Source organism: bacterium (genome assembly GCA_016699595.1).
Taxonomy (GTDB): Bacteria; Patescibacteriota; Dojkabacteria.
The window spans coordinates 288,358-403,700 of the sequence record CP064982.1 but is presented as its reverse complement, the minus strand read 5'-3'; the positions used below and the strand labels follow the sequence as shown (position 1 = coordinate 403,700).

Here is a 115,343-nt window from a genome sequence, read left to right as displayed (position 1 = left end):
GCAAATCATTCTACCTGCAATAAAAACCTCTTGAGTTATATCTGCAAGACAAAAATCAGGCATTTGAAAATTGTCTTTTTCTTCTAAAGTTGCAAATTCAAAATCAACAACTACAAGACCTGCTAAACTATCTTGAAAAATATCAAATTCAGCAGTTCTATCTTTATAATCATAAAAATATCTTATTTTGTGAACTCTCTTTCCTTCGAGTTGTTGATTTAAGATATTAAATTCAGTTTCGGTAAGAATTATTGTTTGCTCTTCTTGATGTGAAGCGTCTCCACTATTTACATGCTCTTTTTTGGTCAAATCAAACTTATCACCATGTTTTCTAAGCCTCAATTTTGGTTGCTCGCTAGATTTGGGAATATACAGATCAATAATCTCATTGAATTTGCAACTTGTCAAATCTTTAGGAAGCTTTTTTGCTAAGTAAGTTTTTTCTATTTCGATCATAATATTTAAGAGAGTAGGTAAAACATTATAAATTTGACTGTTTTTATCTTATTCTAGCCAATTTTCAATTTCATATACTGTTACATTTTGGCCAAGGCAGATCTTTGAAAGCCGTCAGCCTAAATATAATGCAAATATTGATAGAAGTACAAATGCTCAATTACTTCCGTCTGCCCTGCTTTTGCCAAACTGATGTTGGCTGTAGTGGCTTTATTGACTTGATTTCTTGTTTGTAACTAATTCTGTAAAACTTTTGGCTGCATTTGTAAAGTCTGATGGCACTAAAACAATAGTCGTTGTGTTATTGTCAATTCCAATTTCAGAAAGCATTTGCATCCTTCTTAACTCTAATGCAATTGGGCTTCCTTCCATTTCTTTAGCACCTTGTGTCAATTTTATGGAAGCATCTAATTCTGCTTCTGCTTTTACAATTCTTGCCCTTTTTTCTCTAATTGCTTCTGCTTCCCGTGCCATTGCTCTTTGCATTCCTTCTGGAATTTCAACATCTTTCATTTCTACCATTTCAATTTTAACGCCCCAGGGTTCTGTCGTTTGGTCAACAATTTTTTGTAAGTTAGAATTTATCTGTTCTCGGTCCCTCAAAACTTCGTCCAAGCTATGTTGCCCAATTATATTTCTTAATGCTGAAACTGAAAATTGATAAACAGCTTTATTGTAATCAGCAACTTTAATAATTGAGCTTTCAGGGTTGATAATTTTAAACCAAAGTACAGCATTAACTTTTATGGTTACACTGTCTTTGGTAATGGTTTCTTGTTGTTCTAAATCAACAGTCTTTGTTCTTATGTCAATTTTTTGCTGTCTTTCAATAAATGGAATTATCCAATAAAGTCCTGGTCCTTTTACTGATTTAAAGCGTCCAAGTCTGAATACAATAGCTCGTTGATATTCTTGTGCTATTCTCAAACCCGAAAGAAAAAGAAGTGTTATTAGTCCTAAAATTGGTATTATTAATGTCATGGTGTTATTTTTAAATGTTTCTATTATTTCAGGGGCAGGTTCATACTATTCCAGCCAACTATCAGATATGCGAAGTTCGACTAAACTTCGTATATTATCCATGCAAATATTATACACTATTATTGGGTAGTATAACAGTGTATGTAAGTTATGTATAAAGAATTAATTACGAAGTTTTTGAAAGTACTGAAAGTTAAACCTTTGCTTATATGAGAAGTTTCGCTCATTTCCTTGTTATTTTATCATATAACGTTCCAGTATTTATTGTATTGTCCGACCCGAACGGAGTGAAAGCGAAGCAGCAACGAAACGTCCTGGAATAGTAAACTTGTTTCTTAGATAATAGGGATAAGTGAGGAGATAATGTTATTTACATAGTGAAGAATGATCCCAGGCCAAATAGTTTTTGTTTTTATGGTGATATAAGCCAATATTGGACCTATTAAAAACATCGCATAACTGACTTGATATAACAACGCGAAGTTACTAAGATGGGTGGAATTTTTCAAATGCCACAAACCGAAAATTAGTGATGACAGAATAATTGCTTTGTTACGATTGAAATATTTAAGAAACATTGCAAGGCATAGACCACGAAAAATAACTTCTTCATAAATTGGTGCGAAAATTGTTACAAATTTTGGAAGCTCACTTACTAATCCTGTTTGAATGTTGAATGCTTGTACCGATCTGAATACAAACAGAAATATAATTAGGAGTGTTTGTAACGGAATTGTTAATTTCCAAACTTTCTTTAAGTGGAACCAAGTAAGGTTAATGTGCATAAATAAAAAACACTAGTTGATACTAAGTTCGACTAGATTTCGTATATTATCTATGCAAACATTATACACTATTATTAGTTAGTATACAAATGTATCTAAATTATGTATGAAGCACTAGTTGTGAAGTTTTTGAAAGTACTGGAAGTCACACGTTTCGGCATCATCTTGAGTATGAAGAAGCATTAGCAAAGTCAGATATGCTATGTTAGACAATATTGACTCCGACTTTTATAGCACTTCTTGATTTATCCACGATACATAATCACTGTTAGCAGATGCAGATATTTTAATAATACAAGGCGTTTCATAGGGATGAAGTTTGATTACCGCCGCCTTAACTTGTTCCCAATTCTTCATGTTAGTCTTTACAATAGAAACAACTTCTGTAGAATGCTCAATTTTTCCTTTCCACCAATATGTATTTTGAATTGGAAAGAAGTTGCCACAAGCAATCAAACGACTCTTCATTAAAGACGACACGATTTTCTTTGCAGTTTCTAAATCAGGATGGGTAATATAGATAATAATGAATCCATTGTTCCTTGACATAACTTTGATTGTAGTAGTAATTAAGTTAAGAAAATTTCGTCTAGCATTTAAGGATGTACGAAGTTCAATTAAATTTTGTAAAATATCCCATGCAAATAGTATACACTATCATTAGTTAGTATACAAATGTATCTAAACTATGTATGAAGCACTAGTTGTGAAGTTTTTGAAAGTACTGGAAGTTAAACCTTTGCTTATATGAGAAGTTTTTCTGAAACGAAGTGGAAGAAAAACTTGGGAAAGTTGCGAGCCGAGCAATTTCCTTGTTATACGAGGGTAAGGAGCGATAGCGACGAAAGCGAAGCGTCCCCTTGAGTAAGCGCGACTTCAAAGAAATGAATTAAGAAAAGCATTTTTATTCTTTGAATTTTCTGATTATAAAATCTATAATAATTGAAATAAAATATGAACCTAAAAGCAAAATAACGAATTCTGAGAATTGTAATCCACAACTGGAAGGACTATAAAATAATTTGGGTTCAATATACATATTAATACAGGATAAATGAAACCAAAAAGGAAATGACAATATCATTAAAATTATTATAGAAATAATCTGAGTTTTTGTGAATTTAAAAAATTTCTTCCACTTCATCTTATTATCTTGATTCTTGACTAATATAAATCTTTCTATTCACTTTGACCCGAGCCTTATTCGCATAACGTTCGCTGATATCTGACGTCCCGACCATTCAATTAAAATTTAACTCATCGGTCTGGATGTGCGAAGCGAACAGATATCAACTGTTAGATGACCCGTTAGGGCGAGCGACCTTAGGAGCGAGAGTCAAAAACATTTTCCATATTTAGCAAAAAGTTATAATGTTATTAAAATGATCAACATAATAGATTGGTAAGTTAAGCTTTTCTAATTTAGAAACAAGAAACTCATTTATTTCTTCTATTTTTATTTCTGTTCCATCAAAATTTTTTAGTAAACTTCTTCCTAAAATAAATCCTTTCGGTAAATTGTTTTTTATTACATAAAGTACTTGATCTAGATAATATTCAAGCTCTTTTAACTCTATACCATTAGCCCCATGATGATATTCCAAAAATAGATATCTTTCTTGTAAGTTTATATTGATCTGATTTTGCATAAATGCGAATATGAGCATATGTCCACCTGTTATTTTTACCTTATTTATATCTAAATCTTCCGTATTTGAAGACAATGATTTTGCCATACTAGAACCAGCATCCCCTGTTTTTAAGAAATTTACGATAAATTCACGGCTATTATTTGTTGGGAAAAACTGTTTAATGTACACAAGTCCTTGCCCATAGTAACAAGTAATTCCCAAGGAAACTGCCTTAGAGGAAAAGTGAGTAAAATCTGATAATCCATAAAACTTTTTATTACTTGCAACCACCTTTCCCCAATCAATTTTTTCTAACGTTTTAATACATGACCATCCTCCACAAACAATCCATATTATATCCGCCTCAGAATCCAATGACTTATTAAACTTTGCCACTAAATTATCCAAATCACTTTCACCAGAACAAAAATCAAGATACTCAATATTTTCTTCATGTAAAAAACCTATTGCATCTTGATAAGTCTTGTGTTTTGCAAAATCTTCTAATTTACACAGATTTGTTAATGCGATTTTCATAACTTTTTGCTTTTAAAAATATAATTGTTTTTGATTTCATCTAACTCTCGGATATACGAAGTCCGACTAGATTGCGTATATTATCTATACTAATATTATACACTATTATTGGGTAGTATAACAGTGATATAAGTTATGCATAAAGAACTAATTACGAAGTTTTTGAAAGTACTGGAAGTTAAACCTTTGCTTGTATGAGAAGTTTTCCCTGTTCGCTTAATTTTATTATTTGCGTGAAGAACTGTAATATTATTATACCTTATATTACCTTGACTCATCCAACCAACTCCAATCCATGTTTGCAATATCCCGAAGTCGATAGTGTCCTGGATCATTCTTTTTTAACCATGCGTCTATTGCGTTAATACCACCTTTTTGAATTATTTGAAATAACAAACATTCTCTAAGCATTAGATTGACAGGCTGTCCAGCTTTTTTATATTGTTCTTGTTGACTCTTGACCACACAAGCTGTCTGGAAGATTTTTTGATAAGACCAAGCCCCTTTTGGATAAAGGACATTATCACGATAATCACCATATGTCTCATAATATACATTATCAAAACTTTTCTGATCTTTTGGATAACGTCTCTTCCCCATATTTCTTTAAGAATGTTTTTGCTTTATAGATTAATAAACTACAAATTTACCATTAATTGTACTGTATTTAGTTTAATATGTCAAATCAATAAATCAGTTATCTTCCATAATATCAAGAGCCAATTGTGAAAAAAGTAAAACTCGACGGAGGAGGCGAGATTCGAACTCGCGATGAGTTGCCCCATGCCGCTTTTCGAGAGCGGTACCTTCAACCACTCGGTCACCCCTCCATACTAACCATTTTTGTTTGCAAGTTGACCACAAGCTGCTTGTATTTTGTCACCCATGGTGATTCTAATTGTTGTAGGAATTTTGAAATGTTTCAAAGTTTCATAAAACGCATAAACATTTCGTAGATCTGATTTTCTCAAATCTTTTGCTTCAGCAATTGGATTCATAGGTATCAAATTTACATGTGCCTCTCGATTTTTGAGTAACTTAGCCAAATTTCTTGCACATTCTTGAGTGTCGTTTACCTGATCTATCAAGGTATATTCATAACTAATTCTTTTCCCGGTATATTTCTCATACTTCTTTATGAATTCCATCAACTTATCAAGCGAATAAATTTTTGCAACTGGCATTAATTTTTCTCTAAGTTCCTGACTAGGTGCGTGAAGCGAAATTGCAAGCTTTGTTTTCATTCCCTCGGTCATATACTTTTCAAGTTGTGGTATATAACCTGAACTAGACAAAGTTATATGCCTGTCTCCTAAACCAAATTCATTTGGATTTGTAAGTATTTTCAAACTTTCAACTACATTTTCATAATTCAACATAGGTTCGCCCATTCCCATATAAACTATGTTTGTAACTTTTTCAAAATTATCTTTTTCCTTCAAAAAGTGATTGGAAGTGGAAGTAGGTTGTTGGTTAGGCAAATCATTTTCCAAGTTTTTGGGCATAAGCTTCATAAGTCTAGCCCAAAATAAAACTTGATCGACAATCTCTTGTGAGGTTAGATTCCTCATAAATCCCATTTGACCAGAAGCACAAAAAATACAACCAACAGGGCAACCAACTTGAGAACTAACGCAAACTGAGTTGCGACCATCTTCAAATCTCATCAAAACTGATTCAATTTTCTTGCCATCATAAAGCTTGAAAAGAGATTTCCAAGTATTTGATTCTTTGTCAAATAGAAGTTTAATTAGTTCAAAATGTAAAGTAGCTGATAAATCTATTATTTTTGCAAATTCTAATTTGGAACTTTTGAACTCTTCTCTAGCTTCGGCATTGAAAATCTGAGAAAACTTCAATGTGGAATTTTCCTCTGTTTGGACCAATGATTGTGCCTTTTTTGAAATAATTCTTCCAGAGCCGGTTTTTGTTGGGCTATTTGACTTGATATTTTTCAATTCTTGAAGTTCATTGTCAAATTGAGTTTTGCAAAACTCTCTTTCTTCTTTTGACAAAGCTGTGATATCTTCAAAGTTTGTAACAATGTCTTGAAACCAAGCTTTATTTAATATTTCTAATTTGTATTTTTTGAAGTTTGTGTTTTGAGAAAATGAGGTAAAATACATTACTTTCTTCTCATAGGTGGAAAAATCACTCCTTCTCTTGCTGAAACATTTTCAAAGAACCAAAAATTTCTTTCTGCATGTCCCCATCCACAAGTTGGAGGCATACCGTACTCAAGCATTTCTACAAAGTCATCATCCAACATTTGCGCCTCAGCATCTCCTTCTTCTCTAAGTTTTTCTTGTTCCAAAAAATTCTGGAGTTGAAGTTGAGGGTCATTCAATTCACTAAATCCATTTCCAAGTTCTGATCCAGCAATTATGGGATGAAATCGTTCTGTTATTCTTTTGTCAGTATCACTTGGCTTTGCAAGTGGGGAAAGAAATGCAGGCTCATAAATCATCCAAACTGGACCTCCGATAGTTGCTCGAATTTTCTTCCAAAGCTTGTCAATACCTCGATTAATATTTTCTGCTTTATCATCAAACTTGGCAAGTTCTACATTCACTTTGTCCAAATCAACATTCCAAATATCAATTCCAAATCTATCTTGCAAAATTTGCTCATAAGTTATAACTTCCCATTTTTTTTCAAGATCTATTTCTTCAAAGCCTTTCATGTTTTCAAATTTTGTCGTGCCCCAAACTTCATATGAGATAAACTTAAACATTTCTTCCATAAATTCCATTCCCTTTTGAAAATCAGCATATGCCCAGTACCATTCCATAGCAATATGCTCAGGCAAATGTTCATCAGAAAAACCTTCATTTCTGAATCTTGGACCAATGTCATAAACTTTCTCGTAGCCAGCTCCAATTAGCCTTTTGAGTGGTAATTCGTGAGAAATACGCAAGTAAAAGTCTTGGTCTATAGCATCCATATGAGTTACAAATGGATTTGCATCAGCTCCTCCTGTAGTGAGTTCCAAAACAGGCATATTCATCTCAATGAAACCTTTGGAGTTTAAGAAGTCCCTGTTTGCTTGCCAGAACTTGGATCTTCTCTCAAATCTTGCTTGTAAGTCAAGTTTGTCTTTTGATCCATTCACATTTATATCCAGATATCTTTTTCTTTGTCTTTCTTCTACATCATTGAGTTCATCTGGAATTGGTCTAAGGGACTTTGTGATAATTCGGATGCTTTTGACTAATATAGAGATTTCACCAGTTTTTGATTTGCCTAGAGTCCCAAAGACTTCTACAAAATCTCCATTGTCAATAAGATCTAACTGTCCAAATTCTAAATATTTTGTTTCTAGTCCAATCACATTTTGTGGCATACCAATGCATTGAATTTTGCCTGATTCATCTTGCACATCAAGGAACAACAATTTACCATAACTTCGGATAGAGACAATTCTTCCGGTTATGAAAAAATCTTTCCCTTGCAATTCGTCAAAGTTATTTATAAGTTCTGCATTGTTTTTGTCTTTTTGAACTCGAGCAGGATATGGGTCAAATCCCAATTCCTTCAGCTTGTTTAATTTTTGAACTCTAAATTCTCTTACTTGTTGTAGTGATTGTCCGATATTTGACATAAATTTATTTAAGTTCTGTTACTTATTATTAGTTCAGCATTATAGCCTGAGTATGATATCAGATAATTATACAATTATAAATGATTTTATAGATAAATTGTGATAACGCATTTGAAATTCCAACTAGTAACTTTACTTGAAAAATGCAGTACAAAAGCAGTATAATGTTTCTTAATAATTTAAATAATGTAATACTTACAAATCCTAACTTAACTACTATGGAACTTATAATTATCCCCATCATCATATTGATATTAGTTTTTATTTTTATCCCATCGATTCTTTTTACGGTTGAACAGCAAACTGCTGCAGTGATTGAAAGATTTGGCAAATTTGTCAGAATTGCAACAGCTGGTCTAAATTGGAAAATTCCTCTTGTTGAAAAAAAGGCAGGAAAGTTATCTTTTCGAGTTCAAGAATTAAATGTAAAGGCTGAAACGAAGACACTGGACAATGTATTTGTTCATTTGACAACTTCAGTTCAGTTTTTTGTCATACCTCAAAAAGCTGCAGATGCATTTTATAAATTGAATGATCCTGCAAGACAGATAAATTCTTATGTTTATGATGTCATTAGAGCGAAAGTCCCCAAAATGACACTAGACCAGCTTTTTGATAACAAAGATGAAATAGCACTTGCAGTAAAAAAAGAGTTGGAAGAAACTATGACACAATTTGGTTTTGGAATAGTGAATGCACTAGTTACCGATATTGAACCAGATGCAAAGGTCAAAGAATCAATGAACGAGATAAATTCAGCACAAAGACTTCGAATTGCGGCTGCAGAGAAAGGTGAAGCAGAAAGAATATTGCTAGTCAAAAGAGCTGAAGCTGAAGCACAATCGAAAGCATTGCAAGGTAAAGGTATTGCTGATCAAAGAAGAGCTATAATTCAAGGATTGAAAGATTCTGTTGAGGAATTTCAAAGTTCAGTTCACGGTTCAACTGCGAAAGATGTGATGAATTTGGTTCTAATGACACAATACTTTGACACATTGAAAGAGATTTCCATGAGTAGCAAAACAAATACAATCATGCTTCCACATTCACCGTCCGGAATGAATGATATCGCAAGTCAGATTAGAGACAGTATGATAAGTGCAAATGAAGTAGGGAGATTGGAGAAGTAAAAGAATCTGAGACTTTATGATGTTTCTCGATGAAGAATGGAATGTAGTATTATATCTTTCAGTTGGAGTGTGGAAACAATGAAAAAGAACTTGTACTACAATCCTAGCATTTAGGAATGTTTTGATAGTCTTACTGAATTTCTCTAATTTTTGAGCAACATAATAAATCAGTTGTGTTTATATTTTTGCAAAATAAGGACGCAAAATATCTGTGAGCGAACCGTATATGTTTTGTTATCTGATTTTTCAAGCAATGTTTTTGTCGTGCAATTTTATCCAGCCTAATTTTAACCACAAAACTACTTCTTCGTATGATTGCACACGCTCACTTGGTTCTTGCAAAAGCATCACCTCAAGATTTTTGTTGTGAATGAGGTTTTGAGCAACCCCAAAACACATTTCTGCAAAAGATTCCACACCGAGATATCCAGTAATACCATTTTTATCCTCATTCATAACAAAAAGAATATCCGCCTCTGTGATATTTTTGAAAAAATCCGTATGAACCTTAGGATATTCTTCTAAAAAGTTCTCCTTTTTTATTGGCAAAGGACAATTTGTCACAAGACACCCTTTATCTTCCCAAAACTTTTTCCAGAACAAAACTTTTTCTTGAAGTGATGCGCTCCCGGCAATAACAACTTTCTTTGTCATATTTTTCACTAAACTTTGCTAATTGTATAAAAAATATTGCTTGAAATTTCCGATAACTCTCATCTTTGCGAATGTTTGACTATATAGCAAATATGAGTATATATATTATATATTTTTTAAATATAATATACTGTTTTTAGTATATGCGATGTTACGCCGATACCTTAGTTTATTTTATCAAACTTCGGCGGAATATGGGTGAGAAACTGCAAGGCTCGAAGCGCATATATTGTGTTGTCAGACCCGAACGGAGCGATAGCGGGGTGAGAGTGCAACGTGCCTTGCGTATTTTTGAAAAATTTATCCATAATATTATCTATTAAGTAAAAAAACGGGTGTTCCATTTATTGTTTGATCTTTTAGTATCTGTTCAATTTCAACTCTTTGAGTATCACCTCCAAAAGCAGCTACAAATTGGAATTTGTTTGGGCATCTACTTCCAACAGCTTCTATATATAAATCACCATTGTTTTCAGATAGGTACTTTCTTAATGTTGTAATCTTCTCGTCTCTTTTTTCATCGATTATTTTGTTTAAATGATCTTCATCTCCAAATGTACCGCATGAGAAGAAGACCGTAGGATTATTTGCCATAACAACCCTTTGGAACACATACTCAACGATATGAAATTTGAACAGACTAAAAACTAATATAAAATATATGGAGGCGATACCAATTAGAACGATAATTTTTTTGTGTTTTTTTAACATTTTTTAGATTATTAAATAAGATTATATAAATTTTTCAAAAATATGTCGGCTAACGTTTGCGGATATGAAAAGTTGCGTAGCAGTTTGGGTTGAGGCTCTGTAAGAGCTGAACCTCATATCCGCTGTTAGGCGAGGGCGAGCGACCTTAGGAGTGAGAGTAATACTCAACTATTTCGTGATTTTCTTATCCTTACTTGTTTTTCCTTGCGAGTAATCTCTTTTCATATTATATTCCATCTTTTCTTTGTACACTTTCGAAAACTCTTCTGGAGAATATTGATATCTATTTAAAATATCCGCCAAATACATGTAGCAATCTGTTATTTCCTCTAGCATTTCAATACGAATCTCTTTGTCATTCATTATTTTATCTACTCCTTTTTTCTTAACGATATCAATAACTTCTCCGATCTCAGCGACTAGCCAACCAACCCAGTAGATATTTGACTCTGGGGTTTTAGGAGTCCATTTTTCTTTATTCAGCTCAAAGAGTTCGTTTGAGAGTTCCATCATTTCTCTTATCGAAAGTGTGTTTCTTTGATTTGTCATATTAACGTGATTAAACAAGTAAAATAGTTGAGTATTATTTCATCTAACGTTCCAGTATATGCGATGTTGTGTTACATCTATATTTTATCAAATTATAAGTTGTAGCGCAATATGGGTGTGAGCCTGCAAGGCTCGAAGCGCATATATTGTGTTGTCAGACCCGAACGACCAGTGGGAGTGAGAGAGTACAATCTGGTGCGACCGATAGTGAGCAAGTTAAGAAAAGTCTTTTCTAATTTCATCAAAATCAGTTTTGATAAATTTGCCAAAAAAGTTTGTGATATTTCTCAAATCTCTATCCAAAACTTCATTTACATTTGGGTTAGTCTTTTTATCTAGTGCCTGAGGAAAGTCAATAATATAAGGTTCATTATTCCACCATAAAATGTTGTATTCAGATAAATCCGCATGCACTATGCCAAAATTCCAAAACACAATCATTGTATCAAGTACCTTTTTATAAGCACTTTCTGCTTCATCTTTTGTCAGAATTACATCGCACAATCTAGGAGCCACAAAATCTTGATTTCCTAATAACTCCATAAATATAGCATCTTCAATATGTAATATGGGTTTTGGAATTTTGGCTCCATGTTCATATAACTTTTCAAGCATAAAATATTCTCTTCTAATCCAATTTTGGTGTTTTAATTTTTTAGCAAATTTATTTCCTTTTGCCACAGCTTTCCTTTCAGATGGTTTCTTGTAATATTTTCCCATTAAGTATTGTCCCGTATTTTTAAAGGATCTCTCTTCTGGTTTTTTATAGACCTTCATTGCCACAAGTTTATCGTCTAAAAGAACTTTATAGACTGTTGCTTCTTTGCCAGATTTTACATTAGAAACCATCTCAATCTTGTGATTGAGGCGATTTACTTCTTCGATTATTTTTTGAACTTCATCATTTATTGTCATATTTGAAAATTGTGGTTATTAAAACAGCTTTATCTCAATTACACATAACGTTTAGGGATAAAAGAAGTTGGGCATAGCCCAATTTGGATGGAGAATCCTGCAAGGTTTTGTAGTCTTTTATCACATGTTATATTCCCTGAAGGGCTGAATTTTAGTGCAACGTTCTGTAGCGAAGCAAATAAAAAGTTCAGAGTTGACAGGCGAGCGTTCTTTTCCATCACTTCTTTTTCAATTTGTGAAACAAGATTGCAGATAAAAGTGCAACTAATCCTATTAAATCAATCGGAATTACCCAAAAAGACAAAACACATCCCATTTCGGGCAGACAATGACAATCTATGTATTGAGCCCAATGATTTTCAAAAAGCGTAAAGGAAATTGGGTACAAAGTATATCTATCTGGATGGCAAGCACAACATCTATAAGGCGAAATTTTGGCGACAACTACAATTACTGTAAGGATCAACAAAACTAAGATAACAGACATAAGTAAGGTATTTTTTTGTTTTGTCATTGTATTATTCATATTACTCTTTCTTTGAAGATCTTTCTAGCTAGCCTGTCAATTGATTATAACTCTCGGACATACGAAGTTCGACTAAATTCCCTATATCATCTATACAAATATTATACACTATTATTATTTGGTATAGTGTAAGAACTATTGAGCCACAAAAATATCAAAACAACTCAAATATAGACACATATTACAGATATTCGAAAACTAAAAGTGAAAAGTCCTTTTGATAATTTTTTATTTTATCTAGATATTTCCAATTCGGAGGGGAGAAGATTCGAACTTCCGGTTCTTTTGGAACGCAGTCTTTCCAGGACTGTGCACTAGACCAACTATGCGACCCCTCCATAAGAATTTGTCAAGAAATTATAAACTACGAGTTGCAAAAAGTCTATAAGAGTTTAGTTTCCTTGCTACCAAAGATTCAAACCAAAATATAAATGTACTTAGAGCTGAAGATAAATAAATTTTGTCAGCAGAAAAATTAGTTTTAATAAGTTGTTCAAAATCACCATCAGAAACAAAGCGAATAACTTTGAATGTAGTTGCATCTATCTGGATGCCTGAATTGTAACTGCAAAATCCTAAGCTTGAATCTACAAAAATATTATCTGTCTTCTTTATTTTTTGATTGTTGTTTGCAAAATTGTCAAAATTTATAGTTACCCCTATGATCTTCAAAAGTTCAGCAAAGAAAATGCAAAGAGTATAACTGATCAACTCAAGATTATTTTTTGAATGCTCGTTACATTTAGTCAAAATTTCAATTGCTATATCAAAAGTTCTGATATCTTGTAGATCAGGAAGAAATTGGATAGCTTCTAGAATCAGCCATGTAGCAGTTGATACAACTGAGGTTTTCAACTCATTGAAATTATTCAAAACTCTTATCTCTGTAAGAATTTGCATAGTCTTGCCTTGTATTAAATTTACTTCAACATAATTGCCAACTTCAATTTTCGTCAAATTACGAGATGTAATCTTCTTTATTGCTTTGGATTTTACATTTATCTTTTCACCGGTATCTAAAAGAACTTTTATCAGTAAATCATTATCTTTGAACTGCTGAGTATTTAGGATCAAGGCTCTATATCTCATAGATATACTTTTCGCAAAATAAAGAAGAAAGCCGAAAGCGGGATTCGAACCCGCGACCCTCGGTTTACGATACCGATGCTCTACCAACTGAGCTATTTCGGCTTAACAAAGTAATGTGAATTTTAACACATTGAATCTAAATATAAATGTCTTTTGAAATGGTAATGGTAAATGCTAAAATCCTGTATGTCAAAAAAGTCAAAATTAAAAAAGAAACTAAATATACAAACAGTAGGAGATATAAAGTATGCTAAATCAGTTTCGCGATTTTCAAAAGTTCGAGATAACAAGAAGTTCATTTCATTTGATAAGTACTTTTTCCCTCTAATATTGAGCTTTATGGCTATACTCGGATTATTTGCTTCTTTCATGCTGTTTGGTGAAGAAATCAAACTTCTGAAAGATGCTAATTACATTCCTCCATGCTCCGTAAATAGCGTGATCAATTGCTTACCAACTATGAAATCGTGGCAATCTGAAATATTTGGTTTCAACAATACAGTTTTAGGGTTTATTTACTATACTGGGATATTTGTTTTTGGATTTATACAGTTTTTCAATCGTGAGTTAAGCAAAAAACTATGGAACTTAGCTCTACTACCAGTTACTTTAGCTCTAATGTTTAGTTTATGGTTATTGTATAACTCAATTTTTGTAATTGGCTCAGTTTGTCCATATTGCTTGAGTTCATGTTTTGCAAGTACAACTATATTCTTTACAATTGTTGGTAAAAATATTACTTCAAAAGGCTGGCTTAGATGGAGGACGTGGATGCTTGTGCTAACTATGTTGATCTCAACTATAATTGGAATTTTGATTTACAAATTCTGAAAAGTTACATTCTGCCAAAGTATAACTTCTCAAAATTATCAGTTAGGATTAAGTATCCATAATTTCCTGAAAAATTAAATCCTGTGTTGATATATCTATCTGACTTCATTGGAGCATGTGTATCTCCGCAAATCAAAATTTCATTACTTTGCAAAGTCGGTATGACTGTTTCTATGATTCTTCTATTCCACTTGCCACCAATGAAGTTGTAAATTCGACTACCCAAAAATGTTTTTGAAACCAATTTGCTAACTTTGTAATACAAATATTCAAACAAAGCAGAATTTATCATAAAAGGATGCCTAAATTGTGAACCATGTATAATTTTGTAAACTTTGTTTCCAAGATTTAGCCTGTATTCATGGCTGATACTGGAAAATACTTTTTGTGCTTCAGTTAACCAAAGTGCTTTTTCTTGTTCATCAATTTCATAAAAATCATGATTGCCGAAAATATAAATAGCACTCTTATCTTTCAATATCTGTAGTAATTCATTCCATTGGCTTTTTATAAACTTATCAATATTTGCAATAGGTCTCATCCCTTCCCAAAAATCTCCATTAATAATTATTTTATCTACTGATAAAAACAATTGTTTATAGAATTTTAGTTCCTTTGTTGAAACTTTGTGATTTAGGTGAAAGTCAGAGATGATTAAGTATGTCATTTTTGTATAGAAATAAGAAATTTAAGGTTTTTTGAGTTAGAGTAGGTCTTTCAATTCAATGAAAGTATCATACCAAAGTGGCATTACATTATTATTGGCAAATCTACCAATTTTCGGCTTAGTTAGTTTGATCAACATAACAAAACTTTTCTCTGAGGAAGTATCATAACCAATATAGGTTGAATTTACTGCATTGTCTTCATAACCAGTCCCATCTTTTTTTGGTATTTGTGCTGTTCCAGATTTGCCAGCTAAGCTATACTTGGAAAGTATATCGTATTGAGCTCTGGTTGCAGTATTTTTCAAGTTATCAGCAAATACTTTGGTCAATGTAGCATTTGTCTTTTGTGAAGCTTCTGGACTTATGACAGTTTCAATAAGTTTATTTTCAATTACCTTCACACCTTCTTCGGATACAACTTCACTTACAATCTTCGGTTTCATTCTCAATCCATCATTTGCTATAGCAGCATATGCATCTACGATTTGTAATGCAGTGAGTGTATAAGATTGGCCGAATGACGATGTTGCAAGTTCAACTTCTGGCCACTTCCTATCAAAATTATAAAATTCTGTTTGTTCTTCTGCTAATCCTACATTCAAACTCTGGGCAAGACCAAACTTTCTGAGATAGTTTTTCAAGTTTTCTTCTCCAACTAACTTTGCTATACCATATGCACCAATATTATCTGAAGTCATCAATGTTGTTTTCACTGTCAAATTTTTGGCAGGCACTTTCAACGCATTACAAATCTTCCATTCGTTTATGTTTATACATCCAGGATGTGATTCGACAACTACAGTATCTTCATCTGCTACTCCTAAATCATAAGCTACGGCAGTTGTAAAAACTTTGCCAATTGAACCTGGTTCATAAGATTCTGATACTGCTAGATTATTCAGCTGTTTCAAGTCAGTTACTTCACTGTATTTAGCTGGGTCATAGGAAGGATACACAGCCATGCCTTTTATGTCTCCAGTTTTTGGCTCCATTATTATACCTATAGCATTTTCAGCTTGATACTTTTCCTTACCTTCTTTCAACTTCTTCTCCAAAATACTTTGAATTGTGGGGTCAATACTTAGTTTGATATCACTTCCGTTTTTATAATTTAATGTTTCACTTTCACCAGCAATGATTGGATTTCCATCAATGTCAATTTCTATTTTTTGATAACCAGATTGAGGTGATAGATCTCCGTTCCATGCTTGTTCTATCCCATGAGTTCCAACTAAAGATTGTTTGTCACTATAGCCTAAGTAACCTAGTATATTTGATGCTAAAGTGCCATTTGGGTATCCTCGCTTAAATGTCTCTTCGAAGTTGATTCCCTTTAGGTAGTAACCAGATTGGGAGTTGCCAGGTAGAAACTCCAAAGCATTTTTTGTGCTCAAGTCTATTTGGCTAGCAATTTTTATGTAATTTCCGTCACTATTTATTTTTTCTTCAATCTCTTGTGGAAATACATTCAATATTGCTGCAACTTTTTCTACAAACTCTTTCCTCGTTTGTTTTTGCACCTCAAAAGATTCATTATTCACTTTGACTTTCTGTATCTTTTCAGCAATTTCTAGTTCTGGTTTATAAACATATACATCCCATACATTTTCATTGTATACAAGGACTGTCCCATCATGTGCAATAATTTTTCCTCTTTCTCCTGAAGTTACATATTCTACAAATCTTTGTTCGGCTAACTTTGAAAAATAATTGTGATCAATTATTTGCCAACGAAAAAGAAAAGCTAAAATCAGGAATGTAAAAACAATGAAAAAAGTTTTTAGGAAAAGTAGTTTTAACTTCATTTCAATTCGTAAAATAAGCTAGTGTAGTCAGCATCAATTTTCAAAAAAGGTTTTATTTTGCCATTCGACATCATGTAGATAAATTCATAGCTACTTATATTCATTTCGTTTGGAATACTTGAGTTATCTGAAGCTGTAATGGAATCTCGAATTATATCTTTCAAAACAAAAGTAGAATTGTTTGATTCAAAGTTAGTTGTAGGTTGAAATTCATAAACATTTTTTGAAAAATATGGATAATACTCATTGTATAAATTACCATAACTATCAAATGTGTACAAACCCAGAACAGTAAATTCATCAAGAAACTTATATGAATCATACTTTTGATACAAAGTAATACTTAGTATATTCCAATTGTCTTTAGTGCCTAGTCCAATCTCCATCCCTATTCCTTTGCCAAAGCTAAAAGAGTAGTCAAAGTTTGTTTCAGAAAAACTGCTTGCGCATTCCGGATTTTCGATTTCAAATATTTCCTTATATCTTGCAAATGCCTTCTTTTCGATTTCTCTTATATAGATATCAATATCTTTAACCTTATTTACATTAGCAAGATTATCTTGCACTTTCAGATTTTTCATTGAAATAGTTTTAATTTTGGACTCATCTTGCATATTCAACTCATATTCATTTGTAATTCGAATAAATTGACCATTTGAAAACGCTTGCTTAGGTGTGTGATATTTGTCATTGAAATAATCATAAATATTTATGTCGCATTTCTTGCTAACTTCAATATTTTTCAAATCTAGAGGTATACTTATAGTGTCTTCTAACTTTGAACTAGAAAATTTATAGCTATCTGGAACTTTTTTTACTGATTTTTGATTGAAAAATGATTGGGTTGTTGATGTCACAACGTAAGTTTTTTGACCGTTGTTATTTGGATTTATAGTAATGTACAAGTACAAACCAAGTATCGTAGCAATCGCAACAAGAATGACTAAAAGTGCAATATAATATTTTGGTGATGAATAACTATTTTTCATAACGTTTGGTTGTTTCGAAACTTATATGCAACGATCTCCGCCTGCATATGAACTACATATACTCTGTCCACCATCTGTGGTGAAAATTTCACAAGGGTCTAGTTGGTTTGATACATTATCATCAGACCCTCTAACTTCCAAGTGTAAATGAGATCCAGTGGAAGTGCCTCGGTTGTTTGACAATCCAAGGATGTCTCCCTTTGCAACTGTATCACCGACTGAGACATACTCCTCGTTTATATGACCATAGTAAACATACTCTCCACTATTTAACCTTAGCTTGATAAGTCTGCCATAACCTCCGCAATATACATGACCATTCATAAATGTACAATAATTGGGATCATAAGCAGAACCTGAGTACACTATAGTACCATCAGCTACAGCATAAATCGGTTCAGTTGCAGCAGCTTGAGTAGAGAGATCTATCCCATGATGTCCAGCTGATCCTCCAAAACATGAAGCCATATTTGTGACAGAAGACGGATTCATAGGAAGTCCGGCAAGAATCACATTTGGGTGAGTAGGATCTGCAATAGGGTTGCCATATTTATCTACACATACACTGGATACTACACTTTGATCAGTTGCATTTTGGTCGTTTAATGTTCGTGTGGTCCCAGTTAAATTATTACATATACCACTTAAATTTTCTAAAGTATCAGCAAGCATCAGTTCATAAGTTAAAGATACGCTTTCATTCAGAAGTCCGGCTACAACTATATTATTTGTTAAGGCATCAATAGTTGCAAAATCCCAGCCACTGCCACTTATAGGATGTATCAAAACAGTGCTTGCTGGATCATCAATTAAATTTACTAGCATTGGGCCATCAGTTGGATTGATAGTTATAGTATATTTTATAGATGGCACAGACGGATCATAGCTTCCTACATTGACATTTTTTGTTACATATAGAGATGGGGGTAGTAATAATAATTGGCTAAGAGGAAGGGTAGTTGGAGTTATCAACTGAGGGATTATCACTACTCCAACAACAACTACAGGAGCAACTACAACTGCTCCCATAGCCATCTGCATGATATTTATGATAGTTTTGCTCCAATCTCCATCAAGGATCGCTTTGGCAAGCGAGAATATGCTGACTAAACTTGTCAATGCATGCATAGAAGCTTGTGCAGCCCGAGCTGCAGCAAAAAATGTTTTGTCTATAAAATTTCCCACTAAACCACCAAGCACATGACCTATGGAAGTAGTAACAGATACAATTAATGTGCTGAGAAGAAAACCTATTGGCCCTGTTGCTGAAACTATTGACAAGGCGATGCCAGCTCCTATATAACTAAAAATAGTGCCACCAATTGCTGCCCCAATTATGACTGCAGGCACCATAGGTACTCCCAATGCAGTTAGTATAGCCGTTCCAATTGCAGCTCCTATGAATCCACCTGTAAGGTTACCCATAGTCAGACTATTAAGGCTCCAAGTAAGAGGATTAATAGCATTTACAACTCCTTTGATAAATTTCCAAACACTTCCAGTTGCAAATCGCGCAAATCTTCCGAAATTTCCCATATTTGCAGTTGCCTCTGCTCCCCATGAAGATAGTCCGGCAGGAATTCTTGTGAAAAATGTCACAGGTCTACTTTCTACAAATATTTGTCCAGCTCTACTTTGTACAAATCGTCCCCAAATCGAAGATCCTTGTTGTCCAACCAAAGGTTGCAACCTTCTTAAATTTGGAAACTTCTCTGCCAATGTTCTGAAAAAAACAAAAGAACTCTTTGCTATGGCATATTGATATCCAAGTATAGTCCATGCACTTCCAAGAAATATGAGATTGACCCAAGGCATCCTGAGTATACCTTGAAAGGATCTAGTTTCTCTATACTCTACTCGTGCACCATTTAGGTTTATTCCTTGTGCTCTGGCTTCATCTAAAGTAAGTAACTGTCCATTCACATCGACCAAACCACCCATGTTTATACCATCTTGTAAATGTAACAATTTAACTTGTGTATAATCTCCACCAAAAAGGTAGGTTTTTAGATTCAATCCACTAGTTAGATATGGTTGGACAAACATATCATTAAACTTAATGTATTCCCAACCTAGTCCAATAGAATCCATAACAGGCAAGTGTACAAGTGCAGATCCAAATTTACCAAGCGCAGTTTCTGCGAGCATAGCACGAAATGCAGTAAGTCTTGGAACTACCAATGTTCTGACTCCATAATCAAGAGCGAATGCTCCAGCTCCAACAACAAGTCCTGTGACTAAGGGATTTCCCCAATTGAATATTTCAGCAAGCAATGTCGCAGATGACCATACATACATGCCACTTTTGGCTGAAGATAAAGCACTTTGCCACCGGTAAAATGAGTTTGCTTTGTTTTGTATCAATAGAGATGCTGGATCTTGAGTGAACCTAGAAAGCCTACCCATATACTTACCGAAAGAGCTTTCTGGACTTAATGCATTTGCTATGTTTGGCAATCCCCAGTTTATAATTATCGGGGCGGTACCGCCAATAATAGTTCCTACAATAGCAAATTGAGCATAAGGTAAATTTATAAATCCTAATCCTACTGCATCAAAACCCTTGTTTATCAAGTATGCCACTCCAGTACCGGCAGCAGCTCCAAGTCCAGCACCTAGAGGTACAAGTCCCCATTTACCACTCATATTGTCAAACAAATTCACGAATCCCTTTGATACAATCTTTCCATCAACAAATTCGAGTGACCTGTTTGCAAGAGACCGAATGCCTTCAGCATTTGTTACTAACTTCAAAGATTCACCTGAGGAAAATTCGTGCAGTATCCACTTACCAGTAGCTCTATCAATGCTTTCAATCTCACCAAGAGCATTCAATCTCATAGTCCCTGAATCAATTCCTTCTCTTATTGTATGAATTACACTTGTAGAATTGATGACTTTGCCTGATGAAGATAGTATTGAAAAATAATTATCAGGAAGAGACCTGTATATATTCAATAACTTATCTTTGCCAACAAACTGCATTTTCCCATCTATCATCTTCCATTCTGCACCATTGAACTCCATTACTGCCTTTTGAAACCTACTATATCCACCCAGTTTATACTGTGGAGAAAACATATATTCAGAAAACTTGGCAGATGCTGACAATGTACCTCCGATTGTTGCTCCAACTATAGTACCTGCATTGTTACCTAAAATAGGTGAAAGGATAGGATTTAGATAGCTTCCTAAATATCCACCAGCTACACTACCAACAGCACCTGCAGGTAGAGACTTTGCAATTCCACCAGCAGTTACGCGCAAAAGGTTCATGCTTGTTTTCAATCTATTTAGTGCAAATCTTGAAAGTTCAACTGATGAAGTTGAGGCTTCTCTGAAGTAAGATTTCAACCTCCTGTATTGCTTTACATTATCAAACCTATGGTCTACAAATTGACCAACTTCTTTCACCGTTTCGACTATGACTTCTTTTACAATATGAATAGCTATTCTAAAAATAATATCTACAGTAGATCTTCTTTTATTTGTTTTTGTATCAATTATTATCCCTTGTAGTTTTGTAACTTTTGTCTTGTTGTCAATGTCTCCGAGTTTCAGCCTTTTGTTTACTTGCACCCTTCCATTGTTGATAGTTCCTATAACGCTGTTTTGACTATAAGGTAAATTCGTCCCAGGATCGAAGATCCTAGTAAGTACTGCATCAAAAGATCTATGATATGCATTGCTGAGAGCATTCATAGGGACATTGACCCTCATAATGACATTTTCTCCTCCAATATTTACAGCTCTGTAGTCAACCAACCGTAGGCTTTGTAACAAAGGATCTGTAAATCTTTGATTTACAGACCATGATCTCTTCAATGGTCCATCAACAGTTTCTTTGTAGGCTTTCTTGAACTTCAAAGGCTTCCCAAATTCATCTTTGAGTAAATTTCCACTTCCATCCTTGATTTGCATTTTTGGCTTGATCCAAACGACACTCTTTGTAAGAAAAGGAATGTCTGCAAATCCTCCTTTGTATTTGGCTCTTTCATCTCTGGTTCCAAGGAAGTTACCAAGTACTTTGGAAAAATGATCGTTACTATTTTCTGATAGTACACCCAAGGTATATGCATATTTCGTTAGAATAGGTTCATTCCTGCCATTTCTCACTGAAAGCAATGTTGGCAACAACGGATTGACTTTTCCATCCTTGTACATCTTTGAGCCATAAGATCTCAGTTCGGATTGCCATTGTTGTGGTAAAATGATCCCAAGTTCCGTTATAGCATCATGAATCTCACTGATATTGCCTAAAATCGGGATAGAGTTTATTGCTGCCCAAAACTTAAGTTTCTTTTCAGCTTTTTTTTGTTCCTGTTTGTTTTTTTTGTAAATTAACCAAGCACCTCCACCTTTGAAAGTAGATACTAGGTAATTTGTTAAGTTATTTGCGGAAGTGTAGCTAGCAATGGTGGTTGCCATTTCCACATTACTGCTAACATCGAATTTCTCTGCATAATGCTTCCTTGCTTCTTCAGTATCCAATCTAATACCTGAAACTATAGAGCTATTGTACTCCGGGAATGCAAGTCTCATCATGTCAGGACTTGGAGCTTGATGGAAAGATCGTACCAATACTTCCGCATGTTTTTGAGGAACACTTTTTTTGGCTTTGATTGCAGTTGGAGATTCAGTGTCATCAGGATCAGGACTCATGCTCTGTGTATTTGAAGCATCATGTACTATATCTTCTATCTGTTGAGTAGCTCCTTGACCTTCTTTCAAAATTCTTTCAATCATAGTTGCTATCTGTCCATCACCAGTAAGTTTGATTTGTGTAACTGATGATGGAACTATCATTTCACTTTCCAAAATGCATCTGTACGAAACTTCCAATGCTTCTGCAATGTCACGAACCAAGTCATTTGCTTGCAGTTCGGGGTATGATTTTTTGAAAGAATTTTGTTGCATAAGCAACGCAACATTTTCCTTGGCAACTGCATGAGCCCTACTAGCGAGGTCTTGAGTCTTTAGGTATGTAGGTAAGAAACTTTCCTTTGTTTGTGCAACTATATCTTCAATATATTTGCCAGAATCATCCGGTCCAGTGATTTCTCTTTGTACTTTTGCCATATAGAGTCCTACATCTCTTGAACCTTGCGCGATCATTTCGCGAATCATTCTTTCTGCTATATCTTCATTTGGGTCTAACCCTTGTTCGCCTTTTCTAGTAAGTAACCATTTCAAATCGTTTCTACCTAGTTCTTCAAGTAAATTTGCTTTAGCTGACGGTGTAAGTCTAGCTCTTGCTTCAGTTGTAATGACATTTGCTGTCAATTCGTCTTCTATGTCTGCAAATACTTGCAAAGTAGCCAGTTCCTCTGCAGTTAATGATTTTGCATCCTTCTTTTTCAACTCATTAAGATCTGCAATTCTTTGCAAAGAGTAATATCCATCATCATCAATTATTTTCAAATCCTTCATTTTTGCAATTTCATTCTCCCTAATAGTTAAAACAGTTGCATAATTTTTGTCGAAGCTAGTTGGTGAAATCAATTGCGCTACTCTCTCTGCTTTGTCATGTCCATTTGAAAATTCCCAATCTCTGAATGTTTTGATTTGATCATCAACGACTTCCCTTCTTGTCAAATTGACCCATGGGGGTATATTTCCTAATTTATGTACATCCCTTATGCCGAGTCGTCCTTGAAGGTCATTGAATTGTCTATCTGCTTGCCTAGTTACTGTATAATACTTTGCCAAATTTTGAGCTGATTTCAAAATTTCACTATTTGCTCCAAAGTTTATTTCTTCTTCGATAAGCCAAGTAATTGCCAGTAATTCCATTGGAGGCAAACTTGCATAGTCTATGTTTCTCGCTACTAGAATTTCAATAGCTCTTTTGTTTTCTGCAACAATCTTTCTCTCTTCATTATAATGATTTTCAATATCTACTTTCGCATTCGCAACATCGCTATTTAATTTCTCTTTAGTTTTCTTTAGTTGTTGACTTAATTTTTGTCTTTCTTTGGGATCTGTGGTCGTTGAGATTAACTTAGCGTATCTTTCCTCAATTTCTTGTTGAAATCTTTCAGCATTTTCCTCTTCATTTTGGATAGCTTTTGCTTTCGCTTTTTCTAACTTTTGCAGTTTCTTTGCTCTTTGTTTGTCAAGTTCCTTAACTAAATCTCGTGCATAGCCATCTTTTTTGGGACCATCTCCTAGTATTAGGTTTATTTCCTTTGCTAAGGCAATTCTACTAGCCTCAGTTTGCTTCATCAAATCATCGATCTTTGCTTGTTGTTCAAACAATCCTTTTGAAACCGTTACATTGAGGATTTCTTGAGAACCAAGTATATTTATAGTTTTATCTAGTGATAATAGAAATTCGTTGAGTTCTTGTTGCGTCAGAGAATCAACCTTTGTATCAATTATATCTGGTGGGATAATTCCAGTTGATTGTGCTAGTAATGCCTTAATGCTTTCTTTGTACAATTTCAGCTCAGAATCTGGTGTATCTACGGGAAGCAAAAACATTTTTTTCTCGATTGATCTGATCCCTAATCGCAGATTCTCAACTTGTTTCACTATATTTTCTGCCAGAATTTCATTACTTGCTAATTCAAGTGCTGAAGCTGCCTGCACTGCTAATTCATTTAGGAAGTCCTTCATCTTGGTGAGGGAAGTATTTTCTCCAAAACTTTTGCCACGAAACTTAGTCAAGGTGCCTGCTCCTTGCTGATCAAGTAAATCATTAACCGTGGTAACAATTTCTCGAACTGCATTTGTGTATTCGCCTTCAGAGATTTTTCCCTTTTCGTACTCCAACTCAATATCTTTCAATTTATTATATTTTTCTAAAATGTCATTGCGAAATGATTTGAGTTCAGTTACTTGATTTTGTTGGGAAGTTTTTATTTTTCTTTTTGCAGCATAAGATCCCTGTGTATTTTGCAAGCTTTTTACTGCATTTGAAGTAGGGGCCGAATTTATAGCATCTATCAAGTTTTTGGACGAAGACGAAAGATCGCTTGTAATTTGAGCCACGCTTTGTATAACGGGGTCAAATTGTAGTTCTTCATAACCTAAGCCAAGCGACTTGCTTCTAATTTGAAATATCTCATTACTAATGGTTTGCCATGGATTTTGAGGTATTTTTCCTGTTAAATTTTCAGGATCCTCTATTTTTTTAGTTAAATAAGCTGTAGATGCTACTTCGTATTTCTGTAATTGCTCTTGCCATTTATCAATCTGGTCACTAAACTCATCATGAGTTCTCAAGCCCTCAAGAAATTTGCTTAGTTTTTCTATATTTCCCACAAGCTCAGCTTTTTTAGCTGTTCGTGCCTTTTCTTCTTCCTTAAGTTTCCACTTTATATCTTTGAGTGCGTAACCTATACTTTCGTTTGAAAATGTGGTTTTGCTCGTTGTTTGTGTGATTGTATCCATGAAATTCACTAGATTTTATCATTTTCAATTTGACATTTGAATACAAAAAATATAAAATTAGTAAGTCAAAATAGTGTATGGCTTCATCGTCTAACGGTTAGGACATCGGGTTTTCATCCCGGAAATCGGAGTTCGATTCTCCGTGGAGCTATTTATATTTACTTAGCCGTGGTAGCTCAGTGGTAGAGCGCCGCCCTGAAGAGGCGGGCGTCGTGGGTTCAAGTCCCACCTTCGGCATTCTTTATTATGTGGCAAATGAAATTCTTGCTGGAGGTGGTAGAAATGAACTAGGCGATATAACAGTTGACCCCAATCGAATTCCGACATCTTACGAACTATATGCATCAATAGAAGCTTATATAGGTAAGAACAAAGCAAGGTTTAGAATTATGGGTTTAGAGTTTTTGTATAAGAATAGTTCCAAGTATGGTCTAACGAAGAAATTTATTGAGAGACTTATTAAAAGTGAAAACATAACTTACAAAGGTATTGTTAAGGAAATATTCGTTGTAGATGGACAAGAACAAGCTATAAAAAATTTTTATATATTATTTCAGTATAAAGGCGATAAGACTAAAGGAATCAAACAAGTGAGAGTTTTCATTGGACGTGCACAGTTTATTGAATTTCTAACAGATCGATATTTTGACTATAGGTGTGAAAAATTAAATTTGCGAGGGTAGCTCAATTGGTTAGAGCACCAGTTTTCCAAACTGGGGGTTGCGGGTTCGATCCCCGTCCTTCGCTTCAAGTTTATCTGAATGTTGCAGATAAAATACACAATTCCTCAAACCTTTCTTGAATAATTACTCAAATTACTTACTATAAATCTGTGTATTAGACTTTAGTGTTTATATGTGCATGTGGCTTCACTTCTGTTCCGATTTTTACTATTCAAATTTTTCACAAAACATAGAAATTCATCAATTTGTTGATAAGTTCATCAAGTTATAACTAAATAAATTGTTCTTAGTATCTATTTTACAAAATCAAGGTTATACTATATCTCTATACTTTGAAATAAGTTAGTTCAACGCCGATTTTCTTGTTGATATATTCTTTGAATATACATACAATTTAGAATAATTATGTATGTATTTTGATTTAAAGTCGATAAGTAAATATTATAGAAACATGAATAATAAATTTAGAAACAAACAATTAATTTTTTTATTGGTTTTGTTATTAATACCAATTCTCACTATTGCTGTTATAGCTGCAGTTTTAAGCCTACGCAATAGATTAGATAATGAAAAAGTGAAGGCAGATCAACTAGTTTATAATTGCGAAGAAAATTCCTTGAATATAGATGTCTCAATGTGTCCTAATTATTCTAACTATGCTAATAATGAAAATGCAAATTCTGCAGTATTCTTTAATCGAATAATTCATCAGGCAAATGCTGCTAAGATAAATCCAGTGGATGAGATAATTATTAAGATTCCTGCAGCAAGGTTCTACTTTTTCAAAAATCAAAATAACCCGCAAGAAGATAATGCAATAACATTACTAGGTATTTATGATAATTTAGTCATAGAGGGAAGTAGTTATATAGAAAGACCTACTTTTATTGATAAAGATCAAAATGTCGATAAGGGCTATTTATTCTTGGCACAAGGAGGTAGAAACCTGAAATTGAAAAATATAATATTTGAAGGTAATAGTAAAAACAAATATACTAGAGCATTAATTGCAATTGTGAATACGGCTGGTAATATATATGTTGATAATATTCATTGTAGTGGAACATATAGAGATGTTGCAAATTATTACTTGAAATCAAACATTTGTTTGCAAATCAGAGAGCATCCAGATTATCCACCGTCAATAAGCGCTGATTATGTAGAAGTGACTAATTCTGTGTTTAAATCATATGATGTTGCTTTAGCAACATCTAATATAAAAAGAGTCAATTTGAGCAATAACACTTTTGATAATACAGATCCATGTCCGGAATGTGTGTTTCATCATCATCGGGGAAGCGTATCCCTATCTTCAAATTTCACCAATAGGGATGGGACTAGTGATAGATCAAGCATTTCAAATAATATCTTCATTTCCAATGGAAAGGTTGACGGTCAGACCGGGATATCTATTGTTGGTCAATCAAATAAGATTGACATAACAAAAAATATCTTGGAGAATATTCAAGATAGAGCAATTTTTGTATCTAGTCATGTTTTAAATGTAGATCCACCATGTCATGGAGGACCAAAAGACATTACAATTGTAGGAAATACAATAATTGGAACAGGAACTATAGCTGATGGTTCAACTATCGAGGGTATTTCAATAATAAACCAACCTGCAACGGATTGTAATGGAGACATTGAGAAAGCAACAATAAGGAATATATCTATAGCAGATAATACTATAAAAGGTGTTAAGGGGGGGGGTTGAATTATCATCAACTCCACATGCACCACTGTATGCTGTAGATGTCCATAACAACACGATAAAAGATAGTGGGATAGTTTATCCAAACTCGTGGTTTGGAAATAACAGTTTAACAGGAGGATGTATAACACTGTTTGGCTTAAAGGGTGAAAACAATAATGCTAGAGATATTAAAATATATGACAATAGTCTAAAGAGCTGTGGTTTAGGGATATATTTTGTAGCATCATTTTGGCCAATCTCTGATAATAATTCAGGTTTAGTAAATTATACAACACTGAATCAAAAAAACGAATATGTGAGCGTCTATAATAATATGATTGATAATTTTGGACCACTAGTCTATACACCAGAAGCTGCTCCGAATAAGGTAGATATATTGGTGCAAGCTCAGCCGGTAGCAGGGATTGGAAATCGGGATAGTATAGTAATGTATAATAATTTAATTAAGACCGATCCTAAAAGTACGACTTTTGATAATAGATGTAATACGCTATGTATAAGTAATAATGATTGCTTAGAGGCTGTACCGACTTTATACGGCAGTGGTACAAGCATAGTAAGTGGTTATCCAAATTCATATGTTTGTTCAGTAGGTAAATGTAGAAATAGAGATGATGTCAATGATGACAATTGTGATCTTAATGATCAAAATTCAAAAACAAATAAAGCTCCGATTATTAATGCAGGAGTAGATCAGGTCATTACATTACCATCAAGTGTAAACTTGTTAGGGACAGCGATAGATGATGGATTACCAAATGGTACACAAAGTTTGACTTCAACTTGGAGTAAAATATCAGGAAATGGGGTGGTAACATTTGCAGATGCTAATTCATTGACTACTAGAGCCACATTTAGTAGCCCAGGAGTATATACTTTGAAATTAAGTGTAAGTGATTCTATTTTAACGACAACTGAAAATGTGATTGTGTCAGTTATACAACCAATTCACCAAGTAGAAGCACCGATCTTTTCCAGTTTATCTACACAGTTTGAGCTTACGGATACATTAATTGTATATTTAAGCACACCGACAAGTGGAGCCTTAATTAGATATACAACTGATGAGTCTGATCCGACAACTACAAGAGGGATACTTTATTCCGAACCGATTAGTATTTCAACGACAACAACTTTGAAAGCAATCGCTTATAAAGAAGGAATGGATAATAGTAATGTTGTAACACAAACATATACAAAGTCAAATCAACAACCAACATCAAGCTTAGTAATATATGCAAAAGGTACAAGGGCATTGCAAGATATAACATCAACTTCAATATGTCAAAATGGATATCCAAATATGGTGGTTAAATACAACGATGATGAGATAGGCAGAAAGTGTTTAGATGAAAGATCTCCTAGTGGTGGATATATATACAGTATTGATGTACCAAATGCTGATCCATCAAAATTAACTATACATTTTACTAATGACTTTTATCTTGCAAATATAGAAGATAGAGACATGATAATAGAGAAGATAGTTTTAAATGGAACTGAGACGATGTTGCCATCTGAATTAGTTTATGCAAAAGGTAGCTGGACATCGACATATGGATGCGGATTGGATATGGAGAGACCTATGACATCATCAAATACGTTAGGTTGTAGTGGATATGTTAGATTAAGACAACAATAATTTGACCTTATGTAATAATTACGGATGTTGCAATTTTAGAGGGAATATCCGTTAAGTTTAATAGCATAAAAATGTTTTATGAATTATAATTATATAAATGAATGAAATTTTACAAAGTGTCTTGACTTTTCTTTATGCTTCAGTCAGTATCATTAGCTTGATAGGATACTTCCCAAGTATCAAAGATCTGATACAAGGAAAGCCTAGCGCAAATATACCTTCTTACATACTTTGGACATTCGCAACAGGGATTACATTGCTTTATAGTTACATTGTTTTGCCTGATAAGGCCTTTCAGATTGTATCGTTTGTGAATTTTTTAGCTTGTGCTGTGGTTCTTGTGTTGAGCATTCGAATCAGAAACTAATTTCACATTTTTTGATGAATATGAATTGAATATGGGTTCGTCTTTTTTATCATACTGATTACATTCTCAAAATCTGCATATTTCAGATGTCGCCTAAAATCTTTATATTTTTCAATATCCATATATATATCACCAAAAACAGAAATATCATAATAAAGATCATATAAGTTATCAAATTTGCTAATTGGAAAAGCAAGTTCGTTGGTGTATTGCAAATTTATAGCTTGCTCTATATATAGTTGATCAAGCAAGATATCATCTAGAGTTTTCATCAAAGTCTCTTCAGCTAGAGAAAGATCTTCATCTTCAATTGTGCAACTTAGCCATAATGTTCTATATTTATAGTCAAAAAGAGATGAATTTGCACTTTGCGAGTAACTTTTTAACCCATACTTTCTAAATTTGGCAAAAAATACATTTGAAATAACTTTTGCAACTATCCCAAATGCAATAGCCTCTTTGGTAAATGCAGTGATGTTCATTGGATATAGTAGATTCACATCAGTTAAACCTTTTTTGAAGGAAGGTACTTCCACACTTTTCCTCCTACTTAGATTTTTCAGGCTTTTCACTGAATCTAAAACCAAGTCTTTCGTATAGTCTCCTTGTGATACTTTTGGGATTTTGGATAGTTCTTTCAAATATTCTTTAGATATTTTGTCAAAATCTGCATCAGATCCAGTCACATAAAGTAGCACAACCATATTGGTAGTTCCAAGATAGCTTTTTGTGAAGTTTTTTACATCGTCATAAGATATAGCTAAAAGAGATTTTCTAGTTCCAAGTACCTCTAAGCATCTATTTGAATCTTTGCCAAAGATTTCTTTGTTTAGGTGTCTTGCAAGTATCCTGCTAACATTTACCTCAGATTCGCTTATTTCTCCATTTATTACAGCAATTTGTTCGGCAAAAAACTTCTCGTCAATATGATTGTCATCAAAAATATTTTTCACAAAGTATTTGAAAGTTTCCAAATGACCAAAAGTCGGATACTCAGAATTCCAAATCCCTGTCATATTCAAAGTACATAATTCGCTTAGGGAAGTATAGGCGTTTATATTTTGTGCATGTCCTGAAGCAAATTTCTCAAGATCCATAGAAAGACTTAGATGTTCGTAAAGATGGTGCAAACCCTCCTTGCCTATAGGATCTCTCAAGCTGCCAGTTTCGTATATAACCTTTGTAGTAGCTGTCTTTATATCTGAAGAGCTTGATAGCGTTGCAAAAAACTTTATCCCATTGTCTAATTTACGAAAGTACAAATCATGTTTTTCGCAATACTTGCTAATATTTGAAATGTCTTGATATGAGGATATTTGCTTGTAAAACTGGTACAAATCTTTCCAATTCTGTTGGTTTGTCTTTTTGATTGTTGTTTGGAGTTTCGATTTCATTTAAAATAGATATATGTTTTTTCTTACAAATAAATCATTTCCCTTTGAAAATGTTTGGAAATGATAGTATTCAGTTCGTTAATTTCTTCTTCCGTCATGTATCCAAGGCTAATGTGGGTTTCATCGTGCAAATTGATATATACTGGAAAACCAAATTCGTTTCCAAATATATTTCTTCTCTCCTGCCATGCAATGGGACCAGCTTTAAACTTTCTTTTTTTGAAATTAAATGTAGCTTTGTGAGAGTATTCTTGAATTGGATGAATATTCTTGACACTTTCTAGACTAATACTATAGTTTTTGAGGTGAATCACACCATCTTGCGTGATAGTTAAATCATTATTGTTTTTCAAAATTAAAATTACAAATATTGAGAAAATTATAAATAATATCAAGACTGGGACAATTCCTTGAGAAGATGACAAAGCGTATTTTGAGATCAAAGATATACTTACAACTATTGGTATAAATACGAAAAAGAATAATGTAGAGAATAACATTGCCTTATTTCTAGTTTTTTTGTAGATTATGTTCATGTTAGTAATTTAAATCCTACTTCTAACTAGAATCTCTTTCTCCCCAATTTCTTTCCAAATTCTTTCAGTTACAAATGGAACAAAGGGATGTAGCATTTTCAAGTATTCTTTGAATATCAAGTTTATATTTGACCTAGCTTCATTTGCATCTTGAGTTGTAAATCGGATATATTGCTTTTTAGTCTCCATTGATAAGGGAGATGCCGAAGGCAGAAGGTTTGTATCATCTTTACCGAATTCACCTACTCTCTTTTTCACCGCTTCTATATACTTATCACAAAATTCATTCCAAAAACTCAAATATAGTTCTTCAGAAATTATCCAGAATTTATAATTGTCCATCATATCTATATAATGCTTTTTCAATTCTTCAAGCTTGTTTTTCAGCTCAATATCTTCTGCATTGTTCAATTCTATAGTTTCTTCTCCAGTATTAACTTTGCAATATTCATTTACAAACTTGGCAGCATTCCAAATTTTGTTGTTAAAGTTTCTGAAACTTTTCAGAGTTTGTTCTGTTATTTGATAATTTGAAAATGGTGCAACCTTGAAAATACAATTCATCCTAAAACTATCAATTCCATAATTTTCTACAACTGATTCAATTGGAATTCCGTTCTTTTTGGACTTGCTCATTTTATTTCCATCTTTACCAAGTAGAAGACCAGTTAAATATAAGTTTTTGAATGGAGTTCCAAGACCTTTGATCAAACTCATGATCATCATTATCAAATCCCACTTTATAAGTAAATCTCCAGCTGACATCAGGCAATCGATTGGGTAAAGTTCCATCATATCCCAAGTTGAGAGTTGCAAGTATGGCCATTGACCTGAACTAAACCAAGTATCTAGGACTTCCTCGTCTTGAATCCAAGCTTGACTTGAGGAATCTATATCATTAATATTTTGATTTTGCTTGATGCTTCCTTTTAGGAAGCTGTCACGCGAAGCGGGACTGAAGGTTTGTTGTCTTTCTTTTATTATATTGTCCAAATATATATCAATGTTTTCTAAATTATTCCAAATATCATTTGTCCAAATATGAATGACTTTTAAACCTTGTTTTTCTAAGTAATCATCTCTTTTTGTATCATATTCTGATTTTTGATCATGTAAATTTCCATCAATTTCAATAACCAAATCTAATTCATTACAAAAGAAATCAACGATATAGTTGCCAATAATTTTTTGTCTATGAAAATCTACACCATATTTATCAGCTTTAAGCAAAGTCCAAATTCCAGCTTCTGGTTTATTCATCTGTTTTCTATTGCCCGATGCTAAGTCGGTTAATTTAGGATTGTACGGAAGTCCGGATGAACGATCTAATGGAAAATTCTCAGGATTGAAGATTTTTCTAGACTTTTTAATGCTTCCTCCTAGGAAACTGTCACCTTGTGACTGAAGGTTCTTGTATTCTAACCTTCCGCCATCGCCTTCGGCGCTGGCACCTTCCTGAAAGGAAGGATTTTCTAAATTAGGGTTTTCTATCTGCACTCTAACCAAATCTCTGTTTGCAAAGTCAAGATCAACTAAATCATCCTTTACTTTCAACTTCAATTGTACTTGTCCATCACTATCAATAGTTTCAACTTTCTCACCTTTATACCAAACAGGAAGTCTATAACCCCACCAAAGTGACCTTGATATTGCCCAATCCTTCAGGTTATCAATCCATGCAAACAGTCTATTTTGTGCATCATGCGGATGTAATCGTAACTTTGGCTCCTTTGAAAAGGGAGCTGTCTCGGAAACCGAGACTGAAGGTTCGATTAGCTCTTTCAATTCTTCTTTCAAATTATCAACTTTTATAAACCATTGACTTGAGATAATTTGCTCAATTACTGCTCCTGTTCTTTCTGATTTCAAAATATTTTGTTTGATATCTTCAGTTTTCGTAAGTAATCCAAGCTCAGTAAGTTCTGTTGCAAATTCATCCTTCACAACTTTTGCTTTTTTACCTAAATACTTTTCTGGAACTGGACCTATTAATTGTGCCAATTTGTCTATACAATTGATGTAGCCAATTTTGTTCTCAGGATTCTCTTTGTTCCATTCTTCCATAATTATATAATCATCTTGAGCATGAGCTGGAGTAATTTTCAAACATCCTGTTCCAAAATCCATTTCAACTCTTTTTGAGGTAATAATTGGAACTTCACGATCTAAACCTGGCAACTTAACTTTTCTACTAACTAAGTGTTTATATCTAGGATCATCAGGGTGAACAGCAACTGCAGTATCTGCAAATATCGTTTCGGGGCGTGTTGTGGCAATAATGATAAACTGATTTTCTTTTGCCAGCTCATACTTAATATAATACAACTTCCCATCCCTTTCTTCCCTTTCACATTGGCTATCCGAAACTGCACTTTGCGCAGCTGGATCCCAATTCACAATTCTAGTTCCTTTGTAAATCAACCCTTGTTTATATGCATCTACAAAAGTTTGCAAAACTTTATCTACAACTTTTGGATCAAGAGTATACAAATCTTTACTAAAGTCAGCAGAAAGTCCAGTTAACTTTTCATCTTGTTGAATAGACTTGATAAATTCTTGTTGTTGTTTGTAAAGTAAATCAAAAAATTCATCTCGTGTGAAATCAGATTTTTTCTTTCCTTGTGGAGTTAGTTGATCTCGGATGAAAACTGCTTCACCTTCAAGTCCTGCATGATCTTTCCCAGGTAACATGATAACTTTCTTACCTCGCATTCGTTGATATCTTGCCATCATATCCATGTAAGTGTAACCGGACAAATTTCCCATATGTGGTCTGTCATATGCATTCGGAGGTGGACAAACTAGTGTCCAATATTCATCACGATTGAACTCCCCTTTAGTGATTTCTACCGATTCATAAAGTCCATTTTCTTCCCAATATTTCAAGATTTCTTTTTCATTTGTTTTGAAATCATATTGTCCAGTCAAACCTGAAATTTGGCTCAGTTTATCATGTGGATTTTGATGTGGTTGATGATTTGAATTATTGTCTGACATTTGAACTTATGAACTAAAACAAGTAGTTACTATTTCTGTTTTATTGTATCAGATTGACTGCACAAATTAGCAAGAAATTGGGAGTTTTGAGAACTTATCTAAAACTGCAAAACATCAAAGTATGCCAAATCGCTATAAATAAGCTTGCTGTTTAAGATTATTACTGAATGTATATTATCTATACTGCAAGCACACTCTGCAAAATTGCAACTTTCTTGTTACTTCTAATAGGCTAATATCTAGATTGATTGCAAAGAAGTAACCTGATAATTACTGCAGTACAATTTTTTTGATATACATTTGGAAGCTAATATGTTAAAATGCTTTCGGTTTTCAATATTTCTCTATCGTTTCTTCATGGCAAGCTCTAGGATATCATTGATAACTTTATTATTTAACTTTGGGTATACAAGAACTTTGTATATTCACTTTCAATTTTATGGATACAAATAACAATAAACTATATGTAGGAAACCTTTCATGGAACACTACAGATGATGTCTTACTAGAAGCTTTTTCAAAAGCAGGAGAAGTAGAATCAGCACAAGTAATCAAAGATAATATGTCAGGACGATCAAAGGGATTTGGCTTCGTTACTATGAAGAACAATTCTGATGTCCAGTCTGCAATAGATATGTGGAATGGCAAAGATCTAGATGGTAGAGAGATAGTTGTAAATATTTCAAAACCAAGAGAAGATAGACCAAGAAGAACTTTTGGTGGAAATTCTAATGGTGGATATAGAGGCGGACAAGATAGAAACAGAGGTTCATTTAGAAGAAGTTACTAATTTCTTTTTTGTTACAATAGATCAAAGGGTAGCGTCATGACTACCCTTTTTGTTTTTGTGATGATTTAAATAAGTAATGTAGGTTGTTGAAAAGTTGACAAGAAGTATGGTTCCTAATAGGTTTGGCAGAATCTACTCCACATGGTTAAGATGCAATATTGTGTCATTTCATTCCAAACTGGTATTTGTCTTATGCAGTACTAAAACTAGCCCAATCAACGCAAGGTTCTTGATCACATACTGCCCAACTAGAGTAGGTATAGGGAAAGGAGAAAATGCTGTATGTGGCAAAAGCACCAATGTTGCGAAAGTAGTCACCGTATGTAGAGAAAATATGCATATGACAAGTTTCAAAAATTTTCCTGTAATCAGAAGAAATCCCATCCCAATCAAGACTTCAACAATTCCGAGAATTACCAAAAAACTTCCGATTGACAAAAAGCTACTCAAAGTCTTGTTGTATAGTTCTGTTACCAATGCTTCTGCTGGACTTAAGCCAAAAATCTTCCAAACTCCAAAGTAAGCATAAACTACAAACAATGTAATTCTGATGTATAAGTTTATAAATTGCATATTTTTGCTCACAAGGAAATTGTACAAAAAATGTGATATAAATTCATCATTATTTCATCAAATTTAGTTATAAGCACAAAATGTTGGAACAAGAATTTCATAAAACAAGGTTGAAAATAGCTGGAGTTTTCTTTTTGACTATATTTAGTCTTATTTTTATTACAAACATTATCTCTCTAACTAGAGAAAATATTCTTTTACGAGAATTCGAAGAGTTTCGAATCGCAAATTTGCCGAGATTTAGAAATATGGTCAATCAAAATGCACCTGCATTTGAAGATGAATTCAAAGAAAAGATAGCAGCCAGACAAAGTAAAGTTGTAATAACTACAGTTATACTTCAAGTATTGTTATCATTGTTCGGAGCAATTATTTCCTACTTCGTCTCAGGTATAGTCTTAAGTCCAATTAAAAAGAATGTAGAGAATCAAAAAAAGTTTTTGAAGTTTGCATCTCATGAACTACGTACTCCAATCACAGCTATAAATCTGATTTCGGAATCTGAAGATTCATCGAAAATGCAAAGCATTAAAGAAGAATCTGAGAAATTGGAGAATTTGACAAATAAGTATCTTGAACTTTTGACTAACGAAAATAAGACTGAAACTGAAGATATTTACTTACACGACTTTATAAACTATGTATTGAAAGATTTTTCTAGAACTATCCAGGAACGAAGTTTGAATATTGAAAACTTGGTTCAAACTGACTTTTTGATCAATGCAAACAGAACTAGTCTTTATGCAGTATTGAGAAATATGCTTGAAAATGCTGTCAAGTACAATATGCAAAATGGTTTTCTGAGAATTACCCTTGAGCTTGAGTTGGTGATCTTGCGAATTGAAAATTCTATCGGAGAAAATACAACATCAATAAAAGGTTATGGAGTAGGTACTGAGATTATCAAGTATCACTGCGGACTTAGGAATTGGAAGTATATATCTCAAAATGAGAAAAAAAGTGCTTTGTCATATATTCAAAAAATAAATTTCAAAAACTAGTAACTCTTCACAAAAAATTCACTTACAGATTCTACAATAAAAGTATTCTTGATAATCAAGTATAAGTCCCAAGACTATCAAGAATATACAAACTCAAACAAATTTTACTACTTGCGAACCTTGTTGTAAATAGTTTTGATCTATGTCAATAAGTTTGAAAGTAGGACTATCATTTATGAACAAAAATAAATTACTTCTAACATCAGTAACAGCTCTTACACTCGGAGGTTTGGTACTCGGTGGTGGAGCATTAGCACTTTCAGTTGTAAATGCAGACGAAATGCCTTCAGATCAAACAGTATTTGAGAAAGTTGTATCTAAGTTAGGCTTGAAAGTCTCATCAGACGAGCTTAAAAATGCTTTTGAAGAGTCAAGACATGAGGTAATGTCAGAAAATCTTGATACAGAATTGGCAAGTGCAGTCAAAGCCGGTTCTTTGACACAAGAACAAGCAGATCTAGCAAAAAAGATAGAAGATTGGAGACAATCAAATAAACCTGATATTACAAAAACAGACACATCTTTATCAAGGGAAGAAATGAGACAACAAATGGAATCAACAAGATCTGAGATGGATGCAAAAATGTTGGCAGATCTTGGCATCACGCAAGCACAGCTTGATGAACTTCAAACATCACTGCGAGATGCAGATATCCGACCCATGATGAGAGGACCAAGAGATCATGGAGATAAACAACAAGGTATGATGAAAGATGCCAATGGTCCAATGCGTAATAATCAGTCAATGTCAAACTGATATTTTTATACTAACAAATAAACTTTAAGAGAGGCTATGCCTCTCTTTTTTTTATGCAAATTTTTAACTTTCTGTTATAATAATTTCTCATTTATTTCAAATATTATGATCAAAGTAGAAAACCTAGTCAAAAAATTTAAGAAAACTAGCGAAATCGCGGTTAATGATGTGTCGTTTGAAGTAAAGGAGGGTGAGTTTTTTGCTTTTCTTGGACCAAATGGAGCTGGAAAGACAACGACAATTTCGATACTTACTACTATTTTGTCAAAAACATCTGGAGTTGTCAAAATTGATAACCTTGATATAGACAAAGATCAAGATAGTGTGCGACAAAAAATTGGAATCATTTTTCAAAAACCTAGTCTTGATGAAAACTTGACAGCAGAAGAGAATATTCGGATTCATTCCTCTTTGTATGGAGTTACAACTTATAGACCTACTTTTGCTTTGATGCCAAATTCGTACAAAGCGAAAATCAATGAGCTTTTTGAAGTTGTAGATCTAGATCACAAGGAACTTTTCAAATCTATCAAAACTTTCTCTGGTGGTATGAAGAGAAAATTGGAAATAGTTCGTTCAATGATGCATGAACCCAAAGTATTATTTTTAGACGAACCAACTACAGGTCTTGATCCATCTTCGAGAAGATCATTGTGGAATTATCTAAATCAAATCCGCAAAGAAAAAAACATAACTATTTTTTTGACTACACATTATCTTGATGAAGTTGAAAATGCTGATCATATAGTTATATTGAAAAAGGGGAAAGTTGCATTTGACGGTGATACTTCTCAAATGAAAAGTATGCTCTCTAACGAAGCAAAAAAAATTATTAGACAAGGTCCAAGCTTGGAAGATGCTTATTTGGAAATTATTAACTGTTGATCAAAATAAACTTAATGTCAAAATTCGTAAATACAATAATCACAGTTGCTGCTAGAGATTTTACAAAATTTGTAAAAGACAAAAGAAGATTGGTTTTTGCCTTTATATTCCCACTTGTGTTTACTGGTATACTTGGTACATCAAATCAAGCAAATTTTGGAGCGATATTGGGATATAACTTTTTACTTTTCACATTCCTTGGGTCAATCACAAACACAATGTTTCAATCAACAAGTCAAGGAATTATTTCTTTGCTTGAAGATAGAGATAATGATTTCGCACAAGAACTATTTGTTTCACCTGTCTCTAGATATGCAATTATCATAGGAAAGATAGTAGGTGAATCATCTGTATCGTTTTGTATGATGTTGGCTCAGATGATACTTATACCATTACTTGGAATTCCTGTAGATATTTCTAGACTATTGCAATTACTTCCTTTTTTGATTTTGATATCTCTGTTGGGAGGAGGTTTTGGATTGATAATAGTTTCACTTCTCAACACACAAAAATCAGCACAACAAATATTCCCACTTCTTATGTTTCCACAATTTTTTCTTGCTGGGGTATTTAATGTAGTGAAAGATCTACCACCATTACTCTTTGTATTGTCAAGAATCTCACCTATGACTTACGCTGTTGATTTAGTAAGAAGTATATATTACAAGGGTATGGCATTGGAGACTCAAAAATTAGTTTTATTTTCAACGGAATTGAGTTTAAGCGTTGTAGTGCTAATGACTGTAATTTTTATAGTACTTGGTACTGCTTTGTTTGTCAGAAAGGAGCGTAATAAATAAGTCGGTCATTCTAATGTTCGAACTAATGTGCAAATTAGTTTCTAAAGTCTAAGCTAAGTTACTGAGTTATGTTCTCTTTCTCCAAAAAGTTCTTAAGTAAGCTTAGCAATTTCTCACTATCACCTAAAAAATCATTCGACGGAAAATAGCAACCTGCAGCCTTCAAGTGTCCACCACCATCAGCATTAAGAAAATTACTTTTCACTAGTTCCACAATATCTGTAGCATTCAAAACTTTTAAATTATTAGTTCTAATAGAGACAAATATATAATTATTTGGAGCTTCTACTATAGATAAAACCATATTGAAATCTCGAAGTGATTGATATTCAAAAAAAATGATATCTTTGACTTTGTCAAAGTTAGACTTTTCAATTTTCAATTCTTTCAACTTTGCAAGTGACATGACCAAATAATCAAAATCATACTTAGGCTCAAACTTTACATGTTGTTGAACTATGTTTTTTATATTCATCAACTCACGATCCAGAAACTTTGAGTAATTGTCATACAAAAACTTTGTTCTATCGACATGAACTACAATTTTGTAAAAGTTTTCAAATGTTCTTTTTGACTTTGCCCATCTCAAACTTGCAGTGTCACCCAAAATTCCAACAAGTGCGTTTTCATAATAACTTTGCGAGTACTTTGTATCTTGAAATAGTTCAAAAATAAGTTCTGTAGTGCTCGCATACTCTGTATCAATAAATTCGAGACTACCTGAGTCAGCATCTTTGTTGTGATGATCGAGAATTACTATATCTTTAGCCAATTTGTAAGTTTTGTCTTTATTGTGTTTGGTTATTGAATTTGCATTTCCGTCAACAATTATTGCTAGATCAAAGTTGGATAAATCAAACTTCGATTCTGACAGTAAATGAAATTCTTCAGTTACTATAAATTTGTGATATTCATCAATTAGAAAGTCAGCATAGATTTGCACAAACGAAGAGTTATTCAAATCTTCAATCACCTCTCTCATCATTTGCGCAGAACCTATGCAGTCCAAATCTATCCTTGCAGAAGGAACGATGACTATTGAGCTGGACTTAGAAACTAAATCTTTGAATTTTGAGATAAAGTCGTTTCGCATGTTTTAATATACTTTTATAATCTCTTTGCTTTAACTTCAGCAGTTAAACTATTTATAAATTCCTCAACTTTCATATTTACTTGTTCATCTTTTCGATTTCGAATAGTGAGTGAATTTGCTTCAATTTCTTTATCACCAACCACAACTATATAATTTACTTTCATCTCTTTTGCTTTCCGAATTCTATTTCCTAGCGTTTCGTTCTCATCATAAACTTCAACTCGTATTGCATTCTCTAGTAATGCTTGTTTAATTTTAATAGCATATTCTCCGTGTTTTTCATTTGAAATTGGAATAATTGCAACTTGAACAGGTGAAAGCCAAAGTGGAAAGTTACCCGCAAAATGTTCAATCAAAAAGCCAATAAATCTTTCATGAGTTCCAAGTGGGGCTCTGTGAATACATAATGGTGTTTTTCTTTCACCATCTTTATCTATATATTCCAATCCAAATCTTGCTGGAACTGCAAAATCAACTTGGTTTGTTGCAAGTGTAAACTCTCTTCCGATCACAGACCAAACTTGAACATCAATCTTTGGTCCATAAAAAGCTGCTTCGTCTTCAACTTCAACATAAGGTATATTTAATTTTTGGAATGTATTTCGAACCATTTCCTCAGTTTTGATCCACAGTTCAGGTTCATTTACATACTTTTGTCCAAGTTTATCTTTGGAATGAAGTGATAATCTCATGACATATTTGTCAATTCCGAATATTTTGAAATAATAAAGATACATTTTGTTTACAGCGTCAAATTCAGATTCAAATTGTTCTTCAGTACAATAAATATGAGCATCATTCATACAAAGTGATCTAACTCGCATAAGACCAAAAAGTGCTCCAGAATCTTCGTGTCTATAACAATGTCCATATTCAGCAAGTCTTAGTGGTAATTCTTTATAGCTTCTTTGACTACTTGCAAAAATCATATGGTGATGTGGACAATTCATAGGTTTAAGATAATATTTCTCACCATCATAATCCATAGGTGGATACATACTATCTTGATAATATGGCAAATGTCCAGACGTTATATACAAGTCTTCTTTTGTGATATGTGGAGTTCGAACCCTCTTGTAACCACCTTTAAGTTCAGTTTCTTTAGCTAGCGCTTCAAGTTCTTCAACAATGATTGCACCATTTGGAAGCCAAAGTGGAAGTCCTGGACCAACTTTATCATTAAAATGAAAAATTCCGAGCTGTTTTCCCAACACCCTATGATCTCTTTTTTTTGCTTCTTCTTGAAGTTTGTAATAATTATCAAGTTCTTCTTGCGATTCAAAAGCAACAGCATAAATTCTAGTTAACATTGGATTTTTCTCAGAACCTCGCCAGTATGAACCTGCAATTCTATCTAATTTGAATGCCATATGCTTCAAATCTTTTGTATTTGCAACATGAGGTCCACGACAAAGATCTATATGCTCTACTTCTTTCGCAATTATAGCATTCTGAAAGCTTTGTTCAGGAGTATGAAGGGACTTTGTGAAATAATAAAAACTAACTTTGCCAGCATCAGTCAAGTTTGCAACAGCATTTGCCTCAGCTTCATTGTTCATTTTACTACTTCCTTTTGAGTCAATATCTTTCAGTAATTCAACTTTGTATACTTGACCTTTTGATTCAAAATACTCTATAGCTTCTTTGATATGGACTTCTGCTCTTACCATGAAAAGTCCTTCAGAAATTATCTTTTTCATTTCAGATTCAATTTTTGGAAAGTCTTTTTCTGAGATGTTCCCTTTTAGGGAGCTGTCACTTTCTGACTGAGGGTTTGAACCTTCCACCACTTCGTGGTCCCCCTTCCTATCTGGAAGGATATCAAAATCTTGATAAAAGCCATTTTCTATAACTGGTCCAACGCCAAGTCGCAAATTATCTGGTCCATATATTCGCTTCATAGCAAGAACCATCACATGTTCGAGTGAATGTCGTTTTATTTCGAGTTGTGGGTTTGAATTGTTGTTTGACATATTGCTAATATTTTACAAAAAAATAAATATTTTTGGAACGTACAAATTAAGTACCATAAGAAAACTCACCGTTTTTAAAATGAAGTATTTAACCCCGAAGGGTTGTTGTAGAAACAGTAGCTGAAAAAGAATTTTGCAATCCCATCATTCTATTTCTCAAATTGAAGTTATTTCTGTTGTTGAACAAGTTTGGAAATATCGCAGACAAACAAACAGTAAAGATTACAAGTACCAAAGCAAAAATCGCTATAACAACTCCAATTCGCATATTCTTTCTATATAAGTTAGCAACTTTTTCTTGAGCTTGAACTGCCTTCTCATAATTTTTTGAATTATTTTCAAGTGCTATCGCTTGTCTTTCGAGTATGCTTTTTAGATCAGCAAATTGATTTTGATCCATTCGCGAAATTATATATCCAACTTTTGCAATTATCAAGCAAAAAATCATTGACAAAACATCGAAAACCATATAATATTCATACAAACTTAACTTTATACTAGGAGAAACCTAGTAACACGAAACAACATGTCAAACATGAAAAAAGAATTTATGGATTTTCTCAAGAAATTTTCTGTAGTCGGTATGGCTATAGGTATAGTTTCTGGTGGTGCTGTGAAATCATTTGTTGATGCTATGGTTGCAAGTTTGATTCAACCTTTGGTAAATAGACTTCTGCAATTGGTAAATTTAGGTTCAGGAGCAAATATAGGGATCAATTTAGGTGGAGGTCAATATATAGCAGTAGGCGACTTCTTGGTTGCTTTGATAAACTTTTTGGCTGTAATGTGGGTAGTATTTATGATGGGTAAATTTTTCTTGAATAAGTTCTTTCCAGAAGAAACTGTAGCTGCATAAACTTTATAGTTTAGTTTATACAAAAAAGCTCCTAAATAGGAGTTTTTTTGTATTTCGTTTATGATGATATAAATGGTCGCTAGAGGATTCGAACCTCTGACCCTTTCAACGTCAATGAAATGCTCTACCAACTGAGCTAAGCGACCATTTCCGAAATATAATATCAAAAAATTTCATTTGAATTATACATCAGAACAAAAAACTTGCAATACAAACAATGTATTTACCAACCCATAGTAGCCTCTTGTACATTTTTCATCATCATTCTAACTGCTGGAATTACCTTTGAGTAGTTCAACCTTGAAGGACCTATAACTGATAAAATCACATTGTCGTTTTTCCCAATATGGAACTTTGAAAATACCAATGCGACATGAGACAATTCGGTTAGTCCCATTTCTTCTCCAATCAGTATAGATATATCGTTATTTACTTTAGACATATCAAAAATTTTGTTTAGCGAGTGTGAATCTTCCAAAAGTTGTATCAGCGTTTTGAATTTCTCTATATCATGAAACTCGGGTAGATCTATCAAATTTGCAAGGCCTGAAAGATATATAGGTGTGTACTGGTTTTGTCTGTTTGTATTTCTAACAATTCCGAGTGATGCGTAGTTCGTATATTCTGCTAAACTTGAAGTTGCTTCTTTCACTATCCTATCTATAGAAAAGCGATTTTGTATGATTCTGTTTCTATGCTCTATTTCACTAAGCACATCTTGAGGAGTTTCATTCAGAACTTCTGTAATGTAATATCTCCAAGCAAGAGTTGTTGGAACTCTACCAGCTGAGGAGTGCTCTTTGAAAAGAAGACCTTCTTTTGCAAGATCAGCTAATTCATTTCTGATAGTTGCTGCAGAAAAATCAAAAGAGTAGGTATCTTTTAGTTCCTCTGAGCCAACGGGTGTTGCCGTTTGCATGAACATTTCAATAACTGCATTTATGAGTTGTCTTTGTCTTTCTGTAAGTTCGAACATGATTACTAACAAAAGTATATCTTAAATAACTATTAATTTATTAATCTACTTGTTTTTATAAATATCAATTCCTAGTTCACGAAGTATCGTGTTACGCGCTCTAGCCAATTTGCTACTGGTGTTTGCTGAGTTGATACCTGAATATGCCTTTTCAAACAAGTAATCTGCATAATGGATAAAAGATGCATTACCAGGTGTATTTCTACCTGCGATTAATTCATCTGAAACAATAGCATAAAAATCATGGAGCCCATGATACAAGAATTCAAGCTGAGCGCTTGCATCCTTCCTGTTTAAGGCATCCATTAATGATTCCTGAACATACATTATACCGTCTTTTGTTCTTATTTGATTTTCAAGAGTAGTAAAGCCTGTACTATCAGTTACAACTTTTACACCCTTATCATTCAAATAACTGTAAAACTTTCGTATTTGTTTATCTGCATTAATTCCATTAGCAAGATTTTCAAGACCTTCTGTAACAATTTGAGTGCTTCTACTGTTTGTAACGAAATATTGTGCTTTTTCTATAATCGTCTCTAGTGGAGATTGAGCGACACTAGCTATTGCTTTCTTAGCATTTCCAAAGAATGGTGTTCGATTTATGAATCCAAGCCCTTTCCCAATAACACCATCTCCTGCTATATTACCTGCAATGCTTATTCCCTCACGAACAATTGTGGGATTTTTTTCGTAACCAAAATAAGTCACCATGTAAGTATCTTCTTCAACAAAAACATCTGCATCTGGATGGGTTTCTAAAAACGCTTGCAATTGATAGAAATTGTCTTTACTAAAATGAATAATATTCTCACCTGCACGATGAGGTCTTGCAAAAAATTCCATTATGGCTATACAAAAGGGACCACATTTTCCATCAGGATCTACATTCATGATAGGATTTCCGCCTACATAAGCATAGTGATTCAATCCATCATCAACAGGATCAACCTGCAAGAAAACACCAGTGTGAGGATTATAGTATCTTGCATTATAGTACATCAATTCTGTACTACTATCATATTTTTGACCCGTATAGGTATTCTCTCGTGGCAAATTATCAATATCTTGATCCGTTATCTGAGCCCCATATGCAAAATACCTGAGGTAGTTATTACCTTCAAACTCTGCAAGCAACGCACCTGCTTGATCAGCTATAAATACTGTACTTCCTTGATAATTTGTATATGTATAGTTCTTTTGCCAATTGCCTCCATTTTCTCTAGTTCTGACAACTGCTGCTAATGGAAAATCTATAGATATAGTCTCAACTTTCATATTTCCGTCTACATTCTTTTCATAACCACCTAAATACAGGGTATATGCATTTGATTTTGTGTCTATTTTCGCAAGTCTACTATTACCCATCCCATATATATACTTGTCGTGCAAAACTTCGTTCCCTGATAAATCATAATCTATTATTTCTATAGGCATGCCTTGAGTATCATTGACATAGCTTCGTAGTTTTTGTCCTTGATCACTGAATTCACCTACAGGATTGCCTTCATTATCATATAAGTAGTATCTTTTTTCTCCATTGACAGTAGTTTCTCTTAATGCATGATATGAACAACCATTTTGATCCTTGTTGTATCCAGTAATTTCCCTATATTTTGGTCCCCACCTGTTATTAGTCGTACAAGGGTCTATATCTCCACCATTGAAAGCCAATGTGAAGAAGGTATTTCCTGCTTCAGAAATTGTACCTCCTGCTTTGCTTTCAGATTCCAATTTCAGTAGTAAATTATTGTATTCATCAAATGTATATGTTCCACTATATTCGTTACCTTCTATGTTTTGTAATCTACCAAAAGAATCATAAGATATGTTTGAGCTAAAGTTATGATTTGGGTAAATAGTTTGTACTGAATTCAAAAGTTGTGTTGTCAGGTCAAAAGACATGACTTCTTTGTATAAAGAATCATTATTGCGATTACCAAGTACATCTTTTGTCAAAAGTCTTCCTGAGTTATCATAAGTGTTTTTGATACTTATCCCATTGTCAAATTTGATTGAAGTTAGATTCTTTCTATAGTCATAATCTATTTCCTTTGCAAGATCTGTCTTAGTAATGTCATCATAAACCTTTGCTAGTGTTCCAAACTTTTTGTAATAATATGTTACATTATCAACAACTTCACCATTTATCTCAGTTTTGTTTCGAAGTGGCAAACCTGTTCCTGTCACTGCAAATGTCTTTTTTATGCTTGTTGATTGTTCATTTATCGCGGTATTTGCAAAATTGTATGTAGTAATATTTTCACTTACAGCTCCAATCTTGTCATATGTATATTCCTGTTTTTGCAAAACTATATTATTTTTCAAAAACTCAATGCTATCTACTTTCCCTATATATTTCTGATCAAAAATTGTTTTTGTTCTTGATTCTATAGATTGGTTAGGAAATTTTGTGACCGAACTCGTTACACGACCTAAAGTGTCAAAGGACTCAGTTTCGTTTATATTTCCTGATCCATCTCTAGAGCGAATCAATCTTCCATAATCATCATAATAATAAAGAGTTGTTTCTCTATCTATATCCCATTCTGACAAGGCCATACCTGCTGAATTGTATATATATTCTTTCACTTTTTGACCTCTAGAATCAATTACAGAAACTGGCTTTCCAAGTACATTGTTGATGATAACTGTTGATATTTCTTTTACTTGGGGTGTGTTTGCTGTGCAGTTTTCATCAACTTCACAAAGATACGATGTTGATATTGTTTTCAGGCCTTGAAGTTCATTTCTAGTTTGCACATTTGCATTTGAAAATGTATCTACACGATAATTTGTATATACTGTTTTTGTAGTATTTGATATGGCTTCACCATTTGGACCAAAAGAAGTAATTTCTACTTCCTTTGGTCTCGAAAAGAAGTCATACACTGTTTCAGTAATTACTGCTTTGTCTTTATTCTGATCTATCTGGTTTTGAGATATCAAGGTAGGTTTATCAGGAACAGGTAAATTTCTAATTGGCAATCCGTCAATCTTCATGTCAACCTGACCGATGCCATTGAAGTACTCGATTGAAGCAATGGCATAACTTCCAGCTGAATCTTCATTGTTGTAAGAAATGCTTTGTACTTTGTTTCCAAATCCATCAAATATTTCATCGGAAACTAAGTAATTCGACTCAAAGTTGCTATTTTCCAAGCGAACATCTATTCTATATTTTATTCTTGTTCTCATTGGAGATTCATTATCATAATAATATGCTTCTGCTGTTGCAACTTCTTGCGAATTACCGCTTTCTTTACTTGGATTGAAAACTTTTGTGACTCTTCCATATACATCATATTCATACTTGGTTATAGCTCCATTCGTGTCAGACACTCTATCAGGCAGTCCTCTCAACAAATTTTTGTAGTTATCAAAGTAACTAATTGATGAAACAACTTTTGAATCTCTATTATTGTTTATATCACAAGCAACTGATCGTTCCCAAGTCAGTTTGGAATTATCCTTCCATTGAACCGAACATACTGGAGTTGAAAGAAACTTATCATGATAATATATAGTAGTTACAACTCCTGTAGGAGACACTTGTTTTTTGGGCAACCCAATTGAATTGTATTCTGTTGAAGATTTCAAACTTACTTGTGTGCTAGGATCTTCAATACTTTTGCCAACAAAAATACCTAGCTGAGAAGTTTGCATACCTTTTATTGCGTTTAAATTCTCATCATAAGCTATTTTGGTCCATTCGTACTTTTGATTATTTGGAATATCATCTTGTGCTTGCCTAAAGAAATTAGTAGTAACTGGTATGTTCACATTACTCTTAAAGGACATTGTAACAAGATTTGTGTAATTTTCTCTAATATATAAGTCAGCACCAGTTTCAGTATCTTGCTTGTAAAAAATATATGTAAAAACATCATCTTCTGGAATATTTGGATCTGGATTGCCAAAGTTTGATTGCTTTACTGGATTGCCAAAGTTAATAAATTTATCACTTGGGTGTATTTCAAAATCAAATACTGTTTCGTTCTTGCTTTTTTTCCCATCAATTGAGGATTCAGAAGATCTAGTATATACCTGCTGAGTACTACGATTTCTTCTTTCCTGCGTACAAGCTAGGTAAATTTCTGATTCTGGTAGAAAGCTATCAGGAGTATCGCTTTTCTTAGGAAGTATAGCTATATTATTTTTTGTATATCCAACTAGTTGACCATTTTCATTCAAAATATTCGTTTCATATGATTGTCCATACCTTGGATCTGGCATAAAGCATCCAGCTTCGGTTGGAAGGTTTCTATTCTCAATTGATAGATGAGTTTTATCTTCCGTATACGAAAGAAGCTTATGATTGGTTGTATCTTCAACTTTTGCTCTAGCTACAGGATAACCCAAAAACTGCATATCCTTGACTTTGGAAAATTCAACAAGGCCTTGTTCTATTTTACGCTCAAGTTCACCATATGCTTCAGATATCCCTATATATTCATAAGTTGTTTTCTTTGATTGTCCCTGTCCATTATCTGCAACAACTGTTTTGACTACATAATAACTTGAGTATGTATTCTTTGATCTATGTACAGGTACTACACCTGCAGCATCAGTACATACTTTCTGCCAAGGTGAATTTTCCCCATCTCTATATATGCCACAAATTCTATCGACCTTCCCCTTGTATTCATAAGTATAATTTATCAAACCTCCATAACCATTATCAACTTTCGTCAAGTAAATATCGTTTGGAGTTGCATTTTCTTTATTTTGAGTTGTATCAGTGCCTTGACATACTTCAGATGTAGCATCGCTCATACTAGTGTAGCAAAATCTATATGGCCTTTGTTCGCCTTGACCATCTAGTCCCTTGTAAGTAATTTGAGTTAATAAAATCTGAATATTATCCTTTTTCGTTTCTTGAGAATTACGCTCACAAATGTCATCGAAATCAGTTCCTTTAGTGCAATTAAATTCTATGTCATCCTTTGGAAAAGATCTAGTATATTCGAGTTTGTAGCTTGAAATCAAAGTATTTTCAGTATAATTCTTTATATTCGTTAAGTAGAACTGTTTTATATCCTTTGGGTTTGATGTAGAATTTTTTACATCAATATATTCAAATTCTATTTTATTTAGGTACTTTTGTTCGGCTTGAATATAATTATATAAAATTTGAGTAGGTCTGGTTCCGATTGTATAGTCTGTATTGCAATCCTCTCTTTCTACAAATTTGCGCCTTGTTCTTTGCGCATATATTATCTCTGCCTTGTTGCCATTGTTATCAATCATTTTTGATAAATTCCACTTTATTGGAGTATCATTATCGCAATGATATGTACCTTCATATCCAACGTAACCTTTGATAGTATATTCATTTGCACTTTGTAAATTCACATCAATCTGCGGATCTTGAAAGGTTTTATTTTCTCTTGTACCGTCGGCATGAAGCTCATTGTCATAGCTGCCAAATTGGTAAACGGTGCCTCCAGTATCGGTAATTTTCCAAGCTCCTAAACTAAGTCTTTCAATCTTTAGCGAACTTTGTGGAATAGTTCTATATTGATTACCATCATACATTTGTATTCTGATGTTTTTTCCATTCAAACTCATTATAAACTCTTTGTCATTATTACTATCAATAGTTATCGATCCTAACGAAGACATTTCCCACCCTAAACCTAATGGGGCAGCAGTTTCTCCAAAGATCGTTGTTCTCCATCCCTTGCCATCAGGATAATTTATTGCTCCAATATCATTTTCTGGAGCATTCAATCTTAACTCATCTATAGCTCTTGATGAATAAGTTATAGACAAAGATAAAGGAATATTTCCTACCACAGCAGGAATATCGAAAGGATAGGAAACAGTTGCGTTTCCAGTAAATTTGTCAGTTCCGATACCTTCTACAGTTGGTAATTTTCTTTTACCTATTGTTGGTCCATCTGATTCTCCTTGTACACTTGATTCATCGAGTACTCTAGGTCTAGACATTACAGTGGTTATGCTTTTAGGAGACACACTTCCATTTGCAGAAACTTTTGCAGTATTTGCACCCGAAGTAGATCCTTTTGTATTGATAGAATCTAAGCTAGAAGTAGATGCAAGTGATGAGGCTTCGATTGATATTTCAGCACGACTTGTTGCATTACTTTCACTGCTAGATTGAGGTGTTTCATTAGCATTAGTACTTATATTTGCATCAAGATTGTTATCGAAGTTTATACCAAACCTATCCAACAAATCTTCCTTAAATGAATCATCTACTTGATCGAGTGCTTGTCTCTTGGTAGATAAGTCATTAGTGTTTAAGACGAATGTTTTGATTTCCTCATATTTATCAAGTAATTCTACGTCCTTTACATAATTTGATTCTTTTGTAAGATAATTTTCAAGCTCTTCTCCTTTGAGCAACCCAGAATTTATATTCTCAATAGACCAATTGCCAGCTGCATTGGTGCTTGCTTTCGTTCGATTTGGATCAATATCGGTCCTTATAGCTACAAATGTAATGATAGCTATTAGTAGTGAAATAATAATGAGTGATAATCCGACTATAAGTTTGTTTTTTGTTTTAATGTTAGACATTATTAAATTTAATTAAATAATTATTAAATATCTTAAATGTTAGTCAATTTGAAAGATAAAAATATAAATAACACATTATATAAAAATATTTTACTTACTTGATATCAAAATTACGAAATCATTTCAATCAAAAAAATTATTTGGTGTTTTTATTCCTTGTTACTACAATGTAAGTTGTGATTATCGACATTATACCAATCCCAAATAAATATGTGTGTTTCCCACCATCAAATAAGTATAATAATAATGTAGTTACTAAGTCTGTGACAAAAATAACCAACATTATAGAATTTAATTTGTGTATCGCATCCGCTTCTTTGACATTGTACTTTGTATTTATCGAACTCATCAAAGTATGGCAAAATTCATTTGCAAAGTTTAGTTCATCAAGGATATTGTTTCTTTCGTAATCAATTTGAGTTTGATGAGTATACTGTAAATATGGTTTAAGTAAATCTAAAAGTTTGTTTTGTGTAGCCGAGATGAGTTTCAATGTAGAAATATTAATCTCATTATTCGTAAGATGTCTTATGAGTGTCGCAGAGTTTGCTTTTGCAAAAAATTCAGATTTGATTTGATAAGTATCTTCAAGAATATGTTCGATAATTTTGACTTCATCTTTCAAAACGATATCAAAAAAAAATTCTATAAATTCTCCAAAATCATGAAAGTTTAGATGCTCAAATTCAACTTTATATTTTTCAAAAAAGTACTTTGTATTATAAGCAAATAAATATAGATGTTGAGTTTCTTTATGAAAAAAAATGTTTAGTTCAATTTGATTTACTACCTTTAGTTTCAAATCGTATTCTGCTATGTACATTACAATAAAAATAAAGTCATTTTCTTCGCTCAGGTCAATTCTTCTGTTTGGAAATTTGATTTTCTTAATAAATTCTTCTCCAAGATTGAAATTGATGAAAAAATTTTGCTGAATAATTTCTTCAGGGTTTTGAAAAATGATTAAGTTTTTCATTATTTTTTATTTCGAAATTTTCTTCTTGACTTCTTTTTTTGAAAAATACATAATTGCTAACGCAATATATTGTATGTCGCATCACTTGACATACAATGTAGCTAGATTAACTATAATGTTTAGGTAGAAACATCATAACAATATTTTTTAGATAATTAAATACTTTTCAACAAAAAAAATGATTTGCCCTTATTGTAAAACACAAATAACTTCAGTAGTAGATAAACGAGATAATGAAAAGGATCCTATAACCAGAAGACGCCGGGAATGTGAAAATTGCAAAAGAAGATTTACGACATATGAAAGAGTAGAAAACATAGACCTTGAAGTTGAAAAAAAGTCTGGAAGAATCGAGCCTTTCAATAGAAATAAACTTAGGGCTGGTATTTTTCATGCAGTGAGAAAACAAATTTCAGAAGACAAAATTGATGAGATTGTAGAGCAAATTGAGCTTGAACTTTCACAAAGGCGAAGCAATAAAGTCAAATCTATCGAGGTTGGTGAAATGGTGTTATCTAAGTTACTTGAAATTGACAAATTGAGTTACCTCCGTTTCGCAAGTGTTTACAAAGACTTTAAAGAGGTTGAAGAGTTCGAAAATGAGATACAAAAAATTAAATAGTTTTATTATTTTTTATAAGTTTATAAATTTTCAAAAATATGCAACCAAACAATACTAAATTACAAATCAAAAGGTATTTTACAAAACCAGAGGATAATCAATTGAACAAGATACAGTTTGAAAAAAGAAAAAGCGAAATAGTAAATGAGAAAAACGAAGTAATTCTTTCGCAAGATAATGTTGAAGTACCAACGACTTGGTCACAAACTGCGACTGAAATTATGACAAAGCTGTATTTGCGAAAGAGAGGTGTCCCCAAAAAAGCTGCAGAATCATACAAGGAATTTGAAAATGGGAAGGGTGATTTTCGTTCATATGTTGAGGTTCATAATGTAAATAGCGATGATTTGACTGATGAAGAAACGACTTCTGAGAACTCAATCAAACAACTTGCTCACAGAATGGCTGGCACATGGACTTATTGGGGCGAGAAATATGGGTATTTTGAAAGTAAGGAAGATGTAAAGGCTTTTTATGATGAACTGAGGTATATGATAATTAGCCAAACAGCTGCTCCAAACTCTCCTCAGTGGTTTAATACTGGTATAAATTGGGCGTATGGAATTCAAGGTGGACCACAAGGTCACTACTATATAGATCCAGATACTAAACAGGTTGTGAAAGCAACTGATACATATACTCACCCGCAACCACATGCTTGCTTCATACAAACATTGAAAGATGATTTAGTGAATGAAGGAGGAATATTTGACATGCTAAGAAAAGAAGCAATAATTTTTAAGTTTGGCTCTGGGTCTGGTGCTAATTATTCTTCGCTTCGTGGAAAGGGTGAAAAATTGACGGCTGGTGGAACTAGCTCTGGCCTTATGAGCTTTTTGAAGATTTTTGATGTGAGTGCAGGTTCAATCAAATCAGGTGGTACAACAAGAAGAGCAGCTCGTATGGTAGTTTTGAATGTTGATCATCCAGAAATTGAAGAGTTTATTGACTGGAAAATGAAGGAGGAAAGAAAAGTAGCAAGTCTATCAGCTGGCAGTCAGAATAATTATAAGTTTCTAAAAAAAGTAATTGAGGAATATCATAAACTTAAAATTTCAAACAAAGATCAATCAGACGAATCTAAAGATTATGAATTGAGACTACTTATTTCTTCAGCAAATGATGCTTTTGTTCCTTTAAATTATATCAAAAGAGTATTGATGCTTGTTGATAATGGACTGAAACCAGAAGATTTCACATATGAAAAGTATGACACTGATTTTCGTTCTGAAGCTTATGAAACTGTAAATGGACAAAATGCGAATAATTCTGTCAGAGTAACAAATGAATTTATGCAAGCAGTAGAAAAGGATTTGGATTGGAACTTGATTGCAAGAACAGATGGCAGGATTATACAAACTATGAAAGCTAGACATTTGCTTGATAAGATGGCTTTGGCGACTTGGGAATGTGGCGATCCGGGTGTGCAATTTCATACAACTATCAACGATTGGCATACTTGTCCTAAAGATGGCGATATTGTTGCAAGTAATCCATGTTCTGAATATATGTTTCTGGATGAAACTGGGTGTAATTTAGCATCAATCAACCTTGACAAATTTTATGATTCAAAGACAAAGACTTTTGATGTAGAAGGTTTCAAACATGCAACTAGACTTTGGTTAATTGTGTTGGAAATTTCAATCTTAATGGCTGGAATGATGAATCCAATTATGGCAGAAAGGACCTATAGATATAGAACTACTGGTCTTGGGTATGTGAATTTGGGTGCAATTTTGATGAAGGCAGGAATTCCATATGATTCTGAAAAAGGTAGAAACATTGCAGGAACTATAACTGCGATTATGACTGGCGAAGCATATGCAACTTCTGCAGATATCGCTCGTGCAATAGGTGCTTTTGATGCATTTGCAAGTAACAAAGAGGATATGATGAGAGTTATGAGAAACCATAGAGAAGCACTAACAAATGGAAACTTTGAGAAATTAAATATACACCCTGTAACGATTGATAAATCCCTAGTTCCGAATTATATTTATGAGGCTGCAGTTGACTCATGGAATCGAGCGATTGAAATGGGTGACAAATATGGTTATCGAAATGCACAAACAACTTTGATAGCGCCAACTGGAACTATAGGACTTGTTATGGATTGTTTGACAACTGGTGTTGAACCAGATTTTTCTTTGATAAGGTATAAAAAGCTAGTTTGGGGTGGTTATTTAAAACTTGTGAATAATGCAGTTGAGGATGGGTTGAGAAACCTTGGTTATACTAATGATCAAGTTGGTGATATTTTGAAATATATAGAGGATAACTTATGTATAGAAGGTGCACCACATATAACTGAAGAACATTTGGCTGTTTTTGATACTGCCAATAAAAATGGTACTATAGGCAAAAGGTATATAGCTCCAATCGGGCATGTCAAAATGCTTGCATACACACAACCATTTCTTTCTGGGTCAATTAGTAAAACTATAAATTTACCTGAAACTGCAACGATTAAAGATATCAAAGATATTTTTGTACAAAGTTGGAAAATGGGGTTGAAGTGCAATGCACTTTATAGAGATAGTTCGAAACTTTCGCAACCAATGACTACAGGTTCATCGAGTACAGATGAATACTCAAAGTACTTTGATTTTGACAATTTTCAACATAATCAAGTTATATCTACCAATAATTCAATTGACTTGACTGATGCTAGTAGTAATGAAAAGTCCGACATTGCAAGGACAAATCAAAATAACACTCCTTTAACTAGTCACGGAAATTCAAATAATACATTGATAAGTTTTGATGAACCAAGAAGGAATAAAATGAAAGATGAAAGAGAGAGCGTCACACACAAGTTTAGCGTAGCAGGACATGAAGGCTATATAATCGTAGGACTTTTTGAAGATGGAAGGCCAGGTGAAATATTTCTTCAAATGAGCAAAGAGGGAAGTACTTTGTCAGGGATTATGGATGCGTGGGCAATCACTCTTTCGCTCGGACTTCAGTATGGAGTTCCGCTTGAAAGCTTGGTTCGTAAGTTTGTACACGCTAGGTTTGAACCTGCAGGTATGACAGGTAATAAAAATATACCAATTGCCAAATCAATTGTTGACTATATAGGTAGATGGTTAGCAATGAGATTTTTGCCATTAGAAATTGCAAAGCAATTTCATACTGAAGAACTAGTTGAGAGATACAACCTCGAGAAACAAGAGAAAGATTCACAACGAAATTTGTTTGAGATAAATAAAAAAAGTAATTTAATTACAAAGAATAATTTATCAGCAAAAGAATTTGACTCTAGTACAGTAAATGAGTCATTACTGGAATTTAATGGAAGTAGGGATGAGGTAATAAAAGCTATGAGATTAAATAATGAAGACGCACCAACATGCCCAGAATGTGGCGCTGTTATGGTTAGAAATGGAGCTTGCTATAAATGTCTTGATTGTGGCGCAACAAGTGGATGTAGTTAAGTTTTTATAACTTTATATACAGATGTATAAGTCACAACTATTATTTTATGGTTACTATTTCATACTCAGAGGTAATTGTATTTGAAAGTTTTAAAATAATTAGTAATTACATACAGATTTTATTTGTAGAATTATTTGCAAAAACAATAAATTATTTCCTGAAAAACAATGTCAAAATTTTCCTTGACATGATTAGCACTCTTTGCTATTATTTGCTAAGTTGAAGATTATTCGACTGTCAATATATTAACTATGTCATTATTTAGAGTCATACTAGCAATTTTCTTTCCTCCTTTAGCTGTATTTGATAAAGGTTGTGGAAGTATAGTTTTAGTATTTATACTTACAGCCTTAGGCTGGATACCTGGAGTTATAGGTGCTTTAGTTATATTAAATAGTCCTAATTAATATTTTATTACAACTTTATTATATTTATTTAATTTTCTTAATAAACATATGTCAAAAATTATAGGTATCGATCTCGGTACAACAAACTCATGTATGGCAGTCCTTCAAGGAGGACAACCAGTTGTTATCCCAAACTCGCAAGGTGGTAATACAACTCCCTCAATAGTTGCAAAAACCAAAGATGGAAAAGAAGTAGTTGGAGTTGTTGCTAAAAACCAAATGGTTACAAATCCAAAACAAACTTTTTACTCAATCAAGAGACTTATTGGAAGACGATGGGATGATCCAGAAGTTCAAAGAGATGTTAAATTACTTCCATTTGATCTTAGAAAGTCTGACAAGGATGGAGTTGAGATAAAGTTTGGTGATGAATGGCTACCACCAGAAGCAATTTCTGCAAAAGTTCTAGGAAAATTGAAAGCAGATGCTGAAGCTTATCTAGGTGAAAAAGTAACTGAAGCTGTAATTACAGTTCCTGCATATTTTGATGATAGTCAAAGACAAGCTACAAAAAATGCTGGAAGAATTGCAGGACTTAATGTCCAAAGAATTATTAATGAACCTACTGCAGCAGCTCTTGCATATGGACTTGATAAGAAAAAAGATGAAACGATTGCTGTTTATGACCTTGGTGGTGGAACTTTTGATATAACTATTCTTGAATTAGGCGATGGAGTTTTCGAAGTTAAATCAACAAATGGAGACACGCATTTGGGAGGTGATGATTTTGATCAAGTCTTGATAGATTATCTTGCAGAAGAATTCAACAAAGAGACGGGTATAAATTTGAAAGCAGATCCTTTGGCTTTGCAAAGGCTTAAAGAAGCTGCAGAGAAAGCGAAAATTGAACTTAGTTCAGCTCAATCAACAGATATCAACTTGCCATTTATAACTGCAGATGCAAGTGGTCCAAAACATTTGAACAAAAACCTGACAAGAGCAGAGTTTGAGAATTTAGTTGGTGGATTGGTTGAAAAATCAATAGATGCAGTAAAGAAAGCATTAGCTGATGCTGGAATGCAAAAAGGTGATATTGAAGAAGTAGTTATGGTTGGAGGTATGACTAGAATGCCATTGGTAATAAAAGCTGTCAAGGAATTCTTTGGAAAAGAACCCAATAAATCAGTCAATCCTGATGAAGTCGTTGCAATAGGAGCTGCAGTTCAAGGTGGAGTTTTGACAGGTGATGTAAAAGATATTACTTTACTAGATGTGACCCCACTAACACTAGCAATTGAAACAATGGGAGGAGTTGCAACACCTATGATTCCTAGAAACACAACTATTCCAACTGAAAAGACCCAAATTTTTTCTACTGCAGCTGACAACCAGCCAAGCGCGGAAATAGTAGTAGTTCAAGGAGAAAGACCAAAAGCTTTGGATAACAAAATACTTGGTCGCTTTGTCATAGATATTGCTCCAGCACCAAGAGGTGTACCTCAAATAGAAATTAGCTATAAAATTGATGCAAATGGAATTTTGAATGTATCTGCAAAGGATAAAGCTACTGGGAAAGAGAGTGGAATTACCATAACTGCTTCTACTTCTATGACAGAAAGCGAGATTGAGAAAATGGTGAAAGATGCTGAAGTGAATGCTGAAAAAGATAAGCTTTACAAAGAAAAAACTGAGCTTAAAAACAATGCCTTATCCTTAGTCTTTCAAGTTGAGAAATTATTGGAAGATGCAGGTGACAAAATAGACGAAAACAAAAAGGCTGAAATTGAGACTTTAAATAAAGAAGTTAAAGAAATGGCAGAAAAGGAAGACTTCAATGAAGCAAGCTTGAAAGTCAAAACGGATGAATTAAATCAAAAGATTCAAGCAGCAACTACAGAAATGTATCAAAAGGCATCTCAAGCACAACAAAATATGGGAGATCAAACTCCTGGTAGTGCAGCTGAAAACCCAGAATCATCAAATGCCAAACAAGCAGAAGACGGAGAAGTAGTCGGTTAAAGGGTATTGATTTTTCCCTAGCTGATCCTAAATTCGAAATCCCGAGACTTGCTCGGGATTTCGTTTATAACGCCTATCTATCATTTGATTGCTTTGAAATCATCTCAAATATCGCAATGAAATTTTTAAATTCTATTTCTTGTGGTCTTGAAGTTAATTTAATTTGCAAGTTGCTTAGAATTCTTTCGATTTCATCGCGCCCGATATTTTCATTAAATGATGATAAATAATTTTTCAAATTGTTTCCTATAGTTTTTCTAGGGGAAGCAAACATCGCGTGTATAAATTTGATTAATTTATCTCTATTTTCAAAATTTAAATCTGTATTTTTAACTATTTTAATAAGTCCACCATCAACTTTGGGTGCTGGGAAAAAATGTTTCTTTGGAACAGTTAGTAAGTATTCACAAGATCCGAAAGATTGAACTATATTTGCTAGAGAGGTTGAATTGGGAACCTTTCCTGAATAATCTTCAGCAACTTCCTTTTGTATCAAAAATACCCCAGTTTCAATATTAGAATTTAGGAAATTACTGATAATCTTTTTACTTATATTATAAGGAAGGTTCCCCACAAGTTTCGTAGCTCCAAAATTATTTAATTCTAAATTCAATATATCATCTTCTACCAAAGACCAGTTATTTTTTTTATTTAAGCTTAAAAACTTCTCTTTTAGCCCTGTATATAAAGTTCTATCAATTTCAATAGAAATGATGGTTGCTTCTGAATCAATCAACTTTTCTGTCAGTGATCCATCACCTGGTCCAACTTCTAAAATCAACTCTTGATTTGTTGGATTTATGACATTCAAAATTTCATGGAGATAGTATTCAGACTGCAAAAAGTTTTGTCCAAAGTGTTTTTTGAAATTGTGATTCATAGATTGATTTTATCAAATTTATATAGCTTTAATTCCAAAAACTTTTTTTACGCACAAATAATTTGATATAATTCTAAGATGAAATCGAAATTTAATTCACAAAGATTACTTGAAGCTATTCCCGGTATTATCACATGGATTGTTTTGACCTCTCCTTTATGGGCAGGCATATTGCTTCCAAAGGCGTATGGAGTATTTATTATATTAATTGTTTCATACTGGGTGATGAAAGGTATTAGATTTCTTGTGTTGTTCTTTTATTCTTATTATAGGATAAATCAAGCGAAACGGATAGACTGGTTAAAGAAACTAGATGAAATCAAACTAGAAGATGGTATTCTTGATTATAAAAAACTGAAATTTATAGTTTTGCTACCTTTTGCAAGTGAACCAAAAAATGTCATAGAGTCAGTAATTGTGTCTTTGAAAAACCAAAATATTGATACCAAGCAAATATTGATTTTACTTGCTACGGAAGCAAGATTCCCTCAAGGATTTGAAGTTGCAAATGATTTAAAAAGAGAATATGAAAAGTATTTTGGAGGGTTTTTTATAAATGTTCATACGTTGGTAGAAGGTGAAATTGCAGGAAAAGGTTCAAATGCAAATGCAGCTGCAAAATATATGCAAGGGATAATTGATGAAAATTATGATATAGAATATACAACTATTTTATATACGGATAGCGATTCAATATATATACCATTTGCATTTTCTTATTTTGCTTATCTGTTTGTTCAAGACAAAAACAGATATTCCAAATTTTGGAGTGGAGCAATGAATTATATGCAAAACTTTTGGGATTTACCTTTTTTCTCAAGAATATTAAATTCCGCATTTTCCTTTTACAATATACCCAACATTGTTCTTTCGGAAACAAGATTTATACAAATCTCATCATTTTTTTTCAGTTGGAAGCTATTTGAAGAAATAGGATATTCTGATTGTGATATTATTTCTGACGATTATCACATATTTTATAAAGCCTTATTTAAGCACTTTGAAAAAACTAAAACTGAAGCTATGTATATGATTATAGGTAGTGATGCGTGTGAAGGAGTAGGCATTCAAGATACATTTAAAAAGCAGTTTAGACAAATAGAGAGATGGTCGTGGGGTATTGAAGATTTTCCATATTGTGTTCGAAATACTGTTGCTACTTTAAAAAACAGAAATATAAGTATAAAGTCAAAACTTTATATTTTATTGAGAGTTATCCCACCTTTTTGGAATCATCAGATGTGGCCAATTAGTGGGATTTTTATAGGAATTAGCATTTTGGCAATTTCTATATTTACTGTAACAAACAGCACTTCTACATTTTGGTTGAACTTGTCAAATTTCGTTACTATATCATTTTCATTCGCAACTTTGACAATAATAATAAATCTCATAGCTAGTTTGTTATTGCGGCCCAATATGCCAATGCGCTATACAAATCTTAAAGGAGCAAAGAAATATTATGAGTATGGAAAGTTGTTTATTTTAGAGCTGTTAAATTGGTACTTACTACCTTATTATATTTTTTTACTTAGTGGACTTCCTTCCTTGTTTTCTCATACGAGGCTGATGTTAGGTAAGTATATAGGATTTAGGTTAACAGAAAAAAAATAAATTACTTTGCTCTTTTGTCTACATTCTTACAATCATTCCAAAGTCCTAAATTATTTTCTTGTGCTTCAGTTATTGCTTTCTTGAAGGTGTCAGTATATTTGACATTAGGGGGAATTGTAAGTAGATAGGCATATCCCTTTTTTGCTATTATCTCATTTGTTATTAAATCTCCGATCCATACATACCTTAATAATCTATCATAAATATCCTTGTTTGTAATATCTTTTTCCAATTTAACCAATTTGTTCGTAAAAATACTTTTTGCGAATTCTGTAGCTTCCTCACCGTAACACTGCACAGGCGTATTTGGCTTATGTGTTTCTGGTGTATCTATACCAATTAGTCTGACTTTATATGTGCCGTCATTACACTTAACTTGAATAGTATCTCCATCATAAACTTCTAAAACTAAGCATTCATTATCAACTAAAAAATATCCGTTTTTCTTCAAAATACCAACTAAAAAAAATAAGGAAGTGAAGGTGCCTAAAAATATAAATAGCTTCAACAAATAATAATTATGATTCATACTATTCATAATTTAATGATATATCATTTAAAATTTCTCAATTCTATCATTTTAAAAGCTATTAGTACTAATTTTTAAGAATTTGCTTGATTTCTTTTTTGAAAATTACTAGAATGGTGAAGATTTGGTTAATATTTTTATATATTCTCTGTTGAAGTTCAGTTTCTAAATCTAGATTATTGACTTAAACAAGAGTACTGTCCTTTATGCTAACATTAAATAGAAGAAAATTTACAATATTATTATTAGTTTTATTTTTTGTAATATTGATAGCCTTATTTTTTGTCATATCAAATATTTTACAAAAGCAGAATGTGAATCCCGAGAAACCAAGTGCTGCTGGTCCTCCTGGCATTGAATACATTGAGGGTCCAGTGTTGACATGTAAATCTGACAATGGTTATACATATGGTCTTAGATTCAATATAACAGAAGTTACTCCAGCTCCAAAATTAAATCAATTGACTACACTTGGGGAAACATGGCAATCACCCAATTATGCATGGGAATATACAATAAGCTTGGATCAAAATATCACAACTGATCCATTGGCAAAACAAAGAAATAATTTGCAAGTAAGAGTTTATACTTGGGATCATTTTTGTGGAGGACCATCATTGACTAGCCCAGGATATTGGTTGAGTGATCATTCAGGTGGTAAATCATGTGATAGCGTTCCAAATACATATGATTGGAAAAACTTAGGAACAAAGTATTATCTTTCTCAAAACTTTCAAAGAAATGCTGAAGGAAAATATTGTGGAAGTATACAACTTGATATGAAAGTTACAGCTATTCAAGATTTTAACTATGAATATAATGGCAATTATGGAAAGGTATGGGACTGTACCAATCTTTGTGAAAGTTGTGGGATTCAAGATCCCCTTCCAACAGGGACAACTGGGAGAGGTCGTGTAGCAGAAAATTTTGCTGGTACGGGCTATACTTGTAATGTGTCAAATCCTGTTACAGCTGCAAGTAGTGCTGCTTCGATACAACCTCAAAGTAGTGCTAGGTCATCTTCAGTAAGTTCATTACCTAGTACTTTATTGTGTGGGCCAAAATCTGACACAGTTTACTACTGTGGAGATACTATGCCAAATTCGGAGTTGTGCATAAGTGGAACACCAAATGTAAGAGGAAATCTTTCTTTGACATATCCAGAAACAAAATGGGAATGTTCAAATGGAAATGAAAGTAAAAAATGTGCTTATAGTTGTATAGTTAAATCTTCTGCAACTTCAACGCTATCGTCAATAAGTTCTAAGCAAAGTAGCAAAACTTCAACGCTATCGTCAATAAGTTCTAGGCAAAGTAGCAATGCGTCTCCTTTGTCTAGTGCTTTACCAACATATCCAAATTTGATAATACAAAAGACTGCAGATTTGAGCTATGTCGCTGGAGGAACGGAAACAAATGTAGCATATATACTTAGAGTAAAGAATATTGGTAATGGTCCTACTAGTGGTCAAATGACAGTAAGTGATACTTTACCTACAGGTATGACATTAACTGTAGTCTCAGGAGTAGGTGTTGATAATCCTACAATTAGTAGTTGGAGTTGTAATGCAACAAACACTCAAAGTTTTACTTGTACTAGAAATGTCTCTATACCCGCAGGAAGATATGCTGAAGACTATATACGAGTTGTTGCAAAGGTTTTAAGTACTGCAAGTGGTGAACTAGTAAACTCTGCAAGAGTAAGCGGTGGTGGTGAAAGACAAGTTGATGACAATGATCCTGAAGAAACCGGTAATAATAATACCAATATGGATAATGGCGACAAGTGGAAAATAACTGTAGGATTAGCAAGTGTAAATGGCAGTTGTGGAACTGCAAATGGTACATCAGATGGAATCTGTGGTTCAATGCCATCAGGTACTTTATGTGCAACTGGAAATCCTAGTAGCTCAAATATAGTTTTGCCACAAAATGGAGGTAGTGTTATATGGACATGTAATGGATTAAATGGTGGATCAAACAGTGTTGCTTGTTCTGCCTCGTGTGTTAAGGAAAATGTGATAAGCAGCGCTGTAAATAGATCTACTACAACTACTACAGGTAGTACAACACTTCCAAATACAGCAACTACTAACTTTATAAAATATTTAGGACTTGTAGGAATGTTCGTTATGCTAGGATCAAGTCTTTATATTTTGAGAAATAGAGCTACAAGAACACTAACATTTGAAGAAATAGTAGAGAAAAATAATTAAGAGTAAATTAAATATAGTGAAAGTAAGGGGAGGAAATAATCTCCCCTTTTTTACTGCGTTACTTATCAATTTATCTATTCAGTACCAAAGTATCTATCACCGAAATCTCCAAGTCCCGGTAATATGTATGATTTTGCATTTAGTTCCTGATCCACAAAGCCAGTTACAATTTCTAAGTTTGGAAATTGATCTCCAACTTTCTTCAAACCTTCTGGACAGGAAATTAAGTTTAAAAATATTATTTTTGATTCGTCAACACCATTATCTTTTAGCAAATTAATAGCTGTTATGGCTGATCCTCCAGTTGCAAGCATAGGATCAAGTAAAAACACATGTCGTTCTGATACATCTTTTGGAAGTTTTGAATAGTAAAGCACGGGTTGTGCATTCTCTTCATTGCGTTGTATAAGTACTTTTCCAATTGTGATACTTTGACACACTTCTCGAATCGCTTTTTCCATAGATTCACCAGCTCTTACTATTGAAACAGCACATACTTTACCTGCAAAGTCATATCCTTCAAACATTCTCCCTGTAGGAGTTACAATTTTTCTGTCAACCACAGGTAGCAAGTTCAATCCCTCTTCAACAAGCAATCTAATAATTCTGTCTGAGTAAAAGACAAAGTCTTTATTATTTGTGTCTTTATTACGAATCAAAGTATAAAGTACTTTAAGTTGATGTGTGTAGGGTAAAACTCTGAGCATAATGAAATATATTCTAAAAAAATTTTATTTTCGATACTTTGTCATATTACCTTTTTCTTGTGCTGTGCTAATTATATTTAAATACAATTCATTTGAGATATAATTTGGTTGATAGTTTATACCATTTCTACTTAATGCAGATGCAAAGGATCTCAAATGATTTCTTGACCCTTTTTGTAAGTTATTGTATACTAACGATATATCTGAATTTGTTGTTCTACCTATTGTTTTCTCAAGATCAGATATGTCCAGATCTTCTATTATTGCACCAACAGTCAAAGCCTCATTAGCTGAAACTGCAGCCCTATTTACTAGTTCAGTATATAAGTTTTGAATGTTTTGATTTACAAATTTACCCGCAATATCTGAGGCTGGATCGAAGAGATTATACTTTGACAATAATCTAGCTACTGAATCTGTATGTTTTTGCTCACTTTCTGAAATGTTACGAAAAATCTGTATATTCCATCTTTCATACAAACTCAGATATACATCATGTGCCAATTTTTCCTCTTCTCTCATCAATTGCAAGTCTTCAACTTCTTCCTTAGATAATGTAAGAGTAGTATCTACTTCTAAGTCTTGGGTTTGGTCAATTAAATCAGACGGATCGATTTGAGATAAATCTTCTGCAAAGGTTAAAGATTCATTTTCATTTCCAGTGTTTGCTAATCTGATCCTACTCACTATATTATAAAAGGCAAATAATGTAAGTATAAACAAAGTTATAATTAAAAATAGTATTATATATAGGGCTTTTAAGTTCTTGAGTATAGAGGTTTGTTTCATAAATCAAATCATAATCTGAAGAAATGAATTTGCTATGAAGTATTATTTATTTTTGCACCCAATAGCATCTGCTATGTTTGTAAATCCATCTACTTCCAGTAGTTCAATCAAGCCTTTATTTATAGATTTCACAACAGATGGTCCTTCGTAAATAAGCCCAGTTACAATTTCAACAAGATTTGCACCTAAAGATATTTTCTCATAAGCATCTTTCGCATTAAATACTCCACCAAGTCCAATAATTATAAACTTTCCATTTGTATATTTGTATACTTTGCTTATCATATCATTTGACAGATCCTTTACTGGAGTACCTGAAATTCCACCTCGAAATTTTTCAATTGAACCTAGGCTTGTATGTATCAGATTTTCTCGATGAACTGTAAGGTTTGATATGATGAAACCTTTGATAAATAAATACTTTTCAGCCAAATCACAAATTTTGTATAAAGTATTATCATCAATATCTGGTTTTAACTTTAGTAATATTGGTTTGCTGATTTCTATTTTAGATAATGCAAGAAACAATTTATCTAATAACTCAGGAGATTCACAAAACAAAACTCCATCACCAGTATTAGGACAGCTAATGTTTAAATTTATGATATCTGCTTTTTCTTGTAACTTTTGAAAACTGTATACATAATCTGCTATTGAGTAGTTTCCTTTGATTGTAATATCATTGGTTTTCGCTATATTGATGATAAGTGGAACTGATCTTCCGTTATTTCTAATTTTTTGCGCAATTTTATCTGCGCCGATATTCTTTAAACCATAATTTACTATTAAACTTTGGTCTTCTGGCAATCTGACGCTCCATGGTCTTTTATTACCTTTATAAGCTCTAGCAGTTACTGATCCAATTTCTACAAAGCCAAATCCGCATGCAGGCAAAGTTTTTATCAAATCAGCATTTTTATCAAACCCACCACCTATACCAATCGGATTTTTGAATTCATACCCAAAAATATTTTGAGTTAATCGTTTATTTTCATAGAAAAAAAACTTTCTTAAAATCATCCTTCCAAGAGCCCAGTGTCCTAAAATTTTGCCTAATTTCACAATAACAATGTGAACATAATCTGGATGAAATTTAAATAAAATTGGTTTTAAGATTTTTTTGTAAAACTTCATGAATTTAGGAATTTCAATTGAAATAATATCTCGTGTTTTATATCATACAATATGCCCAATGAAATACAAATGTCTCTCGTCAATCTAGGTAGAATAATTTTTTATGTTGCTACCCTTATCTTTACAATTGTAGCATTATCACTATTACTTGATAAAGTCATGCACAAAGATTATTCTGATCAAACTGGTGTAAAAAACTTTAGGCAATATGGTTTGGGATTAAGTTTGGTATTTCTTGTCTTGCTAATTCTTGGTTATGCATTATTTTTCGCACTAGTAGTTTGAATTTTACTTCTAAATTACTGCGAATTGATCAAGTTTAAATAATATTTTGTTCTGCCTCCAGTCTGATTCCAAACATTTCGTAAACGCTATTCTGAATCTTTTCTACTAAATCATAAAGTTCGAGACCAGTGGCCTTGCCATTCGTAACTAAAATCAATGCATGTTTTTCTGATACACCTACATTGCCAAACCATTTCCCTTTGTATCCAGCAGCTTCAACCAACCAACCCGCTGGAATTTTATATAAATTATCATTTTCAGTATAAAATTCACACTTAGATAGTGAAGGATTTTCTTCTCTAAGCTTGGCTTCTATAGTCTCTATTCGTTCCTTCTCGTTTTTATCACAAAAGACATTTACAAATATAGAGCCGGCATTAGGAGTGAGATTCAAATCAGGTAGTTTTTTTGTTCTCAATCGAATTATTGATTCTGCAATATCTAGAGATGTCAATTTAGATAAGTCTTTTCCAGCTTCAAGCAATACCTGCTTGACTGAACCATATGTATTGCCATAATCAATATTTATATGATTTATCTTTGAAAGTTTGAAAGTTACAGAAGCAATAAAGTACTTATTTCTTGCTTCATTTTTGAAAATACTACTTCTATATTTAAATTTACAATCTTCATTTTCTAATGTTGATTCTTCAAATGTTTCAAGGTCTAGCACTTGAACATCTGTACATATATCACTCATTTGAAATCCATATGCATTTATGTTTTGAATTGGCGAAGCACCAATACTTCCGGGAATAAAAGCTAAGTTTTCCAATCCAAAAAGATTTTTACTAACTGTATGCATCACAAAGTCATGCCAGTTCTCACCAGATGCAACTTGGAAGTATATGTATTCATTTGTTTCACGAATAATGCTCACTCCTTTTGTGTCGTTTTTCAAAACAATACCTTGAAAGTTTGATTTACAAAATGTATTGGCACCTTCACCAAGAAAGAAAACCTGCAAATCCTGTGATTTTGCAAAATTTAGAAGTTCAATAAGTTCGCTGATGTTTTGAAATGTAGAAAAATAGTCAGCATATGCGATTGTTTGTAAAGTAAGATAAGGTTGTAAGTTTACATTCTTTTGTATGTTCATATTTTTATTCTATCAAAAATACAAATGATTTGAAAATAATGTAAATTACTTCCCTATGCTTTAGCAACTTAAAACTATCACTTCATAAGCCACATGATTGCTACTCCAACACTAAAAGCAAGAAGCTTCAGTAAGCCTGATTTTTTTGACTCGGTCAAATGTAACTCAGGAAGTATATCTGTCATAGCAATATAAAGAAAATTACCTGCTACAAATGCTAGCAAATACTCTGAATAATCTGACAAGTTTGCATAGTTAGAAACAACTACCCCTACTATACCAGCAATAGCTGTTAGTAGGTTTATCTTTATTGCTTTAGTTTTTGTAAAGCCTGCTTCAATAAGCATAGCAAAAGAGCTAATTTCTTTTGGTATCTCATGAAGTAATATTGCTAATGTTGTAGCAATACCGAGTTCAGTTGATATTATGAAACTTGCAAATAAAGTAAATCCATCCAAAAGATTGTGAACAATATCAGAAATTATCAAACGGAAACGCAATGAACTCTTTGTTGTTTCTGCTTCATGATGATGTTCTAAATTATGGCAATGTCTTACATTCAAAATAATTTCTACAAAGTAGTTTGAAAAAACAGATAAAAGAATAATAGTTGAAAATATCTCAGATGATAAACTGCTGAATTCTGGAATAATATGTAAAAATACTTCTCCAAGTAATGCTCCAGATGCTAGTGCCAATATCAGATTTAGGTTTCTGGCAAATAACTTTTTCCTTGATAGGATTATAAGTATAAGAAACGAAGTAAAGCTAATAGTTGTTATTGAAAATAGTGCTAATGCCATTTGTATTAGAATTTAGGTAAAAAATAATTGTGCTAATTTCAAATAGTATAATAAACTTGTCAAGTTCAATTATTACAAATAAAAATTTAGGTAGGTTGCTTTCAATTGACTTTGGAGTGTTTCTTGAATCCTTTTTTAAATAATTTATTTTGACTTGTTTTATCTGTATAAGAACTTCGCTTTGGACTATCGCTATAAGTTACTTTGAAACTATGAAGTTCATCTTCTACAATTTTCAAAAACCATTCTGAAATCCATGAATAGCTAAGAAGAACAGTAATAGATACAACTACTTGAATAAATTGACCAGTTACAAAAAATAATTCATTGTAATTTTCAAAACTAAGTGAAGATAAGTACTTCTCTTTGTTAACTAGAAAAGTCAAAATTGCATTAAAAAAAATAATCGCACTAAGTATTCTGCTAGAAAGTATTGAAAACTTGATTGTTTTTATCTTTGCTTTATTTTTCATTCTTTCGTTTATGATTATTTGTAAAACTTATCAAAAGAAAAATGCCAAGTATGATAATTCCAATACTCAGCAAAGCAGTTGTTTTGCTTGCTTCACTTGTATACACCAAAATTGCTCCTATTATAGATATTATCATATATTCAATAAGCGTTACCTGTCTTACACTTAATCCAAGGTCCAAAAGCCTATGATGCAAGTGAGTTTTGTCAGAAATTCCCAAGAGTTTGATAGGGTTTAGTATTTCATGCTTGTTGATCCTATTGATTATAACCCAAATCATATCAAGAATAGGCAAAAGTAAAATTAACATTGAACTAGCAGATTTGGTAGATCCAAGTATCGATATCACACCGAGTAAGTAACCAAAGTTTATTGCAGTTCCTCCGACAAATGTACCTTTGTTTGGAGGAAAATTCCAAGGAATATATCCTGATGTAGCTCCTGAAAGCATCATACTCAAAATGGCAACATCTACATTTCCTTGTTGTAAGTTCAAAATAGAAATAATAAATGCTGCAATACTTACAATCCCAGTTGACAATCCATCTATTCCATCTACCCAATTAATAGCGTTTATCAAAATCATAATCCATGCTACAGAAACAAATTTTGCAATATAATCAGGTAATATGACAATTCCTGGCAAACCTTTGTCAATTTCTGAAATTTGAACGCCACCTAGCACTACTATGGAGACGACAAATAATTGTACTATCAATTGATATTTCCCCTTTATTTCAAACTTATCATCTAGTATTCCTAAAACGGTTAAAATAATTAACCCAATTAAAATTGTGAAGTAAGTATTTGTGCTAATAGTTGATATATCGTTGAAAAAGAGCAAATAAAGCAATAAAAATGCTACAGTAATAGAAATCCCACCTGATCTTATAGTTAATGTTTTGTGGATTCTTCTAGCTTTTGTTGAATCTGTAAGCTTTCTTAGTTCGGCTGGTAGGTCAATCAAACCTACTTTTTTCGCTAGCTTTGTAATGGGGAGAGTGCATAAAAAAGTAATAATGCTTCCTGTGATGAATACTAAAAAAATATTTATTTGTGTTTGATTGATGTCAAAAATATGCTTTAAATGTAATTTGAATTTAAACAGAAGTTGAAATAGTATAAGTCAAAAAAAGTATAAAAAAGATGTTTGTTACGCTAAAAACACCTGAAATAAAATTGATAAAAAAATGTCTTTCTTCAGGAAGCTTAAAATTCATTAGATTTTGTACTATCAAGTAAAAAAAACTCAAGGTGGGAAGTAAGAATAAAAACTTTTTATCAAATAACTCGTAATTATTTGTAGCGTAATTATAAAAAAACGGAGTAATGTTTGGAATCGAGTTGTATTTAGAAAAAACCAAGTACAACATAAGTAAAAACAAAAGTAAATTTAGCAATAGTAAAAAAATGAAAATTGGTTGTTTGTATAAAGTATAATTCAATCTCTTCTGAGGAGAGGCTAATACATATTCTTTCATGTTTATTTTTTTACATTATAATTTTCAGCGAAAGACGGGATTCAAACTGCAATAAAAAATGGAGAATTTAGATATCCCCTAAAACTTAACTATTTATATAGTCCTAACTTCAATATGTGCCCCAATATTATTTAATCTTTGCACAAGATTATCATATCCTCTTTCAATATGTTCAACTCCTAAAATGTCTGTTTTGCCTTCTGCAACTAGTGCTGCCATTATAAGTACTGCACCAGATCTGAGATTTTCAGCAGTAACTGTTGTACCAACTAATTTAGATCTTCCTAACACTCTTACTACGAAAGGTTTATTTTGTCTACTTTGTCTATTAGGCAAATAAGTAAAATTAGCACCCATTTTTTTTAGCTCATTCCAGTGGCTCATTCTATCTGTAAACCAAAGTTCAGCAATATGTGAATAACCATTTATTTGTGTTAATAAAGCAGATATAAGAACTTGCCATTCAGTCATAAATGAGGGTGTCACAGACGCAATAATATCAATTGGGCGGAGTGATTGTAACTTGTTTTTATGCAAAAGGAAACTGGTCCCTTGACATGTGAATGCTACTCCCAGTCTTGTTAAGTAATCTACCATAACATCACCTGCCATATATTCAAAATTAAAATTATTTATCCTAAGAGACGATTCTGTAATTATTCCCATAAAGACTAATGTTGCAAAATCATGCCAATCAGAAATATTCACTAGTTCAAATTTAGCTGTATCTGGTTTAAATGGCTCGACTATTAATTCATTTTCTTCTAAAGTATATTTAACTCCCATTTGTTTTAAATTCTGTAGAATTATCTTGAAATCAGGTTGCTTAGTTATTCCAGTTATACGAGAATTGCTCTCTTTAAATAATGCTGAATATAATGCTCCAACAGAAATTCCATATGACTCATCGGGAATTATTTGTTCAAAGCCTTCTTGATTTATTCTAGTAAAAATAATCGTTTCATTCTTTATATCAACAGATATTCCATAATTTTTAACAGCATCAATTGTAATTTGGAATTGTCTTGATCCAATTCTATCTCCTCCAATATTTTCTAAATCTTTCTTTTCGAACACACATTTACCAAACCGTCCAACTAATATTTGAACTGCAAGTATTGCACTACTTGTATGAGAAAATGTTTCATCAGACATAACAGCATTTGGATTCAAATTCCTACTGTCTACAAATACATCATGATTACTTTTCCAAGAACAGACACATCCAAAAAATTCTAGTATTTTAATTAAATTAAAGGTTGATGTAATTCGGGGAATATTTTTTATTAAATATTCCCCCTCAACTAAGAGAGGATTCATAAGTAGTTTCATAGCAATATTTTTTGAATATTGTACTGAGATTTCTCCATTTAGTTTATATCCACCTGTAACAATATATTTAGTTGCCATATATTTATTGTATATGATAGTTAAAGATTAGGCAATAAGAAAAGAAAACAGCGAAAGACGGGATTCGAACCCGCGACATCTTCCTTGGGAAGGAAGCATTCTACCAACTGAATTACTTTCGCGAATCGCAAATTATAACATTGAACGGAAAATCATTCTACTAAATCAAAGTAGATGCTATAATCTGTAATATTATAAAGCAATGTTATTTCAATCAAGAAAACAAAATTCATGGCATAATCAAATTATTCCTACTTGGCGTTGACTTTTACATATATTGTCAAATGTAAATCCCGCCAAGTGCGGGATTTTTTGTTATTTTGTATTAAATTTTATAAAATATCCTGAAATATAATCATGTCAAACACAAATTCAAAAAAAACAATATTAACTGGAGATAGATCAACTGGAAAACTTCACATTGGGCACTTACTTGGTTCGCTTCAAAATAGAGTTAGACTACAAGAAGAGTATAATCAATTTATCCTGATTGCAAATGTTCAAGCACTTTCAGATAACTTTGATAATCCACAAAAAGTAAAAAATAGCATTGTTGAGCTACTTAAAGATTATTATGCAGTTGGTATAGACTTTGAAAAATCTCATATAGTTATCCAGTCAGAAGTTCCGCAAATTCATGAAATGTTTGTTTACTTTTCAAATTTTGTTTCAGTTCAACAAGTAGCACAAAATCCAACCGTTAAACAAGAAATGAAAACAAAAGAAGGTTTTGAAAAATCAACCCCACTTGGATTTTTCTTTTATCCAATTCATCAAGTCGCAGATATACTTTCAGTTCGAGCAGATTTGGTTCCAGTTGGAAAAGATCAACTTCCAATGATTGAAGAAACTCGAGATATTGCTCAAAAGTTTGATGCAACTTACAATTCTAACATTTTCAATCTTCCAGAAGCTTTGCTTGGAGTTGAAAGAAATGTTCCGGGGATTGATGGAAATGAAAAGATGGGGAAATCACTAAATAACGCAATTTATTTGTCAGACTCTGAAGAAGAACTTCGCAAGAAAGTCTTTTCAGTTTATACTGATCCAACTAGAGTTCGAGCAACTGATATAGGTCATATTGAAGGGAATGTAGCATTTACTTATCATGATTTGTTTAATTCAAACTTAGATGAAGTTCAAGATTTGAAAGATAGATATACAAAAGGTCAAGTTGGCGATGTTGAGGTAAAAGAAAAATTATTTCAAGCAATGAACGAATATTTAACTCCAATTCGAGAGAAAAGAAATGAAGCTGAATCTAAAGTTGATCAATTGTTAAATTTGACTATGGAAGGAACTAAAGTAGCAAAAAATAGAGCTTCAGAAACTTTGGATATGATGAAAGAGGTAATGATGATAAAATTTTGACTGTACCTAGTACTTAATTGGGAAGATTATCTATCTATGTGAATGACAACATTACAAATAAAGGTAATTATAATGCAATAAATATGGTCTAAAAAGAGGAAAAAATAAAAATTATAAATTATTGTTCGTTACTTGAAATTGATAAACCCTCCACTTTGTATATTCCATATCTTATTATAGATCCCATTTCCAGCAAGTAATTCTTTATGTGTTCCACTCTCTATCAATTCTCCACTATCTATTACAAATATTTTGTCGCAATGTCTAATCGTTGAAAGTCTATGGGCTATGAAAATCATTGTTTTTTCTCTTGCTATTTCGGAGATTGCTAATTGGATTGCATGCTCGCTTTCGGAATCAAGCATAGATGTTGCTTCATCAAATATTATTACTTTTGGATCTTTGAGTAATGTTCTTGCAATCGCTACTCTTTGTCTTTGACCTCCAGATAGCTTGATTCCACGCTCTCCTACTTTCGTATCAAAACCTTCAGGAAGTGACATGATAAAATCATAAATTTGAGCCTTCTTACAAACTTCGACAATGCTAGCCATATGATTTTCTAGTTGAGTTGGGTCAACATCTAGTCCATAACCAATATTGTAAAGTAGTGACTGATTAAACATAACAGGATCTTGAGGTACAACAGCAAATATCATTTGTAGAGTTTCCTCTTTCAGATCCTTTATGTCTATATCATTTATCAAAATTCTTCCACTATCAACTAGGTAGTATCGTAGTAGCAATTTGACTAATGTTGTTTTACCTCCACCAGATGGTCCTACAAAAGCAATATCTTCTTTATGTTTTATCTCTAGACTTAAATTATTGATAATAGGCTTATTTGAATTATATTCAAAAGAAATATTTTCAAACTTTATATCAATAGGTTTTTCTAAATCGATAGTTTGGTTTCCAATTTTTACTACAGATTCTGGTAAATTTAGCAAGTCAATGGTATCTTCTAAGCGACTTATATCTTTGAAGGTATTACGGATTGCCAATAGAACACTGGAAACCTTATTTTTGAGAGTAAGTAAAAAAGAAATAACAACTATTAAATTTGCAAATGTAATTTCTCCTAAAGTATAAAGCTTAATAGCTACTGATGCAGTAAGCAAAACGGTCAAAATTTGATTGATTGCCATAACCACATCCATCAACCTAAATCCTTGCATATATGAATAGACTGACTTATTTAGTCTATTTGCAATTTCAAAGAAACGATTAATTTCAAAATTCTCTTTTCTAAACGATCTCACATTTTCGTAGCTGTTTAAAATGTCAGACACATAAATAGCTACCTCATGTTCGTCATTTTTGGCTGATCTCCTTAATCGTACACTTCTTGTAATTGAATATACTTCAGGATAAATCAAAATACATTGTGTAATAATTATAGGTATAATAAGCTTAGGCGACACAATTGCGATAAAAGTAATAATTACTAAAGTTTCAATAATACCCATAAATAAGATCAATTCAAACGAATATAAATAAATGTCGACTATTGTATCTGATTTCAAAATAATATTTATTAATTTGCCTGAAGATCTCTTTGTATGGTAGTCGTAATCTTGTAACAAAGTTTTGGAGTATACATTTTTTAAAACATCTGTATATACATTGACATATAATTTATTTCTTAAGGTAAAAAGTATGGGTTCAAAAATGCTAGGTAAAACTAAAGTCAATGCAATTAATCCAATATTGCGAAACAAATTTATATCTCCGAGCTTAAACTCATTGATTAGTTGTCCAACAGTAAAAGTTGATAAATTTAGTACAGCTGAAAAAAGAAAAACCATTACAAATGAAAAGTAGTAAATAGATTTATTTTTTTGAGCGAATAACCTATAGGTTTTATAATAACGAAAAAAGTTCATTTAAATATAGTTTAAGTAGATAATAATTTGGAATTATACAGTAATATTGTAAATTATCTATTGAATTTTTGTTAAAATACACTTGCGTACTAGTCACATTATACTAATATATGAACCAAAAATTTGATGCAACAAAAATACCAACTTATGCTTTGAAGGTCGCAAGAATTTTGATTAACGAGGGATTTGATTGTTACTTAGTTGGAGGTAGTGTTCGTGACAATTTACTTGGAATAACTCAATATGATATAGACTTTACTACAAATGCACTTCCAACTGAAATTCAAAAACTTGAATCATTTCCAAAATCAGTCCAAATAAATGAAAGATTTGGAACAATTGCTGCTATTGTTCAAGATAAATTTGGTGAAAATCATACAGTCGAAATCACGACTTATAGAAAGGAAGAAGATTATGCTTCAGGTCGATGGCCTGCTAAAGTTGAATTCGGAATTCGTTTAGAAGAAGATTTAGCAAGAAGAGATTTCACTATCAATTCGATGTGTATTGATATGAAACCAGTTGTTCAAGATTATTTAGATGGAAAATTGGATAAAGCGCAAGTTGAAATAATAGATTTATTTGGTGGACAAAGTGATTTAAAAAATAAAATTATAAAAGCTGTTGGAAATCCAATAGAAAGATTTTCTGAAGATGGTTTGAGATCAATTCGTGCAATTCGTTTTGCATCAACTTTAGGTTTAAAGATTGAACCTGAAACTTATGTTGCAATTTCGAAAACACTACATGTAACTGAGAAGATTTCAATCGAAAGATTTCGAGATGAGTTTTTGAAAATTATTTATAAATCACCAAAGCCTTCAATTGGAATTCGACTTTTGAAAGATACTGGTATTTTGAAAATATTTATCCCGGAATTACTTGAAGGTATAAATGTAACTCAAATTGCTTTTCATGTTCATGATGTTTTTGATCATAGTTTAGCAACTCTTGATGTAGCTGAAGATAAAGTCAAAATTGCAGCTTTATTTCATGATATAGGAAAACCAAGATGCGATACTCATGATGGACATTTTTTTGGACATGATCAAGTTGGTGCTCAGATGACAAAAGAAATATTAACTAGACTTCATTTACCTAAAGATGAAGTTGAGAGGAATGTAAAATTAGTCCAAGAACATATGTTTTATTATCCTTACAATGAATTTGATGTGAAGTTTGTTGAAAATAAGATAGAAAGTTTTGATTTAACTTTATCTCAAAAGGAAGATAAGTTAAAATTGATTCGTTCCGACAAATTTTCTCAAGGTTGGAGTGATGGTGCAATTCGAAGATTTATTAGGAAAGTTGGAATTGAAAATATTGAAGATATATTTAGACTTAGAATTGCTGATGCAACTTCAAATCCAAAATCAGCTTGGGATCCAACTGAGATTGAAAGATTGCAATATAGAATTTCTAAGGTTTTGGAGCAAGATAATGCTTTCAAAGTAACTGATTTAGAAATAACTGGCAATGATTTGCTAGAACTGGGCTTTAGTGGTAAAAAAATTGGTGAAGTTTTAAACAAACTCTTAGAGCTTGTGATGGATGATGTTAGTTTAAATGAAAAAGATAAATTAATTCAAATTGTGAAAGAAAGATATATATGAAACAAGTTAATCTCGGAAATTACAGAAACGATTCCTCAAACAAAAAGTTTACAGATAGTTCAAATTCAACTATATTTGGGGATCATAACTCAAATTTAGCGGCTAAAAAGAGCGGGAATAAAGTTGAAAGTTTATCTGCCAAAAGGATAAGGTTGGATAACGATAAGAATCAAAAGTCATCAAAGCTAAATAAATTATTACTTTTATTGATTTTGTTTTTTTTAATTTTGGCATTATCTATGTTTTTGTATCTGAAAAATCCATTCGGATCTATAAATGCTGCTTATTCGCAAATTCATAAGGTTTTTAATGATTGCGCTGAAGGTAATTGCCAAATTGTTGAGCTTGATAAACCGACTTGTTCTGGTATCTTTTGTAATGCTAGGGAATTACCAAGGACAAATGGCAAAACAAACATACTTTTGTTGGGAGTTGACAGTCGAGGTGCAAATCAGGGCGATTCTTCAGGTGGTTTAACGGATACTATCATAGTAGCTAGTTACGATCATGATACTAACTACTTGAACCTTATTTCTATACCTCGAGATACACAGGTTACTTATACAAATGTTTATGGTAACAAAGAGACATCGAAAATAAATCAAGTTTACTATAATTCGGGTTGGATAAAAAAGGATTACGAAATGGGTATCAATGGTGTTAGTCAAGAAGTTACTAAAATTACTGGTTTACCGATACATTACAGTGCATTCATTACTTTGGATGGATTTAAGGAATTGATTGATGCAATTGGAGGTATTGACATTACTGTAGAGAAGGATATCAAAAATGTCTATCCACCAACTGAATTATCTGCAGAATATAAGAAAAATAATTGCAAAAATGTTTTACTTGCAGATGGTTATTATTGCGAATGGAGTTTAAGGGCAGGCAACCATAGTATGAATGGAGAAGAAGCCTTGGTATATGCAAGATCTCGCGAATATACTACTGATTGGGATCGGTCTCGAAGACAGCAGCAAGTTATTGATGCCATTCGGTCAAAGATTCTATCTAGTTCCATACTCCTGAATCCGCAAAAGTTGTCTGATATAGTAACTTCTTTGCAGAACAATATAAAAATATCTAGTTATGATGCAAATGATCTGTTAGCTGGACTTCGCTTGAAAGACAAATACAATGGGATGGTTTCTATTGTACTTGATCCTACATTTATGCCTGAAAATATTACTCCAGTTGAAGGGACTAGCGATTTCAAAATAAAAAACTACAATAATTTGCAAAAGAAACTTCAAACAATATTTCAAAATCCAGCTATTTACAAGGAAAATGCAACTGTATTTGAATATTTCACAGGCTACGAAGTAAATTTGCCTTTGAACTTAAGTGAAGTTATATTGAAAAATACTTCTGCAAGCCTAAATATAGTGAAAGTTCCCACAATTGTAGGACTGAATCAAACTTTCGCTTGGAATTCGATAGTCGATGAGCAATATATGCGAATAGGTACAGAATCTTTAGATAATACTGATGATACAAGACATCCTTATTTCTATGATTTTACTAATGGTGAGAAAAGTGAAACTAAGAAAGTTTTAGAAAAAAGTGGTGTTTTTGAAATAAAATTAGTTGAAGGTACGAATATAAAGAGATATAATGACGAAGACTTCGCTATAATATGGCGTTAAGTCTTTTATTTAAAATTTATAGCTACTAAGTTGTAATTATAAAATCATAAGTACAATTATGTAGTTTATGTCATAAAAAAATGTTAAATTTAATTTTGGCAATATTGTTTGGAGCTTTAGTTGGCTTTCTAGCAAACAAACTAATGGGAAAATCTGATAGCTTTTGGATGACCTCATTATTAGGTATAGTAGGTTCAGTTGTAGGAAATACTTTATACACCTTTTTGACTACAAAAGAACTCAACTTATCATTCAGCACTTCGTTTAATGTATTGAATTTATTGATAGCTGTTTTAGGTGCAGTTTTGTTTACAGTAGTTTATACAAAATTTGCTAGCAAATAAGTTGCTTTCATAACTACCTCAATTTGGCAAATTGAGTTTCAACAATTCAATAATATAAGAAGTAATTGAGGTGGAACCACGAGTAAATATTTTATTTCGTCCTCAACAGGCAACAGCGTTGCTTGTTGAGGTTTTTTTATACTATAAATATGACTATAAATAATAACAAACAACTTAATCTAGAATCCATTGCATCATTTTGCAAACAAAATGCATTTGTCTTTCCAAGTTCTGAAATTTATGGAGGTTTTGCTGCTGTTTATGATTATGGTCATTATGGATATTTATTTGCCAATAATATCAAAAATGCTTGGATGAAAAGCATGATCCAAGATAGAGAAGATATTGTTGCACTTGATTCTGGAATTTTCATGCATCCTATAACTTGGAAAGCTTCAGGGCATGTAGATGGATTTAATGATCCTCAAATTGACTGTAAAACTTGCAAAGCTAGATATCGAGCTGATCATATACTTGAAGAATTTGGAGTTTCTGCAGACAAACAACCTTTAGAATTTATCAACGCTGAATTAGATAAATTAAAATCAGAAGGAAAGTTGAAATGTGCAAATTGCGGAAACAAAGATTTTACTGAAGCGAAAGTATTTAGTTTGATGGTCAAAACAAACTTAGGCTCGCCAACTGATACATTATCAGAAGAAAATGTGGTTTATATGAGACCTGAAACTTGTGGTGGAATTTATCTTGAGTACAAAAATGTTTTGACTTCACAATCTATGAAATTACCATTTGGAATTGCACAAATTGGAAAAGCATTTCGAAATGAAATAGTCGCAAGGCAGTTTATATTTCGAACTCGTGAATTTGAACAAATGGAAATGCAATATTTTCATAATCCAAAAGATACTAAAGAATTATATGAAGACTGGAAACAAGTTAGATGGAATTGGTTTAAAGAATATGGGATTGCTGAAGATAGACTGCATTGGTACAAACATGAAAAACTAGCACATTATGCAAGTGATGCTTATGATATTGAGTACAAATTTAAATGTATGAAAGATAGTTTCAAAGAAATTGAAGGAATTCATGCAAGAGGAGATTGGGATTTGTCGCAACATTCCAAGTTTTCTGGAGTGAAACTGGATTATTTTGATCAAATAACTGAAGAAAGATTTGTTCCGCATATCATGGAAACTTCAACTGGAGTTGCTAGACAATTTCTGATGTTTTTGGATAGTGCATATACTGAGGAAAATTTGGAAAATGGAGAAACTAGATTAGTGCTAAAGTTAGACAAAAGACTTGCACCTGTCAAAGTTGCAGTTTTACCTTTGATGAAAAAAGAAGAGTTAAGCTTGAAAGCTAAAGAAGTATATAAAAAATGCAAGGAAATTTTGTACAATACTTATCAAGGAATAGTTGAGTATGATGAGTCAGGCTCAATTGGCAAAAGATATAGAAGGCAAGACGAAATTGGAACTCCAGTTTGTATAACTATTGATTATGATACTTTGAAAGATGGAACGGTAACCGTAAGATATCGTGATAGTATGAAGCAGGAAAGAGTGAGTGTGGAAGAGATACAACCCTATCTTTAATTCTATCCTATTAAAAATACTATTACTCCGAGATCAAGAAACTGCCCACCATACATGCAGTTTCTGATCTTAAAATACTGTTAGATATTTTTACAGGTTCAAAACCTGCGCTAATAACTTCTTCTAGTTCTTGCTTCTCAAATCCACCTTCAGGACCTATAAATAATGAAATTTCACAAGAATTTTTCCAAGGGAAAGAGTTAAAGTTTTTTTTCACTTCGAACTCTGTAACTCCAATAAACTTTCTTCCATTTAGTTTCAAAACTTGTTCTGGTTTCATCACCTTAAGTTCTGGGATGTAAATTCTTTCACACTGTTTACTTGCAGAAATTGTTATTTCTTTCCATCTGGCAAGTTTTTTTTCAGCTAAATTTAAATCAATTTGAGAAAACTTTGTTTTGGTAAATATTATTTCATCAATTCCAAGTTCAGTACATTTTTCAATTGCCCATTCAAGTCTATCAAATTTAAATAAACTAATTATCAGTCTTGAAATATGTCTATCTTTTTCAATAAATTGATGTTGGATAACTTTGAGATTAAAATCATTCTCAAACTCGCAAGTCCAAACATTCCCAAAGCCATCAAAAGCAATAAAATTATCGCCGATATTCATTCTCAAAACTTTTCTTGCATGTTCAATTTCTTTTTTATTTAAGATAGGTTTATTATTTAGATTTTGTACGAAAAAACGATGTTGCGACATATTTATATTATATAATCAATGGTACAAAATTAAAATAAAATAATTTTGCTATAATCTTGTAAAATATTAAACAATTTAACTATGGACCAAATTCGAAATTTTTGCATAATTGCACATATTGATCACGGAAAATCAACTTTAGCTGACAGAATTCTTGAGATAACAGGTTCAGTTACTGAACGCGAAATGAAAGATAAAGAGCGAGTTTTGGATACTTTGGAACTTGAACAAGAGCGCGGAATCACTATCAAACTTCAAAGTGCAAGAATGAATTATAAAAATCATGTTTTGAACCTGATAGATACTCCGGGTCATGTTGACTTTAGCTATGAGGTAAGTCGCTCACTTGCTGCTTGTGAAGGATGTTTACTTTTAGTTGATGCAACTCAAGGAATACAAGCTCAAACTTTGTCAGTCTTTTATGCTGCTATGGAGCAAGATTTGAAAATAATTCCTGTTATAAATAAAATTGATCTTCCATCAGCTCAAGTTGAAGAAACAAAAGATGAGATAGTTCATACTTTAGGATTTTCTCGAGATGAAATTTTGTGTTGTTCAGGAAAAACGGGAGCTGGTGTAACTGAAATTTTGGATCAAATTATAGAAAGAATCCCAAGTCCGAGCAAGAAAAATGTAATTGAAAGTAATCGAAATAATGAAGTTTTTCGTGCTTTGGTTTTTGACTCTTTTTTTCATGAACACAAAGGTGCAATTGCTTTAGTTAGGATATTTTCAGGAAAAATTCAAAAAAATGACAAGGTCAAATTTCTTGGAACTGATACTGAAGTTACACCAATTGAAATTGGCTATATAACTCCGAGTTTTTTTGCATCAAGTGAATTGAGAAATGGTGAAGTTGGATATATAGCAACCGGTTTGAAAGATTTGAAGAAAATCCATACTGGAGATACTGTCACATCATATAGTTATGCAGATACAAATAAGTCACTTGCTACTCAAAATTCAACAGAAGAATCAAAATTAAAATTACCTGGATATCAACCTGCAAAGTCAATGGTTTTTGCATCTTTGTTCCCAGTTGATGCAGATGAGTTTTTGACTTTTTCTGAAAGTTTGGAGAAGCTTGCTATGAATGATGCAGCACTAAATTATCAAAAAATAACTTCTCCTGCACTTGGATCAGGTTTTCTTTGTGGTTATTTAGGTTTGCTTCATATGGAGATAACTCAAGAAAGATTGGAGCGTGAATTTAACCTAAATTTGATTACAACTGTTCCAAGTGTTGAATATAAGATAAAATTGAAAAATATAAATTATGATGAAAATATAGAAAATGTAATTCAAAAGTCAGTCCAAATGCTAAAAGGATTGGGCACTACAGATGATTTTGACGATAATGGTTACTATATCTTGAAATCAGTTACAAAGTTTCCTGACATTGCATATATTGATCAAGTACTGGAACCTTATTCTAAATTGGAAATAATTACTCCAGAGGAATACATAGGACCTATTATGCAACTATGTTCGGAAAAGAGAGCTGAATATAAATCAACTGAATATCTTTCTACAACAGGTTCAAAAAAGTATGTTCAAGTCAAGTATGAAGTTCCTAGTAATGAAATCATTACAGATTTTTTTGATAGATTGAAATCCGTATCTCAAGGATATGCTTCGATGGATTACAATTTTTTTGAATTCAGAGTTTCTGATATTGTGAAAGTAGATATTTTGGTAAATCATGAAGCTTCAGAACCTTTGTCATTTTTGTCTCATAGGACTTCTGCAGATGCAAGAGGAAGAAGATTGGTTGAAAAATTGAAGGATCTTATACCTAGACAACAATTTCCGATCCCGATTCAAGCTGCGATAGGGATGAAGATAGTAGCTCGTGAAACTATACCGCAATATAGAAAAGATGTTTTGGCTGGTATGAGTGGAGGTCATGTAGAAAGAAAGAAAAAACTTCTTCAAGCTCAGAAAAAAGGAAAAGAAAGGTTAAAAACTTTTGGATCAGTAGAAGTTCCCAAAGAAGCATTTTTAGCTGCATTGAGAAATTGATATTTAATCAAACGAAATTTTGGAATTGTGATTCAATGTTTTCTTTATAATTACTACTTATAGTTTGATTTTCTAATTCTTAAATTCAGTATGTATGTTTATAATGTAAAATAACACTATGTCAATCTACTTGCTCAAAACTGATGGTGGCTCTAGAGGAAATCCTGGACCAGCTGCATATTCATGTGTAATTTATAAAGAATCTGAAGTCATATATTGTGATGCTAAGTATATGCAAAACGCAACAAATAATGTTGCCGAATACAACGGCTTACTACTGGGTCTTGAATACTGTTCAAGGAAAAAGCTTGCTCAAATAGAAATTCAGATGGACAGCGAACTTATAGTTCAGCAATTGCTAGGTAAGTATCAAGTCAAGGATGAAAAGATGAAAGAATTATTTACTAAAGTCAAAAAACTATTAGAAAAGTTTGAAGGTTATAAGATTTCTCATATACCAAGAGAAGAAAATAAACTTGCTGATAGGCTTGTAAATCTGATACTTGACAGCCAGATTTAAGATAAGTTCGGGATCAAATTGAACATTGCTACCACAGTTATCATGATTATCGATAAAATCAATACTATCTTCAATATTATTTTTAGTATATCAAAAAATTTATTCATTAGTTTTAGTTTGTGATAATTTGCGCGAAACTCGTTTTTGTTCATTCTCATAATCTTTAAGCTCACCATCATTAACTTCTACCATATCATTTATAACCTTTAGCAAAATTACAAGATCTTCTTCTTGAATATCATGAATCAAAGCAGCTGACTCTAAAGTATCAAATCCAGCCATTATACAATTCATACAATGAAATCCCCACTCAACTTCTAGATATTTTGCGATATGTGGAAAGTTTTCCGAAATATATGTTATCTTGGTACTTTGTGAGATTTTCATGCATTTTCAAATATATAAAAATTATAACACTTTCAAATTATATTCAAAAGCGTCAAGTTCTATATATTCTTGAAATAAATAGTTGTAACTATTAAAATTAATTTAGTGTTGAATAATAATGTTTCAAAAAGTAATATATCATATTGGGGGAGTAAGGAGTTAGGTAATAAATATAAAGCTTCTGAAGTGAAGAAAGTGAAAAACAATCTATCACCTGATAAGAGAAACATCAAAGCGAAACAGACTTATCATCAAAACGCCCAATCAAAAACACAGAACGATAAGAGGAAATGTAAAGAAAATGTTGAAGTCAGGGAACTAATCAAAAAAGGTGTACTTGTAAGCATAGATAAAGGCTTGTTATTTGGATTTATTGGACTCATTGTTTTCGGAGTGCTTTTTGTATTTGATGCTTCTGCTGTTGTATCTTCTAGAGCTCCTTACTATAATCAATTTGCAGTACTCTTTCGCCATTTGCTTTTTTTGGGTATTGGAAGCTTTTTGACATTACTTATATCCAGATTTAGAAGTGAAGTTTTGAGCAAATTTAGTTTACTTCTCTTAGGTCTTTCTCTACTAGGTCTATTTTTGACATTAGTTCCATCAATCGGTGTAGTAGTGAATGGAGCGAGGCGATGGATAAGTATTGGCGGATTTACCATTCAGTTTTCTGAGATAGTCAAACCTATTTTGATATTGTATCTAGCATTTTGGTTGCCAAAAGTTGAGAAAGAGATTAAAAACAATGATTTCATAGAATATACCAAAAGTTTTCTTTTGAAAAAATTTTTGCCATTTTGTATTCTTATAACCATTACTTTAGTACCTATAGTATTTCAAAAGGATTTAGGTAGCATTATAGTAATTGGATTTATTGCTTTAGTACTTTTTGTTTTTTCCGCAAATTCAAAGCTAAACTTTTTTTCGAGTTTCTTGATTTTGACTTTGGGTGCAATTTCTGTAGTAGCAATGATTAGTTTTGAAAGCTATAGAGTAGGTAGATTTGAAGTATATACTGAAGTTTTAACCACGGGAAGATTGTCAAAAGAGTTGGCACTAAGTTCTGGTTATCAAATTCAACAAGTTCTTATAGCTATAGGTTCTGGTGGAATTTCAGGGCTTGGTTTAGGCGAATCAAAGCAAAAATATGCATACCTAGTAGATCAAACTAGTTATACAGATACTATTTTTGCAGTGATTGCAGAAGAATTGGGTTTTGTTGGTTCTTTAGCATTAGTTTTGTTTATTTTGTTCATTGTATTGAAGGGTATAAATTTTTCTAATGAGCATAAACTTCTACAACACAGACTTCTAGTAATTGGTATAATATCCTGGTTTGGCTTTCAGTCATTTATAAATATTGCTGCCAATGTATCACTGATACCTTTCAAAGGTCTTACCTTACCATTTATAAGTTACGGAGGGAGTTCACTTTTGGCACTAATGATTGGACTTGGAATCTTGTTTTCACAAAAGTATGAATAAATTTAAACTAGACAAAACAGACAAAATAATGATAACTGGAGGGCATATGACACCAGCATTTGCAGTGATAGATGAATTACAAAGTAGGGGATACAGAAATATTTGTTGGGTTGGACATAAGTATTCACAAACTGGAGATCAGAATCTTTCTGCTGAGTATAGGATTGTTAGTTCAAAAAGTATCCCTTTCATTGAGCTTCAAAGTGGAAAAGTTTTCAGAAGTTTCAAAGGCTCATTTCGCCCAGCTCTGAAATCACTGTTATCCATCCCAAAAGGATTTTTTCAAGCAAGAAAAATTGTAAAAGAAGAAAGTCCGAAAGTTATTTTATCGTTTGGAGGCTATCTAGCATTGCCAATTGTTATTGCTGGAAAATTCCAAAAAATCACAATTTATACTCATGAGCAAGTCATTAAACCTGGATTATCAAATAGGATAATATCTTTTTTTGCTCATAAGGTATTTATTAGTTGGAAGAGCTCAAAAAGATTTTTTGCAGAAAAAAAACTAGTATTTACTGGTAATCCTATAAGACAAGCTTTCGTCTTGAAAAGAGAGGAGATTCAGGAAAATGGTGGTGTAGTCAATTATAATTGGCATAAGTTTAGCGAAAAGCCTATAGCTGATTTGCTTTTGAATCATTATAATTTTAGATTTGATGCAACAAAAAATTCCAATGAAACGAAGATTATACTGATATTGGGAGGTAATCAAGGTTCGCACATTATAAACGAGAATATTTTCAAACTATTGCCAGTTATTTTGAATGATTTCACAATTATCCATCAAACTGGATCAAGTAGCTTGACGCAGGATTATGAAAAGGCTATTGCACTGAAAGTAAATCTACCTGATCAACTATCTCAATTTTACTTACCTAGAGAATTTATCAATGAATATGATTTAGCTGAAGTACTTTCATTAGCAGATCTCGTCATTTCAAGAAGTGGAGCGAATTCTAGCTTTGAATATATGTTTATGAACAAACATTGCATTTTGATACCAATTCCCGGAACTTCAGGAAATGAACAGGAACGACAAGCTGAGTTTTTGGAAGAGCTTGGACTTGCCAAAGTGATTTATCAGAAAGACTTAACGCCAGAAATCTTAAATAATAGAATATATGATGTTTTGGAATATAAAAGATTGGGAAAAAATCTGAATAATGTTGGTTTTGAAGATACAATTTCCAAAACAAGTTTGTACGCAAAAGAAGATGCTGCAGAAAAAATTGTTGACGAGATATTGTCTACCAATCAGTAACTATATTGTCCATGTCCTCATATTTTTTGCCAGCTGTATAATTATTATACTTTGAAGAGTAACTTTTCTTTCTGTTTTTCAATTCTTCACCTAAGCTCGGATAAGTTTTTTCAAATTTAGATTCACTTTCAAATTCAAAATCATCAAAATCAAATTTACTACTTTTTGAGTAACTAAAATTGTTATAAGCTCCATCAAACTCTTCAACTTCTTTGTAAACTTCTGGTATATCTTCAGCAAAACGACTCAGTGGGTTTGTTTGTTTGGCTCCAAAGTATCTTCTGGTATATGCATGAAGTATAAAAAGCTTTGATCTAGCTCTTGTTACAGCAACATACGCAAGTCTGCGTTCTTCTTCGAGTTCTTCTACTTCAAGCAAACTTCTTGAATGTGGAAATAAATTCTCTTCAAATCCTGGCAAAAAAACAAAATCAAACTCTAGTCCCTTTGATGCATGTATGGTCATCAAATTCACTTTGACCTTAAACTTCTCTTCTAAATAATTCAATCTATTTTCCTTCTCCTTTGCCATTTCATCACTTTCCAAAAGTGCAATTTGTTCCAAAAACTTAGAAAGATTTTCTTCAAAATTAATTTCATTGTTTACAAACTTTTCACAAGCTGACTTTAGTTCAAAAATATTTTCTAACCTGGCTTTTCCTTCTTCTGTTCCGTCATCCAAAAAACTTTTGTAACCTGTTTCAGTTATCAAGTAATCTATAAAATTAGGCAAATCAATTTCATTTAGCTTGCTTTTCAAATTTCTAAATAACTTTATTACCGAACCTATAGCATGGGATTCAACTTGAATATTACTATATTCATCAAGCAAAAGCTCTCCAATACTAAGATTATGCTCTCTTGACAAAGTTTCAAGCTCACTCAACACTTTCTTCCCAACTTCACGACGAGGAGTATTTATTATGCGCATCAAAGATAATGTGTCTTTTGGATTGATCAAAACTCGCAAATAAGCAATAACATCTTTTATTTCCTTTCTTTCATAAAACCTTATTCCCCCAACAAGTCGATAAGGAATCCCTTTTTGGATCAAAGCTTCTTCAATGTTTCTAGATTGAGCGTTTGATCTATAAAGCACGCCAATACTTAAAACAATACTTTGGTCAGCTTTATTATCAATAATTTCTTCAATTTTGTCTGCAATATACTTTGATTCCGCCTTTTCATCTTCAGCTTGATGTTGAGTTATAAGTTCACCTCCAGAAACTTGAGTCCACATACTTTTCTCTAGCCTTTGAGAGTTTTTTTTGATAATTGAATTTGCAGAGTTCAAAATAACTTCAGTTGATCTATAATTTTGTTCAAGCTTGATAATCTTGCAACCAGGAAAGTCTCTTTCAAAATTAAGAATATTCCTGATATCTGAACCTCGAAATTTATAAATTGATTGATCTTCATCACCAACAACGCAAATATTTTTGTACTTCTCTGCAAGTAATTTCACAAGTTTGTATTGAGCGTGATTTGTATCTTGATACTCATCAACTAAGATATATTTAAATTTACTTTGGTACTTTTGCAAAGTTTCATCTGAACCTTCAAACAAATTGATAACTTTCATTATCAGATCATCAAAATCCAGCGCGCTTGATTCTTTCAAGACTTTTTGATATTCTATATATACTTTCGCAACATTATTTTGATAATATCCTTGAGCCAAATTTTGAAATTGAACAGTGTCAATTAGTTCGTTTTTAGCAGAACTAATTGTAGCTTTTACAGCTTTAGGGTTAAGTTCTTTGATATTTAGCCCAAGTTTTTCGTAAGTTGACTTGATTGCATCTACTGCATCATCTTCATCATAAATGACAAAGTTTGGCAATGTTCCGATTTTCTTTCCATCAGTTCTCAATATTTTCACACAAATCGAATGAAAAGTTCCCATGAAAGTAATGGCTTTTGTGCTGTTGTGTTCTTCTGAGTGTTGAAATGAAGTGCTTGAATTTATCAAAAGTTTCATGACTCTTTCCTTCATCTCGGTAGCAGCTTTATTTGTGAATGTAACTGCCAAAATTTCTTGTTCTGTAGCTAAATTCTGTTCCAAAATATTTGCAATTCTATATGTCAAAGCTTTTGTTTTTCCAGAACCAGCTCCCGCTAAAACTAAAACCGGACCCGTCAAACTTTCTACAGCATCTTTTTGTTTTTCATTTAGTAATCGTAGATCAAGCATGCTTGTCATTAAATAATAAATGAAAACAAAAGTCCATAGAAACCTATAGACTTTAAATCAAAACGAAGAAATTAGTTGCCACCCAATATCCCTCTAGCACCTCCAGTGTAAGAAGTAATATTAGAAACCACCGTATTTAGTAAGGTTTGTAACTGATCTATAAGTTCCTTATCGACATATAATGACTTCTCAGAATTTGCAACTTTTCTAGCAAAACCAATAAGCACATTTCTGTGCATATGTCTCGGATCTCTGTCGTAATTGATTCCATAAGGATCAAATTGTTGAATTAATACTTTCCCTAGGTTTGTTTCAGTGTATAGTTCTTCATATTGATGTATTAAATTTCGGTTATAAATTTCATAATACAGGGCCTTAAGTAATTCATCGAATATAGAATTTGGAAGTGAAATAGTAGGTTGGATATCAGTAGATTGGGTATCAACAATATTTTTAAGGTTTTCTTGTGTGGTATTAATTGCCACAATAAATAATTCAGTTAAGACCCTCATACTAGAATGAATAGGCCCATCAGAAAGTTGCTTTTCCTTTTGAATTAAAACCTCTTGTAATTGTTTTAACATTAACTTTTTTCAGTTGCAAAAATATATAGACATGCAACTCAAACTATGCCTATAATAATTATAACATCTAAATCATTTCTGTAAAGATCTTTTTCACCTTGCTACTGAACTAGTTGTTGAAGTGAAACTTGATGTAGAGTTTGTACTTACACTTTTGGTTGATGTAGAAGACATACTCGCTGATTTTTCTGATTTCATAGAATCTTGATATGTTATCATCAATCTATTCAAAGCTTCTTGTTTAGCTCTTTCATCCTTCACATAAACTGAAAAAACAAATAACATAGCTGTCAAAACCGTAAGGGTCAAAAGTGTAATTATCAAACTCAAATAATCTGAAGTTGATTGCTTAGATCTATTACTTGCAGTTGATGGAACATTTTTATCAGAGAAATTGTCCCTTTTCCAGTTTTGGTACATATCTGCATACTCTTCTGGTGTTGGGAAATTTGCTAATTGTTGGGGCATATTTGCTTGTCACTCCATACATTATGGAGTCAAAATAAAATTTACTTTCTTGAATTTTTACAAATTTAGTTAGATAATGCAAGTAGTTTTAGAGTATTTTGCAAAAATTCATAATTCTAGTTGTAAACGGTGAAACAAGTAGTATTAATTATTTATGAGTTATAACAATCGAAGCTATGTCAACATATCAAAATCCATTTTCGGAAGCAAATCAAACAAATTCAAGTTTTGTAGGTCAAAATGTGCCTGCTGATTTAAATGAAGCTGAGACAAATTCAATTTTTTTAGGTGAAAAAATATTGAATGGGGAACTTTTGACAGATCAGAAAGTAAAAATATTACTAAAAAATTTAAATAGACATGGACTAATTTCTGGTGCAACAGGCACTGGAAAAACGAAGTCCTTGCAATTACTTTGCGAGCAACTCGTTAGTTCTGGAGTATCTGTTCTTGCGATGGATATGAAGGGTGATTTATCAGGACTTTCACAAATGGGAGAACTAAATTCAAAAGTACAAGAAAGAATAGATAAAATGAGACTCCTTTGGAATAGTAAATCATTTCCAGTAGAATTCTTAAACATCTCCAACGACTTGGGTGTCAAACTACGATCAACAGTTTCAGAATTTGGGCCTGTACTTTTTTCTAAAATATTGAATTTAAACGATACTCAAACAAGCGTTATGTCAATGATTTTCAAGTATTGTGATGATAATGGACTTTTGCTAATTGATTTAGAGGATATAAAAAAAGTACTGACATACCTTACTCAAGATGGAAAGATAGAAATACAAAAAATTTACGGGCAAATTTCACCTGCAACGATGAATATAATTATGAGACAAATTATCCAACTTGAACAACAAGGTGCAGCTGATTTTTTTGGAGAACCAAGTTTTCAAGTAAGTGATTTGTTGAATAATAAAGTCAATATATTCAATGTTGATAAAATACAAGATAAACCAATGCTATTTTCTACTTTTATGCTTTCACTACTTGCAGAAATTTATGGAACCTATCCTGAGGTTGGTGATCTGGAGAAACCAAAACTTATAATCTTTATAGATGAAGCACATTTGATTTTTGATAATGCAACCAATGAACTAAAGTCACAACTAGAAACGGTTATCAAACTTATTAGATCAAAAGGGGTTGGGATTGTTTTTATCACTCAACATCCAACGGATATACCAGAAAGCATTTTGGCTCAATTATCTTTGAAAATTCAGCACGCACTTCGAGCCTTTACTCCAAAAGATAGAAAAGATATCAAACTTATTGCAGATAATTTTCCAATTACGAAAGAATATGATGTCGAAGATGTTTTGACAAACCTTGGAATAGGAGAAGCTTTGGTAACTTCATTGGACAAAAATGGCATTCCAACCCCAACAACTCATGCTTTAATTTGTCCCCCAGAAAGTAGAATGGATGTGATAACTCAAGGTGAAAAACTAGACATTATAAATAGCTCAATATTGGTCAAAAAGTATGATCTAAAACTAGATCCTGAATCAGCTGAAGAAATTATCGTGAAGAGAATTGAAGAAAAAATGGCGAGACAAGAGGAGGCTAGATTCGAAACTGAAAAAAAGCCTAAAAGCAAGGAGACATTTTTGGACCAGTTTGGAGATGTTTTTGATAATCCACTAAGTAAGCAAGTTGGGCGAAATGTCAAAAATACAATTGCAAGAGAAATTACCAGAAATTTATTTGGTATGATTGGAATTGGGAAAAAGTAGATATTAATTCATCTAGAAAGTCTTTTTAATTTATAGAACAAATGAAACTACAAACTATCAAAAACTATTTTTTACACTTACCACAAGCAATTTTTTGGAATATCATTTATAGATTTCCAAGCAAAAAGCTGAAAATAATAGGAGTAACTGGAACTGACGGAAAAACTACGACTTCAAATATGATTTACCACATTTTGAAACATAATAATTTTAAATCTGGGATGGTTTCTACAATTTCTGCAAAAATTGGAGATGATGATCTTGATACTGGTTTTCATGTAACTTCACCTAATCCTAAAGATATACAGAAGTATCTGAAAATGATGGTTGATAAAAAAATTGAATATGTAGTTCTTGAGACAACTTCTCACGCACTTGATCAATTTAGATATTGGGGAATAAAATTTGATTATGCTGTTTATACAAATATAACTCAAGATCATTTTGATTATCATGAAAATTATGAAAATTATTTAGAGGCAAAATTGAAATTGATTGATAATTTGAAAGGTAATGGAGTTGTAGTTGCCAATGCTGATGATAGAAGTTATGAGTTTATTCAAAAACGAATTCTTCAAATGATTAGATTAAGTAGAAAGATGGATTTAGTTAGTTATGGAATTGACAAAGGTATAAATAAAGCCAAAAATGTTCAAACTAACTTAGAAGGAATTCAATTTAATTTATATAGAAAAGATAACGAAACTTGGTATTCGGCAGAATTTGATGAAAAATTAAACATAGATTTATTTTCAATGAATCACAAAGATGGTATTTTAGATAAACTATTTCAAGTTCCAATGCTCGGAAACTATAATGTTTACAATGCACTTGCAGCAATTTCAGTTTGTGAAAATTTGAAAATTAATTTAGACAATATTGCTACTGCTCTGTCAACTTTCACTTCACTTCCTGGAAGAATGGAAGTTATGACAAATAAGTCCTATTTAGAAAGTTGGAAACATAGCGATTTACCAATGATTATAGTTGATTTCGCACATACCCCAAATGCGTTGGAAAATGCTTTAACTGCTGTAAATAACTTAAAGAGTAAAGACAGTAAATTAATTGTTATTTTTGGTTGTGCAGGTTTACGAGACACATCAAAAAGACCTATAATGGGAGAAGTTGCAGCAAAACTTGCTGATACAATAATCCTTGTTCCTGAGGATCCTAGAACGGAAGATTTAGAAGAGATCAATAATCAGATTGAAATTGGAATTAGAAAAGTTGAGGAAGCATTTAAACCTGAGGTATTTAGATTTGATGAACCAGAAGTCAAAAGTAGAGAACTAGGAATTGCAAAAGCGATGGAAATTGCAAATCCCCAAGATATAATTGTTATCTGTGGAAAAGGTCACGAGCAATCACTTTGTTTTGGAACTACAGAATATCCATACAGTGACCAAGAAGTAGTTAGAAAATTAATTAAAGATTAAAGATATTAAAGTGAAAAACTTCCTGATCAGTCTCATCAACATTTATCAAAAAACCTTTTCTTTTGATCATAGCTTTTGGGCTAGACCTGATAAATTTAGAGTTTGCATATATGAACCCAGTTGCTCAGAATATACAAAACAAGCAATTGCAAAGTATGGAAGTTTAAAAGGAAGTTGGATGGGATTTTTGAGAATTTTCAGGTGCAATCCATTCGCTAAAGGTGGGTATGATCCAGTAAAATGAACCAAGATCTTGAACTAGTCAAGTTGTCAAAAACCAATCCTGAATATTTTGGCTTAATTTATGACAAGTATTTTGACCGCATTTATAGATTTTTTCTCTCAAGACTTGGAAATGTCTCAACTTCAGAAGATTTAACTTCAACTACTTGGCTTAAAGTTGTAGAAAATTTATCACATTTTGAACCAAGTCATGAAAATTCATTTGTAGTTTGGTTGTTTGCAATTTCTAGAAATACACTTTTTGACTATTACAAAGCAAATAAAATCCAATTTCAAGATTTGTATTCAGAAGAAAAAGAAGAATACTTAAGTTCTGATGAAAATTTGGAGGAAACCGTATTCAACAATATAGAATTAGCTCAATTTAAAAAAAGTATATTGATTTATCTTTCACAACTACCTCCATCTCAAAATGAATGTATAAGACTCAGATACCTTGAAGAACTGACAAACAAGGAAATTTCGACTTTATTATCAATTTCAGAGAAAACTGTTTCAGCACATATAGCTAGAGGTTTGAAACAAATTCGGCGATTTTTCGGCAGTAATTTATAATCTTTTTCGTATTTGTAATTAAGAAACATGCAAGATGACTTCAATAAACAAAACTCAAAGTTAAACGAAATGTTTCAATCTAGTTTTCCGGAAGCTAGAGAAGAATTTCGGAATAAACTCAAGTCTGAAGTCATGAATAAACTTGCTGTTTCGACAAAATCACAAGTTGTTGGTAGTGGAATGAAAAATATCCCTACCAAGATTACGAAATTTATGTCTTTTTATCAAAAATTCTTAGCTGGTACAGTTGCTGCAGTTGCAATTTTTGCGATATTTTTAGGAGTAAATTCTTATTTAATTTCAAATAAGGCCGAACCTTTTGCTATCAGTAAAGTTAGTGCAATGATAGATGAAACTTTGGAAAACTTTATTTATGTTAGAAAATACAATGTTTTACCCGGGAAAGATTATTCTTATGTAATAAATAATTATTCTACCAAAGTTCCTAGTTTAGATTTAGAATTAAATAATGTTGGAGGTCTAACATTTGAGATTTTTGAACATACAAATTCAGATAATCAATATTTCCAAAAGAAGGTTGTTGGAGGAACAAGTTTGATATATTCGAACGGCACAATTTGGCTTAAAAACGAAAATGGAAAAAATTACTTGAATTATCTAAACTCAGAGCCTAATGGGGTAGAATATTTAAAGTCACTCCTAAATGGTGAAAAATCAGACACAAAAGTTACTTCAGAAACAAATGATAGAGCTGAAATTACAGTCGGAGCAAGTATCCAAAATGCTTATGGCCGAATTTATGTTTTCAATAAAAGTGATTACAAAGTTTTAGAAACCAGATACTTTTATGCAAATGAAACTGGTCAAAAATATGAATACAAAGTTGAAAAATTTATAGATTGGCAAAAGTTAGATATTTCAGAATTTAGCACAATGTTTGATATAACTATGAATTATCAACTTGTAGGAACAAGTGATCAAGCAGAGACTAGATCTAGCTCAAGTTCTGAAGTTAATAATAGTAGTAATTCAACAAACTTTTCCCAAAGTTCAAGTATAACTGTAAATATTAATATTATTGAAAATGTAGAGTTAGATCAAAGTTGTGGTTTCGACGGAGTGAATCAATTTGATTGTGCAACAGGATTGAAATGTGATACAAGCAATAGTGTAGATATTGGTGGTGGCTTAATGGGAGTTTGTAAAAAGCAATAATTTAATTATTATAAAATAAAGAAAAAAGGGGATTCAATTTTGAGTCCCTTTTTAGTTATAATCAACTTATGTCAAATAAAATTTCAATATTCGATAAATCAGGAAATATTATAGGTTCAGAAGAAAGATATATAGTTGAAACACCAAATTCAGGATTTATCAGAGGAGTTGCATCATTAGTCATAAAAACTAAAGATAATTACTTCTTAATTACTAAAAGACACAAATCAAAAAGAATTTATCCAAATTTATGGCAAGTTTGTGCAGTAGCTGGGACTATTGATGCTGGAGATAGTGTAGAGAAAACTTTAGTTAAAGAAGCTTTGGAAGAAGTAGGGCTTAGAATAAAATTTGAAGATTTAAAATTACTAGAAAAAGCTTTACGAACTAGTGGTGGAAACGATGCTTGGTTTTTTACATACAAATGCACAATTGAAGAAGATGTTGAAAAAGTTAGACTTCATCCAACTGAATGTTTTGGATTTTGCTTTGTAACAATAGATGAAATGAAAACTATGCAAAAAGCTGGAATGATGACAGAAAACGCAGATAAGTTGATAGAACTGATAGAAACTGAAAATAATTAATAACTTTTTAACATGGACATAAAACAAATTTTTCTAATTCTTTCAATAATTATTGGATTTATAACACCAATAATAGGTATCAGATCAGTTTTAAATGGAAGCTATAAGCCACATAGGATAATATGAAAGCAACAAAAGATATAAGAGGTTTAATAGGCATGGTTTGGTTAAGAGGAAATATAAAAATCGGCGACGAAGTACAAGTTATTTTGCCAAGTGGGAATAAAATGTATTAAAATACAATATGCAAAATGAAATTCAAAAACATAAACTTATTATCATTGGTTCAGGTCCAGCAGGTTTAACTGCTGCAATTTATGCAGCTCGTGCTAACTTAGAACCAATTGTTCTTGCTGGAATTGAGCCTGGAGGACAACTAATGCAAACTACTGATGTAGAAAACTTTCCAGGTTTTCCAGATGGGATTTTGGGTCCTGAATTGATGCAAAAAATGATTGCTCAAGCTGAAAGGTTTGGAGCGAAAATCATATATGAAAATGTAACTAATGTTGACTTTTCGGAAGATAGAAATTTCAAGATTAATACAGATTTAAATGAATATTTTACTGAATCTGTAATTGTTGCAACAGGTTCAAAAGCAAAATGGTTGAATATAGAAAATGAAGATAAACTCAAAGGTCGTGGAGTTTCTGCTTGTGCTACTTGCGATGGTGCTTTTTATAAAAATAAAAAAGTTGCAGTAGTTGGAGGTGGTGATACGGCAATGGAAGAAGCTTTATTTTTGACTAACTTTGCGAGTGAAGTAATATTGATTCACAGAAGATCTGAGTTTCGTGCAAGCAAAATAATGATTGATAGAGTTCTTGCAAATCTAAAAATTAAAACCATGATGAATTCTCAAGTTGTTGGATTTAATATGAATCCTTCCTTAAAGGAAGGTGGCACGCCTGAGGGTGACGAAAGGTTAGAACATAAGTTTGACAAATTGACAGATATTATGATTCAAACAAACCTTCAGTCCCCAGATGGGACAGCTTCCTATGAGGAAGCATCAATACAAGTAGATGGGCTTTTTGTTGCAATCGGTCATGAACCTCAAACTATTATATTTAAAGGAATTTTGGAACTAGATGATCTTGGTTATATAATTCCAAGCAAAGATAATGTAGTTAAAACAAATATTCATGGAGTTTTTGTAGCAGGTGATGTGAGTGATCCAAAATATAGACAAGCTATACTTGCTGCAGGACATGGATGCATGGCTATGCTCGAAGCTCAGGAGTATTTGAATGAAAGATAATTATGTCTATTGAAGATAAGATATATGAAATAAAAAAAAACAAGAAAAGTTACTTTGCCCAAATACATAGAAGAAACTTTGATGGATGATATATTAGCCGGTTATTGGAGTGATGAGGAAGTTGAGAACATTGCTGCAGATCGCATGCCCTGGGAGTGGGAAAAGAAAAGTTTAGAAAGAGTCAAAAGTCGAGATTTATTGACATTGGTTGAAAGATATACAAAGATGAAACTTCCGCTCGGTTTGTCTGACAGATTTTTGATTGATTGTATAATTTTTGACAAAAAGTTAATTGAACCTAGCTTTCAGGATTTGAAACTCCTTGCTGAGTATTACTCTACTATTCTTAGTACTATGGGATCATTTGGCATCAATCATGTGTTAAATGCTATAGGACCACAATATGAAGATAGTTTGAGAGAAAAAGGTTTAGTAGTTGTGAAAGACATAGAAAAAGCAATATTAAAACTAAGAAAAATCAAGGCAAAAGATAAAGAAAGGTTGGAATACTTAAAGTAGTTGTAAGTAATTCAGATAGGCTACAAAATACATTTGATTTAAACATGGTATCAAAGTTAGATATAGGTAGTATTTTCAATTTTATTTTACAACTTCCCTAAACTCTTGCTATCATCTTTTCATGAGTCAAACACTGATTATCGTTGAATCACCTACAAAAGCAAAGACAATATCCAAGTTTCTTGGAAACAATTTCACAGTTCGAGCATCTTTTGGACATATCCGTGATCTTCCAGAATCAGCTGCAGATATCCCAGCAAAATTCAAAAAAGAAAAATGGGCAAGACTTGGCATAAATGTTGAAAATAACTTTGAACCGCTTTATGTAGTTCCGAGTGATAAAAAAAAAGTTATAAAAGAATTGAAGGACTTGATCTTGAGTTCTAACGATGTAATTTTGGCAACTGACGAAGATCGTGAAGGAGAAGCAATTAGTTGGCACTTGCAAGAAGTTTTGGCCTTACCTCAAAAATCAAAAAGGATAGTTTTTCACGAAATTACAAATTCAGCAATCGAAGAAGCTCTCAAAAATCCTAGAACAATTGATATGAATGTAGTTCAAGCTCAAGAAACTAGAAGAATTTTGGATAGACTCGTTGGCTATACTATCTCACCATTACTCTGGAAAAAAATTGCTTTTGGTCTTTCAGCTGGAAGAGTTCAATCAGTTGCAGTAAAAATTGTAGTTGCTCGTGAACTTGAAAGAATGAATTTCAAAGTTGCCTCATTTGATTCAATAACTGGAACTTTTGAATTTGAAAAACAAAATTTTGATTCAAAATTAGTTGAGATAAATTCGCAAAAAGTTGCAACAAGCAAAGACTTTGGTGAAGATGGAAAATTATTAAATAAAGAATTAGTTATAATTACTGAAAATAGTAAAGATGAAATCATAAACAAGATTAAAGCACAAGATTTTGTAGTTACAAATGTTGAAAAGTCTGAAGTCAAAAGAAATCCTGCCGCTCCATACATTACTTCAAGTTTGCAAATTGATGCAAATAGGAAACTTGGATTTAGTTCAAAACAAACTATGCAAGTTGCTCAAAAACTATATGAGCTTGGGTATATAACTTATATGAGAACTGATTCGGTTAATTTGTCAGATCAAGCATTATTTGGAATAAAAAATAAAATTGAGAAAGAATTTGGAGCAAATTATTGGGCAGGTTATTTCAGAAAATATAAATCTCGCTCAAAAAACGCACAAGAAGCCCATGAAGCGATAAGGCCAGCTGGAAACAAATTTAGTTCAGCTCAGGAACTTGGTTTGGAAGGAGAATTAGCGAAACTTTATGATCTAATTTGGAAGAGAACTCTTGGATCTCAGATGAAAGAAGCTATTATTGATCAAACTTCGGTAGATATTAGTTCTAACGATCAAAGTTATATATTTCATTCAACAGGATCGATCATTAAGTTTGATGGATTTTTGAAACTATATAACCTTCCGTCACGAAATGTGACACCTTCCTATAAGGAAGGAAATTTAGATGATTCAGAATCAGAAGAAAATCAAACATTACCAGAACTTCAAGTTGGAAATAAATTAGATTTAAAAGATTTGGTTTCAAACATTCACGAAACTAAACCACCAGCAAGATACAATGATGCAAGTTTAGTGAAAAAACTTGAAGAAGAAGGAATTGGTAGACCTTCAACTTATGCAAGTATTATTTCAACTATCCAATCTCGAGGTTATATATCAAGGCTTGGAAATCAACTTGTCCCAACTTACACAGCATTTGCAGTTGATAATTTACTTCAAAAGCATTTTGGAAATTTAGTTGATCTAAAGTTTACATCTGCAATGGAAGATACATTAGACGAAATTGAAACTGGAAATGTAGATTGGTTGGATTATTTGAAAAAGTTTTATTTGGGCGAACAAGGTTTAGAGGAAATTACAAAAAGAGAAGAGAAAGAAATAAATCCAAGACTAGCTAGTATTGTGAATTTGCCAAACTTATCTCAAAAATACAAAGTTAGAGTAGGGAAGTTCGGTGCTTTTGTAAATAAAGTTGATCCAAAGCTAGATAGTGAAAAAATAAATTTTGATGAAGTTACTGAAAAATCAACTATTCCAAATGAAGTTTTGCCAGCTGATCTGACAGACGAGAAAGTTGAAGAATTACTTCAAACGAAGGCTAGATCAGATGAACCAATTGCAAAAAATAGTGAAGGTGAGGATATATTTTTGAAATCAGGAAGATTTGGAGCATATTTGAAAGTCGGAGACAAAAACTATTCAATTCCAAAAGGTACAAAAGATATAACTCCAGAACTTGCTTTGAAGATTATTGAGTTACCTAGACTTGTTGGGAAACTTGATAGTTTAGAAATTCGTGCTGGGTTTGGGAAGTTTGGACCATACTTACTTTGGAATGCAAAATATACTTCAATTCCAGAAGAGTTTAACTTGTTTGATATAACTGAAGAGCAAGCAATTGAGTTAATTAAAAACTCTAAGACTAAATCTAGATCAACTAGAACTAAATCTACTCCAAAAGGAAAAGATCTTGGCATGATAGGTAAAAAAAAAGTAATTTTGATGGATGGTAAGTATGGACCTTATCTCAAATTTGGAACAAAAAACTTCAAAGTACCGAAAGATGTTGATTTAGAAAAACTAGATTTGGAAGTAGCGAAGAATTTTCTTAAATAATGTTTTCATTCTATCTCGTCGCTCAATCTGAGCAATCTTTCGTTCAAAGAAATGCTTGTATTCTGGTGCATATTCAGTAAAAAAGTTTGTTTTAACTTGTCCCAAATCGTTTTGTGCAAGTTCAAAGTATTTGTTTATACTTCTTAAAGCTAATTGTAAGTTTTCTCGAGTTTGTAATGTTTTATTATATCTAATTTTATTGGCCAAATTATAATATGCATTAACATAGTTTGGATTTATCTCAATTGCTTTTCTGAGCATCCATATAGCTTCTGCCCCAGTTAATCGAAGACCTAAGTTATAATACGCTGTAGCAAAATTTGGATTAATTTCAATTGCTTTTCTGAACATACTTATTGCCTCTTCTCCAGTTAGTTTAGTTCCTAAATTATTATATCCTTCAGCATAATTTGGATTTATTTCAATTACTAATCTCAAAAGTGCAATCTGCATCTTTTTGTCTGAAATAAATTCACCACCCACAAGATTTAAAATAATACCTCCTACTATAGTCTTATCAAAATCACCAACAGAGATATATCCAGCTTTTTCAGTAGGCATAAACTGATCTATACCTGTTTCAAAATACTTTTTCAAAACTCCATCTATTTCTGGAGTAATACCGATAGCATACGTTGCGTAAAATATATCATGATTCATAACTGAAATATTACGATTACTTTCGTGTTTCTCTTTACTTATATTTGCATCAAACATATAGTTTTCGTCTTGTACATTTAGTGCAAGTTTTATATGACGATGCTCATACCAAGTTGCTACTTTGACATTTGGAATATATTTTTTGATCAAGTTCCCTGCCAGAAATGACTGAAGCTGACACTCAAATTCTCTACTTTCAAGAGCCGTGGCAGGGCTATAAGTTTTGGCAGGAGCATAAGTTTGGCATACATCCTAAATGTCTCTGACTTTTTCTATATCTGATAAATTGTGCCATCTTTCAGAATTTTTTAGTTCATTCACTGCCTCGACTATTCTTAAACTTTCGTCTTTAAAGCCTGGTATTATTTCGAAGATTTGTCGTATATCATTATCAAGATATTGTTTTCTTTCTGCAGGTGGAACTCTCAGATTCTTTTCCCAATTTTGCCATGCATTTTTCGTAAGTATATTTATGGTAGCTTGTTTAGCAGCTGATAAAAATGTCTTTTCAAGTCCTACTTTTGTTTCTTTTGATAATTCACCGTTTCTTGATTCTATATTTTCTACAAAGTATTTGAGTAATAGACTTTTATGTTTTAATGTTGCTTCACTTCTTCTAGCTTTCAGTTCCCTTTGTTCTTTCGTGATTTTATCTCCAACATATGGTTTTTCTATAGGATGAACTCTTTTCCAACCATGAAGATTTCTTGCATACTTACTATCTGGATCATCTCTTCCTATAGCCCATAAAAAAAGTTCATTTTTATATGTTTGAGATTCGTTTGATAAATTTTGCTTAGATAAATCAGATATTTCTCTTACATCTTCATTCCTTATACTACAACCTAATCGGTATACTTGATTTGCGAATTCTAAAGCAATATTTGATTTTTGAACAATATCTTCTCTAGCTAAAAGTATTCCTACATCTTTGAGTCTTCTACCAAAATCTGAGATATCAGTATTTGCCTCTTGCTTTAGCATTTGCAAAACTTCTTTTGCTGTCGCTTCAGTTGCTATACCGAGTTTAGTTTGTCCAGTCCTGCTATCTCTTTGAATACTAGTTGAATTATTATCTGCTGTAGTATGATTGAAGTGAGAACCTAGTGCATTTATAATATCTACAAAAGATATTGCATCATTATTATCAAAATTATCAAATCTCTGGTTTTCAACCTTATTGACTAAGTCCATTTTTTTTCAATATTAGCAAACTCCGAAAATATATGCCATAGTTTTTGTAAGTTTGAAAAATGAAATTTATATCTCTTTCAAAAGTCTTAGGTTTTTGCTAAAATTTCTGACAATATGAAGAAATTTATACTATACACAGTATCATTTTTGTTCACAGGTGCTATTGCATTTGTCTTTTGGGCAATATATATATAATTCTCTATTTTTTCAAAATATTTACTTCCATGAATCAGACAAAGAAAACCATTGGATCAAGGAAAAAAAGAAAAAGTACCACTCCACAAGGATTGGCATCACTAAATACTTACTCAAAAACAAGAAAGAAAACTGCACTTAAAAAGAAGTTGAAAAGTGTTTTACTTGTATTTCTTTGGGGAGGATTTATATTTACAATTATTGGATTTGTTGGTGGTATAGCTTTGGTAGCAAAGTTCACTGAAGATTTGCCTGATCCTACCAAGCCGTTTGAAAGAGGACAAACTGAACCTTCTATATTTTATGATCGCAATGGTAAGTTTCTTTACAAACAAATTGGTGATGTTGATAGAGATTTGTTGCAAGATATTTCCGAGGTTCCTGATAGGGTCAAATGGTCTTTCCTTTTGGCGGAAAACAAAAGATATTATGAAGATCCTGGAGTTGATATCGTAGCTACTGCAAGATGTTTTTATGTGACATATTTACGCAAGGGAAATTGTGGAGGTTCAACTATAACTCAACAAATACTTAAAAATACTGTCTTCAAAGATTATCCTTACGACACAAAGACAAGGAAAATTAAAGAAATGATTCTTGCGTTGAGATTGAATCAACTATACTCAAAAGACACTATACTTACATTTTACCTAAATGAAGTGGACTTTTCGCCAACATCTTATGGAGTGAAAACTGCTGCTAGATATTACTTTAACAAGGAGCTCGATCAGTTGACACTTGGAGAAAGTACATTTCTGGCAGGACTCCCTCAGAATTGGACGATTTATTCGCCATACAATTCGAAACAAATAGTTTGTAGAGAAAAGCAAGGAGATAGTACAGGAATAGGTTTGTCTGAAGGACAATATAGTAGAGATGAAAATGGCAAAGTTACCGTTGCATTTGATGGATCAACAGTTATAGAAACAAACCCTTACAAGTGCAGGCAACTATTTGTCCTAAATGAATTTGAACAAGAACAAGAATTATTGAAAGACCATGGAATCAACATCCCAATTCAAGACATACAATCTGCAAGAACTGAAGAACTTGCATTTGTAACTCCAACTGTAGAAAAAAATGCTCCTCACTTTGTAGATTATGCAATTGGTCAATTAATTGATGAGAATGCTATTTTTATAGATGATAAACCTCTGACCATGAGTATGCTAAATGAACGAGGGTACAATATTTTCACGACTATAGATCTAGATATCCAAAATATCGCACAAAAGGCAGTTTTCGATGGCGCAGAATCAAACAAAAAAAATTATGGAGCTTATAATAGTTCTTTAGGAGCTATTGATTCAAGAACTGGTGAAGTACTGGCTATGGTAGGATCAAAAGGTTATAACCTAGAGAGTGAAGGCAAAAATGCAAACACAGGAATTAGTAAGTTCGACGGACAGGTGAACATTATGAATTCTTTACAACAGCCAGGTTCAAGTATGAAACCTATATCTGAAGTTGCTGGATTTGAAAACGGAAGTTTATATCCTTCGGCATTTATACCTGATGTTCCTTATAAAGTAGGTAACTATACACCACAAAATGCATTTGGTGGTGGTGTTGGGTATTCAGCTGGATCTACAAAAAACTTTTTGAGAGATCAGCTTAGGGCTTCATACAACAGGCCAGCTTTTATTGCCCAGCAAATAATGGGGAACGAATTAGTATTTAATATGTTCAATAAGCTTGGTTATACTACTTTCAAAGATGTTGGTGAAATAGTTCCAACTACCATATTAGGTGCAAATGACATTTTACCTATCGAACATATAAATGCATATGCCACTTTAGGAAATTTAGGAATTTCTCATCCAGTTCAAAGCATACTTAGAATTGAAGATAAAAATGGAAATATTTTATGGAAGTACGAGCCAGAAAAGTTGGCAAAACAGGTCATTGACTCTAGAGCTGCATATCTTATGAATGATGTCATAAAAGAGTCTGGTCCTGCAAAGTATTATAGTAGGTTTTGGATACCAGAATTGAATGGATATATAAGATCTGGGAAGACAGGCACAACTAATGATAGTTTGGATAATTGGTATGTTGGATATTCAAAACACATTAGTGTTGGAGTATGGTCAGGTAACAACGATAACAGTGCTGTAAATTTGCGATCAGACGGTGCGACTCTATCACTACCTATTTATAATGATTTTATGAAACAGCTTGTTGCGAATTATCCTGATACATATAAAAAGAATGATGATTGGGAAAAACCAAGTGGAATTACAGAAGTTACTGTTTGTAATTACTCTGGTCTCCCCGCTAGTTCAACCTGTGATAAGACAAGTAAATCTATGTTTCTAGCTGATAAATTACCAGCAGTAGATGATAGTATAACTAAGATACAGGTCTGCACAGATAAACCTGCGTCTTATTCAGATGCACAAGCGAAATTGAACGATCAGTCACAAAAGATGAAGGCGAGAGATATTGACATACAATACAATTTTGCAAAAGAAGATTTGAATGTTTATATAAAAATGCCTAAAGCAGAAATGCAAGACCAGATAGATAAGTTGTTAAAGCAATCTCCATCTGCAAAATTGACAAATTGCGATACTGATTATGTTTCTTTGAATCTCAAGCCAATAATTACTATAGCTTCTCCACAACAAAGTCAGTCAATAAATATTGGAGAAATGTTGATTGTGAACGCGAGTGCTACCGGAGCATTAGGTGATGTCATTAGTATGAAAGCATATCTAGATAATAGTTTGATATCCACTTCAAGTGGAAACTCGCTAGTTACCAATATAAACATAAATAATAGTTTTGCATCAGGATTACACTTGCTGAAAATAGAGGCTACAGATGTTGGAGGTAGTGTTGCTATGAATGAAGTTTCTATTAGTATAGTGAATCCAACTCAAACTTTAAACGGAATTTTAACGATAACTTCTCCTGCTTCAGGAAGTTCAAAAGCTGTAAATACTCCATTTGCAATTACTGCTAAGTATGCTGGTTCAACTGATTATACAAATGTCATTTTACTTGTAAATGGTATACAATATGCTAGTATGACCGATATCGGAAACAAGTTATTTCAAATAAATTATACTCCAACATCAACTGGAAACTATATTTTTTTGGTTAACTATGTTACGAGCGTAGGAACTTTATCATCTTCACCAATTAGCATAAATGTCATTTAATTTTGACTAGATAATTGTTGATATAATTAATACATTTGCCAATTTACAAAAAAGGCTTGATATAATTTGTATTGGTGATAAAATGATTCCTTGAATATCAAATTATAATTTAAGTTAGAAATAATGTCAGATAACAAAATTGTCAAACAAAAAAAAACTTCAGCAAAACCAACTCAAGCTATAACCAAAAAGAATAATGAGATAAATGACATTGAAGTAGTAGATAGAACGGTTAATATGCAAAACCACAAGACTACAGATAGAAACATTATTGGAAGCCAAATACCAGAAACGTTTTGGGTTGTAAATATAAACGGGAGCCAAGAAATCGTTTGGCGTGGACTTGAACTTTCAGTCGACAAAATAAATGACCTTGACTTAGAAAATGATATAGAAGTTCTTTTGTATGTGAGCGCAGGCAAAGTTAGTACAGATAATTCAGCTGAATCAAAAATTAAATTCGAAAAAATTGAAGATTATCTAGGGGAGAAAGTAACTACAAGAGTTTTTAAGGCAAAATCAAGGTATCGAAGGACAAGAGGTAAGAGGCAGCATAAGACTTTACTAAAGGTAAGCTAAACTAATAGAAAATTTATGGCACATAAAAAAGCCGCTGGTGGCGGAATTCGACAACACAAAAATCCTGCTGGAAAAAGATTAGGAGTCAAAAAGACTCATGGTGAAATGGCACAACCTGGAAATATCATTGTCCGACAGAAAGGTACTCGATTTCATCCGGGTATTGATATCTTACTCGCAAAAGACTTTACCTTAGTTGCTAAGAAAGAAGGTAAAATATCCTTTAGAAGAATGCCTAAAAATCCTAAAAGGATTATTGTGGATATTGTTTCTTAGTTTCAATATCACTTTCATTTCTTTTTGATTGCATTTTTTCAAATTCCTGTTATAATTTGATAAAGACAAAAGTCTTACTGCTCCCATTTGATGTTTAACATTCGCTATTATTAATTGAGATTTATTTCAGTTAATATACTTTGTTGGTAATACACATCTATGTATCAGATTCTTTTTTATTTACTTATTTTAATAAATTTTCAAAATGGGAAATTTTCAAAAAATACTAAAAACAAAAAGCTTTGTTTTTATCTTTGCGGTTATTTTTTTGTCACTATTTATCATAGGACTTTCTGTTTTAAAGATACAAAACAAATTTACCGATCGACCTTCAGCATTTAGTGGGAGGGCAGTAGAGATACCTACACCTGCTAGTAATATTACATGTGGAGTGAAGATAGAATCAGTATCAGATAATTGTAATTCTGGCTGTAGTTTTTACGGAGACCCACAATCTGGAGGGATATATAGTAAAGAAGATGCATATAGATGTGGAACAAGAAACAACAGTAATGATTCCCTAACTCAAACTTTGTCTTTGAGAAATACAACTGGCTATACAATAGATGTTAGATACGGTAAACTGCCACAAAATGAATCAATGACATACTCTTGTATGTCACAATACGGTAGTCACTGGGATGATCAAGATAATCAATACTTCTCATGCGATCAAAATCCAGGCCAAAACGATAAATCAGTTCAAAAGATCACACTACAAGCAGGAGAAACAAAAAATATTACAGTCGGGAGAAATTATCCAATGAACTCTACAGCTCCATATGATAGATGTGGATCTGTTCAACTAGACTGGGGAATAATTGATGTTACCGAATATAAACCTAGTGGATACGTTACCAACTCAGGTGTATCTTGTAATCTAGCAAGACCGTCCGATGGAATGACAGTATCTGCTATGTGTACAACAGGCAAATCATGTACACAAGTTGTTACAAAGCCAAACTTGATAATACAAAAGCAAGGTAATGCAAGCTCAGCAAAAGCAGGTGATACAATTGAATACACAGTGAAAATATCAAATATAGGTAATGCTTCTACAAATGGAACAATTACAGTTCTAGAAGCACCCGTCCAAGGAGAATACTATACATACCAATCACTAGTAGCAGGAACTGGATGGACATGTACAAAGTACGATCCAAATCCACCCAACAATCCAAATCATAGAGTAGTATGTACAACGACAAAACAATATGTACCTTCAATAAATGTATGGGATACAGTTGTAAAGGTATATGTGAAGATCAATGATAATGCACCAGTAAACCATACTATTGTTGACCATGCAAGAATTATAGATTCAACCGATACAACAGATGGTGATACTACTGACTGGGCATGCGATGCAGACCTAGAAGGTGATAATGACAGTAATAATGATAATAATCAAGATAATTGTGACGGTTGGACGCTGACAATTACGCAAACTCCAATAAATGCAGTATGTGGAAGTGCAAATGGAGGAACAGGGACATGTGGCACTAGTATACCTACAGGAGATCTATGTAACCCAGGTAATGCTGGTAGTGAAACAATTTCATACCCACAAAATGGAGGAACTGTTTCATGGACATGCAGTGGAACAAATGGTGGAACAAGTGCAAATTGTTCTGCTAGTTGTTTGAAACCACCAACTCCAGTCAATGGAGTATGTGGAAGTGCAAATGGAACTAGTGGATCATGTAGCAGAACTCTCACACCACTATGTGCACAGGGGACAGCAAATCCTGCAAATCCTACGTTCTCCAATGGAACTGTTTCATGGACATGCAGTGGAACAAATGGTGGAACAAGTGCAAATTGTTCTGCTAGTTGCAGTAACCCAGTCTCAAGCTCAACACCAACAAGTACACCAGCAACTAGCTCAACTACTAGTACTCCAGTTGCTCAGTACCCAAATTTGATAATACAAAAGACTTCAGATACAAATGTCACCACAGGCGGACAAGTAAGTTACCAACTTAAGGTTCTGAATGTAGGTCAGGTTGCAACAAATAGTCCAATAGTAGTTACAGAAAATCTTCCTTCTACACTGACTTTCGTTAGTGCTAGTGGAACTAACTGGAATTGTAGTAATGTAGGTAATGATATTACATGTACAAGAAGTCAAGCATTAGGAGTGAATCAAAATTCCATAATTACAGTTGTTGCAAACATAAACACAGGATTTATTGGTAATATTTCAAACGTAGCTAGTGTCTCAGGAGGTGGAGAAATTGATACTACAGACATTAATTGTGATGTAGTTTCCAACCCTATCAATACAGTCAATAACTATGATAACTACGATAATTGTGACGGGTGGAATATCGATGTAGTTAGTACTAATATTGCAATAAGTAAGACAGTATTGCAAAATAATCCAAACTCAATTACATACAATATTAGTGTAAGAAACTTAGGTACAGTTTTAGTGCAAAATGTAAGAATTGTTGATAATTATGATTCAACAAGATTATCATTAGAAAGTACAAATCCTGGTTATGATTCAAATAATACATCAACCAATATTGGAACTTTCGTAATCAATAATATAGGTAATATAGAACCCTTAGGTACAAAGAATATTATAGTTGTATTCAAAGTAAAGGAATCTGCGCCTGCTGGTTTAGCTTGTAACTTTGGTGGACAAGCATCAGGACAAGTAGAGGGAATACAAAGTCCGATTACTGGAACATTTGCAGATACTACAAACTCTCTTTGTATGAATGTAGTTATTGTTACAAAAGATACTCCATATATAAATTTGACAAAAACTAACAAAACTGGAGCTTTAGTCGAAATCGGACAAAAGGTTCAATGGGAAATTATTACGAAAAATCTATGTTCAGGAAATTGTGAACCAATAAACTCTTTGAGATTTACTGATAGCTTTGATAAGCAATATCTAAGCTTTAGTTCAGTATTTGTCCAAAAAAGAGATGCAAATGGAACTGTCTTATTTGAAACTGCACCTCTTGTAGTAAATATAAATGAAACCAATGCGAACATTTACACTTTTGGCAATACGAATGTCATAGAACAAGTAGGTAGTTTGACAAATGGTCAATATCTAATATTCACAGTTTATACAAATGCATTGAAGTCTTCAGAGAATGTTATAAATAATGCCAAAGTAATTGGTCCAAATAATGAAGCTATCGCTCAAGCATTTGTCAAAATTAAACAGCCAGAAGTTTTGGGAACTACTGAAACACCAAAAGAAATGCCAAAAACTTCAGGTGTACTAAATTTACAAAATATTCCTGAATCAATATTGATAGCAATAATTTTGAGCTCAATAATTGTCGCTTTTGGTGTAGCGTGGCCAAATTTGAAGAAATACTCTTGATAAATTGTTTGATATGAATTTACTAAAAGGTATTAATTATCAAAGAAGAAAAGCAAGAATAAGAAAAGTTTTCAGAATGCAGATGCAGGTAATAAGTTTACTTTCATCTGTGTTTCTGATGACATATGTGATTTATAACTATCAAACTTTATCTGGGAATATACTTGCAAATCCTTTGATATTGGAAAATCAAATTGAACTCCCAGGTACAATAAACATTGCTAACTTCAAAGATAGTTCTCCATTTCTGGAGAATGTAAATGCAAGTGAAATTACTTTTGATGATAGTATTCCAAATGATGAACAAACTAAACTAATTCAAGAAGTATCCAATCTTCAATCAAATTCTTTGATGATAAGTAATCCGAAGATAAAAGGTGGACTTGTTGAAGGATCGATGAATGAGGGTGAAGCTGCAATGACAAAGGGCTTCTGGGTTTATCCAAATGGGTTTACACCTGAAGTAATTGGTACTACTGTTATATATGGTCATAGGTATTATCATATGCCTCCAAAAACAGAAACATTTTATAATTTAGACAAAGTTCATGTAGGAGAAAGCATTGAAATTAGCTGGAAGGGTCAAATATACAAATATCAGGTCATTGATACAAGAATAGTAGAGAAAACTGATTGGTCAGCTGTCAAAAATGAAGGCTTCCAATCTATAAAGTTGGTCACTTGTACACCTATTGGATCTGATAAACAAAGGATTGTAATAACTGCGAGAATTATATAAAATGTAATACAATTAAAAATATGGTAATAGAGATTAAACCCAAAACAATACTAATGATTCTGATTGTGATTAGCTTGTTTTCAATTGCAATGGAATTGAAAACTGTTTTTGTCTTACTATTTTTTGCGTTTATTTTATATAGTGCATTTCTTCCAATAGTCAATTTTCTTAGATCAAAAGATTTTTCCAAAACTTTTTCTATAATAACAGTATTTATTTTGACTTTTATAATATTAGTATTGTTAGTTACATTAGTCTCAATCCCACTGTTTGAACAGTTTAATGTGTTTTATCAAAATCTTCCGACCATAATTGAAAGGATTATTGCTTGGATAAGTGGAACTTTTCCTCAATTTGGTCAACAACTGAATACCGATGAAATCATCAAAGAAATAATGTCTAGTACGAATACTGACTCAGTTGTATCCATTATTTCAAATCTAGGTAACATATTTAGTAGCTCTATGCAGTTTTTATTCAATTCTTTTATTGTTTTAGTAATGTCAGGATTTATGCTTTCTTTAAATATTGATCAAAGAGATGTTTTAAAAATATTGAATAAGCTTGGCATTAAAGATACACAAAGATTTCAGCTAATATTTTTCAAGATCGTAACAAAGGTAGGTATGTGGTTTAGAAGTCAACTAATTATCTGCCTAACTTCAGCTATTGTTACAACATTATTGTTTACAGTACTAGGCTTTGAGTTTGCAATTCCTATGGGAATAATAGCCGGATTATTTGAACTTATTCCAAATTTTGGAACCGCTTTGCAAATTCCTTTAGCATCAGTTTTGGCTTTAGCAACTGGCGAAGAACCAATTTTGGTAATCATTTATCTTGTTGCAGTGTTGATATGGCAACAAATTCAAGGCAACTTTATAGTACCAAAACTTATGCATAAAACTGTAGGATTAAATCCACTTGTAACATTGTTTGCTGTTCTATCGGGAACAACATTACTCGGTGCTGCAGGTGCTGTTTTGGCTATTCCAGTAGCTGCAATCTTGCAAATTAGCCTAGAAGAGTACTTTTCTAGATAATGTTCATTCTATAGATCTATAAAAATCATTTATTACTTGATTTTGTCTTCCAAAATTAGTATTCTTTCTGTATGGGATTACTATCTTCAGATAACTCTGACAAGGTTGTTGAGCTAGAAAAAAAGATTGCAGATCTGGAATTGCAATTGGGAAATAAAAGCTCAAATGAACTTATAAAAACACTTTATAAATGGGATGCTCCGGAGCGTGTTTTTGTAGCAAGGACCAAAGATTGGTTTTTGAAAGTTAGTATGATTTTTCTCTTTATAATTTTATTTCTAGCGTTTATGGGTGAAATTATTTTGATAATACTTGCAATATCATTAATTTTTTTGATATTTATTATGGCAACAGTACCTCCAGAAAGTGTTGCACATGAAATTACTACAAAAGGTTTGAAAGTATCAGGTAAATTTTACAAATGGAGTGAATTAGACTCATTTTGGTTTACAAAAAAGTATGATTTTGTGCTACTTAATATTGATACGAATTTGTCTATGCCATCAAGGTTAATTTTACTACTTGATTACAAAAAAATGCGAATGATTGATGATAAAGAATCTCCTTATAGTTCAGATATTGAAGATATCAGTAATTTGCTGGGGAGATACATTGAAATAAAGGTTTTTGATGAAAACATAAAACAGAGCAAGTTTTCAGAACTAACTGAAGGTAAAATTATTCAATAAATTATATTTATGTCACTATTTGAAACAAAAAATCCATTTTTAACTGATCCTCTTGATGTACCAGTAGCAGGTTCTGGATTTATAAACTTTCTTCAAACAATTGTTATAGCTTTGGCTATTGTTGTTATATTATATTTATTTATAATAACTCCAAACGAAGTAAAGGGAGAATCTATGCGAGAAACACTTCAAGATCACGATATACTTCTTACAAATAAGCTGGTCCAAATATTTGGTGGAGCAAATTCACCTTTATACAAAGTATTTGGCGACTACGAACGCGGCGACATTATCACCTTTCACTTGTCAAGTACTACTCAAGAAGAGGATTTAATTAAAAGAATAGTTGCTCTTCCAGGAGATAAAGTGATGATTCAAGATGGATTGTTGTATGTAAATGGAGATAAAGTGATTGAAAATTATCTAGCTGATGGTACTTTTCGAAATGAAATTATTGGAGTTAGTTCAAAAACAGTAAACAACAAAGACAAAACATACTTACCGAATACTTCAACATTGATAGAAGGTAAGGAATCAACTGTACCTCCCAATTCTTATTTTGTTATGGGAGATAATCGAGGAAATAGTAGAGATTCAAGGTATTCAGACATTGGTTTTGTATTAAGAAAATCATTGAAAGGAAAAGTATTCTTTAGGATTTTTCCTTTAGACAAATTGGGAATTCTGAACAATCCATTTAAGTAAAGTTTCAGTTATCAATTTTTTAATATTTAATATATGTATCGACATTCAATAATATTACTTATAGCTTTATTTATAGTATCTGCAACTACTTTAGGAAGTTTTTGGATTTCTAATGTTTATCAGACCAAAAGTTTTGAGTTTGGATTTCCTTTGCATATATTGGAACAAGATTATTCCAAATATGGTAATGGCGAGGTAGAAACCGAGAAATTTCCTGTAACTATTTATTTTAATCCTAATATAGACTCAACTAGGTTTCCCAAAACATTTTTAGTAAATAATTTTTGGATAGATTACGTCATTTTTGTAGCATTACTAGAAATCATTATTGAGGTTATTATTCACTATGGCAAGAAACTAAATTTCTAATTAGTAAATGAACTTATATGATCCAATCAAAATTTCATCATTTATTTCTAAGACGAACGAGAAAGATGCATGTAGTTTGGTCTTTAGTCACGCAGAAAATTACATAGAAAGTCCTGCAAAGGGCAGATTATTTGGTTTGATAAATATTTCATGTGAGAATTTTTTTGATTCTAGCAAGAGTGCAGATATTTTAAAAAATTTCATATTGAAAGATTTTTATGATAATGATGGCAGAAAAGTTTATGAATCACTTGAAATTACTTTGATGAATTTGAAAAGTGAATTATTGAAGTTAGTTAAGACAAATAAGGTTGAGCTTGATCAAAAAATTGATTTAAATTGTATACTTATTTCGATAAAGGATAATATTGCTTATTTTGCAAAAATCGGTGAGATATATACAGATATTGAAAGAGAGGGAACAATTTTTCATATGAACTCATATTTCAAGGATAATCTAAATTCCGAGATCAAGACTTTTTCCGTTATTCTTACTCCTACTGATACAATAATAACTTATGAAAATGAAACTAAGCAGAAGATTCTTGGTGTTAAGTTTGATAATTGTTTACGCACAATGAATTTTGAAAGTTTGTATATGACTCCACTGAAAAATGAAGTTGGCTTAGGAATTTTTGCACTAAAGTTTGCAACAAAACCAAAATTGATACCTCCTCGTGTAAATGTAAATCCTACAATCAATCATAAAAGTGATCATTTGGGCACTGATTCATCTTCAGGTTTTATATTTGCAGCAAATAGTCCTATTTCCGATAGTGACAGTGATTTATTGAAATTTAACACTAAAGAAGGCTTTGCAACAAATTTAGATACCTCAAAGGAAATGAAGAAAGAAAAGAATGTTGAAAAGGGATTGTTCTTCAAAAATCACAGTAATGAATATATCGCAAAGAATTTTCCAAATGCGGATAGAAAAGTTACACCAGAGTTTGCAGAAGAAATATTTTCAATTAATTATAAAAACAGAGAATCTTCAAAAAATAATAGAATAATTAGGGAGATGAAAAATTTTGATATATCAAATATTTCTAAGGGTAAGAAATTTCCCACAATGGAAAATTTACATTCAGACGTGAATCAAAGTGAAGAATTGAAAAAGCAATTCACTCATTTAAATAAACTTGTCATTTCGATGTCGCAATCTTTACAGCTTATGTTTAAAAATATAAAAACACAAATGTCTGACAAAATTAAAAACTTAAATCCAGGTGAAAAAAAACATATAGTCTCTAATGATGTTTCTTATAGATTCAAAAATAAATTTAAGAAACCTAACCATGATCTAGGAGCCAACGATACTGATGAATTGAACAAACGAGGATTTTTAATTAAAAATATATCCAAACAAAAGTTACTTGCAATTGTTATTTTGATAATTTTAGTTATTTTCGTAACTAATTTAATTATTCAAAGCAATAAGGAGAAGAAACAGCAACAGGATTTATATAACGATATAGCAAATTTAATTAAACTTGCACAAGATTATCAAAAAAATGCTAATTCTCAAGCATCTCTTAATGCAAGTAGATCAAATGATTTACTAACTCAAGCTTTAAAAAATGTCGAAAATGCTACTACAAAAAACACATTGACTGATTCAGTTAAAAGAAACGAGATAAATACTCAATTATCAAATTTGAAATCTTTGATATCACAGACAAAGAATAAAATCGAAAAAAATTCAATTATCAATTCTTCCTATGTATTGCAAGATTTAAAATCAAATTTCCAAAACATATCTCCAATTGGCTTGGAAGTAGTAAATGGAAATATATTTGTAGCTGATTCTAAAGGGTATTTGTACCAAAGTAATCTTGCAAACATAGGATTCAAACAAATTTTGGAGCCAAAACTAAATGACATATTATTAGTTAGTAAGGATTTAGATAATAATTTGCTAATTTATACATCATTAGGAATGTACAGACTATCTGCATCTTTGACAATTGAAAAAATTGATTCACTTTCTTATGAAGTAGTAGGAGATATAACTTCAATGAAAAGTTATGATGTAGGAAGTAACGAATACCTTTATACATTATCAAGGTCAACTGGACAAATAAGAAGATCTTTGAAAACTGTAAATGCATACGGAAAACTGGAAGTTAGGGACGAACAAGAAATTTTTAAGCAGGGATTGGATTTACAAATTGACGGTAATGTTTGGGTGCTAACCTCACAAGGAGTCAAAAAGTATTTTGGAGGCAAGGAAGTAACTATAAATATGCCGACCAATATGGTTTTACCCATTGACACTTTTGGCAAATTTGTTTTAGATGATAGCAGAATAATATTTATAGATAATAAAAATAAAAGAGTTGTATTGATGGGCAAAGATAATGAGTTGGATCAAAATAAACTTGAATATTTGTATTCTTTGAAGTTTAACGATAAGGGAACTGAATTTGGCAATATAATTAGTATCACATTTATTGATGACTATTTGTATATACT

93 protein-coding genes and 8 tRNA genes (2 of these 101 only partly in view) are annotated in these 115,343 nt (G+C 32.4%); 50 read left to right on the top strand and 51 right to left on the bottom strand.

Going from position 1 to position 115,343, the window contains the following annotated elements; translation table 11 throughout:
* The 9 genes from IPJ91_01975 to IPJ91_01935 form a co-directional block, all read right to left on the bottom strand.
* Positions 1–456, bottom strand: partial view of a hypothetical protein gene (locus IPJ91_01975; protein ID QQR93207.1) — the 5' portion only. Its footprint begins 69 nt before the window's first position; the window shows 456 of its 525 coding nt (coding positions 1–456); the start codon lies at positions 454–456; its stop codon lies beyond the left edge, outside the window.
* 210 nt (positions 457–666) lie between these two features.
* The gene (locus IPJ91_01970) at positions 667–1,437 is read right to left on the bottom strand and encodes a slipin family protein (protein QQR93206.1); all 771 of its coding nucleotides are present in this window, start codon (positions 1,435–1,437) and stop codon (positions 667–669) included.
* Between the two features lie 335 nt (positions 1,438–1,772).
* Positions 1,773–2,222 (bottom strand): CPBP family intramembrane metalloprotease, encoded by a 450-nt coding sequence (locus tag IPJ91_01965; GenBank protein QQR93205.1) that lies wholly within the window; start codon positions 2,220–2,222, stop codon positions 1,773–1,775.
* A gap of 228 nt (positions 2,223–2,450) precedes the next feature.
* Positions 2,451–2,771, bottom strand: a complete 321-nt coding sequence (locus tag IPJ91_01960) for a divalent-cation tolerance protein CutA (GenBank protein QQR93204.1) — start codon at positions 2,769–2,771, stop codon at positions 2,451–2,453.
* Positions 2,772–3,577: 806 nt separating this feature from the next.
* Positions 3,578–4,390 (bottom strand): LD-carboxypeptidase, encoded by an 813-nt coding sequence (locus IPJ91_01955; GenBank protein ID QQR93203.1) that lies wholly within the window; start codon positions 4,388–4,390, stop codon positions 3,578–3,580.
* Between the two features lie 264 nt (positions 4,391–4,654).
* On the bottom strand, positions 4,655–4,990 hold the full coding sequence (locus IPJ91_01950) for a hypothetical protein (protein QQR93202.1): 336 nt from the start codon (positions 4,988–4,990) through the stop codon (positions 4,655–4,657).
* Positions 4,991–5,135: 145 nt separating this feature from the next.
* Positions 5,136–5,220 (bottom strand) — tRNA-Ser (locus IPJ91_01945).
* Between the two features lie 3 nt (positions 5,221–5,223).
* Complete coding sequence (gene rlmN / locus IPJ91_01940; GenBank protein QQR93201.1) at positions 5,224–6,516, bottom strand: 23S rRNA (adenine(2503)-C(2))-methyltransferase RlmN; 1,293 nt, start codon at positions 6,514–6,516, stop codon at positions 5,224–5,226.
* Positions 6,516–7,991, bottom strand: coding sequence for a lysine--tRNA ligase (locus IPJ91_01935; protein ID QQR93200.1), 1,476 nt, complete (start codon positions 7,989–7,991; stop codon positions 6,516–6,518). Before IPJ91_01935 ends, rlmN begins: the two co-directional genes overlap by 1 nt.
* A 218-nt stretch (positions 7,992–8,209) precedes the next feature.
* Here IPJ91_01935 and IPJ91_01930 point away from each other — a divergent pair, with 218 nt between their 5' ends.
* Positions 8,210–9,121 carry an SPFH domain-containing protein gene (locus IPJ91_01930; GenBank protein QQR93888.1) on the top strand — a complete coding sequence of 304 codons (912 nt, stop codon included), beginning with the start codon at positions 8,210–8,212 and terminating at the stop codon, positions 9,119–9,121.
* 246 nt (positions 9,122–9,367) lie between these two features.
* Here IPJ91_01930 and IPJ91_01925 read toward each other — a convergent pair whose 3' ends face one another.
* From IPJ91_01925 to IPJ91_01890, 8 genes are all read right to left on the bottom strand, one after another.
* On the bottom strand, positions 9,368–9,775 hold the full coding sequence (locus tag IPJ91_01925; GenBank protein QQR93199.1) for a hypothetical protein: 408 nt from the start codon (positions 9,773–9,775) through the stop codon (positions 9,368–9,370).
* 312 nt (positions 9,776–10,087) lie between these two features.
* Entirely contained in the window at positions 10,088–10,486 is a 399-nt protein-coding gene (locus IPJ91_01920) for a hypothetical protein (protein ID QQR93198.1), read from the bottom strand.
* A 168-nt stretch (positions 10,487–10,654) separates the two neighbouring features.
* Positions 10,655–11,035 (bottom strand): nucleotide pyrophosphohydrolase, encoded by a 381-nt coding sequence (locus IPJ91_01915; GenBank protein QQR93197.1) that lies wholly within the window; start codon positions 11,033–11,035, stop codon positions 10,655–10,657.
* A 216-nt stretch (positions 11,036–11,251) separates the two neighbouring features.
* Positions 11,252–11,950 (bottom strand): hypothetical protein, encoded by a 699-nt coding sequence (locus tag IPJ91_01910; protein ID QQR93196.1) that lies wholly within the window; start codon positions 11,948–11,950, stop codon positions 11,252–11,254.
* A gap of 217 nt (positions 11,951–12,167) precedes the next feature.
* Positions 12,168–12,464 (bottom strand): hypothetical protein, encoded by a 297-nt coding sequence (locus IPJ91_01905; GenBank protein ID QQR93195.1) that lies wholly within the window; start codon positions 12,462–12,464, stop codon positions 12,168–12,170.
* A gap of 265 nt (positions 12,465–12,729) precedes the next feature.
* A tRNA-Ser gene (locus IPJ91_01900) sits at positions 12,730–12,814 on the bottom strand.
* Positions 12,815–12,833: 19 nt separating this feature from the next.
* Entirely contained in the window at positions 12,834–13,565 is a 732-nt protein-coding gene (recO, locus tag IPJ91_01895) for a DNA repair protein RecO (GenBank protein QQR93194.1), read from the bottom strand.
* Positions 13,566–13,594: 29 nt separating this feature from the next.
* Positions 13,595–13,667, bottom strand: a tRNA-Thr gene (locus tag IPJ91_01890).
* Between the two features lie 84 nt (positions 13,668–13,751).
* Here IPJ91_01890 and IPJ91_01885 point away from each other — a divergent pair.
* Positions 13,752–14,396 (top strand): hypothetical protein, encoded by a 645-nt coding sequence (locus IPJ91_01885; protein ID QQR93193.1) that lies wholly within the window; start codon positions 13,752–13,754, stop codon positions 14,394–14,396.
* A gap of 4 nt (positions 14,397–14,400) precedes the next feature.
* Here IPJ91_01885 and IPJ91_01880 read toward each other — a convergent pair whose 3' ends face one another.
* From IPJ91_01880 to IPJ91_01865, 4 genes are read right to left on the bottom strand one after another with little or no spacing between them, the layout of a single operon-like run.
* On the bottom strand, positions 14,401–15,063 hold the full coding sequence (locus IPJ91_01880; GenBank protein QQR93192.1) for a metallophosphoesterase family protein: 663 nt from the start codon (positions 15,061–15,063) through the stop codon (positions 14,401–14,403).
* Between the two features lie 36 nt (positions 15,064–15,099).
* A complete protein-coding gene (locus IPJ91_01875; GenBank protein ID QQR93191.1) occupies positions 15,100–16,869 on the bottom strand; it encodes a penicillin-binding protein 2 in 1,770 nt (589 codons plus the stop codon).
* Entirely contained in the window at positions 16,866–17,858 is a 993-nt protein-coding gene (locus IPJ91_01870; GenBank protein QQR93190.1) for a hypothetical protein, read from the bottom strand. Before IPJ91_01870 ends, IPJ91_01875 begins: the two co-directional genes overlap by 4 nt.
* Positions 17,859–17,879: 21 nt before the next feature.
* Entirely contained in the window at positions 17,880–25,253 is a 7,374-nt protein-coding gene (locus IPJ91_01865) for a peptidoglycan DD-metalloendopeptidase family protein (GenBank protein ID QQR93882.1), read from the bottom strand.
* Positions 25,254–25,332: 79 nt separating this feature from the next.
* Between IPJ91_01865 and IPJ91_01860 the strand changes: the two genes are divergently transcribed.
* The 7 genes from IPJ91_01860 to IPJ91_01830 all read left to right on the top strand — a co-directional run bounded on the left by IPJ91_01860 (position 25,333) and on the right by IPJ91_01830 (position 29,662).
* Positions 25,333–25,404, top strand: a tRNA-Glu gene (locus tag IPJ91_01860).
* A 14-nt stretch (positions 25,405–25,418) separates the two neighbouring features.
* Positions 25,419–25,490, top strand: a tRNA-Phe gene (locus tag IPJ91_01855).
* A gap of 11 nt (positions 25,491–25,501) precedes the next feature.
* Positions 25,502–25,936 (top strand): hypothetical protein, encoded by a 435-nt coding sequence (locus tag IPJ91_01850; GenBank protein ID QQR93881.1) that lies wholly within the window; start codon positions 25,502–25,504, stop codon positions 25,934–25,936.
* Positions 25,927–26,000 (top strand) — tRNA-Gly (locus IPJ91_01845). Before IPJ91_01850 ends, IPJ91_01845 begins: the two co-directional genes overlap by 10 nt.
* A gap of 387 nt (positions 26,001–26,387) precedes the next feature.
* Positions 26,388–27,653 carry a hypothetical protein gene (locus tag IPJ91_01840; protein QQR93880.1) on the top strand — a complete coding sequence of 422 codons (1,266 nt, stop codon included), beginning with the start codon at positions 26,388–26,390 and terminating at the stop codon, positions 27,651–27,653.
* Positions 27,634–29,295 carry a chitobiase/beta-hexosaminidase C-terminal domain-containing protein gene (locus IPJ91_01835; protein QQR93879.1) on the top strand — a complete coding sequence of 554 codons (1,662 nt, stop codon included), beginning with the start codon at positions 27,634–27,636 and terminating at the stop codon, positions 29,293–29,295. Before IPJ91_01840 ends, IPJ91_01835 begins: the two co-directional genes overlap by 20 nt.
* 97 nt (positions 29,296–29,392) lie before the next feature.
* Positions 29,393–29,662 carry a hypothetical protein gene (locus IPJ91_01830; protein ID QQR93878.1) on the top strand — a complete coding sequence of 90 codons (270 nt, stop codon included), beginning with the start codon at positions 29,393–29,395 and terminating at the stop codon, positions 29,660–29,662.
* 2 nt (positions 29,663–29,664) lie between these two features.
* Here IPJ91_01830 and IPJ91_01825 read toward each other — a convergent pair whose 3' ends face one another.
* The 3 genes from IPJ91_01825 to IPJ91_01815 are packed head-to-tail and all read right to left on the bottom strand — an operon-like array spanning position 29,665 to position 34,589.
* Entirely contained in the window at positions 29,665–31,056 is a 1,392-nt protein-coding gene (locus tag IPJ91_01825; protein ID QQR93877.1) for an insulinase family protein, read from the bottom strand.
* 23 nt (positions 31,057–31,079) lie between these two features.
* Entirely contained in the window at positions 31,080–31,592 is a 513-nt protein-coding gene (locus IPJ91_01820; GenBank protein QQR93876.1) for a hypothetical protein, read from the bottom strand.
* Positions 31,593–31,601: 9 nt separating this feature from the next.
* Positions 31,602–34,589, bottom strand: a complete 2,988-nt coding sequence (locus IPJ91_01815; GenBank protein QQR93875.1) for a class I tRNA ligase family protein — start codon at positions 34,587–34,589, stop codon at positions 31,602–31,604.
* A gap of 439 nt (positions 34,590–35,028) precedes the next feature.
* Here IPJ91_01815 and IPJ91_01810 point away from each other — a divergent pair, with 439 nt between their 5' ends.
* A complete protein-coding gene (locus IPJ91_01810; GenBank protein ID QQR93874.1) occupies positions 35,029–35,379 on the top strand; it encodes an RNA-binding protein in 351 nt (116 codons plus the stop codon).
* A gap of 168 nt (positions 35,380–35,547) precedes the next feature.
* On the opposite strand, the gene IPJ91_01805 is transcribed toward IPJ91_01810, so the two are convergent.
* The gene (locus IPJ91_01805) at positions 35,548–35,952 is read right to left on the bottom strand and encodes a doxx family protein (protein QQR93873.1); all 405 of its coding nucleotides are present in this window, start codon (positions 35,950–35,952) and stop codon (positions 35,548–35,550) included.
* Between the two features lie 80 nt (positions 35,953–36,032).
* Between IPJ91_01805 and IPJ91_01800 the strand changes: the two genes are divergently transcribed.
* The 4 genes from IPJ91_01800 (at position 36,033) to IPJ91_01785 (ending at position 39,395) form a co-directional block, all read left to right on the top strand.
* Positions 36,033–36,953: a HAMP domain-containing histidine kinase gene (locus IPJ91_01800; protein ID QQR93872.1), complete on the top strand. Its 921-nt coding sequence runs from the start codon at positions 36,033–36,035 to the stop codon at positions 36,951–36,953.
* A 142-nt stretch (positions 36,954–37,095) separates the two neighbouring features.
* The gene (locus IPJ91_01795) at positions 37,096–37,710 is read left to right on the top strand and encodes a hypothetical protein (protein QQR93871.1); all 615 of its coding nucleotides are present in this window, start codon (positions 37,096–37,098) and stop codon (positions 37,708–37,710) included.
* A 105-nt stretch (positions 37,711–37,815) separates the two neighbouring features.
* Positions 37,816–38,595, top strand: coding sequence for an ATP-binding cassette domain-containing protein (locus IPJ91_01790; protein ID QQR93870.1), 780 nt, complete (start codon positions 37,816–37,818; stop codon positions 38,593–38,595).
* Positions 38,596–38,609: 14 nt separating this feature from the next.
* Positions 38,610–39,395 carry an ABC transporter permease gene (locus tag IPJ91_01785; protein ID QQR93869.1) on the top strand — a complete coding sequence of 262 codons (786 nt, stop codon included), beginning with the start codon at positions 38,610–38,612 and terminating at the stop codon, positions 39,393–39,395.
* 58 nt (positions 39,396–39,453) lie between these two features.
* Here the strand turns inward: IPJ91_01785 and IPJ91_01780 are convergent, their stop codons facing one another.
* The 3 genes from IPJ91_01780 to IPJ91_01770 form a co-directional block, all read right to left on the bottom strand.
* A complete protein-coding gene (locus IPJ91_01780) occupies positions 39,454–40,488 on the bottom strand; it encodes a DHH family phosphoesterase (GenBank protein ID QQR93868.1) in 1,035 nt (344 codons plus the stop codon).
* 14 nt (positions 40,489–40,502) lie between these two features.
* Positions 40,503–42,401 carry a threonine--tRNA ligase gene (locus IPJ91_01775; GenBank protein QQR93887.1) on the bottom strand — a complete coding sequence of 633 codons (1,899 nt, stop codon included), beginning with the start codon at positions 42,399–42,401 and terminating at the stop codon, positions 40,503–40,505.
* Positions 42,402–42,549: 148 nt separating this feature from the next.
* Entirely contained in the window at positions 42,550–42,861 is a 312-nt protein-coding gene (locus IPJ91_01770; protein QQR93867.1) for a hypothetical protein, read from the bottom strand.
* A gap of 126 nt (positions 42,862–42,987) precedes the next feature.
* Here IPJ91_01770 and IPJ91_01765 point away from each other — a divergent pair, with 126 nt between their 5' ends.
* Complete coding sequence (locus IPJ91_01765) at positions 42,988–43,317, top strand: MscL family protein (GenBank protein ID QQR93866.1); 330 nt, start codon at positions 42,988–42,990, stop codon at positions 43,315–43,317.
* A 73-nt stretch (positions 43,318–43,390) separates the two neighbouring features.
* Here IPJ91_01765 and IPJ91_01760 read toward each other — a convergent pair.
* The 4 genes from IPJ91_01760 to IPJ91_01745 all read right to left on the bottom strand — a co-directional run bounded on the left by IPJ91_01760 (position 43,391) and on the right by IPJ91_01745 (position 51,815).
* A tRNA-Val gene (locus tag IPJ91_01760) sits at positions 43,391–43,463 on the bottom strand.
* Positions 43,464–43,540: 77 nt separating this feature from the next.
* On the bottom strand, positions 43,541–44,293 hold the full coding sequence (locus IPJ91_01755) for a hypothetical protein (protein QQR93865.1): 753 nt from the start codon (positions 44,291–44,293) through the stop codon (positions 43,541–43,543).
* A 45-nt stretch (positions 44,294–44,338) separates the two neighbouring features.
* Positions 44,339–50,839, bottom strand: coding sequence for an RHS repeat-associated core domain-containing protein (locus IPJ91_01750; GenBank protein ID QQR93864.1), 6,501 nt, complete (start codon positions 50,837–50,839; stop codon positions 44,339–44,341).
* A 136-nt stretch (positions 50,840–50,975) separates the two neighbouring features.
* Positions 50,976–51,815, bottom strand: a complete 840-nt coding sequence (locus tag IPJ91_01745; protein ID QQR93863.1) for a hypothetical protein — start codon at positions 51,813–51,815, stop codon at positions 50,976–50,978.
* Positions 51,816–51,993: 178 nt separating this feature from the next.
* Between IPJ91_01745 and nrdR the strand changes: the two genes are divergently transcribed.
* The 4 genes from nrdR (at position 51,994) to dnaK (ending at position 58,241) form a co-directional block, all read left to right on the top strand.
* Complete coding sequence (nrdR, locus tag IPJ91_01740; GenBank protein ID QQR93862.1) at positions 51,994–52,437, top strand: transcriptional repressor NrdR; 444 nt, start codon at positions 51,994–51,996, stop codon at positions 52,435–52,437.
* A 38-nt stretch (positions 52,438–52,475) separates the two neighbouring features.
* Positions 52,476–55,874 (top strand): vitamin B12-dependent ribonucleotide reductase, encoded by a 3,399-nt coding sequence (locus tag IPJ91_01735; GenBank protein ID QQR93861.1) that lies wholly within the window; start codon positions 52,476–52,478, stop codon positions 55,872–55,874.
* Positions 55,875–56,126: 252 nt separating this feature from the next.
* Positions 56,127–56,282: a YqaE/Pmp3 family membrane protein gene (locus IPJ91_01730; protein ID QQR93860.1), complete on the top strand. Its 156-nt coding sequence runs from the start codon at positions 56,127–56,129 to the stop codon at positions 56,280–56,282.
* Between the two features lie 48 nt (positions 56,283–56,330).
* On the top strand, positions 56,331–58,241 hold the full coding sequence (gene dnaK / locus IPJ91_01725) for a molecular chaperone DnaK (protein ID QQR93859.1): 1,911 nt from the start codon (positions 56,331–56,333) through the stop codon (positions 58,239–58,241).
* Positions 58,242–58,314: 73 nt separating this feature from the next.
* On the opposite strand, the gene rsmA is transcribed toward dnaK, so the two are convergent.
* A complete protein-coding gene (gene rsmA, locus IPJ91_01720) occupies positions 58,315–59,121 on the bottom strand; it encodes a ribosomal RNA small subunit methyltransferase A (protein QQR93858.1) in 807 nt (268 codons plus the stop codon).
* 78 nt (positions 59,122–59,199) lie between these two features.
* Between rsmA and IPJ91_01715 the strand changes: the two genes are divergently transcribed.
* The gene (locus IPJ91_01715; protein ID QQR93857.1) at positions 59,200–60,735 is read left to right on the top strand and encodes a hypothetical protein; all 1,536 of its coding nucleotides are present in this window, start codon (positions 59,200–59,202) and stop codon (positions 60,733–60,735) included.
* A gap of 1 nt (position 60,736) precedes the next feature.
* Here IPJ91_01715 and IPJ91_01710 read toward each other — a convergent pair whose 3' ends face one another.
* Positions 60,737–61,264: a thermonuclease family protein gene (locus IPJ91_01710; GenBank protein ID QQR93856.1), complete on the bottom strand. Its 528-nt coding sequence runs from the start codon at positions 61,262–61,264 to the stop codon at positions 60,737–60,739.
* 206 nt (positions 61,265–61,470) lie between these two features.
* On the opposite strand from IPJ91_01710, the gene IPJ91_01705 reads away from it, so the two are divergent.
* Positions 61,471–63,480 carry a hypothetical protein gene (locus tag IPJ91_01705; protein QQR93855.1) on the top strand — a complete coding sequence of 670 codons (2,010 nt, stop codon included), beginning with the start codon at positions 61,471–61,473 and terminating at the stop codon, positions 63,478–63,480.
* Between the two features lie 74 nt (positions 63,481–63,554).
* Here IPJ91_01705 and upp read toward each other — a convergent pair whose 3' ends face one another.
* Genes upp through IPJ91_01690 form a run of 3 tightly spaced genes read right to left on the bottom strand, consistent with a single transcriptional unit; the run spans position 63,555 to position 66,110 of the window.
* Positions 63,555–64,187 carry a uracil phosphoribosyltransferase gene (gene upp, locus IPJ91_01700; protein ID QQR93854.1) on the bottom strand — a complete coding sequence of 211 codons (633 nt, stop codon included), beginning with the start codon at positions 64,185–64,187 and terminating at the stop codon, positions 63,555–63,557.
* A 24-nt stretch (positions 64,188–64,211) separates the two neighbouring features.
* Complete coding sequence (locus tag IPJ91_01695; GenBank protein QQR93853.1) at positions 64,212–64,976, bottom strand: DUF2202 domain-containing protein; 765 nt, start codon at positions 64,974–64,976, stop codon at positions 64,212–64,214.
* A gap of 42 nt (positions 64,977–65,018) precedes the next feature.
* A complete protein-coding gene (locus tag IPJ91_01690; GenBank protein ID QQR93852.1) occupies positions 65,019–66,110 on the bottom strand; it encodes a quinone-dependent dihydroorotate dehydrogenase in 1,092 nt (363 codons plus the stop codon).
* Between the two features lie 51 nt (positions 66,111–66,161).
* On the opposite strand from IPJ91_01690, the gene IPJ91_01685 reads away from it, so the two are divergent.
* Positions 66,162–66,395 carry a hypothetical protein gene (locus tag IPJ91_01685; GenBank protein QQR93851.1) on the top strand — a complete coding sequence of 78 codons (234 nt, stop codon included), beginning with the start codon at positions 66,162–66,164 and terminating at the stop codon, positions 66,393–66,395.
* Positions 66,396–66,429: 34 nt separating this feature from the next.
* Here the strand turns inward: IPJ91_01685 and murB are convergent, their stop codons facing one another.
* The 6 genes from murB to IPJ91_01655 form a co-directional block, all read right to left on the bottom strand.
* Positions 66,430–67,494, bottom strand: coding sequence for a UDP-N-acetylmuramate dehydrogenase (gene murB, locus IPJ91_01680; protein QQR93850.1), 1,065 nt, complete (start codon positions 67,492–67,494; stop codon positions 66,430–66,432).
* Positions 67,495–67,571: 77 nt separating this feature from the next.
* The gene (locus tag IPJ91_01675) at positions 67,572–68,297 is read right to left on the bottom strand and encodes a ZIP family metal transporter (protein QQR93849.1); all 726 of its coding nucleotides are present in this window, start codon (positions 68,295–68,297) and stop codon (positions 67,572–67,574) included.
* A gap of 101 nt (positions 68,298–68,398) precedes the next feature.
* Positions 68,399–68,770: a hypothetical protein gene (locus IPJ91_01670; GenBank protein QQR93848.1), complete on the bottom strand. Its 372-nt coding sequence runs from the start codon at positions 68,768–68,770 to the stop codon at positions 68,399–68,401.
* Entirely contained in the window at positions 68,760–69,737 is a 978-nt protein-coding gene (locus IPJ91_01665) for an undecaprenyl/decaprenyl-phosphate alpha-N-acetylglucosaminyl 1-phosphate transferase (protein QQR93847.1), read from the bottom strand. Before IPJ91_01665 ends, IPJ91_01670 begins: the two co-directional genes overlap by 11 nt.
* Positions 69,738–70,344: 607 nt before the next feature.
* Positions 70,345–71,661: a hypothetical protein gene (locus IPJ91_01660; GenBank protein QQR93846.1), complete on the bottom strand. Its 1,317-nt coding sequence runs from the start codon at positions 71,659–71,661 to the stop codon at positions 70,345–70,347.
* 49 nt (positions 71,662–71,710) lie between these two features.
* Positions 71,711–71,783: transfer RNA gene (locus tag IPJ91_01655), tRNA-Gly, on the bottom strand.
* 235 nt (positions 71,784–72,018) lie between these two features.
* Here IPJ91_01655 and trpS point away from each other — a divergent pair.
* Positions 72,019–73,032, top strand: coding sequence for a tryptophan--tRNA ligase (trpS, locus tag IPJ91_01650; protein QQR93845.1), 1,014 nt, complete (start codon positions 72,019–72,021; stop codon positions 73,030–73,032).
* Positions 73,033–73,160: 128 nt separating this feature from the next.
* Here the strand turns inward: trpS and IPJ91_01645 are convergent, their stop codons facing one another.
* Positions 73,161–74,918: an ABC transporter ATP-binding protein gene (locus IPJ91_01645; GenBank protein QQR93844.1), complete on the bottom strand. Its 1,758-nt coding sequence runs from the start codon at positions 74,916–74,918 to the stop codon at positions 73,161–73,163.
* A 110-nt stretch (positions 74,919–75,028) separates the two neighbouring features.
* Between IPJ91_01645 and IPJ91_01640 the strand changes: the two genes are divergently transcribed.
* The 4 genes from IPJ91_01640 (at position 75,029) to IPJ91_01625 (ending at position 80,086) form a co-directional block, all read left to right on the top strand.
* Positions 75,029–76,531, top strand: a complete 1,503-nt coding sequence (locus IPJ91_01640) for an HD domain-containing protein (GenBank protein ID QQR93843.1) — start codon at positions 75,029–75,031, stop codon at positions 76,529–76,531.
* The gene (locus IPJ91_01635) at positions 76,528–78,180 is read left to right on the top strand and encodes an LCP family protein (GenBank protein QQR93842.1); all 1,653 of its coding nucleotides are present in this window, start codon (positions 76,528–76,530) and stop codon (positions 78,178–78,180) included. Before IPJ91_01640 ends, IPJ91_01635 begins: the two co-directional genes overlap by 4 nt.
* 80 nt (positions 78,181–78,260) lie before the next feature.
* On the top strand, positions 78,261–78,524 hold the full coding sequence (locus IPJ91_01630; protein ID QQR93841.1) for a GlsB/YeaQ/YmgE family stress response membrane protein: 264 nt from the start codon (positions 78,261–78,263) through the stop codon (positions 78,522–78,524).
* A 149-nt stretch (positions 78,525–78,673) separates the two neighbouring features.
* The gene (locus IPJ91_01625) at positions 78,674–80,086 is read left to right on the top strand and encodes a glycine--tRNA ligase (GenBank protein QQR93840.1); all 1,413 of its coding nucleotides are present in this window, start codon (positions 78,674–78,676) and stop codon (positions 80,084–80,086) included.
* Positions 80,087–80,108: 22 nt separating this feature from the next.
* Here the strand turns inward: IPJ91_01625 and IPJ91_01620 are convergent, their stop codons facing one another.
* Entirely contained in the window at positions 80,109–80,792 is a 684-nt protein-coding gene (locus IPJ91_01620) for a 16S rRNA (uracil(1498)-N(3))-methyltransferase (protein QQR93839.1), read from the bottom strand.
* An 81-nt stretch (positions 80,793–80,873) separates the two neighbouring features.
* On the opposite strand from IPJ91_01620, the gene IPJ91_01615 reads away from it, so the two are divergent.
* Together IPJ91_01615 and IPJ91_01610 are read left to right on the top strand one after the other, a co-directional pair.
* Positions 80,874–82,814 carry an elongation factor 4 gene (locus IPJ91_01615; protein QQR93838.1) on the top strand — a complete coding sequence of 647 codons (1,941 nt, stop codon included), beginning with the start codon at positions 80,874–80,876 and terminating at the stop codon, positions 82,812–82,814.
* 118 nt (positions 82,815–82,932) lie between these two features.
* Positions 82,933–83,334, top strand: a complete 402-nt coding sequence (locus IPJ91_01610; GenBank protein ID QQR93837.1) for a ribonuclease HI family protein — start codon at positions 82,933–82,935, stop codon at positions 83,332–83,334.
* A 99-nt stretch (positions 83,335–83,433) separates the two neighbouring features.
* Here IPJ91_01610 and IPJ91_01605 read toward each other — a convergent pair whose 3' ends face one another.
* Positions 83,434–83,721 (bottom strand): DUF1858 domain-containing protein, encoded by a 288-nt coding sequence (locus IPJ91_01605; protein ID QQR93836.1) that lies wholly within the window; start codon positions 83,719–83,721, stop codon positions 83,434–83,436.
* Between the two features lie 105 nt (positions 83,722–83,826).
* Here IPJ91_01605 and IPJ91_01600 point away from each other — a divergent pair, with 105 nt between their 5' ends.
* Positions 83,827–85,206: an FtsW/RodA/SpoVE family cell cycle protein gene (locus tag IPJ91_01600; protein ID QQR93835.1), complete on the top strand. Its 1,380-nt coding sequence runs from the start codon at positions 83,827–83,829 to the stop codon at positions 85,204–85,206.
* Positions 85,199–86,467: a UDP-N-acetylglucosamine--N-acetylmuramyl-(pentapeptide) pyrophosphoryl-undecaprenol N-acetylglucosamine transferase gene (locus IPJ91_01595; GenBank protein QQR93834.1), complete on the top strand. Its 1,269-nt coding sequence runs from the start codon at positions 85,199–85,201 to the stop codon at positions 86,465–86,467. The genes IPJ91_01600 and IPJ91_01595 overlap by 8 nt, the downstream gene beginning before the upstream one ends.
* Here IPJ91_01595 and IPJ91_01590 read toward each other — a convergent pair.
* The 3 genes from IPJ91_01590 to IPJ91_01580 all read right to left on the bottom strand — a co-directional run bounded on the left by IPJ91_01590 (position 86,454) and on the right by IPJ91_01580 (position 89,713).
* A complete protein-coding gene (locus IPJ91_01590; protein ID QQR93833.1) occupies positions 86,454–88,661 on the bottom strand; it encodes a UvrD-helicase domain-containing protein in 2,208 nt (735 codons plus the stop codon). The genes IPJ91_01595 and IPJ91_01590 overlap by 14 nt on opposite strands.
* A 71-nt stretch (positions 88,662–88,732) precedes the next feature.
* Complete coding sequence (locus IPJ91_01585; GenBank protein QQR93832.1) at positions 88,733–89,245, bottom strand: hypothetical protein; 513 nt, start codon at positions 89,243–89,245, stop codon at positions 88,733–88,735.
* A gap of 93 nt (positions 89,246–89,338) precedes the next feature.
* On the bottom strand, positions 89,339–89,713 hold the full coding sequence (locus tag IPJ91_01580) for a hypothetical protein (protein ID QQR93831.1): 375 nt from the start codon (positions 89,711–89,713) through the stop codon (positions 89,339–89,341).
* 176 nt (positions 89,714–89,889) lie between these two features.
* Between IPJ91_01580 and IPJ91_01575 the strand changes: the two genes are divergently transcribed.
* The 9 genes from IPJ91_01575 (at position 89,890) to topA (ending at position 99,900) form a co-directional block, all read left to right on the top strand.
* A complete protein-coding gene (locus IPJ91_01575) occupies positions 89,890–91,455 on the top strand; it encodes a DUF853 family protein (protein QQR93830.1) in 1,566 nt (521 codons plus the stop codon).
* 41 nt (positions 91,456–91,496) lie between these two features.
* Positions 91,497–92,894 carry a UDP-N-acetylmuramoyl-L-alanyl-D-glutamate--2,6-diaminopimelate ligase gene (locus tag IPJ91_01570; GenBank protein ID QQR93829.1) on the top strand — a complete coding sequence of 466 codons (1,398 nt, stop codon included), beginning with the start codon at positions 91,497–91,499 and terminating at the stop codon, positions 92,892–92,894.
* A gap of 10 nt (positions 92,895–92,904) precedes the next feature.
* On the top strand, positions 92,905–93,138 hold the full coding sequence (gene yidD / locus IPJ91_01565; protein ID QQR93828.1) for a membrane protein insertion efficiency factor YidD: 234 nt from the start codon (positions 92,905–92,907) through the stop codon (positions 93,136–93,138).
* Positions 93,135–93,692: a sigma-70 family RNA polymerase sigma factor gene (locus tag IPJ91_01560; protein ID QQR93827.1), complete on the top strand. Its 558-nt coding sequence runs from the start codon at positions 93,135–93,137 to the stop codon at positions 93,690–93,692. Before yidD ends, IPJ91_01560 begins: the two co-directional genes overlap by 4 nt.
* Before the next feature lie 27 nt (positions 93,693–93,719).
* Entirely contained in the window at positions 93,720–94,868 is a 1,149-nt protein-coding gene (locus IPJ91_01555) for a hypothetical protein (GenBank protein QQR93826.1), read from the top strand.
* A gap of 68 nt (positions 94,869–94,936) precedes the next feature.
* On the top strand, positions 94,937–95,455 hold the full coding sequence (locus IPJ91_01550; GenBank protein QQR93825.1) for an NUDIX domain-containing protein: 519 nt from the start codon (positions 94,937–94,939) through the stop codon (positions 95,453–95,455).
* Positions 95,456–95,699: 244 nt separating this feature from the next.
* Entirely contained in the window at positions 95,700–96,716 is a 1,017-nt protein-coding gene (locus IPJ91_01545) for a thioredoxin-disulfide reductase (protein ID QQR93824.1), read from the top strand.
* Positions 96,717–96,770: 54 nt separating this feature from the next.
* The gene (locus IPJ91_01540; GenBank protein ID QQR93823.1) at positions 96,771–97,235 is read left to right on the top strand and encodes a hypothetical protein; all 465 of its coding nucleotides are present in this window, start codon (positions 96,771–96,773) and stop codon (positions 97,233–97,235) included.
* Positions 97,236–97,356: 121 nt separating this feature from the next.
* Complete coding sequence (gene topA, locus IPJ91_01535) at positions 97,357–99,900, top strand: type I DNA topoisomerase (protein QQR93822.1); 2,544 nt, start codon at positions 97,357–97,359, stop codon at positions 99,898–99,900.
* Here the strand turns inward: topA and IPJ91_01530 are convergent.
* Positions 99,865–100,710, bottom strand: a complete 846-nt coding sequence (locus IPJ91_01530) for a tetratricopeptide repeat protein (protein QQR93821.1) — start codon at positions 100,708–100,710, stop codon at positions 99,865–99,867. The genes topA and IPJ91_01530 overlap by 36 nt on opposite strands.
* A 102-nt stretch (positions 100,711–100,812) precedes the next feature.
* On the bottom strand, positions 100,813–101,754 hold the full coding sequence (locus IPJ91_01525; protein ID QQR93820.1) for a hypothetical protein: 942 nt from the start codon (positions 101,752–101,754) through the stop codon (positions 100,813–100,815).
* Between the two features lie 224 nt (positions 101,755–101,978).
* Between IPJ91_01525 and IPJ91_01520 the strand changes: the two genes are divergently transcribed.
* The 10 genes from IPJ91_01520 to IPJ91_01475 all read left to right on the top strand — a co-directional run.
* Positions 101,979–105,116, top strand: coding sequence for a penicillin-binding protein (locus IPJ91_01520; protein ID QQR93819.1), 3,138 nt, complete (start codon positions 101,979–101,981; stop codon positions 105,114–105,116).
* A gap of 123 nt (positions 105,117–105,239) precedes the next feature.
* Positions 105,240–105,695, top strand: a complete 456-nt coding sequence (locus tag IPJ91_01515) for a bL21 family ribosomal protein (protein QQR93818.1) — start codon at positions 105,240–105,242, stop codon at positions 105,693–105,695.
* A 15-nt stretch (positions 105,696–105,710) separates the two neighbouring features.
* On the top strand, positions 105,711–105,971 hold the full coding sequence (gene rpmA / locus IPJ91_01510; GenBank protein QQR93817.1) for a 50S ribosomal protein L27: 261 nt from the start codon (positions 105,711–105,713) through the stop codon (positions 105,969–105,971).
* 205 nt (positions 105,972–106,176) lie between these two features.
* Complete coding sequence (locus tag IPJ91_01505) at positions 106,177–109,323, top strand: hypothetical protein (GenBank protein QQR93816.1); 3,147 nt, start codon at positions 106,177–106,179, stop codon at positions 109,321–109,323.
* Between the two features lie 13 nt (positions 109,324–109,336).
* Positions 109,337–110,062 (top strand): class E sortase, encoded by a 726-nt coding sequence (locus IPJ91_01500; GenBank protein QQR93815.1) that lies wholly within the window; start codon positions 109,337–109,339, stop codon positions 110,060–110,062.
* Positions 110,063–110,082: 20 nt separating this feature from the next.
* Complete coding sequence (locus tag IPJ91_01495; GenBank protein ID QQR93814.1) at positions 110,083–111,105, top strand: AI-2E family transporter; 1,023 nt, start codon at positions 110,083–110,085, stop codon at positions 111,103–111,105.
* A 71-nt stretch (positions 111,106–111,176) separates the two neighbouring features.
* Positions 111,177–111,794 carry a hypothetical protein gene (locus IPJ91_01490; GenBank protein ID QQR93813.1) on the top strand — a complete coding sequence of 206 codons (618 nt, stop codon included), beginning with the start codon at positions 111,177–111,179 and terminating at the stop codon, positions 111,792–111,794.
* Positions 111,795–111,803: 9 nt separating this feature from the next.
* Entirely contained in the window at positions 111,804–112,499 is a 696-nt protein-coding gene (gene lepB / locus IPJ91_01485; GenBank protein ID QQR93812.1) for a signal peptidase I, read from the top strand.
* A gap of 33 nt (positions 112,500–112,532) precedes the next feature.
* Complete coding sequence (locus IPJ91_01480; GenBank protein ID QQR93811.1) at positions 112,533–112,868, top strand: hypothetical protein; 336 nt, start codon at positions 112,533–112,535, stop codon at positions 112,866–112,868.
* 7 nt (positions 112,869–112,875) lie between these two features.
* Positions 112,876–115,343: the 5' portion of a PQQ-like beta-propeller repeat protein gene (locus IPJ91_01475; protein ID QQR93810.1), read on the top strand. Its footprint extends 52 nt past the window's final position; the window shows 2,468 of its 2,520 coding nt (coding positions 1–2,468); it begins with the start codon at positions 112,876–112,878; the stop codon falls past the right edge of the window.

Coding starts and splice junctions, on each gene's coding strand:
- IPJ91_01480 (QQR93811.1), top strand. CDS start 112,533: ATGTATCGACATTCAATAATATTACTTATAGCTTTATTTATAGTATCT.
- IPJ91_01930 (QQR93888.1), top strand. CDS start 8,210: ATGGAACTTATAATTATCCCCATCATCATATTGATATTAGTTTTTATT.
- murB (QQR93850.1), bottom strand. CDS start 67,494: ATGAACATACAAAAGAATGTAAACTTACAACCTTATCTTACTTTACAA.
- IPJ91_01775 (QQR93887.1), bottom strand. CDS start 42,401: ATGGTTCTTGCTATGAAGCGAATATATGGACCAGATAATTTGCGACTT.
- IPJ91_01880 (QQR93192.1), bottom strand. CDS start 15,063: ATGACATACTTAATCATCTCTGACTTTCACCTAAATCACAAAGTTTCA.
- IPJ91_01690 (QQR93852.1), bottom strand. CDS start 66,110: ATGAAGTTTTACAAAAAAATCTTAAAACCAATTTTATTTAAATTTCAT.
- IPJ91_01920 (QQR93198.1), bottom strand. CDS start 10,486: ATGTTAAAAAAACACAAAAAAATTATCGTTCTAATTGGTATCGCCTCC.
- IPJ91_01755 (QQR93865.1), bottom strand. CDS start 44,293: ATGTTCGAACTTACAGAAAGACAAAGACAACTCATAAATGCAGTTATT.
- IPJ91_01520 (QQR93819.1), top strand. CDS start 101,979: ATGAATCAGACAAAGAAAACCATTGGATCAAGGAAAAAAAGAAAAAGT.
- IPJ91_01915 (QQR93197.1), bottom strand. CDS start 11,035: ATGACAAATCAAAGAAACACACTTTCGATAAGAGAAATGATGGAACTC.
- IPJ91_01785 (QQR93869.1), top strand. CDS start 38,610: ATGTCAAAATTCGTAAATACAATAATCACAGTTGCTGCTAGAGATTTT.
- IPJ91_01685 (QQR93851.1), top strand. CDS start 66,162: ATGCCCAATGAAATACAAATGTCTCTCGTCAATCTAGGTAGAATAATT.
- IPJ91_01670 (QQR93848.1), bottom strand. CDS start 68,770: ATGAAAAATAAAGCAAAGATAAAAACAATCAAGTTTTCAATACTTTCT.
- IPJ91_01830 (QQR93878.1), top strand. CDS start 29,393: ATGAATGAAATTTTACAAAGTGTCTTGACTTTTCTTTATGCTTCAGTC.
- IPJ91_01515 (QQR93818.1), top strand. CDS start 105,240: ATGTCAGATAACAAAATTGTCAAACAAAAAAAAACTTCAGCAAAACCA.
- IPJ91_01710 (QQR93856.1), bottom strand. CDS start 61,264: ATGAATCATAATTATTATTTGTTGAAGCTATTTATATTTTTAGGCACC.
- recO (QQR93194.1), bottom strand. CDS start 13,565: ATGAGATATAGAGCCTTGATCCTAAATACTCAGCAGTTCAAAGATAAT.
- topA (QQR93822.1), top strand. CDS start 97,357: ATGAGTCAAACACTGATTATCGTTGAATCACCTACAAAAGCAAAGACA.
- dnaK (QQR93859.1), top strand. CDS start 56,331: ATGTCAAAAATTATAGGTATCGATCTCGGTACAACAAACTCATGTATG.
- IPJ91_01795 (QQR93871.1), top strand. CDS start 37,096: ATGTCAATAAGTTTGAAAGTAGGACTATCATTTATGAACAAAAATAAA.
- IPJ91_01555 (QQR93826.1), top strand. CDS start 93,720: ATGCAAGATGACTTCAATAAACAAAACTCAAAGTTAAACGAAATGTTT.
- IPJ91_01790 (QQR93870.1), top strand. CDS start 37,816: ATGATCAAAGTAGAAAACCTAGTCAAAAAATTTAAGAAAACTAGCGAA.
- IPJ91_01615 (QQR93838.1), top strand. CDS start 80,874: ATGGACCAAATTCGAAATTTTTGCATAATTGCACATATTGATCACGGA.
- IPJ91_01960 (QQR93204.1), bottom strand. CDS start 2,771: ATGTCAAGGAACAATGGATTCATTATTATCTATATTACCCATCCTGAT.
- IPJ91_01820 (QQR93876.1), bottom strand. CDS start 31,592: ATGAACATAATCTACAAAAAAACTAGAAATAAGGCAATGTTATTCTCT.
- upp (QQR93854.1), bottom strand. CDS start 64,187: ATGCTCAGAGTTTTACCCTACACACATCAACTTAAAGTACTTTATACT.
- IPJ91_01695 (QQR93853.1), bottom strand. CDS start 64,976: ATGAAACAAACCTCTATACTCAAGAACTTAAAAGCCCTATATATAATA.
- IPJ91_01630 (QQR93841.1), top strand. CDS start 78,261: ATGTTAAATTTAATTTTGGCAATATTGTTTGGAGCTTTAGTTGGCTTT.
- IPJ91_01910 (QQR93196.1), bottom strand. CDS start 11,950: ATGACAATAAATGATGAAGTTCAAAAAATAATCGAAGAAGTAAATCGC.
- IPJ91_01970 (QQR93206.1), bottom strand. CDS start 1,437: ATGACATTAATAATACCAATTTTAGGACTAATAACACTTCTTTTTCTT.
- IPJ91_01735 (QQR93861.1), top strand. CDS start 52,476: ATGCAACCAAACAATACTAAATTACAAATCAAAAGGTATTTTACAAAA.
- IPJ91_01490 (QQR93813.1), top strand. CDS start 111,177: ATGGGATTACTATCTTCAGATAACTCTGACAAGGTTGTTGAGCTAGAA.
- rsmA (QQR93858.1), bottom strand. CDS start 59,121: ATGAATCACAATTTCAAAAAACACTTTGGACAAAACTTTTTGCAGTCT.
- IPJ91_01730 (QQR93860.1), top strand. CDS start 56,127: ATGTCATTATTTAGAGTCATACTAGCAATTTTCTTTCCTCCTTTAGCT.
- IPJ91_01505 (QQR93816.1), top strand. CDS start 106,177: ATGGGAAATTTTCAAAAAATACTAAAAACAAAAAGCTTTGTTTTTATC.
- IPJ91_01825 (QQR93877.1), bottom strand. CDS start 31,056: ATGAAATCGAAACTCCAAACAACAATCAAAAAGACAAACCAACAGAAT.
- IPJ91_01805 (QQR93873.1), bottom strand. CDS start 35,952: ATGCAATTTATAAACTTATACATCAGAATTACATTGTTTGTAGTTTAT.
- IPJ91_01610 (QQR93837.1), top strand. CDS start 82,933: ATGTCAATCTACTTGCTCAAAACTGATGGTGGCTCTAGAGGAAATCCT.
- IPJ91_01715 (QQR93857.1), top strand. CDS start 59,200: ATGAAATCGAAATTTAATTCACAAAGATTACTTGAAGCTATTCCCGGT.
- IPJ91_01580 (QQR93831.1), bottom strand. CDS start 89,713: ATGCCCCAACAATTAGCAAATTTCCCAACACCAGAAGAGTATGCAGAT.
- IPJ91_01500 (QQR93815.1), top strand. CDS start 109,337: ATGAATTTACTAAAAGGTATTAATTATCAAAGAAGAAAAGCAAGAATA.
- IPJ91_01640 (QQR93843.1), top strand. CDS start 75,029: ATGAACCAAAAATTTGATGCAACAAAAATACCAACTTATGCTTTGAAG.
- IPJ91_01590 (QQR93833.1), bottom strand. CDS start 88,661: ATGCTTGATCTACGATTACTAAATGAAAAACAAAAAGATGCTGTAGAA.
- IPJ91_01495 (QQR93814.1), top strand. CDS start 110,083: ATGGTAATAGAGATTAAACCCAAAACAATACTAATGATTCTGATTGTG.
- IPJ91_01545 (QQR93824.1), top strand. CDS start 95,700: ATGCAAAATGAAATTCAAAAACATAAACTTATTATCATTGGTTCAGGT.
- IPJ91_01925 (QQR93199.1), bottom strand. CDS start 9,775: ATGACAAAGAAAGTTGTTATTGCCGGGAGCGCATCACTTCAAGAAAAA.
- rlmN (QQR93201.1), bottom strand. CDS start 6,516: ATGTATTTTACCTCATTTTCTCAAAACACAAACTTCAAAAAATACAAA.
- IPJ91_01660 (QQR93846.1), bottom strand. CDS start 71,661: ATGGCAACTAAATATATTGTTACAGGTGGATATAAACTAAATGGAGAA.
- IPJ91_01950 (QQR93202.1), bottom strand. CDS start 4,990: ATGGGGAAGAGACGTTATCCAAAAGATCAGAAAAGTTTTGATAATGTA.
- IPJ91_01745 (QQR93863.1), bottom strand. CDS start 51,815: ATGAAAAACTTAATCATTTTTCAAAACCCTGAAGAAATTATTCAGCAA.
- trpS (QQR93845.1), top strand. CDS start 72,019: ATGTCAAACACAAATTCAAAAAAAACAATATTAACTGGAGATAGATCA.
- IPJ91_01955 (QQR93203.1), bottom strand. CDS start 4,390: ATGAAAATCGCATTAACAAATCTGTGTAAATTAGAAGATTTTGCAAAA.
- IPJ91_01605 (QQR93836.1), bottom strand. CDS start 83,721: ATGAAAATCTCACAAAGTACCAAGATAACATATATTTCGGAAAACTTT.
- IPJ91_01645 (QQR93844.1), bottom strand. CDS start 74,918: ATGAACTTTTTTCGTTATTATAAAACCTATAGGTTATTCGCTCAAAAA.
- IPJ91_01620 (QQR93839.1), bottom strand. CDS start 80,792: ATGTCGCAACATCGTTTTTTCGTACAAAATCTAAATAATAAACCTATC.
- IPJ91_01815 (QQR93875.1), bottom strand. CDS start 34,589: ATGTCAGACAATAATTCAAATCATCAACCACATCAAAATCCACATGAT.
- IPJ91_01870 (QQR93190.1), bottom strand. CDS start 17,858: ATGAAAAATAGTTATTCATCACCAAAATATTATATTGCACTTTTAGTC.
- IPJ91_01965 (QQR93205.1), bottom strand. CDS start 2,222: ATGCACATTAACCTTACTTGGTTCCACTTAAAGAAAGTTTGGAAATTA.
- IPJ91_01770 (QQR93867.1), bottom strand. CDS start 42,861: ATGGATCAAAATCAATTTGCTGATCTAAAAAGCATACTCGAAAGACAA.
- IPJ91_01705 (QQR93855.1), top strand. CDS start 61,471: ATGCTAACATTAAATAGAAGAAAATTTACAATATTATTATTAGTTTTA.
- lepB (QQR93812.1), top strand. CDS start 111,804: ATGTCACTATTTGAAACAAAAAATCCATTTTTAACTGATCCTCTTGAT.
- IPJ91_01595 (QQR93834.1), top strand. CDS start 85,199: ATGAATAAATTTAAACTAGACAAAACAGACAAAATAATGATAACTGGA.
- IPJ91_01875 (QQR93191.1), bottom strand. CDS start 16,869: ATGAAGTTAAAACTACTTTTCCTAAAAACTTTTTTCATTGTTTTTACA.
- IPJ91_01780 (QQR93868.1), bottom strand. CDS start 40,488: ATGCGAAACGACTTTATCTCAAAATTCAAAGATTTAGTTTCTAAGTCC.
- IPJ91_01905 (QQR93195.1), bottom strand. CDS start 12,464: ATGACAAAACAAAAAAATACCTTACTTATGTCTGTTATCTTAGTTTTG.
- IPJ91_01570 (QQR93829.1), top strand. CDS start 91,497: ATGAAACTACAAACTATCAAAAACTATTTTTTACACTTACCACAAGCA.
- IPJ91_01765 (QQR93866.1), top strand. CDS start 42,988: ATGTCAAACATGAAAAAAGAATTTATGGATTTTCTCAAGAAATTTTCT.
- IPJ91_01560 (QQR93827.1), top strand. CDS start 93,135: ATGAACCAAGATCTTGAACTAGTCAAGTTGTCAAAAACCAATCCTGAA.
- IPJ91_01625 (QQR93840.1), top strand. CDS start 78,674: ATGACTATAAATAATAACAAACAACTTAATCTAGAATCCATTGCATCA.
- IPJ91_01750 (QQR93864.1), bottom strand. CDS start 50,839: ATGTCTAACATTAAAACAAAAAACAAACTTATAGTCGGATTATCACTC.
- IPJ91_01525 (QQR93820.1), bottom strand. CDS start 101,754: ATGGACTTAGTCAATAAGGTTGAAAACCAGAGATTTGATAATTTTGAT.
- IPJ91_01800 (QQR93872.1), top strand. CDS start 36,033: ATGTTGGAACAAGAATTTCATAAAACAAGGTTGAAAATAGCTGGAGTT.
- IPJ91_01675 (QQR93849.1), bottom strand. CDS start 68,297: ATGGCATTAGCACTATTTTCAATAACAACTATTAGCTTTACTTCGTTT.
- IPJ91_01585 (QQR93832.1), bottom strand. CDS start 89,245: ATGTTAAAACAATTACAAGAGGTTTTAATTCAAAAGGAAAAGCAACTT.
- nrdR (QQR93862.1), top strand. CDS start 51,994: ATGATTTGCCCTTATTGTAAAACACAAATAACTTCAGTAGTAGATAAA.
- IPJ91_01840 (QQR93880.1), top strand. CDS start 26,388: ATGAATAATAAATTTAGAAACAAACAATTAATTTTTTTATTGGTTTTG.
- IPJ91_01575 (QQR93830.1), top strand. CDS start 89,890: ATGTCAACATATCAAAATCCATTTTCGGAAGCAAATCAAACAAATTCA.
- IPJ91_01885 (QQR93193.1), top strand. CDS start 13,752: ATGTCAAAAAAGTCAAAATTAAAAAAGAAACTAAATATACAAACAGTA.
- IPJ91_01865 (QQR93882.1), bottom strand. CDS start 25,253: ATGGATACAATCACACAAACAACGAGCAAAACCACATTTTCAAACGAA.
- IPJ91_01810 (QQR93874.1), top strand. CDS start 35,029: ATGGATACAAATAACAATAAACTATATGTAGGAAACCTTTCATGGAAC.
- IPJ91_01935 (QQR93200.1), bottom strand. CDS start 7,991: ATGTCAAATATCGGACAATCACTACAACAAGTAAGAGAATTTAGAGTT.
- IPJ91_01635 (QQR93842.1), top strand. CDS start 76,528: ATGAAACAAGTTAATCTCGGAAATTACAGAAACGATTCCTCAAACAAA.
- rpmA (QQR93817.1), top strand. CDS start 105,711: ATGGCACATAAAAAAGCCGCTGGTGGCGGAATTCGACAACACAAAAAT.
- IPJ91_01550 (QQR93825.1), top strand. CDS start 94,937: ATGTCAAATAAAATTTCAATATTCGATAAATCAGGAAATATTATAGGT.